The 113,200-nt window shown below is 67.4% G+C and carries 111 protein-coding genes, 1 tRNA gene and 2 pseudogenes (1 of these 114 cut by a window edge); 59 read left to right on the top strand and 55 right to left on the bottom strand.

Going from position 1 to position 113,200, the window contains the following annotated elements:
* Both fabG and NVV99_RS08400 read right to left on the bottom strand, forming a co-directional pair.
* Positions 1 to 61: the 5' portion of a 3-oxoacyl-ACP reductase FabG gene (gene fabG, locus NVV99_RS08405; RefSeq protein ID WP_006554714.1), read on the bottom strand. 698 nt of this gene lie to the left of the window's left edge; only the first 61 of its 759 coding nucleotides appear in the window; its start codon is at positions 59 to 61; its stop codon lies beyond the left edge, outside the window.
* A 32-nt stretch (positions 62 to 93) separates the two neighbouring features.
* Positions 94 to 855: an SDR family NAD(P)-dependent oxidoreductase gene (locus NVV99_RS08400; RefSeq protein WP_024102324.1), complete on the bottom strand. Its 762-nt coding sequence runs from the start codon at positions 853 to 855 to the stop codon at positions 94 to 96.
* Positions 856 to 1,147: 292 nt separating this feature from the next.
* Between NVV99_RS08400 and NVV99_RS08395 the strand changes: the two genes are divergently transcribed.
* The 9 genes from NVV99_RS08395 (at position 1,148) to NVV99_RS08355 (ending at position 7,917) form a co-directional block, all read left to right on the top strand.
* Positions 1,148 to 1,750 carry a TetR/AcrR family transcriptional regulator gene (locus NVV99_RS08395; RefSeq protein WP_024102325.1) on the top strand — a complete coding sequence of 201 codons (603 nt, stop codon included), beginning with the start codon at positions 1,148 to 1,150 and terminating at the stop codon, positions 1,748 to 1,750.
* 103 nt (positions 1,751 to 1,853) lie between these two features.
* Complete coding sequence (locus NVV99_RS08390; RefSeq protein WP_024102326.1) at positions 1,854 to 3,137, top strand: PPE domain-containing protein; 1,284 nt, start codon at positions 1,854 to 1,856, stop codon at positions 3,135 to 3,137.
* Positions 3,138 to 3,142: 5 nt separating this feature from the next.
* The gene (locus tag NVV99_RS08385; protein WP_024102327.1) at positions 3,143 to 3,886 is read left to right on the top strand and encodes an ESX secretion-associated protein EspG; all 744 of its coding nucleotides are present in this window, start codon (positions 3,143 to 3,145) and stop codon (positions 3,884 to 3,886) included.
* A gap of 37 nt (positions 3,887 to 3,923) precedes the next feature.
* Positions 3,924 to 4,397 carry a DUF309 domain-containing protein gene (locus tag NVV99_RS08380; RefSeq protein WP_024102328.1) on the top strand — a complete coding sequence of 158 codons (474 nt, stop codon included), beginning with the start codon at positions 3,924 to 3,926 and terminating at the stop codon, positions 4,395 to 4,397.
* Complete coding sequence (locus NVV99_RS08375; RefSeq protein ID WP_024102329.1) at positions 4,397 to 5,017, top strand: LON peptidase substrate-binding domain-containing protein; 621 nt, start codon at positions 4,397 to 4,399, stop codon at positions 5,015 to 5,017. The genes NVV99_RS08380 and NVV99_RS08375 overlap by 1 nt, the downstream gene beginning before the upstream one ends.
* 101 nt (positions 5,018 to 5,118) lie before the next feature.
* Positions 5,119 to 5,601, top strand: a complete 483-nt coding sequence (locus tag NVV99_RS08370) for a nuclear transport factor 2 family protein (protein WP_024102330.1) — start codon at positions 5,119 to 5,121, stop codon at positions 5,599 to 5,601.
* Positions 5,601 to 6,431, top strand: coding sequence for an SDR family NAD(P)-dependent oxidoreductase (locus NVV99_RS08365; RefSeq protein ID WP_024102331.1), 831 nt, complete (start codon positions 5,601 to 5,603; stop codon positions 6,429 to 6,431). Before NVV99_RS08370 ends, NVV99_RS08365 begins: the two co-directional genes overlap by 1 nt.
* A 148-nt stretch (positions 6,432 to 6,579) precedes the next feature.
* Positions 6,580 to 6,656 (top strand) — tRNA-Met (locus NVV99_RS08360).
* Between the two features lie 130 nt (positions 6,657 to 6,786).
* Complete coding sequence (locus NVV99_RS08355; RefSeq protein WP_024102332.1) at positions 6,787 to 7,917, top strand: AI-2E family transporter; 1,131 nt, start codon at positions 6,787 to 6,789, stop codon at positions 7,915 to 7,917.
* Between the two features lie 55 nt (positions 7,918 to 7,972).
* Here the strand turns inward: NVV99_RS08355 and NVV99_RS08350 are convergent, their stop codons facing one another.
* On the bottom strand, positions 7,973 to 8,620 hold the full coding sequence (locus tag NVV99_RS08350) for a CoA transferase subunit B (RefSeq protein ID WP_024102333.1): 648 nt from the start codon (positions 8,618 to 8,620) through the stop codon (positions 7,973 to 7,975).
* The gene (locus NVV99_RS08345; RefSeq protein ID WP_006553189.1) at positions 8,617 to 9,363 is read right to left on the bottom strand and encodes a CoA transferase subunit A; all 747 of its coding nucleotides are present in this window, start codon (positions 9,361 to 9,363) and stop codon (positions 8,617 to 8,619) included. The genes NVV99_RS08350 and NVV99_RS08345 overlap by 4 nt, the downstream gene beginning before the upstream one ends.
* Positions 9,364 to 9,517: 154 nt before the next feature.
* On the opposite strand from NVV99_RS08345, the gene pcaB reads away from it, so the two are divergent.
* The 5 genes from pcaB (at position 9,518) to NVV99_RS08320 (ending at position 14,589) form a co-directional block, all read left to right on the top strand.
* Entirely contained in the window at positions 9,518 to 10,867 is a 1,350-nt protein-coding gene (pcaB, locus tag NVV99_RS08340; protein WP_006553188.1) for a 3-carboxy-cis,cis-muconate cycloisomerase, read from the top strand.
* A complete protein-coding gene (pcaD, locus tag NVV99_RS08335) occupies positions 10,864 to 12,036 on the top strand; it encodes a 3-oxoadipate enol-lactonase (RefSeq protein WP_006553187.1) in 1,173 nt (390 codons plus the stop codon). Before pcaB ends, pcaD begins: the two co-directional genes overlap by 4 nt.
* On the top strand, positions 12,033 to 12,854 hold the full coding sequence (locus tag NVV99_RS08330; protein ID WP_006553186.1) for an IclR family transcriptional regulator: 822 nt from the start codon (positions 12,033 to 12,035) through the stop codon (positions 12,852 to 12,854). Before pcaD ends, NVV99_RS08330 begins: the two co-directional genes overlap by 4 nt.
* Before the next feature lie 22 nt (positions 12,855 to 12,876).
* Complete coding sequence (locus NVV99_RS08325; protein ID WP_024102334.1) at positions 12,877 to 14,088, top strand: acetyl-CoA C-acetyltransferase; 1,212 nt, start codon at positions 12,877 to 12,879, stop codon at positions 14,086 to 14,088.
* Positions 14,089 to 14,154: 66 nt separating this feature from the next.
* A complete protein-coding gene (locus tag NVV99_RS08320) occupies positions 14,155 to 14,589 on the top strand; it encodes a hypothetical protein (protein WP_174556246.1) in 435 nt (144 codons plus the stop codon).
* Positions 14,590 to 14,623: 34 nt separating this feature from the next.
* On the opposite strand, the gene NVV99_RS08315 is transcribed toward NVV99_RS08320, so the two are convergent.
* The 9 genes from NVV99_RS08315 to NVV99_RS08275 all read right to left on the bottom strand — a co-directional run bounded on the left by NVV99_RS08315 (position 14,624) and on the right by NVV99_RS08275 (position 23,946).
* Positions 14,624 to 15,658, bottom strand: coding sequence for an NADP-dependent oxidoreductase (locus NVV99_RS08315; protein ID WP_024102335.1), 1,035 nt, complete (start codon positions 15,656 to 15,658; stop codon positions 14,624 to 14,626).
* A gap of 87 nt (positions 15,659 to 15,745) precedes the next feature.
* Entirely contained in the window at positions 15,746 to 15,910 is a 165-nt protein-coding gene (locus NVV99_RS08310) for a hypothetical protein (RefSeq protein WP_019288222.1), read from the bottom strand.
* A 164-nt stretch (positions 15,911 to 16,074) separates the two neighbouring features.
* Entirely contained in the window at positions 16,075 to 18,399 is a 2,325-nt protein-coding gene (locus NVV99_RS08305; RefSeq protein WP_024102336.1) for a glycoside hydrolase family 2 protein, read from the bottom strand.
* A gap of 177 nt (positions 18,400 to 18,576) precedes the next feature.
* A complete protein-coding gene (locus tag NVV99_RS08300; protein ID WP_024102337.1) occupies positions 18,577 to 19,536 on the bottom strand; it encodes a DUF1839 family protein in 960 nt (319 codons plus the stop codon).
* Complete coding sequence (locus NVV99_RS08295; protein ID WP_024102338.1) at positions 19,533 to 20,489, bottom strand: amino acid--[acyl-carrier-protein] ligase; 957 nt, start codon at positions 20,487 to 20,489, stop codon at positions 19,533 to 19,535. The genes NVV99_RS08300 and NVV99_RS08295 overlap by 4 nt, the downstream gene beginning before the upstream one ends.
* A complete protein-coding gene (locus NVV99_RS08290) occupies positions 20,486 to 21,673 on the bottom strand; it encodes an acyl-CoA dehydrogenase family protein (protein ID WP_024102339.1) in 1,188 nt (395 codons plus the stop codon). Before NVV99_RS08290 ends, NVV99_RS08295 begins: the two co-directional genes overlap by 4 nt.
* On the bottom strand, positions 21,670 to 21,912 hold the full coding sequence (locus NVV99_RS08285; protein WP_024102340.1) for an acyl carrier protein: 243 nt from the start codon (positions 21,910 to 21,912) through the stop codon (positions 21,670 to 21,672). The genes NVV99_RS08290 and NVV99_RS08285 overlap by 4 nt, the downstream gene beginning before the upstream one ends.
* Entirely contained in the window at positions 21,909 to 22,337 is a 429-nt protein-coding gene (gene acpS / locus NVV99_RS08280) for a holo-ACP synthase (RefSeq protein ID WP_024102341.1), read from the bottom strand. Before acpS ends, NVV99_RS08285 begins: the two co-directional genes overlap by 4 nt.
* A 235-nt stretch (positions 22,338 to 22,572) precedes the next feature.
* Positions 22,573 to 23,946, bottom strand: coding sequence for an NAD(P)/FAD-dependent oxidoreductase (locus NVV99_RS08275; protein WP_024102342.1), 1,374 nt, complete (start codon positions 23,944 to 23,946; stop codon positions 22,573 to 22,575).
* 153 nt (positions 23,947 to 24,099) lie between these two features.
* On the opposite strand from NVV99_RS08275, the gene NVV99_RS08270 reads away from it, so the two are divergent.
* Entirely contained in the window at positions 24,100 to 24,996 is an 897-nt protein-coding gene (locus NVV99_RS08270) for a LysR family transcriptional regulator (RefSeq protein ID WP_006553175.1), read from the top strand.
* 95 nt (positions 24,997 to 25,091) lie between these two features.
* Here the strand turns inward: NVV99_RS08270 and NVV99_RS08265 are convergent, their stop codons facing one another.
* Positions 25,092 to 25,679 (bottom strand): PadR family transcriptional regulator, encoded by a 588-nt coding sequence (locus tag NVV99_RS08265; protein ID WP_024102343.1) that lies wholly within the window; start codon positions 25,677 to 25,679, stop codon positions 25,092 to 25,094.
* A gap of 129 nt (positions 25,680 to 25,808) precedes the next feature.
* On the opposite strand from NVV99_RS08265, the gene NVV99_RS08260 reads away from it, so the two are divergent.
* The 3 genes from NVV99_RS08260 to NVV99_RS08250 are packed head-to-tail and all read left to right on the top strand — an operon-like array spanning position 25,809 to position 29,292.
* The gene (locus tag NVV99_RS08260; RefSeq protein ID WP_024102344.1) at positions 25,809 to 26,924 is read left to right on the top strand and encodes an aromatic ring-hydroxylating dioxygenase subunit alpha; all 1,116 of its coding nucleotides are present in this window, start codon (positions 25,809 to 25,811) and stop codon (positions 26,922 to 26,924) included.
* A gap of 1 nt (position 26,925) precedes the next feature.
* Entirely contained in the window at positions 26,926 to 27,906 is a 981-nt protein-coding gene (locus NVV99_RS08255; protein WP_024102345.1) for a PDR/VanB family oxidoreductase, read from the top strand.
* A gap of 33 nt (positions 27,907 to 27,939) precedes the next feature.
* Positions 27,940 to 29,292, top strand: coding sequence for an MFS transporter (locus tag NVV99_RS08250; RefSeq protein ID WP_024102346.1), 1,353 nt, complete (start codon positions 27,940 to 27,942; stop codon positions 29,290 to 29,292).
* Positions 29,293 to 29,333: 41 nt separating this feature from the next.
* On the opposite strand, the pseudogene NVV99_RS08245 reads toward NVV99_RS08250, so the two are convergent.
* The 3 genes and pseudogenes from NVV99_RS08245 to NVV99_RS08235 all read right to left on the bottom strand — a co-directional run.
* Positions 29,334 to 30,578, bottom strand: a pseudogene (locus NVV99_RS08245) (MFS transporter); the annotation flags it as partial.
* Entirely contained in the window at positions 30,575 to 32,254 is a 1,680-nt protein-coding gene (locus NVV99_RS08240) for an ABC-F family ATP-binding cassette domain-containing protein (protein ID WP_024102350.1), read from the bottom strand. The pseudogene NVV99_RS08245 and the gene NVV99_RS08240, both read right to left, overlap by 4 nt.
* A 205-nt stretch (positions 32,255 to 32,459) precedes the next feature.
* A complete protein-coding gene (locus NVV99_RS08235; RefSeq protein ID WP_024102351.1) occupies positions 32,460 to 33,206 on the bottom strand; it encodes an MBL fold metallo-hydrolase in 747 nt (248 codons plus the stop codon).
* A 128-nt stretch (positions 33,207 to 33,334) separates the two neighbouring features.
* On the opposite strand from NVV99_RS08235, the gene NVV99_RS08230 reads away from it, so the two are divergent.
* Together NVV99_RS08230 and ygiD are read left to right on the top strand one after the other, a co-directional pair.
* The gene (locus tag NVV99_RS08230) at positions 33,335 to 34,171 is read left to right on the top strand and encodes an alpha/beta hydrolase (protein WP_024102352.1); all 837 of its coding nucleotides are present in this window, start codon (positions 33,335 to 33,337) and stop codon (positions 34,169 to 34,171) included.
* Positions 34,172 to 34,208: 37 nt separating this feature from the next.
* On the top strand, positions 34,209 to 35,051 hold the full coding sequence (gene ygiD, locus NVV99_RS08225; protein ID WP_019288822.1) for a 4,5-DOPA dioxygenase extradiol: 843 nt from the start codon (positions 34,209 to 34,211) through the stop codon (positions 35,049 to 35,051).
* A 4-nt stretch (positions 35,052 to 35,055) separates the two neighbouring features.
* On the opposite strand, the gene NVV99_RS08220 is transcribed toward ygiD, so the two are convergent.
* The 5 genes from NVV99_RS08220 to catA form a co-directional block, all read right to left on the bottom strand.
* On the bottom strand, positions 35,056 to 36,024 hold the full coding sequence (locus tag NVV99_RS08220; RefSeq protein ID WP_024102353.1) for an alpha/beta hydrolase: 969 nt from the start codon (positions 36,022 to 36,024) through the stop codon (positions 35,056 to 35,058).
* Between the two features lie 75 nt (positions 36,025 to 36,099).
* The gene (locus NVV99_RS08215; RefSeq protein WP_024102354.1) at positions 36,100 to 37,236 is read right to left on the bottom strand and encodes an alkaline phosphatase family protein; all 1,137 of its coding nucleotides are present in this window, start codon (positions 37,234 to 37,236) and stop codon (positions 36,100 to 36,102) included.
* A 34-nt stretch (positions 37,237 to 37,270) separates the two neighbouring features.
* Positions 37,271 to 37,552 (bottom strand): muconolactone Delta-isomerase, encoded by a 282-nt coding sequence (gene catC / locus NVV99_RS08210; protein WP_024102355.1) that lies wholly within the window; start codon positions 37,550 to 37,552, stop codon positions 37,271 to 37,273.
* Positions 37,553 to 37,589: 37 nt separating this feature from the next.
* Positions 37,590 to 38,717: a muconate/chloromuconate family cycloisomerase gene (locus NVV99_RS08205; protein WP_006553166.1), complete on the bottom strand. Its 1,128-nt coding sequence runs from the start codon at positions 38,715 to 38,717 to the stop codon at positions 37,590 to 37,592.
* A gap of 151 nt (positions 38,718 to 38,868) precedes the next feature.
* A complete protein-coding gene (catA, locus tag NVV99_RS08200; protein ID WP_024102356.1) occupies positions 38,869 to 39,720 on the bottom strand; it encodes a catechol 1,2-dioxygenase in 852 nt (283 codons plus the stop codon).
* A gap of 190 nt (positions 39,721 to 39,910) precedes the next feature.
* Between catA and NVV99_RS08195 the strand changes: the two genes are divergently transcribed.
* Positions 39,911 to 40,708, top strand: a complete 798-nt coding sequence (locus NVV99_RS08195) for an IclR family transcriptional regulator C-terminal domain-containing protein (RefSeq protein ID WP_024102357.1) — start codon at positions 39,911 to 39,913, stop codon at positions 40,706 to 40,708.
* Positions 40,709 to 40,718: 10 nt separating this feature from the next.
* Here the strand turns inward: NVV99_RS08195 and NVV99_RS08190 are convergent, their stop codons facing one another.
* Positions 40,719 to 41,639, bottom strand: a complete 921-nt coding sequence (locus tag NVV99_RS08190) for an AraC family transcriptional regulator (RefSeq protein ID WP_024102358.1) — start codon at positions 41,637 to 41,639, stop codon at positions 40,719 to 40,721.
* A gap of 254 nt (positions 41,640 to 41,893) precedes the next feature.
* Here NVV99_RS08190 and NVV99_RS08185 point away from each other — a divergent pair, with 254 nt between their 5' ends.
* The 3 genes from NVV99_RS08185 to NVV99_RS08175 all read left to right on the top strand — a co-directional run bounded on the left by NVV99_RS08185 (position 41,894) and on the right by NVV99_RS08175 (position 44,694).
* Positions 41,894 to 42,460 (top strand): flavin reductase family protein, encoded by a 567-nt coding sequence (locus NVV99_RS08185; protein ID WP_019288825.1) that lies wholly within the window; start codon positions 41,894 to 41,896, stop codon positions 42,458 to 42,460.
* Between the two features lie 35 nt (positions 42,461 to 42,495).
* Positions 42,496 to 44,109: a 4-hydroxyphenylacetate 3-hydroxylase family protein gene (locus NVV99_RS08180; protein WP_024102359.1), complete on the top strand. Its 1,614-nt coding sequence runs from the start codon at positions 42,496 to 42,498 to the stop codon at positions 44,107 to 44,109.
* 90 nt (positions 44,110 to 44,199) lie between these two features.
* Complete coding sequence (locus NVV99_RS08175; RefSeq protein WP_024102360.1) at positions 44,200 to 44,694, top strand: hypothetical protein; 495 nt, start codon at positions 44,200 to 44,202, stop codon at positions 44,692 to 44,694.
* A 78-nt stretch (positions 44,695 to 44,772) separates the two neighbouring features.
* On the opposite strand, the gene NVV99_RS08170 is transcribed toward NVV99_RS08175, so the two are convergent.
* Positions 44,773 to 45,696 carry an AraC family transcriptional regulator gene (locus tag NVV99_RS08170; RefSeq protein WP_144376966.1) on the bottom strand — a complete coding sequence of 308 codons (924 nt, stop codon included), beginning with the start codon at positions 45,694 to 45,696 and terminating at the stop codon, positions 44,773 to 44,775.
* A 165-nt stretch (positions 45,697 to 45,861) separates the two neighbouring features.
* Here NVV99_RS08170 and NVV99_RS08165 point away from each other — a divergent pair, with 165 nt between their 5' ends.
* The 9 genes from NVV99_RS08165 (at position 45,862) to NVV99_RS08125 (ending at position 58,151) form a co-directional block, all read left to right on the top strand.
* Positions 45,862 to 47,073 carry a cytochrome P450 gene (locus NVV99_RS08165; RefSeq protein WP_260782800.1) on the top strand — a complete coding sequence of 404 codons (1,212 nt, stop codon included), beginning with the start codon at positions 45,862 to 45,864 and terminating at the stop codon, positions 47,071 to 47,073.
* A gap of 2 nt (positions 47,074 to 47,075) precedes the next feature.
* Complete coding sequence (locus tag NVV99_RS08160; protein WP_024102363.1) at positions 47,076 to 48,068, top strand: 2Fe-2S iron-sulfur cluster-binding protein; 993 nt, start codon at positions 47,076 to 47,078, stop codon at positions 48,066 to 48,068.
* A 322-nt stretch (positions 48,069 to 48,390) separates the two neighbouring features.
* The gene (gene benA / locus NVV99_RS08155; protein ID WP_006553156.1) at positions 48,391 to 49,764 is read left to right on the top strand and encodes a benzoate 1,2-dioxygenase large subunit; all 1,374 of its coding nucleotides are present in this window, start codon (positions 48,391 to 48,393) and stop codon (positions 49,762 to 49,764) included.
* 14 nt (positions 49,765 to 49,778) lie between these two features.
* Entirely contained in the window at positions 49,779 to 50,282 is a 504-nt protein-coding gene (benB, locus tag NVV99_RS08150; RefSeq protein WP_006553155.1) for a benzoate 1,2-dioxygenase small subunit, read from the top strand.
* A 32-nt stretch (positions 50,283 to 50,314) separates the two neighbouring features.
* Positions 50,315 to 51,934 (top strand): benzoate 1,2-dioxygenase electron transfer component BenC, encoded by a 1,620-nt coding sequence (gene benC, locus NVV99_RS08145; RefSeq protein ID WP_019288829.1) that lies wholly within the window; start codon positions 50,315 to 50,317, stop codon positions 51,932 to 51,934.
* Positions 51,931 to 52,728 (top strand): 1,6-dihydroxycyclohexa-2,4-diene-1-carboxylate dehydrogenase, encoded by a 798-nt coding sequence (locus NVV99_RS08140; protein ID WP_024102364.1) that lies wholly within the window; start codon positions 51,931 to 51,933, stop codon positions 52,726 to 52,728. The genes benC and NVV99_RS08140 overlap by 4 nt, the downstream gene beginning before the upstream one ends.
* A gap of 99 nt (positions 52,729 to 52,827) precedes the next feature.
* A complete protein-coding gene (locus NVV99_RS08135) occupies positions 52,828 to 54,171 on the top strand; it encodes an aromatic acid/H+ symport family MFS transporter (protein WP_024102365.1) in 1,344 nt (447 codons plus the stop codon).
* Positions 54,168 to 56,897 (top strand): LuxR family transcriptional regulator, encoded by a 2,730-nt coding sequence (locus tag NVV99_RS08130; protein WP_024102366.1) that lies wholly within the window; start codon positions 54,168 to 54,170, stop codon positions 56,895 to 56,897. Before NVV99_RS08135 ends, NVV99_RS08130 begins: the two co-directional genes overlap by 4 nt.
* A 12-nt stretch (positions 56,898 to 56,909) precedes the next feature.
* A complete protein-coding gene (locus NVV99_RS08125; RefSeq protein WP_024102367.1) occupies positions 56,910 to 58,151 on the top strand; it encodes a benzoate/H(+) symporter BenE family transporter in 1,242 nt (413 codons plus the stop codon).
* On the opposite strand, the gene NVV99_RS08120 is transcribed toward NVV99_RS08125, so the two are convergent.
* From NVV99_RS08120 to NVV99_RS08110, 3 genes are all read right to left on the bottom strand, one after another.
* Entirely contained in the window at positions 58,141 to 60,540 is a 2,400-nt protein-coding gene (locus NVV99_RS08120; RefSeq protein ID WP_024102368.1) for an excinuclease ABC subunit UvrA, read from the bottom strand. The genes NVV99_RS08125 and NVV99_RS08120 overlap by 11 nt on opposite strands.
* Before the next feature lie 80 nt (positions 60,541 to 60,620).
* Complete coding sequence (locus tag NVV99_RS08115; protein WP_024102369.1) at positions 60,621 to 61,031, bottom strand: VOC family protein; 411 nt, start codon at positions 61,029 to 61,031, stop codon at positions 60,621 to 60,623.
* Between the two features lie 5 nt (positions 61,032 to 61,036).
* Positions 61,037 to 61,486 carry a helix-turn-helix transcriptional regulator gene (locus tag NVV99_RS08110; RefSeq protein WP_024102370.1) on the bottom strand — a complete coding sequence of 150 codons (450 nt, stop codon included), beginning with the start codon at positions 61,484 to 61,486 and terminating at the stop codon, positions 61,037 to 61,039.
* Between the two features lie 157 nt (positions 61,487 to 61,643).
* Here NVV99_RS08110 and NVV99_RS08105 point away from each other — a divergent pair, with 157 nt between their 5' ends.
* Complete coding sequence (locus tag NVV99_RS08105) at positions 61,644 to 62,651, top strand: NAD(P)H-dependent glycerol-3-phosphate dehydrogenase (RefSeq protein WP_006553146.1); 1,008 nt, start codon at positions 61,644 to 61,646, stop codon at positions 62,649 to 62,651.
* Between the two features lie 110 nt (positions 62,652 to 62,761).
* Positions 62,762 to 63,436, top strand: coding sequence for a nitroreductase (locus NVV99_RS08100; protein WP_041803487.1), 675 nt, complete (start codon positions 62,762 to 62,764; stop codon positions 63,434 to 63,436).
* A gap of 22 nt (positions 63,437 to 63,458) precedes the next feature.
* Here the strand turns inward: NVV99_RS08100 and NVV99_RS08095 are convergent, their stop codons facing one another.
* On the bottom strand, positions 63,459 to 64,646 hold the full coding sequence (locus tag NVV99_RS08095; protein ID WP_024102372.1) for an ATP-binding protein: 1,188 nt from the start codon (positions 64,644 to 64,646) through the stop codon (positions 63,459 to 63,461).
* A gap of 217 nt (positions 64,647 to 64,863) precedes the next feature.
* On the opposite strand from NVV99_RS08095, the gene aztD reads away from it, so the two are divergent.
* Together aztD and NVV99_RS08085 are read left to right on the top strand one after the other, a co-directional pair.
* The gene (aztD, locus tag NVV99_RS08090; RefSeq protein WP_024102373.1) at positions 64,864 to 66,105 is read left to right on the top strand and encodes a zinc metallochaperone AztD; all 1,242 of its coding nucleotides are present in this window, start codon (positions 64,864 to 64,866) and stop codon (positions 66,103 to 66,105) included.
* A 271-nt stretch (positions 66,106 to 66,376) separates the two neighbouring features.
* A complete protein-coding gene (locus NVV99_RS08085) occupies positions 66,377 to 67,576 on the top strand; it encodes a glycosyltransferase 87 family protein (protein WP_242411649.1) in 1,200 nt (399 codons plus the stop codon).
* Here NVV99_RS08085 and NVV99_RS08080 read toward each other — a convergent pair.
* Positions 67,546 to 67,875: a branched-chain amino acid transporter permease gene (locus NVV99_RS08080; RefSeq protein ID WP_041803488.1), complete on the bottom strand. Its 330-nt coding sequence runs from the start codon at positions 67,873 to 67,875 to the stop codon at positions 67,546 to 67,548. The two genes, NVV99_RS08085 and NVV99_RS08080, sit on opposite strands and share 31 nt — an antisense overlap.
* Positions 67,868 to 68,566: an AzlC family ABC transporter permease gene (locus NVV99_RS08075; RefSeq protein ID WP_006553140.1), complete on the bottom strand. Its 699-nt coding sequence runs from the start codon at positions 68,564 to 68,566 to the stop codon at positions 67,868 to 67,870. The genes NVV99_RS08080 and NVV99_RS08075 overlap by 8 nt, the downstream gene beginning before the upstream one ends.
* A gap of 53 nt (positions 68,567 to 68,619) precedes the next feature.
* Here NVV99_RS08075 and NVV99_RS08070 point away from each other — a divergent pair, with 53 nt between their 5' ends.
* Positions 68,620 to 69,351, top strand: coding sequence for a M50 family metallopeptidase (locus NVV99_RS08070; protein ID WP_024102376.1), 732 nt, complete (start codon positions 68,620 to 68,622; stop codon positions 69,349 to 69,351).
* Here NVV99_RS08070 and NVV99_RS08065 read toward each other — a convergent pair.
* Positions 69,320 to 71,104 carry a 2-isopropylmalate synthase gene (locus NVV99_RS08065; protein ID WP_024102377.1) on the bottom strand — a complete coding sequence of 595 codons (1,785 nt, stop codon included), beginning with the start codon at positions 71,102 to 71,104 and terminating at the stop codon, positions 69,320 to 69,322. The genes NVV99_RS08070 and NVV99_RS08065 overlap by 32 nt on opposite strands.
* Before the next feature lie 187 nt (positions 71,105 to 71,291).
* On the opposite strand from NVV99_RS08065, the gene NVV99_RS08060 reads away from it, so the two are divergent.
* The gene (locus tag NVV99_RS08060) at positions 71,292 to 71,963 is read left to right on the top strand and encodes a FadR/GntR family transcriptional regulator (protein ID WP_006553137.1); all 672 of its coding nucleotides are present in this window, start codon (positions 71,292 to 71,294) and stop codon (positions 71,961 to 71,963) included.
* Positions 71,964 to 72,012: 49 nt separating this feature from the next.
* Here the strand turns inward: NVV99_RS08060 and NVV99_RS08055 are convergent, their stop codons facing one another.
* Positions 72,013 to 72,663 (bottom strand): cyclase family protein, encoded by a 651-nt coding sequence (locus NVV99_RS08055; protein ID WP_024102378.1) that lies wholly within the window; start codon positions 72,661 to 72,663, stop codon positions 72,013 to 72,015.
* Positions 72,664 to 72,682: 19 nt separating this feature from the next.
* Complete coding sequence (locus tag NVV99_RS08050; RefSeq protein WP_006553135.1) at positions 72,683 to 73,489, bottom strand: acyl-CoA thioesterase domain-containing protein; 807 nt, start codon at positions 73,487 to 73,489, stop codon at positions 72,683 to 72,685.
* Between the two features lie 59 nt (positions 73,490 to 73,548).
* Here NVV99_RS08050 and NVV99_RS08045 point away from each other — a divergent pair, with 59 nt between their 5' ends.
* Together NVV99_RS08045 and NVV99_RS08040 are read left to right on the top strand one after the other, a co-directional pair.
* A complete protein-coding gene (locus NVV99_RS08045) occupies positions 73,549 to 74,625 on the top strand; it encodes a nucleoside hydrolase (protein WP_041803489.1) in 1,077 nt (358 codons plus the stop codon).
* Between the two features lie 37 nt (positions 74,626 to 74,662).
* Positions 74,663 to 75,061 carry an Lsr2 family protein gene (locus tag NVV99_RS08040; protein WP_006553133.1) on the top strand — a complete coding sequence of 133 codons (399 nt, stop codon included), beginning with the start codon at positions 74,663 to 74,665 and terminating at the stop codon, positions 75,059 to 75,061.
* A 62-nt stretch (positions 75,062 to 75,123) separates the two neighbouring features.
* Here NVV99_RS08040 and NVV99_RS08035 read toward each other — a convergent pair whose 3' ends face one another.
* Entirely contained in the window at positions 75,124 to 76,548 is a 1,425-nt protein-coding gene (locus NVV99_RS08035; protein ID WP_024102380.1) for an FUSC family protein, read from the bottom strand.
* 70 nt (positions 76,549 to 76,618) lie between these two features.
* On the opposite strand from NVV99_RS08035, the gene NVV99_RS08030 reads away from it, so the two are divergent.
* Complete coding sequence (locus NVV99_RS08030; protein WP_006553131.1) at positions 76,619 to 77,131, top strand: MarR family winged helix-turn-helix transcriptional regulator; 513 nt, start codon at positions 76,619 to 76,621, stop codon at positions 77,129 to 77,131.
* Between the two features lie 13 nt (positions 77,132 to 77,144).
* On the opposite strand, the gene NVV99_RS08025 is transcribed toward NVV99_RS08030, so the two are convergent.
* On the bottom strand, positions 77,145 to 77,660 hold the full coding sequence (locus NVV99_RS08025) for a hypothetical protein (RefSeq protein ID WP_006553130.1): 516 nt from the start codon (positions 77,658 to 77,660) through the stop codon (positions 77,145 to 77,147).
* On the bottom strand, positions 77,657 to 78,469 hold the full coding sequence (locus tag NVV99_RS08020) for a DUF72 domain-containing protein (protein WP_024102382.1): 813 nt from the start codon (positions 78,467 to 78,469) through the stop codon (positions 77,657 to 77,659). Before NVV99_RS08020 ends, NVV99_RS08025 begins: the two co-directional genes overlap by 4 nt.
* A gap of 98 nt (positions 78,470 to 78,567) precedes the next feature.
* Between NVV99_RS08020 and NVV99_RS08015 the strand changes: the two genes are divergently transcribed.
* On the top strand, positions 78,568 to 79,149 hold the full coding sequence (locus NVV99_RS08015; RefSeq protein WP_041803490.1) for an HdeD family acid-resistance protein: 582 nt from the start codon (positions 78,568 to 78,570) through the stop codon (positions 79,147 to 79,149).
* Between the two features lie 25 nt (positions 79,150 to 79,174).
* Here the strand turns inward: NVV99_RS08015 and NVV99_RS08010 are convergent, their stop codons facing one another.
* Complete coding sequence (locus tag NVV99_RS08010) at positions 79,175 to 79,582, bottom strand: TIGR03618 family F420-dependent PPOX class oxidoreductase (RefSeq protein WP_024102384.1); 408 nt, start codon at positions 79,580 to 79,582, stop codon at positions 79,175 to 79,177.
* Between the two features lie 127 nt (positions 79,583 to 79,709).
* On the opposite strand from NVV99_RS08010, the gene NVV99_RS08005 reads away from it, so the two are divergent.
* Positions 79,710 to 80,039: a GYD domain-containing protein gene (locus NVV99_RS08005; RefSeq protein ID WP_006553126.1), complete on the top strand. Its 330-nt coding sequence runs from the start codon at positions 79,710 to 79,712 to the stop codon at positions 80,037 to 80,039.
* Between the two features lie 75 nt (positions 80,040 to 80,114).
* The gene (locus tag NVV99_RS08000; RefSeq protein ID WP_024102385.1) at positions 80,115 to 81,413 is read left to right on the top strand and encodes an MFS transporter; all 1,299 of its coding nucleotides are present in this window, start codon (positions 80,115 to 80,117) and stop codon (positions 81,411 to 81,413) included.
* A 38-nt stretch (positions 81,414 to 81,451) separates the two neighbouring features.
* Here the strand turns inward: NVV99_RS08000 and NVV99_RS07995 are convergent, their stop codons facing one another.
* The 5 genes from NVV99_RS07995 to NVV99_RS07975 all read right to left on the bottom strand — a co-directional run bounded on the left by NVV99_RS07995 (position 81,452) and on the right by NVV99_RS07975 (position 86,637).
* Positions 81,452 to 83,149: an AMP-binding protein gene (locus tag NVV99_RS07995; RefSeq protein WP_024102386.1), complete on the bottom strand. Its 1,698-nt coding sequence runs from the start codon at positions 83,147 to 83,149 to the stop codon at positions 81,452 to 81,454.
* Complete coding sequence (locus NVV99_RS07990; protein WP_024102387.1) at positions 83,146 to 84,021, bottom strand: alpha/beta fold hydrolase; 876 nt, start codon at positions 84,019 to 84,021, stop codon at positions 83,146 to 83,148. The genes NVV99_RS07995 and NVV99_RS07990 overlap by 4 nt, the downstream gene beginning before the upstream one ends.
* Complete coding sequence (locus tag NVV99_RS07985; protein ID WP_024102388.1) at positions 84,018 to 84,758, bottom strand: hotdog fold domain-containing protein; 741 nt, start codon at positions 84,756 to 84,758, stop codon at positions 84,018 to 84,020. Before NVV99_RS07985 ends, NVV99_RS07990 begins: the two co-directional genes overlap by 4 nt.
* On the bottom strand, positions 84,755 to 85,951 hold the full coding sequence (locus NVV99_RS07980) for an acyl-CoA dehydrogenase family protein (protein ID WP_024102389.1): 1,197 nt from the start codon (positions 85,949 to 85,951) through the stop codon (positions 84,755 to 84,757). The genes NVV99_RS07985 and NVV99_RS07980 overlap by 4 nt, the downstream gene beginning before the upstream one ends.
* Positions 85,952 to 86,037: 86 nt before the next feature.
* Positions 86,038 to 86,637 (bottom strand): TetR family transcriptional regulator, encoded by a 600-nt coding sequence (locus tag NVV99_RS07975; protein ID WP_024102390.1) that lies wholly within the window; start codon positions 86,635 to 86,637, stop codon positions 86,038 to 86,040.
* A gap of 125 nt (positions 86,638 to 86,762) precedes the next feature.
* Between NVV99_RS07975 and NVV99_RS07970 the strand changes: the two genes are divergently transcribed.
* From NVV99_RS07970 to NVV99_RS07960, 3 genes are read left to right on the top strand one after another with little or no spacing between them, the layout of a single operon-like run.
* Positions 86,763 to 87,260, top strand: a complete 498-nt coding sequence (locus NVV99_RS07970; protein ID WP_006553119.1) for a nuclear transport factor 2 family protein — start codon at positions 86,763 to 86,765, stop codon at positions 87,258 to 87,260.
* Complete coding sequence (locus tag NVV99_RS07965) at positions 87,257 to 87,631, top strand: DUF485 domain-containing protein (RefSeq protein WP_006553118.1); 375 nt, start codon at positions 87,257 to 87,259, stop codon at positions 87,629 to 87,631. The genes NVV99_RS07970 and NVV99_RS07965 overlap by 4 nt, the downstream gene beginning before the upstream one ends.
* Positions 87,628 to 89,244, top strand: a complete 1,617-nt coding sequence (locus tag NVV99_RS07960) for a cation acetate symporter (protein ID WP_024102391.1) — start codon at positions 87,628 to 87,630, stop codon at positions 89,242 to 89,244. The genes NVV99_RS07965 and NVV99_RS07960 overlap by 4 nt, the downstream gene beginning before the upstream one ends.
* A gap of 4 nt (positions 89,245 to 89,248) precedes the next feature.
* On the opposite strand, the gene NVV99_RS07955 is transcribed toward NVV99_RS07960, so the two are convergent.
* The 4 genes from NVV99_RS07955 to NVV99_RS07940 all read right to left on the bottom strand — a co-directional run bounded on the left by NVV99_RS07955 (position 89,249) and on the right by NVV99_RS07940 (position 92,059).
* A complete protein-coding gene (locus tag NVV99_RS07955) occupies positions 89,249 to 90,595 on the bottom strand; it encodes a phosphotransferase family protein (protein WP_024102392.1) in 1,347 nt (448 codons plus the stop codon).
* 80 nt (positions 90,596 to 90,675) lie between these two features.
* Entirely contained in the window at positions 90,676 to 90,858 is a 183-nt protein-coding gene (locus tag NVV99_RS07950) for a hypothetical protein (RefSeq protein ID WP_006553115.1), read from the bottom strand.
* Between the two features lie 42 nt (positions 90,859 to 90,900).
* Positions 90,901 to 91,287, bottom strand: coding sequence for a VOC family protein (locus tag NVV99_RS07945; protein ID WP_006553114.1), 387 nt, complete (start codon positions 91,285 to 91,287; stop codon positions 90,901 to 90,903).
* Positions 91,288 to 91,300: 13 nt separating this feature from the next.
* Entirely contained in the window at positions 91,301 to 92,059 is a 759-nt protein-coding gene (locus NVV99_RS07940; RefSeq protein WP_024102393.1) for an ArsR family transcriptional regulator, read from the bottom strand.
* A gap of 68 nt (positions 92,060 to 92,127) precedes the next feature.
* Here NVV99_RS07940 and NVV99_RS07935 point away from each other — a divergent pair, with 68 nt between their 5' ends.
* Both NVV99_RS07935 and NVV99_RS07930 read left to right on the top strand, forming a co-directional pair.
* Positions 92,128 to 93,411, top strand: coding sequence for an APC family permease (locus tag NVV99_RS07935; RefSeq protein WP_006553112.1), 1,284 nt, complete (start codon positions 92,128 to 92,130; stop codon positions 93,409 to 93,411).
* A gap of 94 nt (positions 93,412 to 93,505) precedes the next feature.
* Entirely contained in the window at positions 93,506 to 93,709 is a 204-nt protein-coding gene (locus tag NVV99_RS07930) for a hypothetical protein (RefSeq protein ID WP_006553111.1), read from the top strand.
* On the opposite strand, the pseudogene NVV99_RS07925 reads toward NVV99_RS07930, so the two are convergent.
* Together NVV99_RS07925 and NVV99_RS07920 are read right to left on the bottom strand one after the other, a co-directional pair.
* Positions 93,688 to 94,119: pseudogene (locus tag NVV99_RS07925) on the bottom strand (carotenoid oxygenase family protein); the annotation flags it as partial. The gene NVV99_RS07930 and the pseudogene NVV99_RS07925 overlap by 22 nt on opposite strands.
* 513 nt (positions 94,120 to 94,632) lie before the next feature.
* The gene (locus NVV99_RS07920) at positions 94,633 to 95,112 is read right to left on the bottom strand and encodes a TspO/MBR family protein (protein WP_024102396.1); all 480 of its coding nucleotides are present in this window, start codon (positions 95,110 to 95,112) and stop codon (positions 94,633 to 94,635) included.
* 98 nt (positions 95,113 to 95,210) lie between these two features.
* On the opposite strand from NVV99_RS07920, the gene NVV99_RS07915 reads away from it, so the two are divergent.
* On the top strand, positions 95,211 to 96,209 hold the full coding sequence (locus tag NVV99_RS07915) for an MBL fold metallo-hydrolase (RefSeq protein WP_041803906.1): 999 nt from the start codon (positions 95,211 to 95,213) through the stop codon (positions 96,207 to 96,209).
* Positions 96,210 to 96,216: 7 nt separating this feature from the next.
* Here NVV99_RS07915 and NVV99_RS07910 read toward each other — a convergent pair whose 3' ends face one another.
* Complete coding sequence (locus NVV99_RS07910) at positions 96,217 to 98,586, bottom strand: FdhF/YdeP family oxidoreductase (RefSeq protein WP_024102398.1); 2,370 nt, start codon at positions 98,584 to 98,586, stop codon at positions 96,217 to 96,219.
* A gap of 122 nt (positions 98,587 to 98,708) precedes the next feature.
* On the opposite strand from NVV99_RS07910, the gene NVV99_RS07905 reads away from it, so the two are divergent.
* Entirely contained in the window at positions 98,709 to 100,280 is a 1,572-nt protein-coding gene (locus tag NVV99_RS07905) for an FMN-binding glutamate synthase family protein (RefSeq protein ID WP_024102399.1), read from the top strand.
* Between the two features lie 236 nt (positions 100,281 to 100,516).
* On the opposite strand, the gene NVV99_RS07900 is transcribed toward NVV99_RS07905, so the two are convergent.
* The 6 genes from NVV99_RS07900 to NVV99_RS07875 form a co-directional block, all read right to left on the bottom strand.
* Complete coding sequence (locus NVV99_RS07900; protein WP_024102400.1) at positions 100,517 to 101,104, bottom strand: SDR family NAD(P)-dependent oxidoreductase; 588 nt, start codon at positions 101,102 to 101,104, stop codon at positions 100,517 to 100,519.
* A gap of 242 nt (positions 101,105 to 101,346) precedes the next feature.
* On the bottom strand, positions 101,347 to 101,961 hold the full coding sequence (locus tag NVV99_RS07895) for an ABC transporter ATP-binding protein (RefSeq protein WP_041803492.1): 615 nt from the start codon (positions 101,959 to 101,961) through the stop codon (positions 101,347 to 101,349).
* Positions 101,958 to 102,890, bottom strand: coding sequence for an ABC transporter ATP-binding protein (locus NVV99_RS07890; RefSeq protein ID WP_024102401.1), 933 nt, complete (start codon positions 102,888 to 102,890; stop codon positions 101,958 to 101,960). Before NVV99_RS07890 ends, NVV99_RS07895 begins: the two co-directional genes overlap by 4 nt.
* On the bottom strand, positions 102,887 to 103,723 hold the full coding sequence (locus NVV99_RS07885) for an ABC transporter permease (RefSeq protein WP_024102402.1): 837 nt from the start codon (positions 103,721 to 103,723) through the stop codon (positions 102,887 to 102,889). Before NVV99_RS07885 ends, NVV99_RS07890 begins: the two co-directional genes overlap by 4 nt.
* Entirely contained in the window at positions 103,716 to 104,669 is a 954-nt protein-coding gene (locus NVV99_RS07880; RefSeq protein WP_024102403.1) for an ABC transporter permease, read from the bottom strand. The genes NVV99_RS07885 and NVV99_RS07880 overlap by 8 nt, the downstream gene beginning before the upstream one ends.
* Before the next feature lie 86 nt (positions 104,670 to 104,755).
* Complete coding sequence (locus NVV99_RS07875) at positions 104,756 to 106,264, bottom strand: ABC transporter substrate-binding protein (RefSeq protein WP_242411650.1); 1,509 nt, start codon at positions 106,262 to 106,264, stop codon at positions 104,756 to 104,758.
* A gap of 561 nt (positions 106,265 to 106,825) precedes the next feature.
* On the opposite strand from NVV99_RS07875, the gene NVV99_RS07870 reads away from it, so the two are divergent.
* The 7 genes from NVV99_RS07870 to urtA all read left to right on the top strand — a co-directional run.
* A complete protein-coding gene (locus NVV99_RS07870) occupies positions 106,826 to 107,533 on the top strand; it encodes an urease subunit beta (RefSeq protein ID WP_024102405.1) in 708 nt (235 codons plus the stop codon).
* A 23-nt stretch (positions 107,534 to 107,556) separates the two neighbouring features.
* On the top strand, positions 107,557 to 109,272 hold the full coding sequence (gene ureC / locus NVV99_RS07865) for an urease subunit alpha (RefSeq protein WP_024102406.1): 1,716 nt from the start codon (positions 107,557 to 107,559) through the stop codon (positions 109,270 to 109,272).
* A 9-nt stretch (positions 109,273 to 109,281) separates the two neighbouring features.
* Entirely contained in the window at positions 109,282 to 109,908 is a 627-nt protein-coding gene (ureG, locus tag NVV99_RS07860; protein WP_024102407.1) for an urease accessory protein UreG, read from the top strand.
* Positions 109,905 to 110,753 carry an urease accessory protein UreD gene (locus NVV99_RS07855; RefSeq protein WP_024102408.1) on the top strand — a complete coding sequence of 283 codons (849 nt, stop codon included), beginning with the start codon at positions 109,905 to 109,907 and terminating at the stop codon, positions 110,751 to 110,753. Before ureG ends, NVV99_RS07855 begins: the two co-directional genes overlap by 4 nt.
* Position 110,754: 1 nt before the next feature.
* Positions 110,755 to 111,276 carry an urease accessory protein UreE gene (locus NVV99_RS07850; RefSeq protein WP_024102409.1) on the top strand — a complete coding sequence of 174 codons (522 nt, stop codon included), beginning with the start codon at positions 110,755 to 110,757 and terminating at the stop codon, positions 111,274 to 111,276.
* Complete coding sequence (locus NVV99_RS07845; protein WP_024102410.1) at positions 111,266 to 111,955, top strand: urease accessory protein UreF; 690 nt, start codon at positions 111,266 to 111,268, stop codon at positions 111,953 to 111,955. The genes NVV99_RS07850 and NVV99_RS07845 overlap by 11 nt, the downstream gene beginning before the upstream one ends.
* A gap of 79 nt (positions 111,956 to 112,034) precedes the next feature.
* Positions 112,035 to 113,200: urea ABC transporter substrate-binding protein (gene urtA, locus NVV99_RS07840; RefSeq protein WP_260782799.1), on the top strand; the 1,166-nt coding region annotated here is incomplete at its 3' end.

The raw sequence follows: 113,200 nt of genomic DNA, 5'->3' as shown, positions 1-113,200 counted from the left end.
CGGCTGCGCCGATGCCGCGTGCGGCTCCGGTGACGATGGCAGTGCGGGGCTGTGTGCTCATAGCGTTCCTCCGTTGGGGGATGGGTGGTGCGGTCAGGTGATGGTGAGTCCGCCGTCCACGGCGATGGTCTGACCGGTGACGTAGGCGGCGGCGTCGGATGCCAGCCAGACTGCGGTGGCCGCGATCTCCTCGGAATCGCCGGTCCGGCCGAGGATGATTCGCTGCTTCATCGAGTCGAGGTATCCGGGCTGGTATTCGTCCGTCATCTCCGTCCGGAAGAAGCCGGGTGCGATGGCGTTGACGCGGATTCCCTTGCGTGCTCCCCACTGCTGCGCGAGGTCGCGCGTGAGGCCGATGACGCCCGCCTTACTGGCCGAGTACGCAGCCTGCGGCAGGCCTGCCGTGGTGAGACCGAGAACCGACGAGATGTTGACGATCGAGCTACCGGGCTGCATCACACGGCCGACGGCCTGTGCCGCCCAATAGGATCCGTTCAGGTTGATGTCGATGACCTGCCGGAACTGCTCGGGGGTCTCCTTGGTGGCGGGCACGGCGGTGCCGATACCGGCATTGTTGATGAGGATGTCCACCCGGCCGAGTTGCTCGACCGCATGATCGACCATGCGCTGCGCCTGTTCGGGATCGGCGATGTCGGTCTCGACCGTGACGGCCTGCCGTCCGGCCTCCCGGACCAGCGCGGCGGTCTCCTCGAGACGGTCGAGGCGGCGTGCGGCGAGCACGACGTCGGCCCCTGCCTCGGCCAGCCCTCGGGTGAATGCGACACCGAGGCCCGAAGAGGCACCGGTGACGATGGCAACGCGGCCGTCGAGACGGAAGCGGTCGAGCACGGACATACGTCATCTCCTCGCTGTGACGGGGCCTACAGGAACTGTATAGCCGACCGCCTTCTCATCCACCAAACAGCCTGTATCCAATTTGATTGGACAGCACTGCCTTTCAGAGCCAGGTCCTATTCTTCTCTTCGGCGGATCCTATGTTGCCGCGGGCGTTGCAGCGCGGAGAGGACCCCGCGTCGCACCCACCGTTACCAAGTCGATAAGCACTGGCTTATTTCTAAGCGCTCGCTTATCGTGCGATGCCGTAGCGGGCTTGTCAACACCAACCGGACAGAACGGAAGCGCTCTCGTGAGTGATGCATGGGACGACGTCGTCGGCGGATCCAAGGCCGCGGCTCGCATCCGCACGGCCGCGATAGACGAGTTCGCGGAGCACGGCTACGGCGGCACCACGACGCGCCGGATCGCGGCGCGACTCGGCATGAGTCCCGCCGCGATGTATCCGCACTACGCGTCCAAGGAGGAGCTACTCTTCGCCATCGCCTACGAGGGACACACGCTCGCCCTGCAGGTCGTCGAGAACGCTGACCGCCCCGATGCCGAGCCGTCCGTTCGGCTCGCCTCCGTCATCGGCCGCTTCGCCGCCTGGCAGGCGGAGAACCACCGATGGAGCCGGGTCATCCAGTACGAGCTGGCCGCGCTCGACCGCGAGCACTACCGCACGATCGTCGGACTACGACGGCAGACCACGCAGGTCGTGCGGGGTGTCGTGGACGCCGGCCACGTCTCGGGCGAGTTCACCCTCCCGGATGCCGAAGGTGTCACTCTCGCCCTGATGTCGCTCTGCGTCGACGTGTGCCGTTGGTATCCCTCGGGCCGCTACGACGACGCCGCGACGATCAGCGACCTGTATGCCGATCTTGCCCTGCGTCTGGTCGGTGCCGTGCGTTAGCATCGTCGCCACCATCGGATCGGGGGGATCTACGTGGGCAGGGGGATATCGCGCCGCCGTCGGCTCCTCGAGACGCGAGAGCATCGAGGGGGAGCTGTCGTCCATGTCCACGAATGACAACGTCGTCGACCGACTACTGGTGTCGCTCGGGGTCGACGCCCCAGCCCCCGACTCCGTCGCCCGCCGGCAGTCCAATTACGACGCGCTGGCCGCGCGCATCGACGCGGGAGTCGATCCCGAATACATCGCAGCATTCGAGAACTTCCACGGCATGGAGCATGCCGACATCCACCGGCTCGCCCAGAGCATCAATCCCGTCGCGATGACCACCCTGGCCACCGAATGGGCCGAACTCGGAAAGGGTTTCAGCCTCACCGTCGCGTGGGGAACGCTGATGATCCGCAAGCTCATCGGCCAACACTGGGAGGGTCCGGCGGCCGACGCCGCGATGGGCGCGACGGTGCGATTCGGCGAATCCGCACAACAGTTGTCCGATGCCGCACGCGCGACGTCCGAGAAACTCCGTATTGCCGCCGACGTCGGCGAACGGGTGCGAGCGTCCGTGCCTCCACCCACGGTGATTACGTCGTCGGTGCTGTACGCGCTCGATCCCGTCGCAGGTGCTGCTGCCGCCCGCCAGGAGGAAGCCGTTCGCGCCCAGGCCGTGCGGGTGATGGAAGCCCTCTACAAGCCGTACTACCGCGATTCCGGCACGGCGGTTCCGGTCCTGCCCTCCCCGTATGCCGCCACGACGAGTCGCGCCACGGAGGCATTCGTTCCCCAGGGTTACGGCACACCAGGTGTCGGCGGCGCCCGGACCACCGGCGACCCGACGGGAATCCCCGGCGGGGACGGAGAACGTCCGGGTGGGCAGCCCGCCACGGAAGCGGAGAACCGTACGGACGCACCGTCGTCCGGTGAAGGCACGGACGGCCGGGCGGAAGGTACCGATTCGGCAGGTGGCGTGGGTTCGAACGAGTCCGCAGCGACCACTCCTGCATCCACCTCCCCGGCCGCGGGCGGCAACTCCGCGAGCCCGACCGGTCAGTCGTACGGTTCGCCGCCCTCCGGGTCGGGCGGAGGTGTCGGCGGTGGCCTACCGGGCGCCGGGGGGGTCGGCTCTGCGGGCGCATCGCCCGCGGCGGGTCCCGCTCCGCTCGTCGCCGGAGCTGCGCCCGCCGGTGGTGTCGCCGGTGGGCCCGGTGCCGCCGCAGCGCGGGGTGCCGGCGCCCGTCCGTTCGGCATGATGCCGGGAATGATCCCGCCGGCCTCGTCCCGCGGCGACGAGCAGGACAAACGCGCGGCCGGTTATCTCGTCACCGGTGAGAACGGGAACGAACTGATCGGGTCGCTGCCCGACACCGCCCCGCCGGTTCTGGGGGCCTGAACGCTATGGACCGGCATCTCACACCCGACCGATTCCTGGCGGCGTGGACCGCCGCGGGCGGCGACGAGTTCCCCTTCCCACTGCGTTATCGCACCTCGGCGATATGGGAGGACGAGCACGCCGCGAACCTCCAGGCCGCCCGCACGTGGCTGCACGAGACACCCGACCCTGCCCTCGACGACGCGATGCGGATCCTGCTGATCGGGGAGGTCGCGGTGGAGGTCTACGGCCGCTCCACCGACCCGGCCTACGAGGTCTTCGTCCGTGCCGCCGCGACCGGCGAGCAGGCCGTCCTCGCCCGTCAGGCGCCTGCCGCGGGCGACATCCGCATCACCACGACCACCGACCTCGCGGGTGCGATCCTCGGGCACCTTCCGGTCGTGGCAGCGGGCCGCGAACACGCACGCACCGCCTCGAGCCGCGACGTGCTCGAGCCCTCCGAGTTCGGCGCGGTCCGGCGCCCTGCGGGTGGCACGCACACAGAGTCGTTGCGCCGGTTGCTGCGTCGCGAACGCTCGGCCACCGGCAGTATCCGCGTCCTGCGGTACTCGAATCCGGGGTACACGCCCGTCGCCGACATCGGCTGGTTCGACGTCGTGGGCGACGGCCGGTATCTCTTCGTCCCCGGTCCCGACTTCCGCGTCGCACCGGGCACCGTCGACGCTTTCGTCCGGGAACTGTCGGCGCAACTGTCCCGGATGCGCAGGCCCTCGCACGAGGGTCGGAGCGGCGTTCTGCGACGCCAGTGATCCCTTCCCGAAGCGGCCGTTCGTCTAGGCTGGCGACATGACGGACCGGGACCGCACACTCGACGGCAGGCCGCAGAACGCGCGTCCGCGCGACGCCCTGGGGCGTCCGTTGCCGCCGGGCGAAGAAGGCGTCGAACGTGTTCCCGAAGACCTCGATCTGGATGTCGAGGAGACCATCGCCGAAGGTCAGCGTCTCCTCGACCACGGTTTTCCGTTCCATGCCCACGAGGTCTTCGAGGCAATGTGGAAGAAGGCACCACCCGAGGAACGTCCCCTGTGGCAGGGCCTCGCCCAGCTCGCCGTGGGGCTGACCCACCTGCTCCGGGGCAACCCCACCGGCGCGGAGTCACTGTTGAAGCAGGGACAGGCGCGGGTGCGGCACTACGAGGACGAACCGCCGTACCGGCTCGACATCGACGGCCTGGCGAGTTGGGCCGATCATCTGCTCACCGAGATCGCTCGCGACGAACCGATCCCCGCTCCCCCGACCCCGCGCCTGAGGATGCCCTGATGCCGACACTGCCCATGTTCCCGCTCGGCACCGCGCTGCTTCCCGGGTCCGACCTGCCGTTGCGCATCTTCGAGCCGAGATACCAGCAACTCGTCCAGGACTGCACGGCATCGCCGGACGGCCCCCGCTTCGGAGTCGTCCTCATCGCCCGGGGACACGAGGTGGGCGGAGGCGAGCAGCGACACGACGTCGGCACCGTCGCGCGGATCATGGTCGACACCGAGGTCGGTGCGGGTCGCCGCGAACTCGAATGCATTGCGGAGGAACGCATTCGCGTCATCCGATGGCTGCCGGACGATCCCTACCCCCTCGCCGAGGTGAAGCCCTGGCCCGACACCGATTCGGGGCCGGTGGATTTCGCCGCGATCACCGGACCGATGGGCCGATTGTACGGGGTGCTCGACCGCCTCACGGGTGGCCGTGCTCCGTTGCCTCCCGCCACCACCGAACTACCGGAGGATCCCGGGGCGCGACTGTTCGCGCTCGCCCGGTACGTGCCCATGGGGGAAGCGGACCGGTACGCGGTTCTCGCCGCACCGGGTCCGGCCGAACGTATGGCCGTGCTGCTCGAAGCGATCTCTACCGCAGTCGATCTCGCGGAATGGAAGCTGAAGGGCTGAGACGCGTGCGCCCACCCGGTGAGTGGGAACATCGCTCCGCCGGTCTCGCGGTAGCGGGCTAGGGTCCGGGACACCGTTCGTCCCCGACCGGAAGGCACCCGATGGACACCGTCGAACAACGGTTGGCCCGACTCGAAGCCCTCGAAGAGATCAGGATGCTCAAGCATCGCTACTTCCGGGCGTGCGACGCCAAGGACCCGGAGGCGATGCGTGCATGCTTCGTCGCGCACGGCGCCGACATCTACTACGGACCGGCGCTGGGCAGCTTCGACGATGCCGACGCCCTGGTCGACATCTACTCCCGGATCGCTCTGGAACGGGTCGACGACCGCTACGTCGTGCTCGACATGCATCACGGCATGCATCCGAGCATCCACCTGACCGGGTCCGACACCGCGACCGGCGCCTGGACGCTGCGATTTCGGCAGGTGGATCTGCGTGCGCGCACCGAACGGGTCGCCGCGCTCGACTACGACGACGACTACGTGGTCGAGAACGGCGAATGGAAGATCTCCCGCTGCCACGTGAAGGTGCTGTGGTCGATCCAGCGGGCTCTCACCGACGACGTGGAAGTGGTGCAGTGATGACAGAAACAAAGGTCGCGCTGGTCACCGGCGCGAGTCGCAGCGTCGGCAAGGGCATCGCGTGCGCGCTCGGCTCCGACGGCTGGACCGTCTACGTCACCGCCCGCGGCCGGGTCGGTGTCGACGGACCGCTCGACCGCACCGCGGCGGAGGTCACCGAATGCGGGGGGCACGGCATCGCCGTGCAGTGCGACCACCGCGACGACGCGCAGATCCACGAACTCTTCCGCCGGATCGCCGACGAGCAGGACTCCCGGCTCGACCTGCTCGTCAACAACGTGTGGGCGTCACCGCCGGGATTCGCGGGATTCTCGGAACCGTTCTGGAAGCGCCCGATCAGCGACTGGGACAGCTTGATCGGCGTGGGTCTCCGCGCGCACTACGTCGCCTCCGTCGAAGCCGCGCAGCTGATGGTGCCGCGCAACAGCGGGATGATCGTCAACATCTCGTCGTTCGGCACCCGCGGCTACCTGCATTCGGTGCTGTACGGCATGTCGAAGGCCGGCCTGGACAAGATGGCCGCCGACATGGCCGTCGAACTCCGGGGCACCGGGGTGACCACCCTGTCGCTGTGGCCGGGGCTGGTGAAGAACGAGGCCATGCTCGCCCGCGGCATCGACAACTTCGAGGGCTTCTCGCTGGCCAACGCCGAGACACCGGAGTTCATCGGACGGGTGATCGTCGCGCTCGCGGCCGACCCCGAGGCGAACGCGCGCAGCGGTCGCACCCTCATCACCGCAGAGACCGCGCTCGACTACGGCATCGTGGACGTCGAAGGCAACCAACCCGATTCACACCGGGACATCTTCGGAGGCGGGCCGTTGTTCTGACGACGACCGCGGCTGTCGAGAGGCGAAGCCAGGGGAGGTTGTGTGCGTCGGAACCGCGGAAGTCACACACAACCTCCCCCTCGATTCGGCGGCCCGGACGAGGGGTGGTCGGAGCACCCTCGGAAGTCGTGTATGGTTGGACATGCAACGCGGGGTGGAGCAGCTCGGTAGCTCGCTGGGCTCATAACCCAGAGGTCGCAGGTTCGAATCCTGTCCCCGCTACCACCGACCGGCCCGGACTCACACGAGTCCGGGCCGGTTCTTTTGTGAATGCTCCTCGGCCTCGGTACGGCTCCCCCGGCCGCGCTCACCGAGTAGATTTCGCGGCAGAGTCTCTGCAGAGCGGGAGGGTGTGATGGCCAAGCGCGCAACCGTCGCCGATCGACCACGAACTCCCCGCTGGCTCCGGCCCACGATCGTCGGTGTTCTGCTGGCCGTCGCCTTCTATCAGATGTCGGGCTGGCTCTTCCACAATCTGAAGGGCTTCCTCGGCCTGCTGTTCCTGGCGTGGTTGTTCAGCATCACGATCGAACCGATCGTCGACCGCCTCGAACGGTTCGGGATGCGTCGCGGTGCCGGCACCGGCCTCGTGCTGTTCTCCCTGATCGCACTCACCATCGGGTTCTTCGCGGTGTTCGGCACGCTCCTGTTCGACCAGATCGCCCAGTTGCTCACCACACTTCCGGATGCGCTCACACGCCTCACCGATTGGGCGAACCGCACCTTCGACACCAACTTCAAGACCGGGGACGAGCTGTTCAAGATCACGCCCGATACGGTTCGCGATCTAGCGCAACGGTTCACGCCCGGTGTCCTCGGCGTCCTCAGCACTCTGGTCGGTGCCCTGTTCCAGATCCTGACGATGCTGCTGTTCGTCTTCTACATGTCGGCCGAGGGGCCGAAGATGCGCCGGACGATCGCGAGCTGGTTCCCGGCCCGGCAGCAGCAGCTGATCGCGAACGTGTGGGAGACCTCGGTGGAGAAGGCCGGCGGCTATGTCGTCTCCCGGTTGATCCTCGCCGCCGCGGCGTCGATCTTCACCGGAATCTTCTTCCTCATCATCGGGGTTCCGTACTGGCTGCCCCTCGCGATCTGGACCGGGGTGGTCTCGCAGTTCATCCCCACCCTCGGCACCTATCTCGCGATCGGGCTCCCCGCGCTCATCGCCGCGGTGCAGCAACCGCTCGACGGCGTGTGGGTGATCGCCTTCGGCACGGTCTATCAGCAGATCGAGAACTATGTGCTGCACCCGCGCATCACGGCCCGCACGGTGTCGATCCACCCGGCGGTGGCGTTCGGTTCGGTGATCGTCGGCGCCACCCTGTTCGGCCCGGTGGGGGCTCTGGTGTCCGTGCCGGTGGTGGCGATCCTGCAGGCGCTGGCCGAGTCGTTCGGGCACCGCTACGAACTGATCCCGGAGGTTGGTGGAGAGGAACCGGAACCCGACGCCCCGGAGCTCACGGCAGACAACGACGACTACGACTGAGAGACGAGAGGGCCGGGCGTGAGATCTTCTCGCGCCCGGCCCCGTCGTCGTCCGATCAGACGATCAGCTTCGCCGCCGTCGCAGCGACGACGTCCTCGGTGGTCACGCCGGGTGCCGTCTCGACGAGCTTCAGTCCCTCGTCGGTGACGTCGATGACCGCGAGGTCGGTGATGATGCGCTGCACGCATCCACGACCGGTGAGCGGCAGGACGCACTCCTCGAGGATCTTCGGGTCGCCCTTCTTGGTGAGGTGATCCATCATCACGATGACGCGCTTGGCGCCGTGGACGAGGTCCATCGCGCCGCCCATGCCCTTGACCATCGCACCGGGCACCATCCAGTTGGCGATGTCGCCCGTGGCGGAGACCTGCATCGCGCCGAGGACGGCGACGTCGATCTGGCCGCCGCGGATCATGCCGAACGACTGCGCCGAGTCGAAGTACGACGCGCCGGGGATCGCGGTGATCGTCTCCTTGCCGGCGTTGATGAGCTCGGGGTCGAGTTCGTCCTCGGTCGGGTACGGGCCGACGCCGAGCACACCGTTCTCCGAGTGCAGGATGACCTCGACGCCGGATTCGAGGTAGTTCGGCACGAGGGTGGGCATGCCGATTCCGAGGTTGACGTACTGGCCGTCCTCGAGTTCCTTGGCGACGCGTGCCGCCATCTCCTCGCGGGTCAGCCCCTTCTTCGTTGCCTGTGTCATGAGCGCACCGTCCGGTTCTCGATGCCGACCTCGACGGGGCCGACGTGTACGACACGCTGCACGTGGATGCCGGGCGTGTGGATTTCGTTGGGGTCGAGTTCGCCGGGTTCGACGAGGTGCTCGACCTGCGCGATCGTGATGCGACCCGAGGCGGCGGCCGGCGGGTTGAAGTTGCGGGCGCTTGCTCGGTAGACGAGGTTGCCGTGGCGGTCGCCCTTCCAGGCGTGCACGAGCGCGTAATCGGCGACGATGCCGCGTTCGAGCACGTAGGTTTCGCCGTCGAACTCCCGGGTCTCCTTCGGCTGCGACGCGAGGGCGATGCCGCCGTGACCGTCGTAGCGCAGCGGGAGTCCGCCTTCCTCGACGGCCGTGCCGACGCCTGCCGGGGTGAAGAAGGCGGGGATGCCCGCACCACCGGCGCGCAGGCGCTCGGCGAGCGTGCCCTGCGGAGTGAGTTCGACTTCGAGTTCACCGGCGAGGTACTGGCGCGCGAACTCCTTGTTGGAGCCGACGTACGACGAGATGGTGCGGCGGATGCGGCCCTTCTCGAGCAGCAGGCCGAGCCCGAAGCCGTCGGTACCGCAGTTGTTGCTGACGGTCTCGAGGTCGGTGGCGCCCTGATCGAGCAACGCGTTGATGAGGATCTCGGGGATGCCGACCAGACCGAACCCTCCGACAGCGATCGTGACGCCGTCGGGGATGTCGGCTACGGCCTCGGCGGCGGAGGCAACGACTTTGTCCATGTGTGCCACGATACCCTCAGGTGTACGTCATGTGAACTCCCGTCCGCAATGCGAACAAATCCGCGTAGGATCGTTGCAAGCGCAGAACGGCCGCACTAGCCTGTTCGCATAGCGTCCATCCGTCCACATAGCGAACGTTTCGGATCGGAGGTCCGTGTCCCCCTCATCCCCCGACCCCGGATATCGGGGTCCGCTGTTCGATCCCGTCTTCGGCGCGGACGAACTCGGCGTCGCCCTGTCGGATCGCGCGTGGATCGGTGCCCTGCTCGACGTGGAGGTCGCGCTGACCCGCGCGGCCGCCGCACTCGGCCGTGTCAAGAACACCCACGCCGACGCCGTCGCGACAGCCGCGGCCTCGCTCGCCGAGGAACTCGATCCCGCCGACCTCGGTCGACGGTCCGCGGCCGGCGGCAACGCCGTCATCCCCCTGGTCTCCCTGCTACGCGAGCGCGCCGACGCCCCTGCGCGCGCCGTGCACGTCGGCGCGACCAGCCAGGACGTGCTCGACACCGCGCTGATGCTGCTCGCCCGCCGCGCAGGAGGGATCGCGCTGGCGAACCTGCGCTCCGCAGCCGACGGCGCAGCCCGCCTCGCTGCCACCCATCGCGAGACACCGATGGTCGCGCGCACGCTCGGCCAGCAGGCACTGCCGACCACCTTCGGCGCGCTCGCCGCCGGCTGGCTCCTGTCCCTCGACGACGCCGCCGGCGCACTCGACCGCGTGTTGTCTGCCCTACCCGCCCAGTACGGCGGAGCCGCCGGCACGCTCGCCGCCGTCCATCCCGACGGTTTCGCGTTCGCCGACGCGGTCGCCGACCTGCTCGGGCTCGCGCGTCCCGTCGCGCCGTGGCACACCGCCCGCACCCCCGTCACGACCCTCGCGGGCACACTCGGTGTCGCCGCGGGCGCGGTCGCGAAACCCGCCACCGACGTCGTACTCATGGCGAGCACCGAGTTCGGTGAGGTGAGCGAGGATGCGCCCGGCGGTTCGTCGGCCATGCCGCACAAGCGCAATCCCGTCGCGGCGATCACCGCGCGCGCCGCTGCCCGGCGCGTTCCCGGTCTCGTCTCGACGATCCTGTCGTCGACCGACCACGAGTTCCAGCGGGCCGCCGGCGCCTGGCACGCCGAATGGGAGACCCTCGCCGACATCCTGCGCCTCACCGGCGGTGCCGCGCACCAACTCTCGACGAGCCTGAACGGTCTGCACGTCCACACCGACGCGCTCGACCGCAATCTCGCGCTCACCGGAGGGGCGATCCTCGCCGAGAAGGTCACGGCCGCACTCGCCGAACACACCGACGACGCCCGCTCGATCGTCACCGATGCGGCGGTCGCCGGTAGGTCGCTCGACGAGGATCCCGCCATCACCGCACATCTCGACCCGCAGGACGTGCGCGAACTTCTCGATCCCACGCGCTATCTCGGCCATGCCGCAGACATCGTCGATCGCGTTCTCGCCCGTCACGACAGCACGAACCGAACCACAGGAGATGCCCGATGACCGTCACGCTCAACTACGAACAGTACGGCGACCCCACGAAGCCGACCGTCCTGTTCCTCGGTTCGCTGGGTTCGGACCTGTCGATGTGGGGACCGCAGATCCACGCCCTGGCGACCGACTGGAACGTCGTCGCGGCCGACCATCGCGGGCACGGCGCATCGCCCGCGCCGTCCGGTCCCTACACGATCGAGGAACTCGCCGGTGACGTCGTCGCCCTGCTCGACTCGCTCGAACTCGGCGCCGTGCACTACGTCGGCCTGTCGCTCGGCGGTGCCGTCGGGCAGTGGCTCGCGGCGCATCACCCCGAGCGCGTGCGCACGCTGACGCTGCTGTGCACCTCGCCGGCCTTCCAGCCCGCCCAGCCCTGGTACGACCGGGCGGCATCGGTCCGCAACGACGGCCTGGCCTCGATCGCCGATTCGATCGTCTCGCGGTGGTTCACTCCCGAACTGGCCGAACACGATCCGGAGCTCGTCGCCCGCCACGTCGAGATGGTGAAGGGCACCACCGACGAGGGCTACGCCGCGTGTTGCGAGGCACTGGCGACCTGGGACGGCCGTCCCGACCTCGCCCGGATCGTCGCGCCCACCCTGGTGATCGCCGGTGAGCAGGACCCCGCCACCCCGCCGTCGACGATGCAGCAACTGGCCGACGGAATCGCCGACTCCACCTTCCACGTCCTCTCCCCCGGCGCACACCTCGCCAACGTGGAGCAGGCAGGACGGGTCACGAAGCTGATCCGCGAGCACATCTCGTCGCGCGCCACGCCGTCCGCCGCACACCGCACCGCGGCGTTCGAGGAGGGTCTGCGGGTGCGCCGATCCGTCCTCGGTGACGCACACGTCGACCGGTCCATCGAGTCGGCCACCGAATTCACCCGGCCCTTCCAGGATTTCATCACCCGCACCGCGTGGGGAGACATCTGGGCGCGTCCGGGTCTGGACCACCGCACCCGCCGGCTGTTGACCCTCGCGATCCTCACCGCGGTCGGCAACGAGCACGAACTCGACATGCACATCCGTGCAGCCCTGCGCGCCGGGATCGATCCCGACGACCTCGTCGAGGTCTTTCTGCACACCGCGGTCTACGCGGGTGTCCCCAACAGCAACCGGGCATTCGCGCTCGGCAAGCAGGCACTCGCCGACACCGAGGGAGGTGCGGGCTCGTGAGCACTCCCGACGTCACCGCCCCCGAGGTCGTTCGCGAGAACCCCGGGGCGTCGCCCGATTACGTGCAGTCGCTGGCACGTGGCCTGTCGGTCATCAAGGCCTTCGGTGCGCACGCCCAGCGGCAGTCGCTCTCCGACGTCGCCCGCGCGACCGGACTCACCCGCGCTACTGCGCGCCGATTCCTGTTGACTCTCATCGAACTCGGTTACGTCCGCACCGACGGATCCCAGTTCTGGCTCACCCCACGGGTGCTCGAACTCGGCTACAGCTACCTGTCGGCGCTGACGCTGCCGGAGGTCGCGCGACCCCATCTCGAGGCGCTCGCCGAGAAAGTCAAGGAATCGACCTCGGTGTCGGTGCTCGACGGCACCGACGTCGTCTACGTCGCACGAGTTCCCGTCAGCCGCATCATGACCGTCACCATCACCCTCGGCACCCGTTTCCCCGCCTACGCGACCTCCATGGGACGGGTACTGCTCGCCGGTTTGAACGATGACGAACTCGACGCCTACCTCGCGCGCGCCGAATTCGCTCCCATCACCGGCAACACCGTCACCACCGCCGAGGAATTGCGCGCCGAGATCGCCACGGTACGACGCAACGGATACTGCATCGTCGACCAGGAACTCGAGGAGGGCCTGCGCTCGCTCGCCGCGCCCATCCGCGATGCGTCGGGAACCGTTGTGGCGTCGGTGAACCTGTCGACCCACGCGGCCCGCTACCGGATGGAGACCGTGCACGACGAGCTCGTCCCGGCGTTGCTCGCCACCGCCGGAGCAATCTCCACCGATCTCGCCCGCACCCAGACCCACCAGTGAACAACCCCGATCGAGGTACATCATGACCGACGTAGTGATCTGCGAACCCCTGCGCACCCCGGTAGGTAGGTTCGGCGGCGTCCTGAAGGACATCGCCCCCGAGGATCTCGCGGCCACCGTCATCCGCGAACTCGTCGCCCGCACCGGTATCACCGGTTCCGACATCGACGACGTCTTCCTCGGCCAGGCCTCCCCCAACGGTGAGGCCCCCGCCCTCGGCCGCGTCGCCGCCCTCAACGCCGGCCTCGGGGTGGACGTTCCGGGCCTGCAGGTCGACCGTCGCTGCGGCTCGGGTCTGCAGGCGATCGTGCAGGCCGTCATGCAGGTGCAGACCGGCGCGAGCGACCTGATCCTCGCCGGCGGCGCCGAATCGATGAGCCAGGCCGAGTTCTACGCCACCGGCATGCGCTGGGGCGTCAAGGGCGAAGCCGTCGCTCTGTCCGATCGCCTGGCCCGTGCCCGCGTCACCGCCGGCGGACGCGACTTCCCCGTGCCCGGCGGCATGATCGAGACCGCCGAGAACCTGCGCGCCGAGTTCTCCATCAGCCGTGAGGACCAGGACGCCCTGGCCGTGCAGTCGCACCAGCGGGCCGTCGCCGCGCAGAAGAACGGTGTGTTCGCGCAGGAGATCGTGTCCGTGAGCGTGCCGCAGCGCAAGGGCGATCCGCTCGTCGTCGACACCGACGAGCACCCCCGCGCCGACACCTCGATGGAGACCCTCGCCAAGCTGCGCCCGATCCGCGGCAAGATCGACCCCGAGTCCACCGTCACCGCCGGCAACGCCAGCGGCCAGAACGACGGTGCCGCCCTCGCGATCGTCACCACCACAGAGAAGGCCGCCGCGCTGGGTCTGCGTCCGCTGGCCCGCCTCGCAAGCTGGGCGGTGGCCGGTGTGCCGCCGCGCACCATGGGCATCGGCCCGGTGCCCGCCAGCGAGAAGGCGCTCGGCCGCCTCGGACTGACGCTCGCCGACATGGACGTCATCGAACTCAACGAGGCGTTCGCCGCACAGGCCCTGGCCGTCACCCGCTCGTGGGGCATCGAGGCCGACGACTCGCGCCTGAATCCCAACGGCTCCGGCATCTCCCTCGGACATCCGGTGGGCGCGACCGGCGGACGCATCCTCGCCACCCTGCTGCGCGAACTCGATCGTCGTGAGGGTCGCTACGGACTCGAGACGATGTGCATCGGCGGCGGCCAGGGGCTCGCCGCTGTATTCGAACGCATCGCCTGACGTGACCTACGGTGCTCGCGACGCGATCCCCGTCGCGTGCACCGTACAGTCCGTACGCTCGTGATCATGAGCGAAGTTCAGATAACTCCCCCGACCGAAGCCCCTGCTCCGCCCACGACACGAGCCCGGACCCTCGCGCGTTATCTGCTGGCCGCCTCACTCGTCTTCGCCGGACTGAGCCATCTCTTCTGGGCCCGCAAGGACTTCCAGGCCCAGGTGCCCGACTGGGTGCCGATGGACAAGGACGGCGTGGTCATGGCGTCCGGCGGTGTCGAGATCATGCTCGGCGCCGGACTCGCCGTGGCGAACCGCGACCGCGTCCGTGTCGGCCGCCTGGCCGCACTGTTCTTCGCCGCCGTCTTCCCGGGCAACATCGCCCAGTATCTCGGCAAGCGCAGCGCCTTCGGTCTCGACACCGACCGTAAGCGCCTGATCCGCTTGTTCTTCCAGCCCGTGCTCGTCCTGTGGGCCCTGTGGTCCACCGGAACCCCCCGACGCTGACGCGGCCGGCGCCGGAGGGCGGACCTGGTGCCCGTTACTCCGGCGCGACCCGCACAAGCATCTTCCCGAAGTTCTTTCCTTCGAGCATGCCGATGAACGCCTCCGGGGCGTTCTCGAGTCCGTCGACGATGTCCTCGCGATACTGGAGCTTTCCGTCGCGGACCCATGCCGAGGCTTCACGCAGGAAGTCGCCGTACATCTCCTTCACGAACTCGCTCTGGATGAAGCCGCGGATCGTGAGGCTCTTGGTGAGGATCGAGTTGAACAGTCCCGGAAGACGGTCCTTGCGGTTGAGGTCAGCACCGTTGTACTGCGCGACCAGACCGCACACCGGGATTCGCGCATAGGTGTTGAGCAGCGGCCACACCGCTTCCTGGACGGGGCCGCCGACGTTCTCGAAGTACACGTCGATACCGTCGGGCACCGCCTCCGCCAGCTTGTCGGCGAAGTTCGGGTCGCGGTGGTCGATCGCCGCGTCGAAACCGAACTCGTCGATCAGTGCGCGGCACTTCTCCGGGCCGCCGGCGATACCGACCGCGCGGGCGCCCTTCAGCTTCGCGATCTGCCCCACCGCCGATCCCACGGGCCCGGTGGCGGCAGCGACGACGACGGTCTCACCCTTCTTCGGCTGCCCGATCTTCAGGAGCCCGGAATAGGCTGTGAAGCCGGGCATTCCGAGGACTCCCACAGCGGTGGAGATCGGTGCGGCCTGCGGATCGAGCTTACGAACGGTGGAGCCGTCGAGGACGGCGTGCGACTGCCAGCCGGCTCCGGCCAGCACGTAGTCGCCCGGCTCGAGGCCGTCGTACCGCGATTCGACGACCTGGCCCACCGTTCCGGCGACCATCACGTCCCCGAGTTCGACGTGCGCGGCATACGACTTCGCTGTGCTCATCCGACCGCGCATGTACGGGTCGAGGGACAGGTAGACGACGCGCAGGAGGATCTGGCCGTCGCCGACCTCGGGCAGATCCACCGTCTCGAGACGGAAGTTGTCGGCGGTGGGCGCCCCCTCCGGGCGCGATGCGAGAACGATGCGGGTGCTCTGACTCGTCGTGGCTTCACTCATGCCGACAGTGTGCCGCATGCGCTGGTGTCCTAAACGCCGCGCGGGGGCACCCCGGCAGGCACGACGCCGCGCCTGAGGTGGTCCCGATCAGGCGCTGCGCTGCACCTCGCCGCGAGGCACCTGGTAGTTCGAGAACAGCTGCGAGTGGATGACCTCGGTGAAGGACGGTCCGTCCTGCTCGACCCGGACAGGACGGCGAGTGGACGAAGCGGTGCGCGAAGCACCCATCTGTGACGTGGAGCGGATCGCCATGTCGATCTCCTCTCGGAAGGCGGGGAGAGGTGGCCACCGGCACCGTGCAGAAGGTGCAAATCGGGTGAGCGACCCCTTGGGAGATACATATACCCCGTCGATGCCCGATATGCACCTGTCGATTTCGGCGCGCCGCACACCGCCCCGCCTGCAGCCCCGGGAGGTTACCCGTCGACCTCGTTGCCCTCGGAGGTCGGAAGCACCCGGATCGGCACACTCGTGGCCGAGTTCGATGCCCCCACCCAGCCGCTCAACGTCGCGGCCGGAACGCAGGCCCGCACGGCGATCGTGCGAGTACCTCCGGGCGGCAGGTGGAACCAGGAATCCTGCAGGTCACCGCCGGTGATGTCGAGATGCACGTACTGTGCCGCACCCTCGGTCCGCACCTCCACACTCCACCCGTCCGGGACGGGTCGAGCGGTCGCCGCGAGACCGATCCCGCGCTCGACGGGACGTGCCGGACCACCCACGAGATACACCGACTCCGCCAACACTGCACCGGTGTGGTCGACCAGTCGGGCGGTCGCCGTGTCGAAAGTGCGCGGCCCGAATCGATACGCAAAATTGACATCGGTGAAACCGCCCGTCACCGCGGCCCACGAGAACACCCGGGTCTCGTGCGGTTCGAGACGCAGCGGCACCGACACGTCCACCGGTACCGCACCGGAGGGCGTATGGGCCTGCAACTGCAGCGTGACGTCGAGGATCTCGGCGGTGTCGTTGATCGCGTCTACGCGCAGGCCGTCGAGCCCGTCGTCGGTGAGGAGCACGGTGACGGGGGCGAACACCCGTGCCAGGACCCACCACGGCGCCTTCGGGTTCCCGTCGGCGTCGAGCACGCCCCACCCGGCACCCCGCTGCAGGTCGCGGGCGGAGAGGATCAGGGCACCGCGACATCCTGATCCGGATCGTCGCCAGTACTGCAGTACCTCGGTGAACGCTTCGCAGATCGCTGCCCGTCCGAGCGCGAGATATCGCGTGGGGTCCACCCACCGCACCTCGGCGGGGTCGACCCCGAAGATCGTGCGCACATAGTGGTCTCGCACGTCCTCGAAGTCCCACGACGCCCCGTTGTCGCGCGGCACAGCCGCCTTCCATCGTGGATGGTGACCCGCGACATTCACACTGCCGAACTCGGCCTCGATCGCCATGTCGGAAGGCGGAATCGAGAACGCGAGGCATTCGGCGGCGAAGCGCACGCCGGCGGCACGCACGTCGCCGAGGGGACGGCGGTAACCCCCGACACCGAAGTAGTGCGCCACACCCGAACCCACTGCGATCGGCAGTACGTCGCTGCGCGGGGGCGCGGATGGTGACGACGACACCCACACCGTGCCCGGTAGCTCACGGTCGACGATTGCGGGCAACCAGTCGTCGATCGCCGGGATGGATGCCTCCATCAGTCCGAGCATGGCAGGTTGCTGCTCGGTCTCGCTGCCCCCACACATCACCACGGGTGCCGGGTTCCCGCCCCATCGGCGCGCCAGCGCACGGATCTCGTCCTCGAGCAGCGAGCGGAAGTGCGGGTCGTCGGGCGGGTCGGTGGTGGCGAGCATGACGTCCTGCCACACCATGATGCCCAGTTCCGCACACGCCGAGTAGAACTCGTCGTCCTCGTAGACCATCGTGCCGGGGATGCGGATCGTGTCCACGCCCGCCGATACGCAGCGTTCGAGGATGCGCCGGGTTGCGCTCGGGTCGTTCAGCGAGATCGGATCGGTCGGTGTCCACACCAGGCCGCGGCAGAAGACGTCGACGTCGTTGATCCGTAAGCCGAACCCGTCGCCCGGTGAGCGCTCGACCGACCGGAATCCGATGTTCCCCAGCGTGATTCGTTGCCCACCCAGAATCAGATGTGCGGCGTACAGGTGGGGGGCGCCGTAGGTGTGCGGCCACCACCGTTCCACCTCGGGGAGCGTCACCTGCATGTGCACGCGTGCTGTCCCGTCCGGCCCGTATTCGGGTCGGACGTGCGCCGTCGCCCCTCCGATCTCCACAGTCACCTCGGGGACGGCGGTGCCGGCCAGCACGAGATCGGCGTCGACGATCCCGTCGGATCCCCGCAGAGCTGTCCGTATCCCACGTTCCAGCACAACGGGCTCACCGGAATCGACGAGACGCACGGGACGCCACGGACCGACCGGCGCCGGAGCCCCCGCGTACACCGGGGCTCGCCCGAGCATGGTGGTGCGGAACCACCGCAATCCTTGGGCCGACACGAGCGACGAACGCCACCGTCCGCGTGGCCGACGCTTGCGGAGAGCAGCGTCGAGCGAGGCGCACCGGACCGCGATCCGCATCGTCGACGGCAGGTAGCCGAGGACGACGGTCAGCGGCACGAACATCGATTCCGACGTCGCGACGAGTGTGCCGTCGACCCACACGTCCGCGAGTGTCGCGAGCCCGTCGAAGGTCAGACGCCACGGTCCGTCGCCGGACACCTCGACGTCGGTGACGAACCACCAGTCGTCGCTGTCGGGAGACGACACCCTGGCCGCCGCGACTCCCTCGGATTCCCGGATCGCGCCTGCCGCCGTCCCGGGTATACGGACCGGCAGCCAAGGACCGTCCGCCGGAAACTCACCGGGGTGCTCGACTGTCCCGGGAGCGACACGGAGACAACGCCATCGCGCATCGTGCAGGAGATCCATGTGCGTCGAATCCCGTCACCGCACCCCGGCGGCGCGGACGACGGTCGCCATGGCGTCCTCCCAGGCAGCGGCCATCGCTATCAGCTGGTCGCCGGGGTCGACATTGCGGCCGCGTGCCGCACGCGCCATCCGGAACTGCACGCTCTTCGCGCCCTCGGCGACCGCGCGGAATCCGTCGGCTGCGGCAGCCGCACCGGGATATCCGCGACCGTCCATGTAGACGCTGACGTCCGCGGCAAGTTCGGCGGTGGCACCGCACTGACGGAGCACCCCGAACGTCCACGGATGGAAGACGTCCATCCCTCCGGTGCGAATCGGGTCGATGTCGGCGAGCACCCGCTCGCCGAGCTCGCGCACCGGATTCGAGCCGGCGCGCATGCGCAGGTGCCGGAGCACCACGGTGTCGAAGGCGTCGCACTGCGGTTGTGCCGCGTCGAGGCGCACCTGTTCGAGATAGGGAGGCCAGGTGGGCACCGGCTCGTCGAGGCCGAAGACTCCGCGGAAGTCCTCACCGGTGAGAACGTGATAGCCGCTGTTGTGGAAGTACTCGAGCGTCCCGCTGTCGCGATCGATGAGATTGGGCACGATCGTCGTCTTCGAACGACTCTCCCGGTAACCGGTTCCCTCGGTGTCGGGCAACCAGAAGGCGTCCACCTCGATCGTCGACAGCAGTCCGGCGGCGGCATTGCCCTCGAGGTGATCCACGGGGCGGCGCCAGACGTTCATCTCCGCGACGTCGATCCCGTACAGCGCCAACAGGTCCTCGGGGCGGAACTTGAGGAAGGTCCATTGGGCTCCGTCGAACCGGGCCGAGAACGCGCACGCGGCAGCGGGGACCGGATCGTGGCCGAGCGAATGCAGCGCCTCTACCCACAGGTCGACGTAGCAGTTGGTCTCGGTCCAGATCCGGTCGGCAGCGTGCACGAAGTGCGGCGAGTACCCGTCGACGCGGACGTCGATGAGCCGATCGCTCACGGGAACAGCCTGTCGCGTACCGGTGCGGGCCAGCGGTCGACGTCGAGTCCGTGGGTCCGCAACAGCGCCAGGGCGATCCGCTCCATTCCGAATCCGACGCACGCGCTGTGCGCGACTTCGCCGTCGGCAGTGCGAATCTCGAAGGTCTCGCCGAAGTGCTCACGGTGGCAATTGCACGAGACCACGGCGGTGCCGTCGTCGAGGTCGCCGTAGAGCCGGACCGTCAGCTCGGTCTTGAGGTTCTCGATGCGCTGGTTGACGGCCAGCATGCGCCCGGCCCGCCCGAAGAACGGGTCGTTGGCAGGTACAGCGGTCGCGTCGAGGCCCAGCGAGTCGAGCACCTCGAGTCCTCGCTCCACCCAGGAATCACGATGCTGCGCAGCGTCGTTCTCGGTACCGATACGCACGAACTCGTGCATCCGGAAGGCCTGCATGCGAGCGGGGTCGACGGCCGGCTCGTGCCGGAAGCAGTAACCGAGAACGTCGAGCAGTTCACCGCCCTCACGCAGCGTACCGGTGTACCGCGAGTAGGCGGGATGGCATGCGGCGGAGACGAGCACGGTGTCGGCGGGTTCGAGCCACGGATCCCACGCCTCGCCCTTCGACCGCGCGGCGAGCAGTTCGGCGTGCTCGGCGTTGCTGCCCGCAAAGGTGTTCACCGCTCCGGTCAGGTGCGGGAAGGAGGCGATGTAGTCGGTGCGCTCGAAACTCGTCCGCGGGAAGACCGGCGGGAAGCGCAGGCGCGTCGCGGCCCGGCCCGGACCTGCCGCGACCACCACGCGGTCGATGCCGTCGACGATGTCCTCGAAGACACCCGACCGACCGTAGAGGCCGGGAACACCGGTCTCCACGAGCAGTTCGGTCTCGAGCAACTGCTGCTGGAAGTCGAGGCGGGCGCGCTCGAGCTCGGACAGCTCGTCGGTTGCGGTGCTGGCAATGGCTGTACTTGTCACAGCGTCCCCCGGTAGGCGATCGACAATTGGGCCGAGTTGTTCATGATGCGGTCGTTGTTGACCATCACGGCGGCACCGTGCGCGTCGCGCAGGTGGCGGCCGAGTGAGTACTGCGAATCCTCGCGGTATCCGGCGATCCCGCAGATGAGCATCGCGCGGTTCACCAGATCCACGACGAGCGTGGACGCAGTGACCTTGAGGTTGTTCATGGCGAGCGAGAAACCCATGCCCGACATCGATTCCTCCTGCGCCGACGCGGCGGCGTCGAACCGGGCGGCGGACGCGGCGACGAGATCGGAGAACTGCTGGTGCACGGCGGCCGCTTCGGCGAGTCGCAGCGCACCGGGCGGGGTGACCCCCGGGCTGCGGCGGGCCGCCGAACGCACGAACGAGCGGGCCTTCTCCAGCGCCGCGTCGGCGATTCCGAGCCACACCGCCGACCACACACTGTGTGAGACGGGAAGCATGGTGCGCGAGGAGATCTCGGCGTAGGCCGTGCCGACCACGAGATCGGCGGACGTCGTGGCGGTGAGGACGAATCCGGGGCTGCACGTACCGCGCAGCCCGAGGGTGTCCCAGCTGCCGGTGGGTTCGAGGGTCACGTCGTTGCGTCGGCACACGACGAGCACCTGGTCGCTGGGCGGGCTGTCGGCGGTGCGACGCGCGGTCACCAGGATCGCGTCGGCGTACTCGCCGTACGAGATGACCGGCGCGTTCTTCGTCAGCGTGACGGTGTCGCCGTCGCGGGCCACGGCGCAGACGCTGCTGCGCACGTCGCCACCGGTGCCGAGTTCGGTGGTCGCCGAAGCGATCAGGTAATCGTTCGCCACCGCTTCGGCGACGAAGGTGGCCACACCGGGAGTGGAGTGATGCACCAGCGACAGGATCTGCGTCTGGTGCATCGCGAAGATCATCGCGGTGGAGGCGCAGTACCGGCCGAGGATTCGGGCGACGGCGCACAGCTCACCGAGGGATGCTCCCTCCCCACCCTGATCGACGGGGACGGCGCAGTTCAGCAGCTTGTGGATGCGCAGCGCGTCGACTGCCTCGTGCGGGAACCGTCCCTCACGATCCACCGCGGCGGCCGCGGGGCCGGCGCTCTCGCGTCCGACGAGTTCGGCACGGGCGAGCAGCGACAGCCCGGCCTTCTCCGCGACGGTGAGGGGCGCGGACGTCGACGTCACGCGACGCCCAGTTCCGTCAACGCCGACCTGATGGCGCCGACGCTCGCGAAGGTGCTCTTGCGCAGCAGCTCGTCGGGGAATTCCACGTCGAAGGCGTCTTCGAGGGCGAGCATCACGTTCACGCTGGCGTGCGATGTCAGGCCGAGCTCGTAGAGGTCTGCGGCGGGGTCGAGCGCCGTGCTGTCGACCGACAGCTTCGCGTGCTCACCGAGGACCTTGCGGATCACCTGCTCCGTCATGGGTGTTCTCCAGTTTCTGCTTCGTCGACGCGGGTCGCCACGACCGTCGCGATGGCGTATTCGGGCTCGTGGGAGATCGAGACCTGTATGTCGGTCACCTGTTCATCTCGCGCCAGGGCGGCCGCGTTACCGGCCAGTACGACAGCGCATCCGCCCCAGTCCGCGCGGCGGATTTCGATGGCCTGCCAGGGAACCGCGTGCTCGCGCGGACGCAGGACCTTCATGACGGCTTCTTTCGCGGCGAAGCGCGCCGCGAGGCGTTGGGCGCGCCCCGGTCCGGTGCATACGTCCAGCTCGTGCGGGGTGAACACACGCTGCAGGTAGCGGTCGCCGAACCGGTCGATGCTCGACGCGATGTCTCGGACGGTGACGACATCGCAGCCGACACGTGTCGTCGCGACGCGGGGGCCGCTGCCATCGTTCATGGTCACTCCTCGGGATGCGCTGCACACGGTAGCCGCAGGTCGGCCGATGTACACCAGCCGAACGTCTCTGGCTTGCAGGACATCCCGGAAATCACCCCGACTTTCACCCGCCGGGCGCGTCGGTTCACGTGGTGAACCGGGGCTCGCCACCGCAACACGCGGCGTCGATCCCGGTTCGGCGCGTCAACGACGAAAGGCCCCGACCGGGTGGTCGGAGTCTTTCGGGGATCTGAAGTTATGCGGACGTCCGCACGGGTTCCTTGTCGCTCTCCGGCTCGTCCTTCGCTGCCGGCTCCTCCTTCTCCGCAGCGGGCACCGGGACGGCGTCCTGCGCATAGTAGAAGTGGGGGCGGCGGTGTCCGAGGAAGGAACCGCACCACGACATGACGGCGATGTAGCGGTTGCGGAAGCCAACCAGGTAGACGAGGTGGACGGCGAGCCACAGCACCCACGCGATGAAGCCGGTGAGCTCGATCTTCCCGACCCGCGTGATGGCGCGGAACCGGTTGATGATCGCCATGCTTCCCTTGTCCTTGTACTGGAACGGGGTGCCCATCGCGACCTTGCCGGTGATCATCTTCGCGACGTGCCGGCCACCCTGCATGGCGAACGGCGACTGCGCCGGCAGGTTGTCGAGGGTGACCATGTCGCCGATGGCGAAGATGTTGTCGCTGCGGCCGACGGTGAAGTCGGGGTCGACGAGCAGGCGTCCGCCGCGGACCGTCTCGCAGCCGGTGCGCTCGGCGAGTACGTCGGCGAAGTCGTTGGCCTGGATGCCTGCCGACCAGATGATGGTCTCCGCGGTGAGGCGGCGGGTCTCCTCGGTCGTGGGCGTGGTGAGCGTGGCACCGTGCTCGTCGATGTCGGTGACCATCGTGCCGAGGACGACGTCGACACCGCTCTTCTCGAGCGACTCCTTGGAGTACTCGCTGAGCTTGCCACCGAACGGGGGCAGAACCTTGTCTGCGCCCTCGACGAGCGTGACGGTGACGTCGTCGGCGCGGATGTTGCCGATGTTCTCGGCGAAGTAGCGCTGCGCGAGCTCCTTGATCTGTCCCGCGAGCTCGACGCCCGTCGGGCCGGCGCCTACGACGATGAAGCTGAGCAGGTTCTTCCGACGCTCGGCATCGGTGGTGACGTGTGCTTCCTCGAAGCAGCGCACGATCTGGCGACGCAGCTTCTCGGCGTCCTCGACGGTCTTCAGCGCGTACGTCAGGTCGGCGAACTCGTCGCGTCCGAAGTACGCCTGGCGGGCGCCGGTCGCGGCGACGAGGTACTCGTAGCCGAGACGCAGGCGCTGACCGCCGGCCTCGTAGACAACCGTGTTCTCCTCGGGGAGCACATCGACGACGCGGCCCAGGCGGACGTCGGCGTTGGGGTATTCGGCCAGGATCGCGCGCACGGACGGGGCGATCTCGCCGGGTGAAAGGACGCCGGTGGCGACCTGGTAGAGCAAAGGCTGGAAAAGATGCTCGGTGGTCTCCGAGATCAGAACGAAGGGCGTGCCGGCCTTGGCGAGCTTCTTGGCGGTGGCCAATGCTCCGAAGCCGGAACCCACGATGACGACGTCCGTCCGATCGACCAGGGTCGCTGTGTCCGCATCGTCCATGCTGTCGTAAACCTCCACGTACTTGTCATCTCCGTTGATGTATGACTACCAAGGTAGGTACGAAGTACCCTCGCTATCCACTAACCTGGGATATTCGAAAAACTGTTATCTGTTTCGCTCATAAATGCGGATGGCACGTTCCCGGGAGGAGCCATGGATTTCCGTCAGTTGCGCTACTTCTTCGCCGTCGGCGAGGAGGGCAGCTTCTCCCGTGCTGCCCAGCGCTGCTTCATCTCGCAGTCGGCGATCAGCCATCAGATCGCGAAGCTCGAGCACGAACTGGGCACCACCCTGTTCGACCGCACCACCCGTTCGGTCAAGCTCACCTCGGCCGGCCGACGCCTGATGCCGATCGCCGCCGAGGTGCTCAGCCTCGAGGCGAAGGCCCTGGAAGTGGGCCACGAACCGCGGGAGAGCATCCGCATCACGGCGAACATGAGCTTCGCGGCGCAGAGCCTCGACGCCATCTCCAGCGTCCGCGAACGTCACCCCAAGATCGACGTGGAGTTCGTCATCAAGGACTTCACCGACCGCGTCAACGCCGTCGCGTCCGGGGATGCCGATCTCGCGCTCATCCGCGGCGACGTCGACCGCCCGGGGCTCGAGGCGATCCGTCTCGGCATCGAAGAGCTCGTCATCGTCACGTCGAGCGAGCACCCGCTGTCGGCGTTCTCCACCGTCGATCTCGGCGACCTCGCCCACTACCCGCTGCTGCTGCCGCCGCGCGGCAGCCAGGTGCTGTTGCACCGCGTGGTCGAGGACGCCTTCGTCGAGGTCGGTCGTCGCGTGCGCCTCGGACCTCCGATCGCGAGCGACCACACCGCGACTCTCGAGGTGCTCACCAACCCGAGGGCGTGGACCGTGCTCTACGCCGGCACCGCGGCCGACACACCCCGCAAGGGGCTGAAGTTCATGCGCGAGATCCACCACCGGCTGCAGGTTCCGGTGTGCGGGGTGGTGCGGAGCAACGCGACGCCCAATCCCGAACTCGAGTTCCTCATGCGGGCGCTCGCCCATTCGATCGTGCCGCCGACGGACAGCACGCCGTGATCCGATCGCACACGTCGGAGCGCGAAACGGTCATCGGTGCGTGCAATTCCGCGCTCCGCTGACCAGTTCGCGCGTCGCTGCGGTCCCGGGGCGCCTCAGTTGCGCGGCGACAGCTTGTCGAGGAGTTCGAGGCCCTGACGTGCCCACGCGATCTCGGCCTCGCCCCGGCCGATGAGACCGTCGTACGCGAACGCCTTGAACGCGATGATCCGCTCGTGGTCCTCGGCCGGATACTTCTGCACGCGTCGCGCGATGGTCGCGTTGCTGAGGTCGAGGATCGCATCGCGCACCGTGGTCCACTGGGCGATCTGTTCGGTGTAGTGATCGATGTGCCGTTCCAGGCACTCGCGAGCGCTGTCCGGGTCGGTCCATTCGAAGTAGGCCGCGCGCATGTGGGCGGCGTCGCGCACCGGGGCGTAGTCCAGCGGGGTGGACATCCATTCGCGGAAGGCCCGGACGCCCTCCCCGGTGATCGAGTACCGGGTCTTGGTGCTGTTGGGACCCCAGCGCACCTGTTCGCCCTCGACGAGGCCCTCGCGCTCCATCCGGCGTAGTTCGGGGTAGATCTGCGAGTCGGGCGCATGCCAGACGTGCCCGACCGACCCGCCGAACCGTTTCGCCGCGTCGTAGCCGGTCAGAGGCTCGGCGGTGAGCAACGCGAGCAGCGCGTATCGCAGGCTCATGGACCACCACCTTTCCTCGGGCGAGTATTCCACCCTTGCGAATAACTATATCGATAGATAGTGTGTGCTCCAGCTCACCGACTATCTATGTAGATAGTTATTTCACCCTCAGTGTTCGGAGGATCCGACATGACCGATCTCGGCCCCACCGGGGCGACCGCGAAGAACATGGCCTACCCGCTCGACGCCTGGTACGTCGTCGCCTGGGATCACGAGGTGGGTCGCCGCGAGATCCTCGCCCGCACCATCGCCGGCAAGCCGATGGCCCTCTACCGCACCGAGGAGGGCCGTCCCGTCGCCCTCGCCGACGCCTGCTGGCACCGCCTCGCGCCGCTGTCGATGGGCAAGCTCATCGGTAGCGAGGGCATCCAGTGCCCCTACCACGGTCTTCAGTACAACTCCGCAGGTCGCTGCACACACATGCCCGCCCAGCAGACGATCAACCCGTCCGCGATGGTGGCGTCCTATCCCGTCGTCGAGCGGCACCGCTTCGTGTGGGTCTGGCCGGGCGACCCGACGCAGGCCGATCCCGATCTCATCCCGGACATGTTCCAGATGGACTCCCCCGACTGGGCGGGCGACGGACGCACGATCGACGTGCAGGCCAACTACCAGCTCGTCCTCGACAACCTCATGGACCTTACCCACGAGGAGTTCGTGCACTCGTCGTCCATCGGCCAGGACGAGCTGAGCGAGTCCGACTTCGTCGTCACCCACGACGACCGCACCGTCACGGTCACCCGCTGGATGCACGACATCGACGCACCGCCGTTCTGGCTCGAGAACATGCGCGACAAGTTCCCCGGCTTCGAGGGCAAGGTCGACCGCTGGCAGATCATCGAGTTCCAGGCACCGTCCACGATCCGCATCGACGTCGGTGTGGCCAAGGCCGGCACCGGTGCTCCCGAAGGCGACCGCAGCCAGGGCGTCAACGGCTTCGTCATGAACACCATCTCCCCCGTCGACGAGAGCACCGCCCTCTACTTCTGGGCGTTCATGCGCAACTACCGCCTCGACAGCCAGCTCATCACCACGCAGCTGCGCGACGGCGTGCACGGCGTGTTCGGTGAGGACGAGGCGATGCTCACCGCGCAGCAGAAGGCCATCGAGGCGAACCCGGATCACGAGTTCTACAACCTCAACATCGACGCCGGCGGCATGTGGGTGCGACGCCTGATCCAGCGCATGGTCGAAGCGGAGCGGAACCTCACCTCGGCCACCGCCGTTCCCGAGGGAGCCCACTGACATGAGCAACAACCAGATCCGTTGGCAGCGGGCCCGAGTCGTGAGTGTCGAGCGGGCCGCCGATTCGATCGCCGAGATCACCCTCGCCGCCGACACCGCCCACCGCGTCGAACCAGGCGCCCACATCGACGTGCGTCTCCCCTCTGGCGACACGCGTTCGTACTCCCTCGCGGCGGGTGGTCCGGACGGTCGCCTCACACTCGGCGTCCACCGCTCCCCCACCTCGCGCGGCGGCTCCGAGTACATGCACTCGCTGTGTCCCGGCGACGAACTCGAGATCACCGAGCCGCTCCAGAACTTCCCGCTGCGGGTCGGCGCACCGCGCTACGTCCTGCTCGCCGGCGGCATCGGCATCACCGCCGTCCGCGCGATGGGAGCCGTGCTCCGCCGCCTCGGTGCCGACTACCGCTTCGTGTACGTCGGTCGCAGCCGTTCCGCGATGGCCTTCCTGCCCGAACTCGAAGCCCTCCACAGCGACCGTCTCGACGTCCACATCGACGACGAGGGAACAGGATTGGACGTCGCCGCGCTCGTCGACGGCGTCGATCACACCACCGAGCTGTACATGTGCGGTCCGATCCGCCTGATGGACGCCGTGCGGCGCCGGTGGCACGACCGCGACCTGCCGATGCCGAACCTCCGCTACGAGACCTTCGGCAACAGTGGATGGTTCGACGCCGAGGAGTTCACGGTCACCGTGCCCGAACTCGACGTCACCACCACCGTCGGTTCCGACGAATCGATGCTCGACGCCCTCCGGCGTGCCGGCGTCGACATGATGTTCGACTGCCGCAAGGGCGAATGCGGCCTGTGCGAGGTCTCCGTCGCCTCGCTCGACGGTCGCGTCGACCACCGCGATGTCTTCTTCAGCGAGGAGCAGAAGCGCTCCTCGCGTCGGATGTGCGCCTGCGTGTCACGCGTGGTGCGCGATTCGGCATCGCCCCGATCGACGACGGGTGTCGTCACGCTCGACCTTCCCTGACAACCGCGCATTTTCACACCACGAGGAAACACGATGGATCTTCGCGCACGCATCGACGCCTCGCCGATGCATCCCTACCAATGGATGGTCGTCGCCCTGTGCGTCGTGCTGAACATCCTCGACGGATTCGACGTCATGGCCCTGGCGTTCACCGCCAAGAGCATCGGCAGCGACTTCGGCCTCGGCGGATCGGAACTCGGCGTGCTGCTCAGCGCGGGTCTGATCGGCATGGCCGTCGGCGCTCTCGCTCTCGCCCCGATGGCCGACCGGATCGGCCGACGGCCCCTGATCCTGATGTCGGTCGCACTCGCCACCGCCGGCATGGGCCTGTCCGCGAGCGCCGGATCGGCGTGGGAACTCGGCATCTGGCGGGTCATCACCGGACTCGGTATCGGCGGCGTCCTCGCCTGCACCACCGTCATCGCGAGCGAATACTCGTCGGCCCGCTGGCGTGGTCTGGCGATCAGCATCTACACCGCCGGATACGGTGTGGGTGCCACGATCGGCGGTATGGCCGCCGTCGGTCTGCAGAGCGGATACGGTTGGCGTGCAGTCTTCGTCACCGGCGCCGTCCTCACCGGCCTGGCACTTGCCCTCCTCGTCGTCCTGCTGCCCGAATCCCTGGACTTCCTCACCAGCCGGGGACGCGCAGGCGATCTCGACCGGATCAACACCATCGCGCGACGCATCGGCCAGAGCCCCGTCCCGGCGCTCGCCCGTTCCGCCGACAAGGCGGCACCGCGGGCAGGACGGATCTCGGACCTGTTCTCCGGAAGCAACACCCGCTCGACGGTGCTGCTCTGGGCGGCCTTCTTCGCCACCATGTTCGGTTTCTACTTCGTCAACTCGTGGACGCCGTCGCTGCTGGAGACCGCCGGTCTCACGAAGGACCAGAGCGCCACGGCGGGCATGATGCTCACCCTCGGCGGCACCGTCGGTTCGGTGCTCTTCGGAGTGTTCGCCAGCCGCTGGGCCACCCGGTCGGTCCTGCTCACCTTCACCATCGCCGCCGCCGCGACCATGACCGTCTTCATCATGTCGATCTCGACGCTGACGCTGGCGTTCGCACTCGGCATCCTGATCGGCGGACTCATCAACGGGTGCATCGCCGGCCTGTACACCCTCGCGCCGTCCCTCTACGGACCGCAGTTGCGGGCCACCGGCGTCGGTTCCGCCATCGGTATCGGCCGAGCGGGTGCCATCCTCGCACCGACCGCGGCCGGTGTGCTCCTCGATGCGGGATGGACGCCCGAACAGCTCTACTTCGGAGTGGCCGGCGTGGTCGTGCTCGCCGCAGTGGCACTGTTCGCGCTGCGCCCGGCACACTCGGCGGACGCCTCGTCCGAGGCGGTGCCTGCCGCCGTCTCCACCGACTCGGCACGCTGAGCCGGTTCCACCACCATGTCGACGCGCTCGTTGCCGGTGTCCAGGGGGTTCGCGATCTCGTCCGCGAACATCCGCCCGGCGACGAGCGCGATCAGCATCAGCACCAGCGGTGCCACACCAGCCACGGTGAACAGCACCCACCGCGGCACCACCGTGGACAGCGGACCTGTTACCGCGATCGACACCGGCATGAGGGCGAGCGAGACGAAGAAGTCCAGGCTCGCCACCCGGCCGATCATGCCGAGCGGTACGCGCCTCTGCAGCAGGGTCCCCCACAGGACCATGCCCGCCGCGTCGGCGAATCCGATGACGAACGTCGCGATGATCATGACCGTGAACGACGTCGTGAAGGCGAAGACGGCCAACGGCAGAGTTCCCACACCCCAGCACATCAGCATGATGGTCAGGTAGCGACGCGGCAGAGGTCGCGACGACACCGCCAACGAACCCAGGGCTCCACCCACACCGAAGGCCGCGAGGATCGTGCCGAACCGTTGCTCCCCGTTGTCGAACAATTCGCGGGTGATGAACGGCAGCAACACCTCGACCGGCCCCATGACGACGAAGGTCATGACGCACGCGGCGATCAGGGTCCACAACAGCCACGGTGTGGTGATCGTGAAGGAGATGCCTTCCTTCAGATCGGCGAGCACACTCGTCTTCTCCTGCGACTCGGTCTCTTCCATCCGTTCCCGGGGGACGCGCACGCACAACAACAACACGAGCGCACACGCGTGGAAGGCGGCGACGATGAACGCGCCCGTCGCCGGGATGAACGCCCCGACCACCATTCCGGCCACGGCCGGTCCGGCGCCCTGCTGGAGGGTCGGTCGCAGCGCGCCCTCCATCCCGTTCGCGGCGAGAAGTTCCTCCGCGGGCAATACATTCGGCAACAGCGCGGTGTAGGTGGGGAAGAAGAACGCCGTGCCCGCGCCCAGCACCGCCGACGCAACCGCCATGTGCCACAGCGCTATCGCGTCGGAGAGCGCCAGCGCCGTCACGAGAGAAACCGTCACGAGGTTCACCGCCTGCACCGCGACCAGCACGGCCCGTTTCGGCAACCGGTCGGCCGCGATCCCGCCCACGAGCGCGAACGCGAGCAGGCCGGCGCTCAGGCACGCCGCGACCATCGACAGGGCGGTCGGGGTGTCGCGGATGGCGATCACCTGGAAGACCATCACGACCGTCCACATCCCGGCCGCGAACAATTCCGCCGCGACGGCACCGATCAGCAGGCGGTAGTCGCGGTGCCGCAGGGGTGCCAGTGCGCGCACCCGAGCGTTCATGGCTTCGGTCCTTTCCGGGTGCATTCCTTCGGGGCCGATCCCAGCACCAGGTGCGGCCAGTGGGCGATGTCGCGTCGCATCTGCCGGTCGTGGGTGGCCACGGCGACCGCGGCGTCGGTCGCCCCCAGGGCGTCGGTCAGTTCGTCGACCAACGTGATCGACAGGTGGTTGGTGGGCTCGTCGAGCAGCAGCACGTGCGGTCGCGCGGCGAGAACCATCGCCAGGTCGAGGCGTCGTTGCTGGCCCATCGACAGGTCGCGGACCCGCTTGCCGAGGTCACGTTCGGTGAACAGTCCGAGTTCGTCGAGATCGACGGCTCCCTGGTCGGGGACGAGGCCGGCGACGATCAGTTCGCCGACGTGCGCGTCGTAGACCTGCTGCACCTGCGCCGCCGACGGTGCCGGCGACTCCTGGGCGAGCCGGCCGATCCGTACGACGGGATCACTCTCGCGGGTTCCCGCCGTCGGTTCGACCTCGCCGGCCAGGACCGCGAGCAGCGTCGACTTGCCGGCGCCGTTGGGTCCGGTGATGACGAGCCGCGAACCGGCGAGGATGGCCAGATCGACCGGACGGTCGAGCCGGCCGCGCACCATGACGTCCTCGACGCGCACCAAGGGTGTGTCCGGGTCGATCCCGTCGGCCTCCGCGCCGAGCGCAGGCATGGAGAACTGCAGCGGCGGTACCGGTACCGCCACGGCATGGTCGTCCAGCGCTTCCTGACGGCGGTGCACCGACTGCACGAGCGCCGGCGCGCGGGTGGCACGCTGGTGCTTGCCGGTGCCCTTCTCCGGCCGCCAGCCGGTGACGAGCCGATCCTGCGCGGACTCGAGGTCCGATTCCAGCCGGGCCCGCTCGGCCTGCTCGCGGGCGTATTCGCTCACCCAACGGGCGTATTCGGCCTCGCGTCCCGTCCGGAAGCCGGCGTATCCCCCGCCGTACAGGCGTGGGCGACCGTCGCGGCTCGGGTTCAGGTCGAGGATCGACGTGGCGACGTCGGTCAGCAGGGCGCGGTCGTGGCTGACGAGGACCACGCCGCTGCGGGTCTGCTGCAGGCGTTCGGTGAGATAGTCGAGCCCCGATGCGTCGAGATGGTTGGTCGGCTCGTCGAGCAACAGGAAATCGTGTTCGGCGCCGAGCAGTGCGGCCAGGCGCACGCGGTAGCGCTGCCCGACCGACATCTCCGCCAGCGGTCGCGAGCGGTCGGTGACGGCGCCGAGCGCTTCGAGGGCGGTGTCGACGCGACGGTCGGCGTCCCACGCGTCGAGTTGCTCGGCGATCTCGAGGGCGTCGGCGTACGCGTCGGCGGCGCCCGGACGTTCGTCGGCGAGTGCTGCGGTGCTCTCGTCGAGCGCCCGCAGCGCGGCGCGGACGTGCGCCAGCTCGATGTCGACGAGATCGCCGACGGTGCGCCCCTCGGCGACGGTCATCTCCTGCTCGGCGATACCGAACGAGCCGAACCGACGCACCGTCCCCGAGTCCGGTTCGAGGCGGCCGGCGAGGACGTGCAGCAGCGTGGACTTGCCGCGCCCGTTCTCCCCGACGACGCCCAGCCGGGAGCCCGGCGTGACCGCGAGGTCGACGCCGCGCAGGACGGGATGACCGTCGCGGGCGAGGTGGACGTCGACGGCGCCGAGTTGGGCGCGAGAGCGCCGGGGCATGGTGATGCTGATGGTCATGTGGTTTCCTCCGTGCGGAGGCGCACTCGTCCCCGGATCACGGGTGGGAGGATGCGCTCGCTGACGAACGGCCGGACACTCGGCCGTATTCGGGTACGGCTCGAACCGCGACCTCGGAGGACGTCCCGAGCCGCGGAGGGGGTGTCGTCAGTGGAAGTAGAGCGCCTGGATCATGATCTCCAGGGTACCGAGCGCCCGAGCACCGTCAATCGGATTTCGGTCCTCGGCCACGGCGCACGTCCGCCTCGGCGGCGAACCGTTCCTCGTATGCCGCAGCAAGTTCCTCGAGGGTCGCGGCGCAATCACCCTCGTAGGCCGGGGCGTGCATGGGTGCGAGAGTGCTCGGGTGCAGGTCCGCGAGTGCGCGGATGGTGGGTCCGAGTTCGGGGGTCAGGCACGTCGCGCGACCCAGGTCCTCCGCCTGCAGAGCGGGGCCGACGATCTCGCTCGTCGTCCGTGCCGGATATCTACCGAACGCCGTGAACAGATCACCGCACAACAGGGTGGATGTCGTTTCCTCGAACATCAGACCTGCATCCCATCCGTGTGGAACGTGCGGGGTGTCGATGTGCCGCACCCGACGGCGCCCGGTGGCCAGGACGTCCCCGTCCTGCAGGGGATGCGGTGGACGATCCGCAAGATCGGCGACCTGGACGAAACAACCCATCGCACCGTGGGCGACCTCCGCCGCCGGCGCCACTTCGAGCCAGGAGTTCATCGATCCGCACTCGTCGGCCTCGACGTGCCCGAAGGTGATCCACCGCAACCGATCCAGCGGTATCAACCGTGCTATCGCCTCCGACACCGGCGGGAACAACGCCCGATATCCGGTATGGAACAGCAGAGGCTCGTCACCGTCCACGAGGAACTGGTTCATCGTCAGGTTCGCCGCGTCGAGAAATGTGGACACGCGGTAGACATCCGGAGCGATCTCGGTGATCTCGGTTTCCATCACAGGTCTCCTTGGTCGCACCCCCTTCTTTCGAGCGTGCCTCTGTCTCCGGCCGGACACAAGCCTCCGAGCCGGTACTCGTGCGAAGATGCGAGGAACATCTGTCGACGAGGCCGCAGGAGGCGCTCATGGAGCACACCGAATCGTCGTTCACCGGCGTCGGCGCGATCCCGATCGTGTACGACGTGTGGTCGCCGGAGGCCCCTACCGGCGTGCTGATCCTCAGCCACGGGCTGGGTGAGCACGCACGTCGCTACGACCACGTCGTCGCGCGGCTCACCGATCTCGGCCTCGTCGTGTACGCCCCCGACCACCGCGGTCACGGACGGTCGGGCGGCAAGCGTGTGCGCGCCCGGGAGATGCGCGAGTTCACCGATGACCTGGACAGCCTGATCGATCTGGCGACCCATGCGCATCCCGGCCTGCCGGTCTTCATGCTCGGTCACTCGATGGGCGGTGCGATCGCTCTGGCCTACGCGCTCGACCATCAGGACCGGCTCGACGCGCTCGTGTTGTCGGGGCCGGCGGTGATCGTCACGTCGGGCACACCGAAGCCGGTCGTGGAGATCGGCAAGCTGATCGGGCGTTTCCTGCCGGGTGTGCCGGTGCAGCAGTTCGACAGCAAAGCGGTCTCGCGCGATCCCGCGGTGGTCGCGGCGTACGACGCCGATCCGCTCGTGCACCACGGTCTCGTGCCCGCCGGACTCGCGCGGGTGCTGGTGCTCAACGAGCAGAGCCTCGAGCGGCGCCTCCCGAACCTGAGGCTGCCGTTGCTCGTCATGCACGGAACCGCCGATGCGCTCGCCGATCCGGCCGGGTCGCAGCTCATCGCCGACCGTGCGGGTTCGAAGGACTTGACGCTGAAGTTGTACGACGGGCTGTACCACGAGGTGTTCAACGAGCCGGAGAAGGACCGCGTGCTCGACGACCTGACGGCCTGGTTGAAGACACGACTCGACAACTGAGGCTCGACAACCGGAAGGAGAGGGCGTGTCGTCACGCATGCCGGTCGCGTTCGTCGGCCACGGCAGTCCGCTCAACGCGCTCGAATCGAATCGGTACACGCAGGCCTGGGCGGCGTTCGGGCGATCCGTGCCGACGCCCCGCGCGATCCTGGCGATCTCCGCCCACTGGTTCATCAACGCCACCGCGGTGACCGCGATGCGGTCGCCGCGCACGATCCACGACTTCTTCGGGTTCCCGCAGGAGTTGTTCGACGTCGAGTATCCGGCGCCCGGTGCTCCGGAACTGGCGGAGGAGATCGCCGACCTCGTCCACCCGACGTGGGTGGGTGCCGACGTCGACTCGTGGGGTATCGACCACGGCACCTGGTCGGTGCTCACCCACGCCTTCCCGGAGGCGGATGTCCCGGTGGTGCAGCTCAGCCTCAACGCCTACAAGCCGCTCGACTATCACGTCGAACTCGGAGCCCGTCTCGCCGGACTCCGCGATCGCGGGGTGTTGATCGTCGCGAGCGGCAACGTCGTCCACAACCTCGGCACGATGGATCCGCGACGCCCGGGCGCGGGGTTCGACTGGGCGCACCGATTCGACGAGGATGCCTTCGCCGTTCTGCGCGACCGTCCCGGTGACGCCGCGGCGCTGGGTGAGCACCCCGATTACCGCCACGCGGTGCCGACCCCCGATCATTTCCTGCCGTTGCTGTACGTCGCGGGTCTGGCCGCCGAGTCCGGGGAGCAACCGGAGACCCTCGTCGACGGTGTCGAATACGGATCGCTGTCGATGACGTCCTACGCCGTCGGCGGGAACTGTCCGCCGCGCGACGGGGACGGCCACGGCGCCGGACTGCCCGAGAGCCCGGAGCCGCCCGACACCAACCTGTGAGCGTTCAGGCGGCGTCGTCCACTGCGACGATCGCGCGTCGCGCGAACCGGGTGCTGAGCCCGATCAGTTCCATGGCTTCGGGGATCGCGCGGGCCAGGACCGGCCACGCGTGGATCTGCCCGCGCCACAGATGTGTCTCCACGGTGCGTCCCGCCGACGCGAGTCGTTCGGTCATGATCTCCACGTCCGGCCTGGTCAGCTCGTATTCGGCGGCGCACATGAACATGGGAGGGAACAGCGCCGGATCGGCGTCGACAGGGTTCGTCTCGCCCTCGATCGCCTCTTCCCCGGCGAACCAGCGCGGACTGATCTTCCCGAGTGCCTTGATGGGCAGGTAGGCGTCCCGCGCCATGTACTTCGGGTCGTGCTTGTCTAGGTCGAGGTTGAGCAGCGGCGAGTACCCGATCACCGCGGCCGGTCGCTGCATGCCGCGACGCGCGGCGAGTTCGGCGACCTTCGCCGCGAGATAACCGCCGGCCGAGTCGCCGCCGACGACGATGCGCGTGGGATCGTCGGCCACCTCGAGCAGAGCGGTGTACGCGTTCATCGCGTCCTGCACCGAACCTGCGATCGGCACCGCGGGCACCTGCCGGTAGTCCATCGAGTACACCGGGGCACCGGAATCGAGCGCGAGCTGCACGCACAGCTGACGGTGGGTGGACGGGCCGCAGAAGATGAAGCCGCCGCCGTGGAAGTAGAGGATGGTGGCGTCGTCGAGCGGATCGTCGACCGGCTTCGGGGAGATGATCCGCTCACCGGGCACTCCGCCGAGTTCGGTCTGCGTGACGTGCACGGCGCGCGGCGTGGGCGTGATCCTGTCGACCACCCACGACAGCCGGCCGAGCACGGCGATGCCGAAGTCGTTGCTCGGCCAGAGACTCAGAATCGGCTTGAAGAGGATCCGGACCACCCACAGGAGGATCAGCGCGACCCTACTGCTGCGGTCGTGCCAGGTCACCGCATCGGTACGCATGTGCACACACTATGCGACCGATACGTCTCGGGCATCGAGAGTTCCGACACCCGGCGGCCCCGGACCTCGAACGCGTCACCCGATCCGCAGCAGCGGCACGAGCAGTTCCTCGTCGGTCAACGCCCCGTGCTGCCCGGGAAGGTTCGACATGACCTGCTCGCCGTCGCTGCGGATCACCGTCGATTCGCCGCGTCCGACGGCCACGATGTCGCCGATCCGTTTGGCCAGCGCCGGATCGGGATCGGATCCGAACAGGCACGCCGCGAACGCGTCGTCGCGGGTGCCGACCCACGCGTGGTCGCCGAGTTCGTTGCGCCAGCGTTCGAGGACCCGGTCGACGTGGTAGGTGTAGATGTGGCGGCACCGCGGTTCCCCGGCGATGACGGTGACGTCCTCACCGAGACCCGGGGTGTGGTCGAAGTCGATGCGGCGACCCCGCGAGGCGTCGACCATGCCGTGATCGGCGGTGACGAGCAGGCGGGTGCCGGTCGGCAGCGCGTCGGCGAGTTGCTCGACGAAACGATCGACCACCGTGAGTTGCGCGAGCCACGCCGCGGACTCCGGTCCGTAGACGTGTCCGAGGGTGTCGACCTCGCCGATGTAGCAGTAGACGAGGCTGCGGTCGCCGGCGCTCACCGCGGCGACGACCTGGGCGAGCAGATCGCCGTAGGCGGAGACCCCGACGAAGTTGCCGCCGCGCAGCACGGCCCGGGTGAGGCCGCTGCCCTCGAAGGCATTCGGCATGACGGTGGTGACGGTCAGGCCCGCCTCGCGGCCGCGTTCGAACACCGTCGGGTGGGGCTGCACGGTCTCGGGTACAAGATCGTCGCGCTGGTCGATCGCGGTTCCGGCGAGGGTCCAGCGGAGCCAGTTGACCGGGGCCTCGATCTCGTCGACGTACGACTGGTAACCGGTGATGCCGTGGAGGCCGGACGGCAGCCCCGTCCCGAGGGAAGCGAGGCTGACGGCGGTGGTCGTCGGGAAGCCGGCACGCATCGGGCTCCCCGGCACCTGCGTCAGGTACGGAGCGGCTTTCGCGTTGCGCTGCAGCAACTCCCATCCCATCCCGTCGACGAGTAGGACGACGGTGTGATCGACGGGAGTGAGATCGAGTCGGTTGGTCTCACCGGCGACCCCCGCGGACGAGAGCACCGAAGGCATCAGGTCGGCGAGGGTCGGCTCGGCGTAGACGTCGCGCAGTGGCAGGCTCATAACCCGAGTATGAGCCACTCGCCTGCGCCGAGGGTCACTTGATGTCGGAGCCGTGCTTCGTCAGCGGCATGACCTCGACGTTCATGTAGGGGAACAACGGCAGGTTCCACAGGATCTCGTGCAATTCGTCGGCCGACTCGACGTCGAAGATCGAGATGTTGCTGTACTGGCCGACGATCCGCCAGATCTCCCGCCACTTGCCCTGGCGCTGGAGATCCTGGCTGTAGGCCTTCTCCTTCGCGACGGTCTCGGCGCGCACGTCGGGGTCCAGATCGCGGGGGATGTCGACGTCCATCCGAACGTGGAACAGTGCCATGATGTTTCTCCTTCTTCTGTTCTGACGAGAGCGCGAATCAGGAACGCGCGTACTTCTTCACGACGTCCATGTCGAGTTCGACGCCGAGTCCCGGCCCCTCGGGCAGGTGCACCTGGCCCTCGGAGTAGTCGAGCGGCTCCTGCAGCAGTTCGACGGCGAACAACTGCGGACCGAACAGTTCGGTGCCGTAGTCGATCCCCGGTTCGGCGCAGGCGAAGTGGACGGACGCGGCGGTCCCGATGGGGCCTTCGATGGAGGTCGCACCGTGGCACCGCAGGCCGGCCGCCTTCGCGACGGCGACGACCTGTTTGCTGCGCTGCAGTCCGCCGCACTTGGTGGTCTTGAGCGCGACGACGTCGGCGGCGCCGAGCTTGGCCACCTCGTACGCGTCGTGCGGGGTCTGCACGGACTCGTCGGCCATCACCGGCGCCGAGACGCGTCGGTTGATCTCGGCGAGCACGTCGAGTTGATCTGCGGGAGTGGGCTGTTCGATGAGCTCGACTCCACCGTCGACGAGCTGCGGGACGTGGCGCAGCGCGGTGAAACGGTCCCAGCGGGCGTTGACGTCGATGCTGAATCCGACCTCGCCGCCGAACGCCTCGACGATCTTGACGACACGATCGGTGTCGACTGCCGGGTCGAGCGCACCCATCTTGAGCTTGAAGGAGTAGTTCAGGCGCTGCTCACGCTTGTGGGTGACCTCCTCGACGATCTCTTCGAGCGGCGCGGCGCCGAGCGCCCACCGCACGTCGACGCCGGTCCGGAAGGCACCGCCGAGCAGCGACGCGACCGGCACACCCAGCGCGCGTCCCCACGCGTCGTGCATCGCGACGTCGACGGCGGCCTTCGCGAATCGCGCGTTGGCGACGATGCGCTCGATATCGACCATGACGCCACTGATCTCGTCGACTCCGCGTCCGATGATGTAGGGCCCGATGTAGCGATCGACGATCTGCTGCATCGTCTCGACCGATTCGCCGCCCCACCACGGCCCGCCCGGCACGACGCCTTCACCGTAACCGGTGACGCCGCCCTCGGTGGTCACCGCGACGAGCAGGATCGGCTGCGCTTCGGCGGTGGTGGTGGCGAACTTGTGGGGTCGGATCAGCGGTACATCGATGATCGTCGTGGTGACGGAGGCGATCTTCAGATCGGGGTCGGACATCGGAATTGCTCACAATCGGATCGGGGTGTGACGGGGAATACGTCGACCCTGCATTCAGCACGAATGCCGGTACCCCAGTGGGGCACCGGCATTCGTTACGCAGAACCGACTCGCGCGCGGGGGCCGGATCGGGCGGTTTCCGCGGTGCGGATCACGCTTCGGGGTCGAGTACGAAGTTGTAGGTCACTTCGTCGATGCCGTCGGCGTTGGGCTGCGGATCCAGGATGAGCTCGGGCTTGACGGCCGTGGCGACGTCGTCCTCGACCCACTCGCCGCCCTTGAAGTACAGCTGGGTGGTGATGGCGCGCTTGCCGGGAGCCTTCACCATGAGGTGCAGGTGGGCCGGACGCCAGGGGTGTCCGCCGTAGGAGTTGATGAACCAGCCGGTCGGTCCGTCGGCCGGGATCTTGTAGGGAGCCGGCTTGAGCGTGGTGATCTCGAAGTTGCCGTTCTCGTCGACCTCGACGGTGCCGCGCAGGTTCCACTCGGGGATACCGGGGGCGAACTGCGAGTAGAAGCCCTCTTCGTCGGCGTGCCACAGCTCGACGGTGGCGCCATGCAGGCCGTTGCCCTCGAGGTCGGTGACCTGGCCCTTGAAGACCAGCGGCGGCGCGACCTTGTCCTTCTCGCGCATTGGCATCGTGCACTTGGCCGGGAGCTTCGGGCTGTCCGGGACGTAGTAGGGGCCTTCGATGGAGCCCTTGGTGCCGGTGAAGCCCTTGCGGTTGTAGTGCACCTTCTCGATCTCGTGCTCGAGGAAGACGTCCAGCCACAGCGGCCACTCGCCGTATTCACCCACGTCGATGAGCCACTGCTTGAGCACCCGGTACTCGTCGTAGGTCACCTGGTGCTTCTGGATGATGTCGGCGAAAGCCCCGATCACGTCCTGGTAGATCGCCGACGCACGCTCGACCGAGGTGTCGGACGTGACCCGCTCGGACTTGAACTTGTCGGTCGCAGCGTTGCCGGACCCGTGGGCGGTGGGGTTCTCCATGGTGGTCATGGCTCTCCTCGTGGGGACTGAACTATCGGAAGTGTGGGGCCGGTGCGACACAGGGGCTGCGGTGATCACCGGTCAGTACGCTGTGCGTACTTGTGTATCGCAGTGCGTACATCACATACTGTGCGTGGTGTCACACAGCTTGTCAACACCGGATCGGGCAGTATCAACAAGTACGCAGGTAGGAGGCAGGATGCCGAGCATCGACCTAGGTAATGGCCCTAGCAACGATCGAGACTTCATCCAGAGCATCGAACGTGGTTTTGCGGTATTGCACGCCTTCGACGACAAGGACCCGAACCCCAGCCTGGCCGAGCTGGCCGCCAAGACCGACCTGTCGCGACCCGCGGTCCGCCGGATCCTGCTGACCCTGCAGAAACTCGGCTACGTCACCTCGCACGGCACGAGATGGTCGCTCACTCCACGCGTGCTCAGTATCGGCCGGCACTACACCGAATCCCACACTCTCGTGGACTCGGCATTGCCGAAACTCGTCGAGATCGCCGAGCACGCCAACGAATCCGCATCCCTCGGCGTACTCGACGGCACCGAGGTCGTCTACGCCGCACGCGTCCCGGTCCGCCGGATCATGACCATCAACGTCTCCGTCGGCACCCGCGTCCCCGCCTACGCGACGTCGATGGGTCGGGCGCTGCTGGCCTGGTCACCACGCGAAATCGTCGATCGCGTGCTCGAGGAAACCGAGTTCGTACGATTCACGAGCGCGACGATCGACAACCCCGACGACCTGCGTGCCGAACTGGCCCACGTGCGCAACCGCGGCTACGCGATCACCTCCGCCGAACTCGAGGAAGGGCTCATCACGATCGCCGCTCCCGTCTTCGACCCCTCCGGCTATGCCGTGGGAGTGCTCGCGTGCTCGACGTCGACCGGTCGGCACACCCTCGACTCGTTCCGCGATCTCGCTACGAAAAGGGTCGTGAACTGCGCCGAAAGGCTCAGCAGCGAGCTCGGCTACCACCACAACTGACGGCCCTCGATCACCCACGCAGCGTGACCGACGGTGCCACCCCGTACTTGCGCTTGTAGGCCGCCGCGAACCGGCCGGTATGGGTGATACCCCACTTCAGAGCCACATCGGTGACCGACAGTTCCGCCGCATCGCCCACCGCGAGTTCCTCGTGGATGCGCTCGAGGCGCAGGTCGAGCAGATAGTCGCGCGGGCACACCCCGAGATATTCGCGGAACCCCTCCTGCAGGCGCCGCACGCTGACCCCGGCCACCTCGGCCATCTCGGCGGTGGTCCACGCCGAGGCGGGATCCTCGTGCAACCGGTCGAGGACACGCTTGATGATGCGCGGGCGCGCCCCGCCGGTCGGATCCGCGTCCTCCGGCATGACCGCGAGGATGAACGAGGTCGTCAGAGCACCCGACAACTGCTCCGAGACAAGCGGATTCCGCCAGAGCGATTCGTCCGTTTTGAGCTGTTCCACGACCGAGCGCAACAGCGTCATCCAGCTCTGGCCCGCCTGCGTCGTCAGATCCACCCGATTCGGGAGCTGCAGGTCGGGACGGGCGAGGATGCGCGACATCTCGCGCTGTAGATAGTCGCGTTCGAGCTTGATCCCGACGATCTCGCAGTCGTTCGTCCACTTCTGTTCCGGAGCTGCGGTGTCGGGACGGAAGACGGCGGCGTGCCCGACCTCCGACACCAACCCGTTGCCGGCGGCGATCCGACCGGCGATCGGAATGTTCACCGCGTACGCCCCGGGATGTTCGCTGCGGATCGACACCGCCGCTCCCCAGCCGATGCGCGTGAGACGGATCGGCCCGAGCGGCAGTGTGCGGAGCCGGAGCGAGGGCGCGACGTCGTCGAGCGGCGTCAGTTCGTGCTCGAAATAGGCATTCGAGACAGCCTCTTCCACCCCTTCCCAATCGACCGGCCCCGAAGTCGGCTCCATTGCCATCGGCCCCTCACCTTCGTTTCCAGCTCGTCGTCGGCGCTCCGACCTGCGCATCCGTGTGGTTCGAGCGCGTGCGATCCAGTGTGATGCGGAACACATCCCCAGGCAAACAGGGCCCTTCGGCCCACTCACCGCGCTAGGTGGATAGTGACCGCGCTCACTGGATCGCACAAGTTCCACGACGTCCATATGGTCTGTGTCACATCGAATCGAAGTCCACCACAACCCGCACCGGACAGGAGGACGCAGACATGGATCAGCGCACACTCCGCAATATCTTCGGACAGTTCGCCAGCGGCGTCACCGTCATCACCTGCGCGAACAGCGACGGAGAGCCCCACGGCGCGACCGTCACCGCCTTCACCGCCGTCTCGCTCGAGCCCCGCCTGTGCCAGGTCACCCTGACCCGCACCTCCAAGGCCTGCCGGTTCCTGTCCGACGCGCCGTTCGCGGTCAACATCCTCGCCGCAAACCAGCTCGACACTGCACTGCACTTCGCAGGACGCCCCCAGTCGCCCGAGCCGGTCTGGGAGCAGGGCCCCACCGCCCCGATCCTCGCCGGCACCGCCGCGACACTGTCGTGCACGCCCTGGCGCGAATACGACGGCGGCGACCACATCATCTACATCGGCGAGATCGTCGACGCCACCTTCGACGAGACGGTCGACCCACTCCTGTTCTACCGCAGCACTTTCCATGATCTCGGCGCCCCGAGCACGTCCACCGCGTGGAACGGCTCGCTCGACGATCCGCACAGCGGATGGTTCGACTCGCAGACCCGCTTCGTGCCGTTCCACCTCGCCGCAGCCCACGCCTGAACATCTTCCACTCCCCCCGGACAAGGAGAAATCCCATGACCACCACCGAACCCCGGCCCTCGGAGACCCTCGATCGTTCCAAGGTGAACGTCGCCGCGGACTCCCCGGCCAACCAGCAGAAGAACTTCGCCTCCCGCCCCATGACCGGCGACGAGTACATCGCCTCCATCGACGACGGTCGCGAGATCTACCTGCACGGTGAGCGAGTCAAGGACTTCACCAACCATCCGGCCTTCCGCAACTCGATCCGGATGACGGCGCGCCTCTACGACGCCCTCCACACCGGTGAGCACGTCAACACCCTCACCACCCCCACCGACACCGGCAACGGCGGCGTGACCATGCCGTTCTTCCGCACCCCGAAGTCCGCCGACGACCTGCGGGCCGACCGCGACGCCATCGCCACCTGGGCACGGCTGACCTACGGCTGGATGGGCCGCAGCCCCGACTACAAGGCGTCCTTCCTCGGCACGCTCGGCGCGAACGACGAGTTCTACTCGCCCTTCCAGGACAACGCGAAGCGCTGGTACCGGGAGTCGCAGGAGAAGGTCCTGTACTGGAACCACGCGATCATCAATCCGCCGGTCGACCGTCAGCTACCGCCGGACCAGGTCGGCGACGTGTTCATGAAGGTCGAGAAGGAGACCGACGCAGGCCTCATCGTCTCCGGCGCCAAGGTCGTCGCGACCGGCTCGGCCATCACGAACTACAACTTCATCGCTCACTACGGTCTGCCGATCAAGAAGAAGGAATTCGCGCTGATCTGCACGGTGCCGATGGACGCACCCGGCATCAAGCTCATCTCGCGCGCCTCCTACTCTCAGAACGCGAACATCGTCGGCTCCCCGTTCGACTACCCGATCTCCTCGCGGATGGACGAGAACGACGCGATCTTCATCTTCGACAAGGTGCTCGTGCCCTGGGAGAACGTCTTCATGTACGGGGACGTCGAGAAGATCAACAACTTCCTCGGCGGCTCCGGCTTCCTCCAGCGCTTCACGCTGCAGGGCTGCACGCGACTCGCGGTCAAGCTCGACTTCATCGCCGGTCTCCTCATGAAGGCTCTCGACGCCACCGGCGCCGGCGGATTCCGCGGCGTGCAGACCCGTGTCGGTGAGGTCATCGGCTGGCGCAACCTGTTCTGGTCGCTCACCGACTCCATGGTGAACAACCCGGAGCCGTGGATCGACGGCACTGTAATCCCCAAGCTCGAATACGGCCTCACCTACCGCATGTTCGCGATGCAGGGCTACCCGCGCATCAAGGAGATCATCGAGCAGGACGTCGCCTCGGGCCTGATCTACCTGCCCTCGTCCGCCGCCGACTTCAAGAACCCGGACGTGCGTCCTTACCTCGACAAGTATGTCCGCGGCTCCGACGGCATCCAGGCGGTCGACCGCGTGAAGGTCATGAAGGCACTGTGGGATTCGATCGGCTCCGAGTTCGGTGGCCGCCACGAACTGTACGAACGGAACTATGCCGGCAACCACGAGAACGTCAAGGCCGAGCTGCTGTTCGCCGCCGAGAGCCGCGGTGACGTCGCCTCCATGAAGGGCTTCGCGGAGCAGTTCATGAGTGAGTACGACCTCGACGGCTGGACCGTGCCCGACCTGATCGGCAACTCCGACGTCAGCGCGTTCTACAAGTAACCGACTCCCGCGCGCGGGCGGATGATCTCCGTTCTCCTGCCCGTCCGCGCGCGGCCCCCAACATCCACCCACCGCGAAGGAGCGTCCGAGATGACCACGACCGCTTCGACCTCCGTGTCCCATCCCCCTGCACCGGAATTCGACGCGGTAGTCCTCGGACGCTCCTTCGCCTCCCAGCGGGTCTCGGCCCGGTTGCGCGACGAACTACGGCTGGCGGTCCACGAGATCGGCACCGCGAGCGCCGTCCGCTACGACGACATCGACCATCGGTGGGAGATCCTCATCGGCGGCACCGTCGTCGGCCGAGCGAAGTTCGTCGTAGACGGGCACGGCGGCCTCACACTGCAGGGCCGAGACGGCGCCGCGCTCGAGCGCGATGCCCTGACGGTGCACGGCTTCCCGAATCTGTTCCGCCCCATCGTCAGTACGCGCACGGACTCCGTCGGGTACACGGTGTCCTGCATCGAATACATGCGCAGCAACGGTCTGGACTACGTCGAGCGGCGGCTGCGGACGCCGGTCGCGGACGACGACTACCCTGAGCTTTCGTTCGATCGGCCCACACCCATCCTCTGGTTCGGCTGAGCCGTCCGGGGAGGACGCACGAGCGGGTGACGACCACGAGGTCGTCACCCGCATACGTGCGTCCGAATCCGCATGCGTTCAGCCCCGCAGGACTTCCGTAGGGGTGACGCCGTACCGCTTCCTGAAGGCGGCGGCGAAACGCCCCGGATGGCCGAAACCCCACCGGAAAGCCACATCTGCCACGGTGATTCCCCTGGCAGTAAGATCCGCGTGGGCGCGATCGAGCCGGATGTCGCGCAGACACGCGGACGGACTGCTGCCCACGTACTCGGAGAACGCCTCCTGCAACCTGCGCACACTGGTTCCGGCGATCTCCGCCATGTCGGCTGCCGTCCAGACACGACCCGGATCCTCCTGCAGAGCATTCAACACCCGCCGGACCATGCCCGGGCGGGGTGCCGGTGACATTTCGTCGGCCGGCGCGACCGCCAGGACGAAGGCCGTGGTGACCGCACCGCCGAGCTGGGCCGACACGAGAGGATTCGTGAGCACCCGGGTCGGCCCGGCGAGCTGCTCGCTCAGCGCTGCCACGAGACGGTGCCATTCCTGCGCTGACCCCCGCAGATCGAGGCGGTCGGGAAGTTCGAGGCGCGACCGCAACGGACCACCGAGAATGCGGTCCGCTTCGCGTTCGAGATGTTCTCGATCGAACTTGATTCCGAGGACCGAACATTCGGCGTCCCACCGTGTGATGAGCGACGGGGTGTCCGCGCGGAAGACTGTCGCCGAGCCGGGTTCGGAGACGACGGTGCCCGAGCGCCCCTGCGATTCGAGCCGCCCGCTCAGCGGTATGTTCACCTCGTAGGCGCCCGGATATTCGCATTCGATCGCGACGTCCGCTCCCCAGCCCATCCGACCGATCGTGACACCCCCGAGATCGGCCGAGACCAATTCGAGCTCAGGACGATCCACCTTTCCGAGGTCCGTCAATCGGTGCGGGAAGTACACGTCCGCCACGACGCGCGAGGCGTCGTCCCAGTCCTCGATCTCGGGCACACTCACGCCTTCGAGACTAACCGCTTCCGAGACCTGGATCACATAGTCGCGTGATTCGTCCAGGGACCGCGCAATGTGCATCGACCGGCCCGTCGGCCGACTCGTATGGTCCTGGCCACGTCAACAACGGCCCGGCCGTCGCCGGACGGCTCCCGACCCGGAGGTACACCGATGACCAGCACCCTTTCGTGGTTCGACGAGATCACCATGGAAGAACTCGAGCGCAATCCGTACCCGGTCTACGAGCGCTTGCGCGCCGAAGCTCCGGTCGCCTTCGTGCCCGTCCTCGGCGCCTACGTAGCGTCCACGACCGAAGCGTGCCGTGCGGTCGCGGCCGGCGACGACTTCGACGGCATCATCACCCCCGCCGGTGGCCGCACCTTCGGTCATCCCGCGATCATCGGCGTCAACGACGACATCCACCGCGACCTGCGGTCGATGGTCGAACCCGCCCTCCAGCCCGCCGAGGTGGACCGCTGGATCGAGGATCTCGTCCGCCCGATCGCACGACGCTACGTCGAGGCGTTCGAGTCCGACGGCAGGGCCGATCTCGTCGCCCAGTTCTGCGAGCCGGTGAGTGTGCGGTCGCTCGGAGATCTCCTCGGACTGAAAGACGTCAGTTCGGACAAACTGCGCGAATGGTTCCACAAACTGTCGGATTCGTTCACCAACGCAGCGATGGACGAGGACGGAAACTTTCTGAACCAGGAACGTTTCGACGAGGGCGACCGCGCCAAGGAGGAGATCCGTTCCGTCGTCGACCCGCTGATCGACCACTGGATCGAGCATCCCGACGACAGCGCCATCTCGCACTGGCTGCACGACGGGATGCCCGAAGGGCAGACGCGGGACCGCGACTACATCTACCCGACGCTGTACGTCTTCCTCCTCGGCGCCATGCAGGAACCGGGACACGCCATGAGTTCCACCCTGGCAGGCCTGTTCACCCGCCCCGAACAGTTCGAAGCCGTGGTGGACGAACCGGGACTCATCCCCCGCGCGATCGCCGAAGGGATGCGCTGGACCGCCCCGATCTGGTCCGGCACCGCACGTATCGCCAAGCGCGACACCGTCGTATCAGGAATCGAGATCAGTGAAGGGTCGGTGGTCATGCTGTCCTACGGGTCGGCGAACCACGACATCGACGTGTTCGACGCCCCCAGCCGCTACGACCTGACCCGCCCGCCGCTCCCCCACCTCGCCTTCGGTGCCGGCAAGCATGCCTGCGCGGGAATCTACTTCGCGAACAACGTGAGCCGTATCGGTCTCGAAGAACTGCTCGAGACCATCCCCAATCTCGAGCGGGACACTTCCGAGGACGTCGAATTCTGGGGTTGGGGTTTCCGCGGCCCGAAGACCCTGCACGCCCGGTGGGAGATCTGACCATGCCGTACACACTGACCGCGGGCACCGGCGTCGTTCCCTGCGAACCCGGTCGGACGGTGCTGGAAGCGTTCCTGCGCAACGGCAACTGGATGCCCAACTCCTGCAACCAGGGAACCTGCGGCACCTGCAAGATCAAGGTCCTCGACGGCGAACTCGATCATCGGAACTCGCCGGAGGAGACGCTCACCGCCGACGAACTCGCGGCCGGATTCGTCCTCGCGTGCCAGGCCACCCCGCGCGGCGACGTCGCCTTCGAGACCCCCGCAACGGAGGAACCCGCCAGCACGCACGTGCTGCGCGACGTCGTCGTCACCGTCGCCGAGGTACGCGACATCGCCGCCGACACACGCAAGGTGTTGCTCACCGCCGACGAACCGCTCGAGTTCTCGGCCGGGCAGTACGTGGAGGTGACAGTTCCCGGGACCGAGATCCGACGGCAGTACTCACTCGCGAATCCGCCCTCCGAGGCCAAAGAGCTCGAACTGCACATTCGCCGGCAACCCGGTGGAGTCGCGAGCGAATGGGTCTTCGAGCGCATCGACGTGGGTGAACGCGTGACCGTCACCGGCCCGTACGGCGACTTCACCTTCGATCTGGAGGGCACCGGCCCGATCGTCCTGCTCGGCGGTGGGACGGGCCTCGCCCCGCTCGAGGCCATCGTCCGGCAGGCGCTCTCCCTCGTCCCCGACCGGCAGATCCTGCTCTACCACGGGGTCCGTACCTGCGCGGACCTGTACGATGTCGAGTTTCTCCGCGAACTGGAGACCCGTCATCACGGTTTCCGCTACATCACCTGCGTGAGCAGGGAGAGCGGCGGAGACCGCGACGGATACGTCACCGACGCCTTCCTCGAGGACGTCGCGTCCGCGAAGGAGTTCACCGGTTACATCTGCGGATCGGACGCGTTCGTCGAGGCATCAGTGAAGGCGTTCAAGCGTCGCCGCATGTCGCCGCGACGCATCCGGCGCGAACGGTTCACCCCGGCCGGCTGAATACCCTCATCCCCGTACCGCTCGTACGCACGCGCTGCTCCGGCACCGCGATGCGCACGAGCGGTACGGCCGTGTCGAGGGGTCTTTCCGCCTCCGGTCGCTCGAGGGCCTTTCGACCCCCCACCCAGGGGTCCTAGGTATCCCTAGGTATTTGCCTGGTGTGACCGTAGCCACAGGCTGTCATCGTGGAGATAACGCCGGACACATCGCGTCGAGCCGGACCGGAGAAAGACCCCGGTCACCACGAATCTTCAGTACAGGCTCGGCCGCGTCGGACACGCCCTGTCCGTCCCGGGAACGAAGCCGATACCTGGAGGATCCCATGACCGACATCGTGGAGCACGTGCGCACTCGCCTCGACGGCGCACTCGTCGAAGACCCGAGCACCGGGCGGTACCAGATCCGCCGTGACGTCTTCACCGACGAGGAGATCTTCGAACTCGAGATGAAGCACATCTTCGAGGGCAACTGGGTGTACCTCGCCCACGAGAGCCAGGTCCCGAACGTCGGTGATTACTTCACCACGTACATCGGCCGCCAGCCCGTCGTCATCAGCCGCGACAAGGAAGGCGAGCTGCACTGCCTGATCAACGCGTGCAGCCACCGCGGTGCGATGCTGTGCCGTCGCAAGACCGACAACCGCACCACCTTCACGTGCCCCTTCCACGGCTGGACGTTCCGCAACAACGGAAAGCTGCTGAAGGTCAAGGATCCCCGCGACGCCGGCTATCCCGAGCAGTTCAACACCGACGGCAGCCACGACCTGCGGAAGGTCGCTCGTTTCGAGAGCTACCGCGGTTTCCTGTTCGGCAGCCTGAATCCCGACGTCAAGTCGCTCGAGGACCACCTCGGTGACACCACGAAGATGATCGACATGCTCGTCGACCAGTCCCCCGAGGGCCTCGAGGTGCTGCGCGGTTCGTCCACCTATACCTACGACGGCAACTGGAAGCTGCAGGCCGAGAACGGCGCCGACGGTTACCACGTCTCGGCCACCCACTGGAACTATGCCGCGACCACCGCGCGCCGCACTGCCGGTGAGTCCAGCAACGAGACCAAGGCGATGGACGCCGGCACCTGGGGCAAGCAGGGCGGCGGCTACTACTCGTTCGACCACGGCCACCTGCTGCTGTGGATGTGGTGGGGCAACCCCGAGGACCGTCCGCTGTACCCGCGCAAGGACGAACTCGCGAAGGAGTTCGGCGAGAAGAAGGCCGAGTTCATGGTCGGCGCGTCGCGCAACCTGTGCCTGTACCCGAACGTGTACATCATGGACCAGTTCTCCTCGCAGATTCGGCACTTCCGCCCGATCTCCGTGGACAAGACCGAGGTGACGATCTACTGCATCGCACCGAAGGGTGAGAGCGCCGAGTCCCGCGCCAACCGGATCCGTCAGTACGAGGACTTCTTCAACGCGACCGGCATGGCCACCCCGGATGACCTCGAGGAGTTCCGCTCCTGCCAGAAGACCTACCTCGCATCGGCTGCGCCCTGGAACGACATGAGCCGCGGTGCAACCCACATCCTCAACGGACCCGACGAGGTCGCTCAGGATCTCGGCATGACGAAGGTGCTGTCGAGCGGTGTGAAGACCGAGGACGAAGGCCTGTACCCGATCCAGCACGGCTACTGGCTCGAAGCGATGCGCGAGGCCATCGCCGCCGAGAGTTCCGCCGCCGACCCGTCCGCGCTCTGAGAGGAACCGGAATCATGACTGCCGTACACGAATTCACGCAGACCGACATCGAACAGTTCCTCTACCGTGAGGCCCGACTGCTCGACGACCGCGAGTTCGAGCAGTGGCTCGAGTGCTACCACCCCGATGCCGAGTACTGGATGCCGGCCTGGGACGACGACGGTGCTCTCACCGAGAACCCGCAGACCGAGATCTCGCTGATCTACTACCCGAATCGCGGCGGCCTCGAGGACCGGGTGTTCCGCATCCGCACCGACCGTTCGTCGGCGACCTCGCTGCCCGAACCCCGCACGGGACACAACATCACCAACGTCGAGATCCTCGAGCGTCGCGGCACCGAAATCGATCTGCGGCACAACTGGTTCTCGTTGTACTTCCGCTACAACACCACCGACACCTACTTCGGGACCACCTTCCTCACCCTCGATGTCTCGGGCGCACAGCCGGTGATCAAGAAGAAGAAGATCGTCCTGAAGAACGACTACATCCACCACATCGTCGACGTCTACGTCGTCTAGTTCCACCCCGATCACGAAAGGAGGCACGTGCCATGGCTTACCAGGTGGCATTGAGCTTCGAGGACGGGGTCACCCGCTTCATCAAGGTCAACCCGAACGAGACCGTCGCCGACGCCTCGTACAAGGCACGCATCAACATTCCGCTCGACTGCCGCGACGGCGCGTGCGGAACCTGCAAGGCCTTCTGCGAATCGGGCAGCTACGACGGCGGCGACTACATCGAGGACGCCCTCACCGACGAAGAGGCCGAGCAGGGTTACTGCCTGCCGTGCCAGATGATGCCGGAATCCGATCTGGTGGTGCAGATCGCGAGCACCTCCGATGTCGCGAAGACCGCGGCCGCCTCGTACAGCGCGACCATCACGGATCTGCGCCGTTACTCCGAGAGCGTCGTCGGGTTCACCGTCGAGATCGACAACCGTGACGATCTGGTGTTCCTGCCCGGTCAGTACGTCAACATCGGCGTGCCCGGCAGCGACGACGGCACCGGTAAGCCGGCGACCCGCTCGTACTCGTTCAGCACCGGCCCGCACGAGAATTCGCTCGCGTTCCTCGTGAAGATCACCGAGGACGGTCTGATGTCCGAGTACCTGCGCGACCGCGCGCAGGTCGGCGATACTCTGGAGTTCACCGGCCCATTCGGCAGCTTCTTCCTGCGCGAGCGCAAGCGTCCGTCGCTGCTGCTCGCCGGCGGTACCGGCCTGGCGCCGCTGCTGTCGATCCTGTCGAAGATCGAGGCCGACGGCTCGGACCAGCCGGTGCACCTGATCTACGGTGTCACCTTCGATCACGATCTCGTCGAACTCGACGCGCTCGAGGAGTACACGAAGCGGCTGCCGAACTTCACGTTCGACTACTGCGTCGCCGACGAAGCGTCGTCCGCCCCGAACAAGGGATACGTGACGGGTCTGTTCGAGCCGTCGCACCTCAACGACGGTGATGTGGACATTTACCTGTGCGGTCCGCCGCCCATGGTGGAGGCGGTGCGTAACCACCTGTCCGAGAACGGTATCGAGCCGACGAACTTCTACTTCGAGAAGTTCAACACCTCGGCCACCCCGGGTGGGGCAACCGCACCCGCTGCCACCGACGCCGAGAAGGCCGCGGCGGAGAAGGCTGCCGCCGAGACCGGTCGTCCGGTGGTGCTCGAGAACCCCGAGCCCGGCAATTACGAGATCGGTGAGGAGCATCCGCCCGTCGCCGAATCGGACGAGCAGTTCGACGCCCGCATGGCCCTCGAACTCGGGGTCGTCGAACTCACGATCGGCCGGCTCACGCCGGAGCAGCTCGTCGAGTTCCGCATCCTCGCCGAGGCGTCCGGCGCGTCGGTCGAAGGCGACCACTTCACCGACGCCGCGGCGTTCACCGACACCAATGCGGCCTTCCACGAGTTCCTCTTCCGCTGTTGCACCAACCCGGTGCTGCTCGAGGCCTACAACAAGCTCGAGGTCACCCGGTTGATGAAGCAGGTCCTGCGCGACGCGCAGTGGATCGAGGAGCACATCGTCGACGAGCACCTGCAGCTCGTCGAGGCGTTCGAGAAGGGCGACAAGGCCGCCGCGCGCGACCTGATCGTCGTCCACTCGCAGCACGCCAAGGAGACGATGCGTCGCGCCATCGCCAGCGGTGCCCCAGCAGGTGTCTCCTCATGATCGAAACGAAGATCTTCCCGGCCCGGTTCGACGGACGGTGCCTGACGATCACCGGCGCCGCGCAGGGCATCGGTCTCACGGTGGCGACCCGCATCGCCGCCGAGGGCGGTGAGGTCGTGCTCGTCGACCGCGCGGATCTCGTCCACGAGGTGGCCGAGCAGCTGCGCGAGGCGGGCGGCAAGGCGCATTCGGTGACGGCGGATCTCGAGACCTTCGAGGGCGCGGAGGAGGCGATCTCCCACGCCGTCCGCACCACCGGCCGCATCGACGTGCTGATCAACGTCGTCGGCGGCACGATCTGGGCCAAGCCGTACGAGCACTATGCGCCGGAGGAGATCGAGAAGGAGATCCGGCGGTCGCTGTTCCCCACTCTGTGGACGTGTCGCGCCGCCGCTCCCCATCTGATCGAGCGACGCGCCGGCACGATCGTGAACGTCTCGTCGGTCGCGACCCGCGGCGTCAACCGCGTGCCGTATTCGGCGGCGAAGGGTGGGGTCAACGCGATCACCGCGTCGCTCGCCCTCGAACTCGCCCCCTACGGGGTCCGCGTGGTGGCGACCGCCCCGGGCGGCACCGTCGCTCCCGAGCGGCGGATCGCGCGCGGTCCGTCGCCGCAGTCCGAGCAGGAGAAGGCCTGGTACCAGCAGATCGTGGACCAGACCGTCGATTCCTCCCTGCTCAAGCGGTACGGCACGCTCGACGAGCAGGCCGCCGCGATCTGTTTCCTGGCCTCCGAGGAGGCCTCCTACATCACCGGCACGGTTCTTCCCGTCGCCGGCGGCGATCTGGGCTGACCGCCCCTCGCTCGGCCTCACCGGAGGCGCCAGTCCCCCGGTGAGGCCACTTTTCTCCCCGAATCCTCTTGTGACTCCACCCACAGACCGGAGCAACGCATGCCCCACGCCACGCAGACCTGGGCCAGTCCACAACATCGGCGCAGCGTCATCTGGATCGTCGCGCTCGCCACCCTCGCGATCATCTTCGACGGCTACGACCTCGTCGTGTACGGCACCGTCCTTCCGACCCTGATGGCCGATCCGACCCAGCTCGGGGAGATCTCTGCCCAGCAGGGTGGTGCCCTCGGCTCCTACGCGCTCATCGGCGTCATGGTCGGCGCGCTGCTGACCGGTGCGTTCGGTGACCGCGTCGGCCGCCGGAAGATGATGTTGATCAACATCGTCTGGTTCTCCGTCGGCATGGGTGCGGCGGCCTTCTCCACGAGCATCACGATGTTCGGCGCGCTCCGCTTCTTCACCGGCATCGGCGTCGGCGGTCTCGTCGCCACCGCCGGAGCCGTGGTCGCCGAGTTCGCTCCGCCCGGCAAGCGCAACCTGTTCAACGCCATCGTCTACAGCGGTGTCCCCGCCGGTGGTGTGATGGCCTCGCTGCTCGCGATCCTGCTGCGCGACGCGATCGGCTGGCGAGGACTGTTCCTCATCGGCGCGTTGCCGCTGCTCATCCTGCTCCCGCTGGCACTGATGAAGCTTCCCGAGTCGCCCGCCTGGCTGCAGTCGCGGGGACGCTCCGACGAGGCGCAGCGTGTGTGCGAGAAGTTCGGTTTCCCGCTGCCGTCCGCAGCACCTGTCGCTTCCACCGAGAAGATCGGTTTCGCGGCACTCGCGACCCGCAAGTACGCCCTCGGTACGGGACTGCTCGGCATGATGAGCTTCGCCGGTCTGCTGCTCACCTACGGCCTCAACACCTGGCTGCCGAAGATCATGGCCGACGCCGGTTACAACGCCAACGGCTCGCTCGCCTTCCTCCTCGTCCTCAACGGCGGCGCCATCCTCGGCGGCCTGCTCGCCTCGAAGGTCGCCGACGGCCGCGGACCGCAGTCCGTCATCGTCACCACCTTCTTCCTCGCGGCCGTGGCCCTCGTGCTGCTCACGCTCGGTTTCCCGCTGCCGGTGCTGCTCACCGCCGTCGCGATCGCCGGTACGGGCACGATCGGCACCCAGGTGCTCATCTACGGATTCGTGTCCAACTACTACGACACCCCCGCCCGCGCCGCGGGCGTGGCGTGGTGCGCCGGCTTCGGCCGCCTGGGCGGCATCGTCGGCCCGGTCATCGGAGGTCTGCTCATCGGCGCGGGCTTCGCGAACAACGTGAACTTCTACATCTTCGCGGGTATCGCGCTCGCCGGTGGTCTGGTCACGTGGTTCGTGCCCCGCCCGGTCCAGTCCGTCTCGCCGGTCCGCAGTTCCGATCGCCCCGTGCCGACTACCGTGGGTGTGTGACGGACAACGTTGTGCTGATCGGCCGGAACTCCGAGTTGTTGCAACTCGAACGCCTCCTCGACGAAGCCCGCGCGGGTGTCCCCTCGCTGGTCCTCGTCGAGGGGGCGTCCGGCGTCGGGAAATCCTCCCTCGTTTCGTATTTCGTCGCTCGCCACGACGACCTCGCCGTACACGACGCGACCGGGGCCCGCTGGGAAGCCGGCCATCCGTGGTCCGTGCTCGAACAGCTGCTCGGTGACACCGTCACGGCGGGCGACCCGGTGGAGGCGGCACGCACGCTCCTCGACCGGATCGACGACGCGACGGTGATCGTCGTCGACGACACGCACTACGCGGATGCCGAGTCGTTGCAGTCGCTGTCGTCGTCGCTGAGGCGAGCGCACGGACGTCCCCTGCTCATGATCTGGATCGTGCCCGACGTGCTTCCCGACGATGTCGCCCCGGCGACCGCCGACCTCCTCTCGAACAGCCACCGCGTGGACACCCTCCACGTCGGCGCGCTGGCGCCCCCGGATGTCGCGCAACTCGCACTGCATCGCATCGGCGTCGACCTGTCCGCGTGGACGGCGCGTCGCCTGCAGGAACACACGCTCGGGAACACCCGCTCGATCCTGCAGCTTCTCGACGAGATCCCTCGCGACGAATGGCACCGCTGGCAGGCGCGTTTCCCAGCACCGAGACAACACGCGGGGAAAGTGGGTCGCATCCTTGCCCGGTGTTCACCGGACACGCGCGCGCTCGTCGAATCGGTCGCCGTCCTGGACACCGCCGCGACACGGGGAGCCACCGAATCCCTCGCGCTCGTCGCCGAACTCGCCGAGGTCGGCGACACGACCGGGCCGCTCGACGAGGCCCACCGGCTCGGTCTGCTCACGATGCGTGAACAGCGGGGCGTGGTGTCGTTGTCGTTCCCCGATCCCATGACCCGCGCCGCCGTGGCCGACGAGATCGGCCCGGCCCGCTGGCACAGCCTGCACGCGCGGGCCGCTTCGCTCGTCGACGACGAGGGCGCCCGGTTGTTCCACCTGGTGTCCGCGACACCGACCGGAAACGAGGAACTCGCCGCCGACCTCGACGCTTACGCCCGGAGATGCGCCGCCGACGGCGCCTGGTCCCAAGCGGCCGAAGCGCTCATCACCGCGAGCCGTATCACTCTCGACCGAGAACTACGGACCCGCAGGATGATCCGCGGTGTCGACGCACTGACCGGTGCGGCCGACCTGCCCCAGGCCCAGACGTTCGTCCCCGAGATCGAGAGCGTGCCGAGCGGACCGATGCGCAACGCCGTGCTCGGCTATCTCGCGATCCAGCGGGGGCGGGCCGCGGAAGCGCACCACCTTCTCACCGAGGCGTGGTCGATGCTCGACGATCCGGAATCCGAACCCGAACTCGCCGCGACGATCTCGCAACGCATGGTGTTGCATTCGTTGGCACGGCTGCGCGGCGACGATCTTGTCCTGTGGGCCGATCGTGCCGCGGACACCCTCCCCGAGACGGCTCCACCCGTCGTCGAGTCCCGGGCCATCCGCGGACTCGGGCTGGCGATGACCGGTCGCGTCGATGAGGCCGTCGAGTCGTATTCGGCTCTGTCCGATGTCATCCGGCTCGGAGCGCAGAGCCAGCGCATCCGCATGGCCGAGGGGTGGCTCGCATTGGTGCTCGACCGGCCCGATCTCGCCCGGACCGAACTCGAGGCGGCCGAACCGACCATCTTCCGCGGCGGGTCGCTGCGCATCTCGCTGTGGGCGCAGGCCTGGCTCGCGCGAACACAATTCGCGCTCGGTGCGTGGTCCGACGCGCTGCGCACCGTCGATCGCGCGGCGGCGCAGCTCGACGCGACACAACTCGATCTGCTCCGACCGCTCGTCCACTGGACCGGCGCCCAGGTCCAGGCGCTGCGCGGGAACTGGACCGCGGCACGGGAACACGCCCACCGTGCCCGCGCCGGGAACAACGACTACCCGCTCATGCTCGTACCGGCCTGCCTGTGCCTGGCGCAGTGCGCCGAGGTCGTCTCCGACTACACGAGCGTGTTGCGCTATCTGGAACCGATCGTCACCATGCGCGAGCGGGGCGCCGTCGACGAACCCGGCCACTGGCCGTGGCCGGATCTCTACGGCAACGCCCTCGTGATCACCGGACGCGTCGACGAAGCGGACGAATTCCTGCGGCCGCACGAGGAACTCGCCGCCGAACGCGGTCACCGCTCCGCCAAGGCCCGCCTCGGTTACGTGCGCGGTCGCATCCTCGGAGCCCGCGGCGACATCGACGCCGCCCGCGACGCTTTCGAACACGCACTCGACGAGATCGACACGCTGCCACTGCCCTACGACCGTGCACGCATCAACTTCGCGTACGGCCAGACGATGCGCCGCGCGGGGCGTCGCCGCGACGCCGACGCGGTGATCCGCACCGCCCGTGAGCTGTACGCGTCGCTCGGCGCCGTCTCGTACGTGGAACGTTGCGACCGGGAACTCAAGGCCGGTGGTCTTCGTACCGGCGACGGCGAGACCGAGACCCCGCCTTCGGATTTCACGACCCTCACTCCGCAGGAACGCGCCGTGGCCACACTCGTCGCGTCGGGCCGCACCAACAAGGAAGTCGCCGGTGAGCTGTTCCTGTCCGTCAAGACCGTGCAGTACCACCTGACCCGCGTGTACTCGAAGTTCGGCATCCGCTCGCGCAGCGAGCTCGCCGCGAAGTTCCGACAACAGGATCGAGGTTGACCATTGACCACCGTGGACGATCGCCCCACCGCCGAGACCGATCTGTTCGAACGCCCCGTGCGTCCCGTCGTCGGACCGCGCGGGATACTCCGGGATCTCGGCCCACGATACGCCGCGAACGGCTTGATCGGGCTCGTCTTCTCGTGCACCGGACCGGTCGCCGTGATCCTCGCCGCCGGCGCCGCGGGCGGGCTGAGCGCACCGCAGTTGGCGTCGTGGATCTTCGGGGTGTTCGCCCTCAACGGGCTGCTCACCATCGTGATGAGCGTCGCCTACCGGCAACCGCTCGGGTTCTTCTGGACCATCCCCGGCACCGTGCTGGTCGGCGGGTCGCTCACCCACCTGAGCTGGGCGGAGGTGGTCGGCGCATTCTTCGTGACAGCGGCCCTCGTGACGGTGCTGGGGGCCTCGGGACTGGTGCGCCGAGTGATGGAAGCGTTGCCGATGCCCATCGTCATGGCGATGGTCGCGGGGGTGTTCCTGAAGTTCGGCATCGATCTGGTTTCGGCGCTCGGTTCCGACGTCGCCATCGCCGCACCGATGGTGATCGTCTTCCTCCTGCTCAGTTCCGTTGCAGTCCTCGGTAAGTGGATGCCTCCCATCCTCGGCGCCCTGCTCGCCGGGGTGGGCGCGGTCGCGCTGTCGGACCGGTTCTCACCGTCCGGGACCGACAGCGCGGTCTTCGCCGCACCGGTGTTCACCGCCCCGCAGTTCACGTGGTCGGCGATCCTCGAACTCGTCGTGCCGCTCGCGATCACCGTGCTGGTCGTGCAGAACGGGCAAGGCATCGCGGTGCTGCGCTCGGCCGGGCACAATCCGCCCGTCAACGTCTCGGCGATCGCGTGCGGACTGTGGTCCTTCCTTGCCGCGTGCGTCGGCGCCGTGTCGACCTGTCTGACCGGACCGACCAACGCGCTGCTCGTGTCGTCGGGCGAACGGTCTCGTCAGTACACCGCGGCGATCACATGCGGGACGCTGGCGATCGTCTTCGGACTGTTCGCGCCGCTGTTCGTCCGGTGGATGATCGCCGCGCCCGCCTCGTTCGTCGCGACTCTCGGCGGCCTGGCGATGCTCAAAGCGTTGCAGGGCGCCTTCGTGGCCGGGTTCGCGAGCAAGCACACCATGGGTGCGCTCGTCGCGTTCGTGGTCACCGCCTCGAACATCACCGTCTGGAACATCGGCGCGGCGTTCTGGGGGCTCGTCGCGGGTGTGGCCGTGTCGTGGCTGATGGAGCGTCCGGACTTCAGCCGCTGACCCCGACCCCGACGTACTCGGAGAGATGCTCGCCGGTGAGCGTCGACCGCTCCTTCACGAGTTCGCTGGGGGTGCCCTCGAAGACGATGCGTCCACCGTCGTGGCCGGCGCCGGGACCGAGGTCGATGATCCAGTCGGCGTGGGCCATCACGGCCTGGTGGTGTTCGATGACGATCACCGACTTGCCGGACTCGACGAGCCGGTCGAGCAGACCGAGCAGCTGTTCGACGTCGGCGAGGTGCAGGCCCGTGGTGGGTTCGTCGAGGATGTAGGTCTCCCCCTTCTCTGCCATCGCGGTGGCGAGCTTGAGCCGCTGCCGCTCACCGCCCGACAGGGTGGTCAGGGGCTGGCCGAGCCGCAGATAGCCGAGGCCGACGTCGGACAGTCGCTGCAGGATCTTCGACGCCGCCGGGGTGCGTGCCTCGCCGTCGGCGAAGTACTCCTGGGCCTGCGCGACGGACATGGCGAGCACCTCGGCGATGTTCTTCCCCGCCAGGGTGTAGTCGAGCACGGCGGTCTGGAAGCGCTTGCCCTCGCAGTCCTCGCAAACCGATTCGACGGTGGCCATCACCCCGAGGTCGGTGTAGACGACACCGGCGCCGTTGCAGGTCGGGCAGGCGCCCTCGGAGTTGGAACTGAACAGGGCCGGCTTGACACCGTTGGCCTTCGCGAACGCCTTGCGGATCGGTTCGAGAAGACCCGTGTAGGTCGCGGGGTTGCTGCGACGCGAGCCCTTGATGGGGCTCTGGTCGATCGTGACCACGCCATCGCCGTCGGCCACCGAACCGTGGATCAGCGAACTCTTGCCCGATCCGGCCACGCCGGTCACCACGACGAGCACGCCGAGCGGGATATCGACGTCGACGTTCTGCAGGTTGTGCGTGTCTGCGCCGCGGACCTTCAGGGCTCCGCTCGGGGTGCGCACCGTCGGTTTCAGCGACGCCCGGTCGTCGAGGTGACGACCGGTGAGGGTGTCGGCACGCCGCAGTTCGTCGACGGTGCCCTCGAAGACCACCTGTCCGCCCTCGGTGCCGGCGCGCGGGCCGAGATCGACGATGTGGTCGGCGATCGCGATGGCCTCGGGTTTGTGTTCGACGACGAGCACGGTGTTGCCCTTGTCGCGCAGTTGCAGCAGCAGGTTGTTCATCCGCGCGATGTCGTGCGGGTGCATGCCGATCGTCGGTTCGTCGAAGACGTAGGTGATATCGGTCAGCGACGATCCGAGATGGCGGATCATCTTGATGCGCTGCGATTCTCCGCCGGACAGGGTGCCGGTGGGACGATCCAGCGACAGATATCCCAGCCCGATGTCCGCGAAGGAGTCGAGCAGATGACAGAGGTTTTTCAGCAGCGGGGCAACCTGCGGAAGATCCAGTCCGCGCACCCATTCGGCGAGATCGCTGATCTGCATCGCGCACACATCCGCGATGCTCCTGCCGTCGATCTTCGACGACCGCGCCTCGGGGGCGAGACGCGTCCCTTCACAGTCCGGGCATGTGGAGAAGACGACGGCCTTCTCGACGAACGCACGGATGTGCGGTTGCATCGCGTCGAGATCCTTGGACAGGAACGACTTCTGGATCTTCGGGATCAGGCCCTCGAAGGTGACGTTGACGCCCTCCACCTTGATCTTGGTGGGTTCCTTGTAGAGCAGGTCGTGGAGTTGCCGCTTGGTGAACTTCGCGATCGGCTTGTCGGGATCGAAGAAGCCGCAGCCGCGGTAGATCCGGCCGTACCAGCCGTCCATGCTGTAGCCGGGGATCTTCAGGGCGCCCTCGTTGAGGGAGAGACCGTCGTCGTAGAGCACGGTCAGGTCGAAATCGGAGATGTTGCCCTTGCCCTCGCATCGCGGGCACATGCCGCCGAGCCGGTTGAAGGTCACCTTCTCGGCCTGGGTCTTCCCCGCGCCCCTCTCCACCGTCACCGCACCACTGGCCCGCACCGACGGCACGTTGAACGAGTAGGCGTTGGGCGGACCGATGTGCGGCTCCGCAACCCGGCTGAACAGGATGCGAAGCATCGCGTTTGCATCGGTGGCGGTGCCCACCGTCGAGCGCGGATTCGATCCCATCCGTTCCTGGCCGACGATGATCGCCGCGGTGATGCCGTCGAGCACGTCGACGTCCGGGCGGGCCAGGGTCGGCATGAATCCCTGCACGAACGCGCTGTACGTCTCGTTGATCAGGCGCTGCGACTCGGCGGCGATCGTGCTGAACACCAGCGAACTCTTGCCCGAGCCGGAGACACCGGTGAACACCGTCAATCGCCGCTTGGGGATCTCCACGCTGATGTCGCGGAGATTGTTCACGCGCGCTCCGTGGACCCGGATCGCATCGTGGGTGTCGGCGACGTGCGCTGCATGTGCCGGTGTGTCCTTCGTCGAGGTCATGTTCGAAGACTCCAGTGGTCGTACGGATGCGGGGCGGAACGGGTGCGACGATCGGAGAGTAAGGCCGATCGTGGGATCGGTCAGCGCAATTGCTGGATGCGGACCATGTTTCCCGCGGGGTCGCGGAGAGCGCAGTCGCGGACGCCGTACGGCTGGTCGGTGGGTTCCTGGACGATCTCGGTGTCGCCGGCCTGCAGCTGCTCGAACGCCCCGTCGAGATCCTTCGTCGCGAGGATGATCGACGCGAAGGTGCCCTTGGCCATCATCTCGGCGATGGTAGCGTTCTCCTCCTCCGTGATGCCGGGGTCGGCGTCCGGCGGGTACAGCACCAGGGACGTGCCGGGAGTGTCGCTGCGGCCGAGGGTGATCCAGCGTTTCCCGGCGTAACCGACGTCGTTGAGGACATCGAAGCCGAGGGTGTCGCGGTAGAACGCGAGGGACGCCTCGGGATCGGTGTGCGGAAGGAATGTCTGGTGAATGGTGATGTCCATGCCGATCACGGTATGACCGGCGGACCCGTCCGCGCTTCTCGATTCCTGATCGGTCTGGTGACATTCTTCGCCACGCACGACGGGATGCCGTTCGTCTCCTCGTCCGCCTGCTTGCGGTACACGCTCGGGGGCACGCCGACGAGTTCCGTGAACCGGGTACTGAAGGTGCCGAGCGACGAACAGCCCACCTCGAAGCACACCTCGGTGACGGTCAGGTCGCCGCGTCGCAGCAACGTCATGGCCCGCTCGATACGCCGGGTCATGAGATACGAATAGGGCGACTCGCCGTACGCGAGCCTGAACTGGCGGCTGAGATGGCCGGCCGACATGTTCACGCCGCGGGCGAGGGCCTCGACGTCGAGGGGCTGGGCGTACTCGCGGTCGATGCGGTCGCGGACGCGGCGCAGCAACGCGAGGTCGCGCAGACGCTGATCGGTGACGGGTTTACCGGGCACGGGTCCGATCGTGCCACGATGCGCCGCCTCGATCCTGTCGTCGTGCGCCTCCACAGCACATCCGCTCCGCGAGGATCCCGGGACCACAAACCGGACCCGCCGGGACCGGAAAACTGACACTCTGTCGATACCTGCCCGTACGGACGAAAGGTCACCGATGGCTCGTGCGGTTCGCGTCGTCGTTCTCGGATCGGGATCGTGGGGAACCACGATCGCGTCGTTGGCCGCACGCAACACCCCGACGACGTTGTGGGCCCGCAACGACGACATCGCGCGTGAGATCGACACCGAGCACCGCAACCGTCGATATCTCGGCGAACGGCCACTGCCGCAGGGCCTGCGCGCGACCTCCGATCTCGAAGAGGCCGCCCGCGAAGCCGACGTCCTGGTAATCGGTGTGCCGTCGCATGCGGTGCGCAAGACACTCGAACAGGTCGTCGACGAGATCCGCGCGTGGGTTCCGGTCGTCTCGCTCGTGAAGGGCCTCGAGCCGGGCACCCGCCTGCGGCCCACCGAGGTGATCGCCGAATGCCTTCCGGGGCACCCCGTCGGGCTGCTCGCGGGTCCGAACATCGCCGGGGAGATCGCCGACGGCATGGCCGCCGCGTCGGTGGTCGCGATGCAGGACGAAGCGGTGAGTGCGGCGCTGCAACCGCTGTTCGCCACGTCGTTGTTCCGCGTCTATCGCAATACCGACGTGCTCGGCTGCGAACTGGGCGGGATCCTCAAGAACATCGTGGCGATCGCGGCCGGCATGGCCGAAGGGCTCAGCGTCGGCGACAACACCCGCGCGATGGTCCTCGCCCGCGGGCTGGCGGAGATGACGCGTCTCGGTGAGGCCATGGGTGCGGATCCGCGCACGTTCGCGGGCCTCACGGGGATGGGTGATCTCATCGCGACGTGCACGAGTCCGTCGTCGCGGAACCGCCGGGTCGGTGAGGCGCTGGCGCGCGGGCTCAGCATCGACGAGGCCGTCGAGGCGCTGGGGCAGGTCGCCGAAGGGGTGAAGACCGCGCCGACGGTCATGGAACTCGCCCGCGAGTACGGGGTGGAGATGCCGATCGCCGCCGAGGTCGCGGCCGTGGTGACCGGGAAGAGCACCCCCACCGATGCCTATCGGGGGCTGCGCCGGGTCACACCCGGCGACGAGAGGGACATCGTCTGACCTTCTCTACCGCTTTCTCGGACGGATCGTAGAAAGCCGAATAGTCGCCTGTCGTGTGCTCCCGACCGGCTGAACGAACGCTCGGTGAAGTGATGTGCCATCGTGGTGACATGACTTCTGCCGCCGACACGCTGTCGTCCCTGCTCGACACCCGTTTCAGCTGCCGCGCCTTCCTGACGAAACAGGTCCCGCGCGAGGACATCGAACGCATGCTGCAGATGGGTCAGCGCACCGCGTCCTGGTGCAACTCCCAACCCTGGCAGGTGCACATCGTCAGCGGCGACGCCACCAACCGCCTGCGCGACGCCGTCTACGCGCAGGCCACCTCGGGGAACATGGATCCCGACATCCCGGGACCCGCCGAATACCGCGGCGCCTATGCCGAGCGTCGCCGCGGTGCCGGCTACGCCCTGTACAACGCGCTGGGCATCGCCCGCGACGACTACCAGCGCCGCACCGAGCAGATGCTCGAGAACTACCGCTTCTTCGGCGCACCGCACGTCGCGATCATCACCTCCGACAAGGCCCTCGGCGTGTACGGCGCCGTCGACTGCGGTGGCTACGTCTCGACCCTGCTGCTCGCCGCCGAGTCGCTCGGCATCGCCGCCGTCCCGCAGGCCGCCGTCGCGATGACGGCCACCGCGCTGCGACGCGAACTGAACATCGGCGACGACCGCGACATCGTCTGCGCCATCTCGTTCGGTTACACCGACGAGGCGCACCCGGCCAATGCGTGTCGCACAAATCGCGCGTCGCTCGACGAGACCGTCGAGTGGGTCGACTGAACTTTCGATCGCCCCGGCCGGGTCAGTCGTTCTGGGCGCGCAGGTACCGCCCGAAGTGCGGAACGGTGAACCCGATGAACCCGCGCTCGGCGGAATAGATCAGGCCCTTCTTGATCAATCCGTCGCGCGCAGGTGACAGGGAGGCAGGCTTCCGTCCGAGTTCGACGGCGATCTTCGAGGTCGCGACAGGCCCGTCGTCGCCCGCCAGATCCGCCATGGCCCGCATGTATTCGCGTTCGGCGGGGGTCGCCCGTTCGTAGCGGGAGCCGAAGAAGCCGACGGCGAGTTCCTCTTCCGCAGTCGGTGCCGCGACCCGCACGTCGTCGGCGGTGATCGGCGAATCCGCTGCGACGTCCCAGGTCGCCTTACCATAGGCCTGCACGAAATACGGGTAGCCGTCGGCGGTTTCGTACAGCAGGTCGAGGGCGTCCTGCGTGAACTCGACGTCCTCTCGTGCCGCAGGCGCGATGAGCGCGAGATCCGCTGCCGCACGGTCGAGCCGGTCGATGCGGTGGTAGGTGAATAGCCGCTCGGAGTAGGACTTCGACGCCGACAGCACCGCGGGCAGGTGCGGCAGACCGGCCCCGACGACGATGAGCGGCGCGGCGTCCTGGCTCAGCTCGTGGCAGGCCCCGCAGATCGCTGAGACGTCGTCGGAGCCGAGGTCCTGCATCTCGTCGATGAACAATGCGATGCCCACGCCCACGTCGCGTGCGAGTCCTGCTGCGTCGACAAGCAGTTCGACGAGGTCGATCTCGATGTCGCCCGAGTCGGCCCGCCCTTTCACTGCCGGAACATCGATGCCGGGTTGCCAGCGTTCGCGCATGCCCTTGTCGGCGGTAGCCCGCAGCGCGAACGACTTGAGCACCCCGAGGAAGTACTCCACCGATTCCGGATCCGGATGCGCGGCGGCGATCTCGCGGACCGCCATGTGCAGCGCCGACGACAGGGGGCGTCGCAGTCCTTGATCGGGACGGGCCTCGATCTTGCCGGTGCCCCAGCTCTTCGCGATGGCGGCGGAGCGCAGATGGTTGAGAAGGACGGTCTTGCCGACACCGCGGAGGCCGGTGAGGACGACGCTGCGTTCGGGTCGTTCCCGGGCGATCCGTTCGAGGACCACCTCGAACGCGGTGAGTTGCTTCTCGCGGCCGGCGAGCTCGGGCGGGCGCTGTCCCGCGCCCGGGGCGTACGGGTTGCGGACAGGATCCATCCGTCGATGCTAACGGCGAACTCATCGGATTCTGAGCTCATCTAGTGCGTGTCGTAGACGGCCGTATTCGCGTATGTCCGAGCTCGAAACCGCAGTTGTTGTCGACATTTCGGCGATTTCTCGACAACAACTGCAACCTCGGCCGCCCAGAGCGACATGCACGCATGCGCATTTCAGACTTTGACATTCATTTTCGATAGTGGCTATTTCTTTCCCCATGACAACGCTCTCCCGCTACGGCGGCGCCGCCCTCACCGTCGTCGCTGCAACCTTCGCCGCCGCCTGCGGCGGTACGACCGAGGCCGACACCACTGCGGCCGACACCCCCGAGACGACGACCTCCGCCGCCGCTTCCGAAGTGGCGACGGCGCAGCCGCGCCTCGCCCTGACCTACGACGGCGGCGTCCTCGTCGTCGAGGAAGGAGAACTCACCGTCGTCGACGACTTCGCACTCGACGGTTTCAACCGCCTCTCCCCTGCCGGCGACGGACGCCACGTGCTGATCTCCACCGAAGGCGGATTCCGCGTGCTCGACACCGGCAGCTGGACGGAAGCCCACGGCGACCACGGTCACCACTACGCCGGCGCACCCACGCTCACCGACCTGACGTTCGCCGCCGAGAAGCCCGGACACGTCGTGCCGCACGCCGGGGTCACCGCCCTGTTCGACGACGGCACCGGACGCATCGACGTGTTCGACCCCGCCGATCTCGCCTCGGCGACCGACCTGCCGGATCTCGACAGTCGCGCGCTCCCCGAGGCCCACCACGGCGTGGCCGTCCCGATGCCCGACGGCGGCATGCTCGTCACCCTCGGCGATTCCGAGGATCGGACCGGTGTAGCGCTGCTCGACGAGAACGGCACCGAGATCACGCGCACCGAACAGTGCCCGGGTGTGCACGGTGAGACGGTCGCGGCCGACGGGGTCGTCGCCTTCGGATGCGAGGACGGCATGGTGATCTTCCGCGACGGAACGTTCACAAAGGCGCCGGTGCCCGACCCCTACGGCCGGATCGGGAACCAGGCCGGCAGCGAGGACTCGCCCGTCGTCCTCGGCGACTACAAGACCGATCCCGACGCCGAGCTCGAGCGGCCCGAGCGCGTCGCGCTCGTGGACACCCGCACGGCGTCGGTGCGTCTCGTCGACCTCGGTACGAGTTACACCTTCCGCTCCCTCGGTCGCGGACCGGCAGGGGAAGCACTCGTTCTCGGCACCGACGGCAACCTCCACGTGATCGATCCCGACTCCGGCGAGATCGTCCGGCGGATCGAGGTGCTCGAGCCGTGGACCGAGCCCGACGAGTGGCAGGCACCTCGGCCCGCACTCGAGGTGCGGGGCGATACGGCGTTCGTCACCGATCCCGCCACCGATTCCCTGTACGCGGTGGACGTGACCTCGGGTGAGATCCGCTCTGCCGAACTGCCGCACACCCCGAACGAGATCAGCGGCGTCGCCTGACTCCGCTACCGGAGTATTCGGCTTTCTAGCTGTGGAGCTAGAAAGTCGAATACTCCCCTCACGTCCGGCCGGTCGAGATCTTTCCGCAACGTGATCCGCCTCACTCCTCAAGTTCGCGAAACGGATATCTCGACCAAAACGGTTGGGGAGGCAATACTCTCGGCGCCTGATCCCGAAGACAACGATTGTGTAACGTGGCGACGCACCTGTTTCCTACCGGGAGGTACCGCCCGTGCTGTTGACCGAAGTCCGTACCCGACCTGTTCGATCCTTGTTGATCGCCATCGGTCTGACGGTCTCGGCGCTGGCAGTCGCGGGATACCTGCGCGACGCGCTGAACGAGTACCTCATGGATCTCGACGTCTTCCGCGATGCCGGCTGGGCCTTCCTGCACCACACCCCGCTGTACACCGAGGGGTTCTTCAGCCATTCCGGTTTCCGGTTCATCTACCCACCCTTCGCGGCGTTCCTCTTCGCCCCGATGGCGTTGGTGGGCAGCACCGCCCTGCAGGTGTTGTGGACGATCGGACTCATCGCTCTCGTGTGGTGGGTGCTCAAGGTCGTCTACCAGCGACTCGACATGTCGCAGCCGAGCCTGATCGCAGCCGCGTCGCTCGGACCGGTGCTGTGGCTCGAGCCGTTCCGCTCCAACTTCACGTTCGGCCAGATCAACATCGTGCTCATGGCACTGGTGGTCGCCGACCTGCTCGGTGTGATCCCGAAGCGCTTCCGCGGTGTCGGCATCGCGCTGGCCGCCGCCATCAAGGTGACCCCGGCCGCCTTCGGCCTGATCTTCCTGCTGCGCCGCGACTGGCCGTCGGCATTCCGCGCGCTGAGCGCCTTTGCCGCGACCGTCGCGTTCGGCTACTGGCTGCGCCCCGATTCGACCGTCTACTTCTGGACCACGGAGTTCTTCGCGACCGACCGCGCCGGCGACCCGTCGTTCTTCCGCAACCAGGCGCTCACCGGTCTCATCGCCCGTTTCGACTTCTCCGACGGCACCGCCAAGGCGCTGTGGCTGGCCGGTGCCCTGGTCGTCGTGGCCGGTACCGCGTGGGCCGCCTACCGCTTCCTGCGTGCCGACGAGCCCGTGGTCGCGGTGGCCCTGGTGGGCCTGGCGTCGCTGCTCGCCGCTCCGATCGCCGTCACCCACCACTGGGTGTACGCGCTGTTCCTCGTGCCGCTGCTCGTCGCGCCGGCCTACCGCCGCTGGTGGCCCGTGCTGGGGCCCGCCACCGTGGTCTTCCTCATCGGACCCAACCACCTGCTGCGTGAGGCGTCCTCCGGCGGCTGGGTCGAGCAGTTGCTCCTCGAAGTCCTCGGGACCTCGCAGTGCCTGGCCGCGATCGCAGTCTTCGTCGCCGCGATGGTCGCCGCGCGCCATCGTCGCCCCGGTGCCGAGAACGCCGTCGAGCGCGAGGAGACCGTCGCCGCGCCGGCTCAGGTCCAGAACGCCGACGCGACGAGATAGAGACTCGTCCCGACAACGGTGCTCAGCGCGGCGTTGCGTCGCCACAGATGCACCGCGATCGTGCCCGCGAGACCGACGGTCGCGGGTAGCCAGGTCGACTCCCCCACGTCACGCAGTGTGTACATCACCAGGATCACCATGACGCCCGCGGGCATCGTACGGCCCAGGAAATCGACGAAGGCGGAGTTCTTCAGCGCCGACAACGCGAGGAACGGCGCCGCGCGCAACGCGACCGTCACGACGAACATCACCGCCAGAGCGCCGAGGACATATCCGGCGCTGGGCACCGACTCAGGCACGGGCCACCTTGTTCCGGTAGACGAACCGCACGAACAGGCACACCACGAACAACCCGAGCCCGACGACGAGCATCTGGCTTTTCGCGACCAGCAATGCGACGAGACCGCAGACCAGCGCGAGCACCGGCGCCGGCACGTCGCGGTTGGCGCGGAAGGCATCGATCGCAAGCACCGCGAACAGTGCCGTGAGGGCAAACTCGAGTCCGGCGAGCCCGTCGGGGAGCACTGCCCCGATCAACGCGCCGATCGTGCCCGACACGACCCACATCAGCTGGCAGAGCACCTGGACCGTGAGGATACGGGTACCCGAGAGCGGCTCACGTGCCTTGGGGGCGACGATCGCGTACGACTCGTCGGTGAGCGCATAGACGCCGTAGAGACGCCCGAGCCGGCTGCGGATGCGGTGCAGCGGGAACGACAGGCCGTAGAAGACGTGCCGGAAGTTCACCAGCAGCGTCGCCGCGGCGACCGAGGCGAGCGGCGTGACCGCCGCGATCAGACCGATCGCGAGGAACTCCATCGACCCCGCGTAGATGACGGTGGAGAAGATCGGCGCCCACCACCATTCGAACCCGCCCTGGGTGAGAACCACACCGAACGCGAGCCCCAGCGGGATCAGTCCCAGCCCGACGGCCCAAGAGTCCTTGATACCCGCGCGGATCTCGAGGGTACGACGGTCGGGCATGCTCATCAGGCTATCGCCGGGCCGGAAGTCTCGGCGCCCGGCCCGGAGGAAGGTGATCTATGTCCACCTCGTTCACGGAGGTCGTGTCCTCCGCCTGGCAGGCCGTGTCGACCGTCGACCAGCCCGCTCCGACGATGGTCGTCGTCGGAACGGCGATCGTCGCACTCGTGCTCGTCACCGTTCGGCCGCTGTGGCTGAAGACCCGCCATGTCGTCACGCAGGCACACGAGGGGTCGCACGCGCTGGTCGCGGCGCTCGTGGGCCGAAAGCTGTCGGGCATCCGTCTGCACAGCGACACCTCGGGGGTGATGGTGTCGTCCGGCAACCCGCGAGGCCCCGGCATGGTCGCGACCACCTTCGCCGGGTACACCGGTCCGGCCGTGCTGGGATTCGCGGCGGCGACGCTGCTGACCCTGGATCGGCCCGCCGCGGTGCTGTGGTCGATCCTCGCCGCGCTCGCCGTCCTGTTGCTGCTGATCCGCAATCTGTACGGATTCGTCTCGGTGGTGATCGCGGGTGCGCTCGTCGGTGCGGCCGCCTATCTCGGGGACCCGATCGTCCGGTACACCGCGGCGTACCTGATCACATGGGTCTTGCTCCTCGGCGCGACCCGCCCGGTCCTCGAACTCGCCCGCACCCATTCGCGCGGTCGTGGCCGGGGTTCGGACGCCGACCAGTTGCGCGGACTGACCCGCGTTCCGGCGGCCGTATGGATCGCGCTGTTCGCGATCGCCACGGCGGGTACCGCCTTCTACGGCGTCACACGGATCGTGGTGACCCAGCTGTCCTGAGTGGCCTCGGGATGCAGGCGGCAGCACGGACGACCGCGTGCAGGCTCGCGGTGAGCACGGAGCGGTGACGCCCCGCTGCCCACCGTGTGTCGTCGCCGCTGCGGAATTCGATCAGGGTGAGTGCGTCGGTGCCGACGCTGCTCTGATGGAGGCCGAGCACCTCGATATCGATGCCGAGACGGGCGAGAGCGTCGGTCGATGCTTCGACGGGACCCACGCCCTCGTGGACACTGCGGTGTTCGGTGCCGCCGATACCCAGCGTGATCGTGGTGCCCGCGTCGGTCACGTCGAAGGCGCGCAGCACCGGTGCACCCGGGACGTCCGGCCGTGCGAGATATGCGGTGTCGAAGATCTCCCACAGTTCGGTCGCAGTGACCTCCCCGCCGCTGGTGTCGGTGTGGTCTTGCACGTGGCGAGTGAAGTCGATCTGGAGCCGACGCGGAATTTCGATGCCGTATTCGCTCTCGAGCAGGTAGGCGACCCCGCCCTTACCGGATTGCGAATTGACACGGATCACCGCGTCATAGGTACGTCCTATGTCGGCGGGATCGATCGGCAGATACGGTACTCGCCAATCGATCTCGGACTCGGGACGGCCCTCGGCGACGGCGCGTGCCCGGTGCTCGGCGAACCCTTTCCTGATCGCGTCCTGATGAGTGCCGCTGAAGGCGGTGTGCACCAGGTCGCCGACATACGGGTGCCTCGGGTGGATCTCGATGCGATTGCAGTATTCGACGGTGCGGCGGATCTCGTCGATGTCGGAGAAATCGATCATCGGATCGATGCCCTGTGCGTGGAGGTTCAGTGCGAGTGTCGCAATGTCGACGTTGCCGGTGCGTTCCCCGTTGCCGAACACGCACCCTTCGACCCGCTGCGCCCCGGCGAGGACGGCGAGTTCGGCGCACGCGATACCTGTGCCGCGATCGTTGTGCGGGTGCACGGACAGGATCACCGCGTCGCGTCGCGCGAGGTTGGTGTGCATGTACTCGATCTGGTCGGCATAGACGTTCGGGGTCGCGATCTCGACGGTGGCCGGAAGATTCACGATCACCGGCCGTTCGGGGGTCGCGTCCCACAACTCGGTGATCGCGTCGCACACCTCGAGCGCGTAGTCGGGTTCGGTGAGGTTGAAGACCTCGGGTGAGAACTCGAACCGCACGTTCGGCAGGTCGCCGGCCAGTTCCAGGACGTCGCGGCCACCGGCGACGATCAGTTCCGTCAGCGCGGTACGGTCGCGGTCGAGGACGACCTCGCGCCAGGTGGGAGCGGTCGCGGTGTACATGTGGACGACGACCTCGTTGCGGACACCCCGGACGGATTCCACCGTCCGCTCGATGAGGTCGCGACGTGCCGGGGTGAACACCACGATGGTGACGTCCGGCGGCGCGATGTCGGTCTCGACGATCAGGCGCACGAAGTCGAAGTCGGTCTGCGAGGCGGACGGATAACCGACCTCGATCTCCTTGTATCCCATCGCGACCATCAGCTCGAAGAAGCGGCGTTTGCGGCCGGGATCCATCGGTTCGGCCAGTGCCTGGTTACCGTCGCGCAGGTCCACCGGCACCCACAACGGGGCAGCGGTCAGACGTTGTGTGGGCCAGTTCCGTTGCGCCAGTGGAACCTCCACGCGAGAGTACACATCGCGGTAGCGATGTGAGGGCATGGCGGAGTGCCGCTGCCTGCTCCAGACGGGGGCGTCGGCAGGAACCGGACCGGCAGGAGTGAAGATTCGCGGGAACGTGCTGGTGCTCATCGGAGAAGTCCTTCGTCGATCGTCGTTACGAGGGACCGGCGCGTGTTCGACTCCACGACGGGGAGCCGGTCCGGCTAGGCCCCGCCGTGGCGGCGAAGGAGAAGGAACGCGAAGGAGCGCATGCCCCGAAGGCTAACATAACTCCTCGGACAAGTAGAGAAGTAGGCGACTCTGCGATGATGGAACCATGACCGTCGTCCGCCGCGAGCCTCTCGCCGACCAGGCCGCCGAACTGCTCCTCGAGCGCATCCGATCCGGAGAATGGCCGCTCGGCGCCAAGCTGCCCGGTGAGACGACGCTGGCTCCGCAGCTCGGCGTCGGCCGCTCCACCGTCCGCGAAGCGATCCGTCAGCTCGCCGGACGCGGCATCCTGACCACCCGGCAGGGCGCCGGCGTGTTCGTCACCGCTCTCGACGCACCCGAGGACTGGACGCGCACGGTCGCGCGCGCCGACATCCTCGCCGTGATCGAGGCCCGCATCGCCGTCGAGGTCGAGGCCTCGGCCCTTGCCGCCGCGCGCCGCACCCCCGCCGAACTGCGGGCATTGAAGAAGTCACTGCGGGAACGCGAAACCCATCGCACGGCCATCGAGGAACACGTCGACACCGACATCGTCTTCCACCGCACCATCGTGGTCGCCGCACACAACCCGATCCTTCTCGACCTGTTCGACGGCTTCACACCCCGTAACCGTCACGCCATGATCGAAATGCTCCGCACGCGCGGCACCCACGGGGACGACGCCGACCACGATACCCACCGACGCATCTACGACGCCATCGCGGACCGTGACGGGGTGACCGCCGCCGCCGTCACCCGCGACCACTTGTCCTCGCTCACGACGGCACTCGGCCGATAGCCGGGCCGGTTCTCTGCGGACGGTTCTCGACCTCCCGGGTGCGGGACGGTCACTTCTCGATCTGCATCGCGACCGCCCTCACCGGGGCCCCGTCGACGCCCGCGAACGGGATCGGCAGCAAGGACACGAGCGGATCCGCGAAGTCGATCGCGTCAAGATTGCGCAGGTTCTCGCAGATGATCGCGCCCGCGTCGGCGAGCACGTGGTGCGCTGCGAGCGTCTCGTCGCCCGTGGGATCCACGCTCGGCGCGTCGATTCCGACCGTGCGGACGCCGCGGTCGAGCAACCACCGGCACGCGTCGACGCTCAGGGCCGGATGCTCGAAATAGCGGTCGGTGCCGAAATACCGCGACCAGCCGGTGAGGACCAGCGCGATGTCGCCGGAGCCGATCGCAGGCCCACCCCACATGTCGGCGGTGACGAGCGCACCGGCGCCGACGCGGGCGCGCACGTCGAGCACCACTCCGCGTCCCACGAAGTTCTCCGGCGGTACCGCGTCGATCGCGGCGCCGCCGCTGCGCACGTGTCGCGGCGCGTCGACGTGGGTGCCGGTCTGCGATCCCATGTCGATGCGCATCAGGTCGAATCCGTCGGTCTCGACGGTGGCGTGCGGTGTGAACGTCGGTGCCGGATCCCCGGGATAGACCTGGATGGCCGGGGAGATCACGTGGGTCAGGTCGACGATCCGCCGAACACGCATGACATCACTCCTGTTCGGGTCAGCCGAAATCGACCTGCCGCTGCGCATTCGCGAGCGCCGTGACCACACCGGTGCCGAACGCGCCGAGACGGTCGAACAGCACCGCCGTGCCGACCGCGATGCCCTCGCTGCTGATGTGGTTGTCGGCCTCGATACCGACCTCCGGTCCTTCCGGCAGACGGGACAGCGCCAGGGTGACATCGGAATTGATGTAGCCGACACCTTTGTCCGACCAGTTGGTCACGAACGACGTGCCCTCACCGACGGTCGCGGTGTTGACGAACGGCGACAGTTCCTCGCCGACGATGATCGGCAGCTGCCGCGACCACAGGCGCTTGCGATCGGAGTTCTGGTGCTCCGACCGCACCCGCGTCCATCCCGGGCCGTCGCTGCCGTACCAGGACGAGTACTCGAGCGGCCCGGGCTGCGTCTCCGGGGAACCGGGAGGAGGCGTCGGGGACTCGCCGCGCAACCACACCGACCCGGGCGGCGGCGCCGACTTGCGGAGGAAGGTGAGCGTCGCGCGCGCCGACACCTCTCCACCCTGCATCAGGTTCGCGTCGGCGACGCGGATGCGGTTGCCGTCGCGCACCCGGGTGGTGGTGAAGGTGATCGGCTCGTTGCGGACCGGCCTGAAGAGATCGAGCGTGAACCGGGACGGGACGAAACCCTCGACGGCATGGTGGATCTCGAGCTCACGCGCCACCAGACCGCTCACACACGGCCCGTTGAGCATCGTGTCCGACCACGGGCTGGTCGCATACTTCGTGGGCAGGTAGACACCGTCGTCCTCGGTGAAAAAACCGCGGTTCTTGCGCTCGTGCATTCGGGAATTCTCCCAGCACCGGCCGCGGTGCGCTCATCGGGATACCCGAAGATGGGATCGTGCATGTACACGAACCCGATGTTCCGGCTGCCCGTACCCGCCTGATCGTCGACGTCGACACCGGCATCGACGACGCTCTCGCCCTGCTCTATCTCGTCGCGAGCCCGGAAGCCGAGATCGTCGCCGCCCTGTGCACGGCGGGGAACGTGCCGGTGGACCAGGTCACCGCCAACACGCTGTCGTGGCTCGAGGTGTGCGGTCGGTCCGATATCGAAGTGGCTGCCGGATCGCAGGTTCCGCTGGTCACGCCACTGATGACCACCGAGGACACGCACGGTCCACAGGGGATCGGGTATGCGGAACTCCCCGCTGCGTCGCAGTCGCGGTCGCCGCGATCGGCCGCGCAGGCGTGGGTCGATCTCACCCGCGAGCATCCGGGAGAGCTCACCGGGCTCGTCACCGGCCCGCTCACCAACCTCGCCCTCGCCCTGCGCATCGACCCGGAACTGCCGTCGCGGTTGCGTCGCCTCGTGATCATGGGTGGGTGTTTCCTCCATCCCGGTAATACGACGCCGACCTCGGAATGGAACGTCGCGGTGGATCCGGAGGCCGCCAAGGTCGTGTTCGACGCGTTCTCGATCGTCCCTCCGGACCGGCGACCGATCGTGTGCCCGCTCGACGTCACGGAGTCGATCGAGATGCATCCCGAGCATGTCGCGCGGATCGGGGACGTCGTCGGTGTGCCCCGATCCGGGGAGCTGTCCCCGGACGCTCCGCGCGGTACGCGGTCGACGGCCGATGTCCCTCTCGTCCGCCACATCTCCGATGCACTGCGGTTCTACATGGAATTCCACCGTGACCAGGGCCTGGGCTTCCTCGCGCACGTGCACGACCCGTTCGCCGCGGCGGTCGCGCTGGGCACGGTTCCCTACACCTCCCGGCCCGCGACGGTCGACGTCGAGCTCGACGGACGGCTCACCCGGGGCACAACGGTCGCCGATCTGTCCGGTATGTGGCAGAGGACGCCGAACGCGGATATCGTGGCGGGCACCCGTCCGGCAGAGTTCTTCGATCATTTCGTCGAGCGGGTGGGATCGTACATTCGCGACTTGAACCTACCCCCGAGTAAGAACTAGCGTCGACAGCGCACAGTTCGGGGACAAGGAGATAAACGTGGCACAGAAAGTGCGCGTCCAATATTTCGACGATATCGACGGCCAACCGATCATGGACGGCCTGGCGCAGTCGTTCCGCATCACGGTCGACGACGACGAGTACGAAATCGACCTGCGGCCGGCGAACGCAGACAAGTTCCTGGCGGTACTCCGCCCGTGGCTGCACGAGAAGGCACCTGAGAAGCCCGCTTCGAGCACCCGCACCATCACGCCGAAGCAGACGGCAACGAAGGCCCGCACACGGACGGCGGGGACTCACAAGGCGATTCCGCCCACCCGGTCGCCGGAGCAACTGGCCGCGATCCGGCACTGGGCCCGTAACAAGGGTTACGACGTCAGCTCGCGCGGCCGGATCCCGCGTCACATCCTCGAGCGGTTCGAAGCCGCTCACTCCTGAGCATCACCCGGCTGCCTCCCCGCGGCAGGCCATGAACACCACCGACGACCGGTGCCGCCTCGTCACGCGACGAGATGGTGCCGGTCGTCGTGTCGGATGGTCACCGCAGCGACGATCACGCCCACGACCACGCCGATGACGGTGTCGGCGACCCGGTTGACGGCGAGGCCCGGACCCGCGTGCTGCCCGAGACCGGTGAGCAGCAACGCCATCGTCGTCACCCCGACCGAGGCGAGCCCGTAGTTCCGGGTCACCGTGAGTTCGGTGAGCGTCTGGAACAGCACGGCGGCCGCGACCACCGGCCAGTAGCCCAGGTCGAGCGCGAGCAGCACGGCAGCGATCATGGCGCCGCCGACATTTCCGATCAGACGCTGGATACCGCGCTGAACAGTGTTGCGGTAGTTCAATCCTTGCAGCGCCGCCATGGCACCCATCGCAGCCCACAACGGATGGTCGAGCCCGATCGGTGCGGCGAACGACGCGGCGAACGACGCGGCGAGCAACGACGCCACGAAGATCCGGGCCGCTCCGATCAGCACGAGACGGTCGAGCAGACGACCGCATCCTTCGCGGACGAAGCCGGGCGGCGTGGGCAGCACCGGCCGCCCCTCGGCATCGACACGCGGAATCTCGATGTCGCGCCGCGCTTTCCGAAGTTCCTTCTCGAATCGGGAGAAATCGTCGCGACGTGCGCGGGAGGTGTCGTGCGACCCGCTGTCGAGAACCGTCTCGGCCGCGTCGAGCAGTGCGGCCAGTTCGTGGACATGGGCGTCCGGACGTCGCGGGGCGTTCAGTGCGACGGTCTCGCGCGCCTTCCGGATGCTCTGTCGCGCAGCGGGAACGGCGTCCGCACCGCGGATCTCGACGGCGGAGACCGCCGCGAGGGCGCGTGCGACCGCCAGACGAGCAGGCGTGTGGGGATGGGAGAGCGCGGGGAGCATCGCGATGACATATCCGAGCAGCGCACCGATGGTCGCCGCGGCGGTGACCAGGCCCGCATCGCCCCATCCGTCGGAGAAACCGGCGGCGCCGGCGGCCGCGAAGATGAGGATCACCGGGCCGGGGCCCATGAGCGAGAAGGCCGTGAACACCCAGTACGCGACGGCCGAGCCCAGCGAGAGCGCAACGATCTGCACCCACAGCGGGGCGCCCATCGCGCCGAGCGCAGCCCCGAAGGCGGTGTAACCGACGATGCCGAGGCCGACCCACGGAAGGCGCACGGCGAGAAGCGGATACGGCTCGTATCGCAGGAAGGCACTGGTGAGTGCGCCGAGGGCGGCGAAGCCGGCGACTTGTCCGTAACCGAGCAGACCGCCGCCGACGAGGGCGAGCATCGTCGCGAACCCCACGCGCAGCGCCACGGCCACGGTCGGATCGCCGCGCCGCACTTCGAGGGCGTCCTTCCACGCGCTCGCCGACAGCGGATGCGCGAGCGCTCTCCGGGTGTGACGGAGCTGAGGGCGGTCGTCGAGTCGGCGGTCCAGCATCCGTCCACCCTATTGTTTCACTGGTAAAATATCTATGAAATTGTTCGTCCGCTGCCGTTAGACTTGCCACATGCCCTCCGAGACGCCCCAGCCCGATTACGTCGATCGCGTACGTCTCGGATGGACCGCCCACTACCCCGGCCTCGACCTGCGCCCCATCGACGTGATCGGTCGCATCACCCGCATCGGGTCGCTCGCGCTCACCTACTTCGATCGGGAACTCGAACCGAGCGGCATCAGCCGCAGCGAGTTCGAGGTACTCAGCGCGCTCGCCCGCAGCGACCACCCGTTACGCGCCAGCGAAGTCACCTCGATCACGGGGATCTCCGGTGCGTCGACGACGAAGCACACCGAGCGACTCGCCAAACTCGGTCTCGTCGAACGCACACGACTCGAACGCGACGGCCGCGTCGTCCTCCTCACCCTCACCGACGACGGGCGCGCACTCGTCGAGAAGGAGTTCCCGCGACGCCTGGCACGCGAGCGGCAGATGCTCGACGGACTCGACGACGACGAGGTTCAGGTCCTGTCCGACCTGTTGCGCAAGGTCGTCCGCAACGTCGAGAACCACTATCCGGCCTGATCCCCCGAACAGGTCAGGGCATCTCCTGCGTCTCGGCCCGTTCGATCTCGCTCACGGCGCGGCGCAGATACGCCTCGGGAGCCACGCGGCGTGCAGCGACGAGATCGGCGACGACGAGCAGGCCCGCGGCCAGATACTGCTCGGGACGGATCTTCGGGCGTTCGGCGTCGGAATCGGACACTCCGAGCGCACCCGTGAGCACGGCAACAACGGCTTCGGGTTCGAGCGATGGCAGCCATCGCAGTCCGGAACGGACGGAGCGTTCGAGCACGGCCTGCACGTCCTCACCGGCGAGACCGTCGGGATGCAGTTCCTCGAGCAACTCCCGGACCATGCCCGCGTGCACGGCCGTGACCTGCTCGTAGGGCAGGTCGACCAGTACCGCGACCGCCTCGTCGAAGGGCTCGGCCGACTCGCTGCGGGCAGCGGCGAGCGCATCGGCGGTGGCCGTCGCGATCTCCCGCGGCGTTCTCGGCCAGTGGTCGGGCCACACAGCGATCTCCTGTCCTTCCTCCGGACGCCCGGTCACAGGCGTTCCTGCAACGCGAGCGCGTCGTGCGGTGCACAGCCTTTCATGTCGTTGTCGAAGTACACGTAGACGTCCCTGCCGTCGCCCAGCCATCCGCGGATCCGCTCGGCCCACACGTCGAGAACGTCGGGGGTGTACCCGCTCGCATACAGCTCCTTGTCGCCGTGCATCCGCACGTAGACGAAATCGCTCGTGACGTCGGTGAGGAACGGGAACTTTCCGGCCGTGTCGGCGACGACGAGCCCGATGTCGTGCGCGCGCAGCAACTCCACGGCCTGCGGGCTCGCGAGGTCGGGATGCCGCACCTCGACGGCGTGCCGCAGCGGACGCTCGGCGTCCACCTCCACCCACACCCGATCGTCGGCGAGTTTGTCGGTGTGCCGGCGGGCGAGTTCGCCGGCGGCCATCGTCGTGCGGGGCAACCGGGTGAAGAAGTCCGCGAACCTGTCCTCCTCGAAACCGAGCGTCGGCGGGAGCTGCCACAGCACCGGACCGAGCTTCGGGCCGAGCGCGAGCACACCGGAGGCGAAGAAATTGGCGAGGGCGTCGTCGACACCCGCGAGCCGTTTCATGTGGGTGACGAACCGCCCGCCCTTGACGGCGTAGACGAAGTCGTCGGGTGCGGCGTCCCGCCACGCGAGATAGCTGCTCGGGCGCTGCAGCGAATAGAACGAGCCGTTGATCTCGATCGATCCGAACCGCTGGGCGGCGTATTCGAGTTCCCGGCGTTGGACGAGTCCTTCCGGATAGAAGTCTCCGCGCCAGCCCGGATAGCGCCATCCCGATATCCCGATCCTCGCCCCGGCCACGTTTCCGAGCGTAACCTCGGCTTCGATTCGGCACGCGAAGCAGCACGACCGCGCTTATCCTCTGGGCTACAAGATCACATCACACGCCAGGAGCCGTCATGTCCACGAGCTCGGTTTCTTCCAACGATCCGTTCCGATCATTACTGAAGCAGATCTGGTGGGTGGTGCTGCTGCGCGGCATCCTCGCGGTCCTCTTCGGTGTCGTCGCACTCGTCTGGCCCGGCATCACCGTGTGGGCGCTGGTGGTCGTCTTCGCGGCCTACGCGATCATCGACGGCATCGTACTGGTCGTCCAGTCGGTCCGTGACAAGCCCGAGGGCTGGGGCTGGTGGCTCGCCATGGGCGTCGTCTCCGTCCTCGCCGGCCTCGTCGCACTGTTCTGGCCCGGCATCACCGCACTCGCACTGCTGTACGTGATCGCGTTCTACGCCATCCTGTTCGGCATCACCGGCATCGTCGGCGGCATCCGGTTCCGGAAGGTCCCCGAGTCCGGATGGGTGTGGTCGGTGCTCGCCGGCGTCGTCGCCGTCCTGTTCGGCATCGTGCTGCTGATCTTCCCCGGCGAGGGCATCCTGAGCCTGATCGTCCTGCTCGGCATCTACGCGATCCTGTTCGGCGTGCTGCTCATCATCCTGGCGTTCCAGGCACGCAGTGCGGCGAAGAAGGCCGGCGTCATCTGACCACCGGCCTTTTCCCCGATCGATCTCAGGCGTTGCGCAGGCGACCCCACGCGTGCCAGCGGTCGATCTCGATCCACGCGTTGACGCGCTTGCCGTCGCGCGCGTGGTACGGCTCGCCCGTGTAGTGGCGAGCGATCCGGTCGATGTCCTCCAGGGACGGATCGTCGGTGAATTCGACGACCCGCCCCTGGAGGCTCACGTGCGTGATCCAGTCCTGCGGATCCATCGCCGACAGGCTCACCCGCGGATCGTTCCGCAGGTAGTCGAGGCGCTTACGGGTGGAGTCCATGTTGACGAGGATGCGGCCGTCCTCGTAGACGTACCAGGTCGGAACGGACACCGGATGACCGTCCGGGCGCAGAGAGCTGATCGTGGCGTAGTTGGGCTGGGTGAGGAATTCTGCGACGGCCCCGGGCACGGGTCGTTTCGGCACGGCACTCCCTTTCGATGCGGTGGATGGATCTCGATATCGAGACTAGGCCGCGATTCCCGGCGAAACCGTCCCGGGTGACGAGGGGAGGACCGACCATGGAGGTCGGGATCCTCGAAAGGAGACGATCATGCCGCGATATCTCTGGCAGGTGAACTACACCGCGGACGGCGCACGCGGGTTGCTCACGGACGGCGGTACGTCCCGGCGCGACGCCATCGTCCGGATGGTCGAAAGTGTGGGCGGGACGGTCGATTCGGTGCACTTCGCGCTCGGTGGTCACGATCTGTACGTGCTCGGCGAGGTGCCCGACGAGATCGCGGCCGCGACACTCGAACTCCGCACCATCGCCTCCGGCGCCGCGCGCTCCACGCCGATCGCCCTGCTCACCCCCGAACAGGTCGACGAGGCCGCGCGCCGCGACGCGAGTTACCGGACGCCGGGGAGCCAGGACGGCTGACCGCTCGCCTCCCGCGACGCACTGCTGGGTATCGTCTGCTCATCCTGTTGCTTTCTCGAAGAAAGTGAATTCGTGATGAGTGTGCGCCCGGCCCAGCGCAGTGACCACCGACCGGCCCGCATCCACCCGGCATGGTGGGTCGCCGCGGTGGCCTTCCTCGCGTTGTTCGGCGCCGCCGGCTTCCGGGCGGCACCCGGCGCGCTCATGGTGCCGCTGCACGACGAGTTCGGCTGGTCGACGAGCGTCATGTCGCTCGCGGTCAGCATCAACCTCGTCCTGTTCGGACTCGTCGCACCGTTCACCGCCGCCCTGATGGACCGGTTCGGCATGCGCCGGGTGATCTCGTCGGCGCTGTTCCTGGTGGCCCTCGGCGCCGGTGGCAGCGTCGCCATGACCGCCTCGTGGCAGTTGCTCGTGTTCTGGGGACTGCTCATCGGTACCGGCACGGGGTCGATGGCTTTGGTCCTGGCGGCGACCATCGCCGACCGGTGGTTCGTCGAGCGGCGCGGCCTGGTGATGGGCATCCTCACGGCCGGTTCCGCGACCGGCCAGCTGGTGATCCTCCCTCCCGTGGCCGCGCTCGCGGAGAACGTCGGGTGGCGGCAGGCCTCCCTCGTGATCGCCGCGGCGGCGCTCGTCGTCGTCCCGCTGGTGTGGGCGGTGATCCGCGATCATCCCGACGAGCGCGGCGTCCTGCCCTACGGGGCCGACCCCGAGACCTACATCGCGCCGGCGCGGGCGACCGGTGGTGCCGTCGGCCGCGCTCTCGAAGGGCTGGTCTTCGCGGTGCGTCACCGGGCGTTCTGGGCCCTCGCGATCGCCTTCGCCATCTGCGGAGCCACCACCAACGGACTCGTCGGCATCCACTTCATCCCGTCGGCCCACGACCACGGCATGCCCACGACCACCGCGGCGAGCCTCATGGCCGCCGTGGGGATCTTCGACATCGTCGGCACCATCGCCTCCGGATGGCTGACCGACAAGTTCGACCCCCGCAAGCTGCTGGCCTTCTACTACACCTTCCGCGGCGTGGGTCTGCTCCTGCTGCCCTGGTTGCTGCAGGAGTCCGTGCACCCCAGCATGATCCTGTTCGTCGTGGTCTACGGCCTGGACTGGGTCGCCACCGTGCCGCCGACTGCGATGCTGTGCCGCCGGATCTTCGGCGACCGCGGAACCATCGTGTTCGGCTGGGTGTTCGCCTCCCACCAGATCGGTGCCGCGGCGGCCGCTTTCGGAGCCGGGGTCATCCGCGACAACCTCGGCACCTACACCTACGCGTGGTGGGCCGGAGCGTCCCTGTGCGCGGTCGCCGCGTCGCTGTCGATTCTCACCAGGGGCCGCGTCGCCACGACCGCACCGATGGGCCGCAACTGAGCGACGCGACCGCGTGCGGATCGTGACGACGCAGGACGCTATCCGGCTCGGAAGTCGCGTTCACTACCGGCCCACTCGCGGGCCCACTCGCGCAGTTCCACGGCGCGGATCTTCGAGCCGTTGCCCCCGACCGTGGTGGGCATCCGTTCGATGACATGGATCGCCGTGGGCACCTTGAAGGCGGCGAGGGTCTCGCGGCACCAGGCCCGAAGGGTCACCGAGGTCGTGTCCGCGGGTGCGTCGTCGGTGGGGACGACGAAACCGATCGCCTCCGTGTAGCCGCCGTCGCCGGCGATGCCGACGACCTTGGCCGTGGCCACGCCGGGATGCTCCGCCAGACGCGTCTCGATCTCGGCGGGGTCGACGAGGAAGCCGCGCAGGCGCAGGACGTCGCCCATCCGGCAGACGTAACGGAAACCCCCGTCGCCGAGGTCGACGGCGAGGTCGCCGCTGCGGAACCAACCGTCGGCCGTGAACGCGCGCGCGGCGGCGTCGGGGTTGCCGAGATAGGCGTCGACGACGTTCGGGCCGCGGAACTGCAGTTCGCCCTGTTCGCCGGCCGGGAGGACCCGATCGTCGTAGGGATCGGCGACCCGCAGTTCGATCGCCGTGTCGACCGCGCGTCCGCCACCGTTCCAACGCACCGATTCCGGATCGTCGGCGTTCCACAGCATCGCGAGGGCGAAGACCTCGGACGAACCGAACACACCGGAGGTGTGGGTGCCGAATTCGTCGCGCAGCCATCGGGCGATCTCGTGGGAGCGGCCGAGGAAGTCGGCGATGCCGACCCAGCGCAATGACGACAGATCGACGCGTTCGCCGTCGTGCCAGGCGTCGTAGAGACGGCCGAACAGGTCGTCGGCGCCCACCGCGTGCGTGACCCCGACCTCCCGCATCCGGCGCAGGACCGCATCCGGATCGAAGACCGTCTCCATGAGCAGCGCTCCCCCACCGGCGAGCGCCGCCATCGCGGTACTGAAACCGAAGACACCCGAGACCGGGAGCACGCACAACGCCACGTCGCCCTCGGCGACCTTCATGACCGCGGCGTCGGCGCGTCCGTGACGGACGACCGCGTTGCCGCGATGTGCGGCCAGCTTGGGCACGCCCGTGGAACCGGATGTCGTGAACGCCACCGCGATCCGATCCTCGGGATCGTCGTCGATCCCGGCCGGCGTGAGTGTCGCGGTGTCGGGGGTCTCGGGAGCGCTCGCGCCACGCGTGTCGCCGCTGCCGGCCGTCCACGCGCCTCCGCCGAGATCGAAGTCGGCCGGGGACGCCGAGGGGTTCGCCGGTCCGGGCACCACCGCAACCACCGGGGTGGACACATCGGGCACGGACGCCGCGGCCTCGGTGAGCCGACCGAACAGGTCGAGTCCGTGGAAGGCAGCCGGCACGGCCACGACGGCAGGTCGTGCGGCGGTGAGTATGTGCGCGACCTCACGGGTGTTGTAGCGGGTGTTGACACCGATGACGTGGGCACCGAGCGCGGAGGCCGCGAACTGCCACACGAGTGCGTCGGACCAGTTCGGCAACATCACCGCGATGCACTGGCCGGCGCGCAAGCCGATGCCGTCGAGTTCGCTGCGCACGGCCTCGACCCGGTCGCGGAACTCTCCGCGGCTGCGGGCCACCGCCACGTCGTCGACGATGTCGTAGGCGATCGGGGCATCCGGATTCGCGGCGACGAGCCCGTCGAGCAGTGCGGGCAGGGTGTCGGTGCGGGTGGTGGTCACAGCGCTGCCTCCTCGGGAACAGCGACCCGACGCAGTTCACCGATCCAGGTGTCGGCGAGCGCGGCGAAGTCGTCGATCTCCTCCATCGGATAGTGCCCGATACCGGCCAGTGCCGTGAAGCGGGCGCGTCCGGGAAGTGCGTCGTTGATGGTGTCCGCTGCCCGGGCCACGGCGTCGGGGTCGATCCACGGGTCGTCGACGCCGGCGACGAGGTGGATCGGTGCGGTCACCCGGTCGAGGCGGTCGCGCACGTCGTGGGTTCCCCAGCCGATGAGGTCGGACGACGAGATCTCCGGGTCCTCCCGCTTGTGCATGAGCGCGATCGTGTGCGCCTTCACCTCCGGAACCGAACGTCCCACGGATGCAAGAGTTCCCAGATAGGTGCGCTCGGAGCGCGACGGTCCGGCGACGTCCTCGAGTTCGCGGCGCAGACCGGTGACGTTGACGCGGCCCGGGCCGGGCTCGGCTTCCATCGCCACGGCCCCGGACAGCGGACGGTCCGGGCGGGTCGCAAGTTCGAGTGTGAGCTTGCCCCCGATCGAGCAGCCCATGACGAACGGCCGGTCGATCCCGAGCGCGTCGAGCACCTCGCACAACCAGTCGCCGTAGGTGATCAGGCTCGTGACGGGGCCGCCGGGTGCCGGTTCGGAACGTCCGTGGCCGGGCAGGTCGGGGACGACCACCCGGTAGCCGCGGTCGGCGAGATCCCGGGCCGCGTGGCGCCACTGCACGCCGCTCTGGCCCGCAGTGTGGATACACAGGACGGTGGGCAGGTCGGTCGCGTCGAGCGCGTTGCCGGATCGTGCGTCGGGAGTGACGATCTCGACGAAGCCGAGCGCTCCGCCGATCTCCAGGTAGCGGGCCTCGATCATGAGCGGGCCTTTCGGGCGAGGGCGCGGGCGTGCCCGATGATCGTGTTGAGCGGCTTGGTCAGGCGTAGGTATTCGTATCCGTCTCCGGTGGAGGAGAATTCGCCGCGGATGGCGCGGCGCATGAAGTCGTTCTCCTCGGACAGGACGAGATCGGTCCAGGCGTGGTCGGACGCGACGAAGGTGAACGTCGCGCCGTGCGGGGTGCGCCGGGTGACGTCGACGATCCGCCCCTTGTAGATGCGCAGGTGCAGTTCGATCTCGCCGCTGCGCAGTCCGACGGTGCCGTCCCAGGTGGACAGCGAGGAAGTGAAGTCCCGGTCTTCCGAGAGGCTCTCGGCGAGCAGTGCGCCCCAGGCGGGTGTGCAGAAGTCCAGTTCGGGAACCGTCGGCTGTTCGTCGTCGAAGGTCCATGTCTCGGTGCCGGATTCGCGTACCGTGCCGGCCTGGTCCACGAGCCGGACGTAGCGGTGCGCGGTCCGTCCGGACACGCGGGTGATCGCGGTGTCCGCCGATACGACGTCCGATGCGGAGACCGGATCGTGTGCGTTCCAGTCGAATCCGGACGGTACGCCACCGGGAACGGACGGGACGAGCGAGGCGACGGCCAGGGCACCGAGGACGGGTGAGTTCGCCGGTGCCACCGTACCGGAGGCGGTCAGGACATCGGCCACGGTGCGGGGTTCCGAGGCGGTGCGGTCCCCGACGGTGAGCGGGCGGGTGACGGTGTGTGCGCTCATGCCTGCTCGGGCCTTCCCAGGAGTTCGTCGGAGATGATGCGCATCTGGATCTCGCTGGTGCCCTCGAAGATCTTCGTCAGACGTGCGTCGCGCCAATGGCGTTCGACCTGGAAGTCGGTGGTGTATCCGGCGCCGCCGTGGATCTGCACGGCCTCGCTGGTGACCTGCTCGGCCATCTCGGTGGCGACGAGCTTGCACATCGACGCCTCGAGCGAGCACCGCCGGCCGGTGTCGATGTCGGTGGCGACCGAGTACATCAGCTGGCGCGCTGCCTCGATGTCGGCGGCCATCTTCGCGATCTTGAACCTCAGATGCTGGAAATCGCCGATGGGACGGCCGAACTGGCGGCGGGTGTGCACGTACTCGATCGAATCCTCGAGCGCGGCGCGGGCGAGACCGATGGCGCGGGCGGCAGTGTGGGCACGGCCCACCTCGAGACCGGACACGGCGAGATAGAAGCCCTTGCCCTCCTCGCCGAGCATCTTGTCGGCCGGGATGCGGAAGTTGTCGAACGACAGTTCCCAGGTACTCCACCCGAAGTAGCCGATCTTGCGGACCTTGGTACCCGAGATGCCCTCGGGGAACACACCGCGTTCCTTCTCGACGAGGAAGGCGCTGATGCCGCGATGCGGCTTGGCCGGGTCCTTGTTCGGATCGGTGCGGGCGAAGAGCACGAGGTAGTCGGCCTCGTCGGCATAGGTGCACCACATCTTGGTGCCGTTGACGACCCACTCGTCGCCCTCGCGCACGGCGCGGCACGAGATGTTCGCGACGTCGGAGCCGGCCTCGGCCTCCGACAGGGCATACGCGCCGAGGTACTCACCGCGCGCGACCTTCGGCAGCAGCGCCGCCTCCTGCTCGGGAGTGAAGCCGCCGCCCATGCCGTTGCCGCGGGCGAGCAGACCCGACACGCTCATCCATGCCCGCGACAGCTCCTCGGCCACGAGGCAGTACTCGAAGACGCCGAGCCCGAGACCGCCGTGTTCCTCGGGGATCATGATCCCGAAGAAGCCGATCTCGGCCATCTCCTTCTTGAGGGAGTCGGGGATGGTGCCCTGGACCGGGTCGAGTTCGTTGGCGACGGGCAGCACCTTCGTCATCGCGAAGTCGCGGGCGAGGTCGCGGATCGCGAGGCGTTCCTCGGTGAGATAGCGCGGGGAATCGGTGCGCGGCTGCGAGGGGCGGTGGGTCATGGGAGGTGCACTCCTTCGATGGACCGGAGTAGGTCATTAACGCTTGTTCACCCAGTACAGCACGGCACCCATGACCCGTCAACGGTTCAGCGCGAATATCCGACCAGATTGAGCGCGTATCCGGCGAAATCGTCGGCGACCTCCTGTGCCGAGAGGGGTCCGCTCTCCCGGAACCAGAGGGGGATGCCAGCGCACATCGTCAGCACCGCGGTGACCCCTTGATGCACTCGTTCGATCGTGAAAAGTCCCTGCTCCACACCGTCTTCCGCGATATCGACGAAGAGTTGTTCCTGCGCGTCGCGTGAGCCCACCACGCGCTTGCGGTCGAGCGGGCCGAGATACCGCAGTTCCGAATTCGCCACCAGGCAGGCCCGCGGATTCCGCGCGGTGTACAGCGCGTGGGCCGCGACCGCCGCGCGCCACCGCTCGGCCGGATCGTCACGGACCTTGCGCAGCGCGTTGCGGGTCGCCGTGAACTGCTCGTCACTCGCGCGGCGGAGAATTTCCACGAGCAGTTCCGACTTGTTCTCGAAGTGGTTGTAGACGTTGGCAGCGCTGCAACCTGCGGCGTTGGCGATATTGCGCATCGTCGCCCCGTGGAATCCGCACTCGTAGAACTCGTCGAGCGCGGTCTCGAGAATCCGTTCCCGAATGGACGAGGACGCTCCGTTCGACCGGCTGTTCATCCCTGCACAGTAGGCACACATCGCGCCGACCAGCAAGAACCTTCCCGTTGACGGGCATGCGCACGCTTGTTATGGTCCAGCTCACATGAACGGACGTTAATAAAACGCACAACGGAGGATCTGCTGTGTCCAGCCCCCATCCCGGACCGTCCCTGCTCGACCGCATCACCCACCTCGAAGACCTCGAGGCGATCCGGAAGCTCGATGCGCAGTACTGCCGCCACCTCGACGACGGCAACTGGGACGCGCTCATGGAGCTGTTCACCGATGACGGCGAGTTCGACGGCCTGTCCCACCCGCAAGGAAAGGAGGAGATGCGCACCTTCTTCGCGGGACTCGCCGACGGCGGCCTGACCTCCTTCTGGCACTTCATCACGAACCTCGAGATCGACCTCGACGGTGACCGCGCCACCGTGCGCTCGTTCCTGTGGCAGCCGTGCGTCACCGACGGCACCCCCGCGATCGCGGCCGGTCGCTACAACGACGAGGTCGTCAAGGTCGACGGCCGCTGGCTCTACAAGGTCAAGCAGGTGCGTTTCCACTTCTTCGGACCGCTCGAGGCCGGGTGGGACGAGAACCTCTTCGCGCTCGACAGCGCCCGCGGCGCGGCGGTGCGGGCATGACCGACACCGTGAACGGCGTCCCCACCTCGTCCCCGGAGGACGAGCTCGTCTGGACGCGGATGCTCCGTCTTCCCGAGATCGCCGAGTTGCGTCGCCGACGCGCCCGCGTGACCAACACGCTCGGTGGCATTACCGTCGTGCTGTTCACGTCCTTCCTCGTCGCCTTCATCGGGTTCCCCGACCAACTCGGCGCCACCGTCGTCCTCGGCATCCCGCTGTCGCTGTGGGTGGTGTTCTCCCAGTTCGCCGGAACCTGGGTGCTGGTCTGGGCGTACTTCCGTCTCTCCCGCACCTACATCGGCCCCGCCGTCGACGACGCCGTGGTGGCCGTCGAACGGAACCGTCCCGCATCCGAGGAGGTCGCATCATGACCGGTGACGCCGATTATCTCGCCATCGCGATCTGCAGCGCCGTCATCTCCCTGACCCTATGGGTGACCTTCGCTGCATCCCGGCGCGTGAAGAGCGCCGACGGATTCTTCGCCGCAGGTCGCTCGATCTCGAGTTGGCAGAACGGATTCGCCATCGCGGGCGAATTCATCTCCGCCGGCAGCTTCCTCGGCACCACCGGTCTGATCTTCTCCAAGGGCGTCGACGGCACCGTCATCCTGTTCACGTCCGTCATCTCGTTCCTGCCGGTGCTGTTCCTCCTCGCGGAGAAGATGCGCAATCTCGGCAAGTACACCCTCGCCGACGTCCTCGTCTTCCGCACCGACTCGCGGAACGTGCGGGTCGCGGTCGCGCTGAGCACGATCGCCACCGGCACCTTCGTGCTGCTCGCCCAGCTCGTCGCCGCGGGTGTGCTCCTCGAATCCGTCTCGGGCATCCCGTTCTGGCTGTCGGTGGTGGTCGCCGGATCGCTCATGGGCATCTACGTCTTCGTGGGGGGCATGCTCGCCACCACCTGGGTGCAGGTCATCAAGTCGACGATCCTGTCGGTGCTCGCGATCATCGTGTGCTTCGGCATCCTGGCGCAGTTCGGGTTCGCATTCCCGAAGGTCCTCGACGCCGCAACCGACAACGCCGTCGCGGGCGACGCGATCCTGTCCCCCGGCCTGATCTTCGGCCAGACCAGCGCGATCAACCTCGTCTCCTACGCGCTCGCGTTCGCCCTGGGCACCGCCGGAATGGCGCACATCCTCATCCGGTTCTTCACCGTCCCCGAGGCCACGACGGCACGTCGCTCGCTCGGCTGGACCGTCGCGCTGTGCAGCCTGTTCTATCTGATCGTCATCGTGATGGGCTTCGGCGCCGCGGCCGTGCTCGGACCGAACGGCACCGATCTCGTCGGGCCCGGTGGCAACCTTGCGGCACCCGTCCTCGTCACCGAACTCGGTGGCGGAGCCGGCACGGTCGGTGGGTCCATCGCGCTCGCACTCGTCGCCGCGGTCGCCTTCGCGTCCATCGTCGCAGTGGTCGCCGGTGTCGTGATCTCCGCGGCCGGCACCTTCGCCCGCGACGTGTGGCCGGCGGTCACGCGGAAGGAACCGATCGAGAATCTCGACGCGGACGAGCAGGCCCGGGAGGACCAGGCCCAGGCCCGCATCGCCCGGTACGGGGCCGTGTCCTTCAGCGTCCTCGCCATCGGCCTGGCCATGCTCATCGGCGACGACACCAACATCACCTTCTTCATGGGCATGGCGTTCATGGTGGCCGGCAGTGCGCATCTGCCCGCTCTCGTGCTGAGCCTGAACTGGCGGCGCTTCAACGCCACCGGCGCGGTCTGGGGTGTGCTCACCGGTCTCGTCTCGACGGTCGTGAGCCTGATGTTCACCGAGGCCCTGTGGATGGGCAGCGGCCCCGCTCCCCTGACCATCCAGCTCCCGGTGATCGTCACCATGCCGCTCGGCATTGCCGCGTGCGTGATCGGATCGATCGTCGGCGAGAAGCGTCGGGGACGAGGCCGCCTCGAGGACGAAAAGTTCGCGGAGATGCTGGTGCGCGCGGAGACCGGCATCGGCGCGGAGGTCGCCGCCACGCACTGATCCGTCAGCGATATTTCGGGTTCGCGACCTTCAGCCGGTTCGCGGCCAACCCCCTGACCACCTCGGCGACCTGCGGGTCGTCGAGGTGATCTCGTCCTGCACGCACACCGAGGGCGAGTTCGGCTTCGGAGCGGTAGCCGAGCCCGGCGAGCCGCACCCGATAGGTCTCCCGCACCGCCGGGGCGAAGAGGGCCTCCCGTGCGGCGATGCCGAGAACGTGCGCCGCCACCCGGCTGCGGTAGCGGGTCTTCGCATCGGCGCCCGCCCCGACCTCCAGGACGAACTCGCGCACTGCCCCGAGCAGCTCCTCGACGGGCGGTGCTCCCAGGAACTGTGGGGTGGCGGGCGGAGTCTCCGTCTCGTCGTGGGGAGGGACGTCGAGCAGGTCCAGCAGGTCGTGTTCGCACTCGGCGACGCGCCGGCCGATGGCGAGCAGTTCGAGGGTGTTGTCGCCTCCCGTCGCCGCTGCGGCGGCCTGCATCCGGCAGATCACCGCCCACCGCAGCGAGCCGTAGACCTCCCACCAGTGGAGGACCTCGGGGTCGGGACTCTCGCCCGATTCGTCGGCGTACCCGCGGAACAGGTCGTCGCGGGAACCGAATCCGCCCACCGGATGCGGCGAACCGAAACGCCAGGTCCGGGTGCACAGCCACCCGAGGTCCTCCATCGGGTCACCGACGTGCGCCAGTTCCCAATCGAGCACCCCGCGCACGCCCTCCGCGTCGACGAGGAGGTTCCCGTTGCGGAAGTCGCCGTGCACGAACGTTTTCCCGGTCGCCGGTGGACGGTTGCGGAGGAGCCACGCGAACGCGGCCTCGAGCGTCGGCACGGGGTTGCCGTTGGTGAGGTACTCGTCGAACAGGGAGGTCAGCGGGTCGTGTTCGGGCAGGTTCGGTACGGCCTCGATGTCCATGCGGTGGATCCGGGCGAGGATGCGTCCGAGTTCGTAGGGCAGTGCGGCGCGGACCTCGGCCAGATTCTCGTCGCGCAACAACTTCTGCGGCAGTGCCTCGCCGGGCACCTTCGACATCACGAGGTAGGCGCCGATCCCGGGGTGCGGTTCGTCGCCGCTGCGGTCGATCACGTCGGGCACGGGCACGCCGATGCGGGCGGCCTCGTCGAAGGACGCCGCTTCCATTGCGATCCTGCGTGCGTCCTCGCGTCCTGGCGGGTCGCGGCGCAGGATCAACTCCCGGGTGTCGCCGGTGGCCGACACCGCGGTGATCGCCCAGGTCTCGCGGCTCGCACCACCGGTGAGCCGTTCGATGCGCCGCAGCGTCCAACTGCCGTCGAGTACCGACGAAAGACGCTTCGTCAGTTCGTCTTTCAATTCACCGCTGACGCCACCCACCGCGACCTCCCCTGTTCGGTTTCCTGCGGTGGATACTCCCACGGTGATCCGCGGTGTGCGAGTACTTCGGCCGTGGAGGGTCAGGCTGCGAACCCCACCGCGCCGATCACCGGGATGATCGTCATGAAGACGATGGCGAGCGCGAACAGCGTGATCGTGATCTTCTTGTCCCAGCGTGATCGCGTCCCCGTCGCGGCGAGCATGAAGAAGACGAACCCCACGCAGATCGATCCGATACCGATGACGACGGGTGTTTCCAACATGCCTCCATCATCACCCATCGCGGGTCGGCGCTTCGGGGTCGGTCATCTGTCGGCCGCCGGCTGGAACAGTTCGATCGGATTGCCGGCGGGGTCGGCGAGCAGGATCTGACGACCGCCCGGACCGGTCACCACATCGCTTCGGAGTTCTATGCCGGCACCACGCAGGCGAGCGATCTCGGCGTCGAGGTCGTCGACGACGAGGTGGATCCGGTTACGGCCCGGACCGACGAACTCCTCGGGGGTGGCGCGGGCCCCGGAACTCGCCGGCCCGGACAGCAGCAGCCGCAGCGAACCCCTGATCACATCGGCGAAAGCGGGCGCGGGGTGGGTGAGCACGGTGAAGCCGAGATAACGGGTGTAGAAGGCGACGGCCGCGGGCACGTCGTCGACGAGGTATCGGACGCTGACGTATTCGTCGGTAGTGGTCATCGGTTGCTCCTGGTCATGTTGTGACGGCATGGGTCTCGCACAGATATCGGATGCGGGTGTCGATCTCGGCCGCGATGACACGGAAGGCCGGATAGGTCTCTTCGTCGGCACCGCCGGCCGCCGCCGGGTCGGGGATACTCCAGTGGATCCGGCGAGTCTCGCCGTCGAATTCGGGGCATACCTCGCGGGCCTTGTCGCACAAGGTGATCACCGTGCCGAACCGGCGGCCGGCGAGGCTGTCGAGGTGGCGGGGATGTCGGTCGGCGATGTCGATCCCGAATTCTTCTCGCAGCACCCGCACCGTGTTCGGGTGCATGTTCCGTTTCGGGCAGGTGCCTGCGCTGGTCGTGTCGACGGTCCCGCCGGTGCGCTGCCGGAGCAGAGCTTCCGCGATTGCGGAGCGCGCACTGTTGCCTGTGCACACGAACAGCACCGGTGAGGGCGTCTCGGATGTGAACGTCACAGGCGGGCGGTTGCACCCCAACCCCGGATGCAGTGCGGCACCTACGCCGGCCAGCATCTCGGTGCATCGGTCGAGGTCGAGGTGGTAGTAGCTGTCGCGGCCGTCGAAGCTGCTGCGGGAAACCCGCACCAGCCCGCCGTCGCGGAGCAGGCGGAGGTGATAGGAGACGAGGTTCTGCGGCTCCCCGACCAGTGACACCATCTCCCGGACCCGATAGTCGCCGCCGGACAGCGCCGCGAGCAGCTGCCATCGCACCGGGTGGGCGGCCAACTGCACGAAGGCCGGGACAGGTTGACGCACCGACTTCATCACCCGATGATAGCACCAGATACATCAAATCATTTTGATTCAATTTGGATGCGCGCGAAGGAGCCGTGATGTCGGAGACGACAGGGACGGGCACGCCCGAGGGGTTACAACGGCGCCTCGGGGCGGCCGACGCAGTCGTGATCGGCCTCGGATCGATGCTCGGGGCGGGGATCTTCGTGGCCCTGGCGCCCGCAGCCGGAGCTGCGGGGTCGGGCCTGCTGATCGGGCTCGCGGTGGCGGCAATCGTGGCGTACTGCAATGCGTCCTCGTCGGGACGGCTGGCGGCACGGTACCCGGTCTCCGGTGGCACATACGTGTACGGACGCGAACGGCTCGGCGAGTTCTGGGGATATCTGGCAGGCTGGTGTTTCGTGGTCGGCAAGACCGCCTCGTGCGCGGCCATGGCGTTGACCGTCGGCCTCTACATTTGGCCCGAGCAGGCGCACGCGGTTGCGGTCGCCGCGGTCGTGTTGCTCACGGCGGTGAACTATCGCGGTGTCCAGAAATCGGCACTGGCGACCCGGATCATCGTGGCGATCGTGCTGGCCGTACTCGCCGCGGTGGTTGTCGCAGGGTCTACCTCCGGCTCCACCGAGGTGGCCCGACTCGGGTTCGGCACCGACATCACCGTGGGCGGGGTGCTGCAGGCGGGCGGGTTGTTGTTCTTCGCCTTCGCCGGGTACGCGCGGATCGCCACCCTCGGCGAGGAGGTACGCGAACCGGCGCGCACGATACCGCGCGCGATCTCGATGGCACTGGGCGTCACCCTGCTCGTCTATCTGGCGGTCGCTTCGGTCGCGCTGCTGGTATTGGGCCCTCGCACGCTGGCCGAAGCGACTGCACCGTTGTCGAGTGTGGTGACCGCGGCCGGGGTCGAGTGGTTGGAGCCGGTGGTGCGCGCCGGGGCCGTCGTTGCCGCTCTGGGTTCACTGCTCGCCCTGGTGCTGGGAGTGTCGCGCACCACCTTCGCGATGGCACGGGACCGGCATCTGCCGCACGCGCTGGCCGCGGTGCACCCCCGGTTCGCGGTGCCACATCGAGCCGAACTCGCTGTCGGAGTGATCGTCGCGGTCGTCGCCGCAACCGCAGATGTCCGTGCCGCGATCGGATTCTCGTCGTTCGGGGTGCTGGTCTACTACGCCGTCGCCAACGCCTCCGCCTGGACGCTTCCGGGCGGGCGACGCGGGCGCATCATCGCTTCACTCGGGCTGGCCGGATGCCTGACCCTGGCGTTCACGCTGCCCGGCTCATCGGTGCTCACCGGTACGGCCGTGATCGCAGTGGGCGCGCTGATCTACGCCACACGTCGGCGCTTCAGGTCCCAGCCGGAACCGGTTGAACCGCAACGGTAGATCCGTCAGAAATGAGATGCCCATCGGCCTACCGCCGGTCGGAGGTAGCGCCACTGTCGGGCCGAAACGCGCCGTGGGAGGTCATCGGCACGTAGTGCTGCAGGATCACCGCCGCGACCGGTCCGTCGCCCGGTCGGTCGGCGCGCAGGACGAGAAGCCTGCTGCCCCTGCGCGCAGGCTGGTGTTCGAGCGTCAGCGATCAGCCGCCGCCCTCGGCGTCGCTGCCGGTGCGAACAGAGGTTCACAGACGGTGGTGCCGGCCTCGGCCGTGTACCGGTTCGTCGTGCCCGTACGGTGATCGATCATGGTGACCGAGTCGGGATCCCCTCCCGGGACCGATGCCGACGCGGTGTAGCTGTAGCGATGTTCGGTGGTGGCGAACCGCGGGTCGAGTCGAGGGAATTCGCATCCGTGATCGTCGAGCGCGGTGGCGGTGATGCGGCGGGCCCTGCGGTCGACGGTCAGCCGAGTGAGCGTGCCGCCGAAGGCCGGTCCGGCATCGCCCCGATAGTTGCGCAGGTGACCGTTCTACCCTTCCCAGCCGCCGGCCGGATCGTGCGCGACGAGTTCGACGACGGTGCGATCGCCGGCCTCGTGGGCGTTGGTGACGTGAAAGTGGAACAGCGCGTCGTGTTCGAAGGTCGCCGGGTCACCACCGTCCCGCAACACCAGGACGATGGTGGTGCCGAGTTCCGGTCGGTACGACAACGGATCGTCGAAGGGCGCAACCCCAGTGCAACCGGGACGGGATTCCGAACCAGCAAGGGTCCCAGCACGAACACCATGTGCCGATCGGTCAGCGCGAAGTCGTGGACGAATCCGAGCTCGGGAATCGGGATCGTCGCGGGCCCGTGCAGCCGACCACCACGGTCCAACCATCTATCGCCGGTACGCATCGAAGGGCCATCTGCTGGGCGTCATCGTGAACCACGAGCTCGACACTCTCGAACAACTTGTCCTCGGTCGCCTGCGATTCGCCGACGAACCGTGGCTCATCCGCTCCGAAAGGGCAGCACACTGGTCGATATCGTCACCGAGCGGGCACTGAAGCACATCACCGGCCCACCCCTGGCTGCGCACCTCGGGCCGACCCCGGAGACAGCAGTGGAATTCATGGTGGGCGTGGTCTTCAGCCAGTTGCTCTCCCCCGCCCGGCACATGACCCACGCCGACGTCGCCGCGTATGTCACGAACGCGATTTACCGTCCTGACTCACGCGGATCAGCGGTTGAGCTGCGTGATCCGTCCGGTCAGCAGCGTGGCGAACGCCGTCCACGCCGAGTACGGAGCCAGCGCGGCCCCCGCAGCCGGATTCGCCGCGGCCGTCCGGCGGGTCAGATCTGCGGTACTGGCGGCGAGTAGGGCGGCGACCACAGTGGCAGGCATCAACCGATGCCACTTGAAGAACACCCACGACCACGACGCGTTGAGAACGAGATTCGTAGCCAGAGCCGCGATGTAGTTGCGACGACCCGCGTAGTCGTCGGCGTCGGTGTACTCGTCGATCGCGACGGCCGAGGTGACAGCGATATCGGCATACAGCGCCGTCCAGACGATCGGGAACGCCGCGGCCGGAGGCTGGAAACCGGGCTTACGCAACTTGCGGTACCACCGGGAGTCCGTGTCCTGGGAGGCGATCGATCCGACGATCGCGGTGGTCGTGGTGGCAGCGGCGGTCGCGAGAACGGTACTGAGTCTCATGTCTGTCGGCTCCTGTGGATGACGGTTGATCGTCGGCTACCCGAGCCGAAGGCGCACGAAACGGACACCTCGGTAGGGTGGCGGGCCGGGAGGTCGACATGAGTGGATTGCAGCAGGTCGGTGACGGGGTCTGGGCGTTCGTGCGCACCCCCGGCGGTTGGGGTGAGGCCAACACCGGGTTGGTCGTCGCACCGGGAACGGCGTCGCTGGTCGTCGATACCGCATGGGACGTCGCATGGGCGCAGCGCATCGCCGAGGCGCAGGCACCGCTGGTCGCCCATGCTCCGATCACCGACGCGGTGAACACCCACAGCGACGGTGACCACTGGTGGGGCAACGACACGCTGCCATCCGACACACGGATCATCACCAGCGCCGCCGCACTGGACGCCATGCGCGAAGATCTTCCACCGCGCGCCCTCACGGTGCTTGCGGGCACGGGCTCGCTGATCCGGCGGCTGCCGGGACCGATCGGCGCGGCAGGTGCCTACATGGCGCGCGTCCGCGGCGACGCCCGCTTTCCCCGTCGCACACCCCGGATGCCCGACACCATTTTCACGACCTCGCTGTCTCTGGAGATCGGTGGTCGCGTGGTCGAACTCGAGCAGCTCGGGCCGTGCCACACGGCCGGCGATCTCGTCGCCCGTGTCCCCGACGCCGGCGTGGTCTTCACCGGCGACCTGCTGTTCATCGGGTCGACGCCGATCCTGTGGCACGGCCCGCTCGACAACTGGTTGTCGGCGCTCGATCGGCTGCTCGGCTGGGACGCCGACGTGTACGTACCCGGGCACGGGCCGACCTGCGGTGCGGCGGAGATCCGAGCACTGCGCGACTACTGGCTGTGGCTGCGCGATGCCGCCCAGGATCATCACCGGGCCGGACTCACCCCGCTCGAAACAACGCGGAAACTCGTGCTCACGAAAGATTTCGATGCGTGGCGTCACTGGGAGTCGCCGGAGCGCATCGCACTGAGCCTGAGCACGCTGTTCGACCAGTGGAACGGCAACCCACCGGCGCCGCCCACCGTCGCACGTCGCGTCGCAGCCTTCGTCGCGGCCGAAACACTGCTGCGCGAAGGAGCATTCGAGGCGTCCTGACCGCCGGTCAGGACAGGTGCTTCGGCTCCGGGGTCGTCTTGTGCGACCGGTCCGACCCCACGGGCGCGGTTCCGAGCGCGGCCGGGCACTCGTCGCGTCCGGCAGGAGCCAGGGAGATCACGATCGACTTGTAGGTGGGGCAGTTGCTCTTCAGTGCAGTCGAATCGAGCGGGACGAGAGGGTTGGTCTCCGGATAGTAGGCGGCCGCACTTCCCCTCGGCAGGTCGTACTCGACGATCCGGAACCTCGTGGCGCACCGTTCGCGGTCGTCACCGTCCCATCGTGTGAACAGGTCGACGAAGTCTCCGTCGTCGAAACCCAGTGCGGCGATGTCGTCCCGGTGCATGAATATGACGCGACGGCCGCCCTCGATGCCGCGGTAGCGGTCGCTGAGGCCGTAGATGGTGGTGTTGAACTGGTCGTGACTGCGCATCGTCTGCAGCAACAGATGCCCCGGCGGGACCTGAACCACTTCTACCGGCGAGACGGCGAATTCCGCTTTACCCGAATCGGTCTCGAAGCTTCGGGTGTCGCGGGGCGGATGCGGCAGGATGAATCCTCCCGGACGCCGGACGTTGACCTCGTAGCCTTCACAACCCGGGACCACGCGGGAGATGCGCGAGCGGATGTTCGCGTAGTCGTCGCGCATCGCCTTCCAGTCGATCCCGTAGCGGTCGCCGAGCGTGGCCTCGGCGATGCCCGTGATGATCGCGACCTCCGAACGCACGTGCTCGCTGGGCGGTTTCAGCGGTCCTCGGGAGGCGTGGACCGCGCACGTCGTGTCCTCGACCGACACGAACTGCGGTCCCGAGACCTGGACGTCCTTGTCGGTGCGCCCGAGCGACGGAAGGATCAATGCGGTTCTGCCGCAGACCAGATGGGAGCGGTTGGGTTTCGTCGAGATGTGCACCGTCATGTCGATACCTGCCATCGCCCCGGCGGTGACGGCAGTGTCCGGTGCCGCCTGCACGAAGTTGCCGCCGAGGCCGAGGAAGAACCGCACCTTGCCGTCGCGCATCGCCTTGATCGAATCGACCGTGTCGTAACCGTTCTCACGAGGAGGATCGAAACCGAACTCCTTCTCGACCGCGTCGAGGAAACTCTGCGGTGCGCGTTCCCAGATCCCCATCGTGCGGTCGCCCTGGACGTTCGAGTGTCCGCGCACGGGCATGAGGCCGGCGCCGCGCTTACCGATGTTGCCCTGCGCGAATGCGAGATTGCAGATCTCCTTGATGGTCGCGACCGCGTTGCGGTGTTGAGTCAGGCCCATGGCCCAGCAGAAGACCGTTGCCTTCGAGCGTCGCAGCATCTGCGCGGCCTCGGTGATCTGCTGACGCGACAGGCCGGTCGCGGCGACCACCTCATCCCAGTCGATGTCCCGGACGTGTTCGACCCATTCGTCGAATCCCCGGGTGCGGCTCTGCACGAAGTCGTGGTCGAGCGCGTCCCATTCGACGAGCAGCGACCCGAACGTCTGCAGCAGCGCGAGGTCGCCATTCACCCTGATCGACAGATGCAGGTCGGACAGATCCGTTCCCCGACCGAGCACGCCGCGCGGTGTCTGCGGGTTCCGGAAGTTGACCAGCCCCGCTTCGCGCAGCGGGTTGATCGTCAGGATCTTCGCGCCGTTCTGCTTGGCCTCTTCGAGTGCGGTGAGCATGCGCGGGTGGTTGGTGCCGGGGTTCTGCCCCTGCAGGATGATCAGCTCGGCGTGGTGCACATCGTCGAGCGTGACGCTGGCCTTGCCGATGCCGATCGACTCCTGCAGCGCGATGCTCGTGGACTCGTGGCACATGTTCGAGCAGTCGGGCAGATTGTTGGTCCCGAATGCCCGCGCGAACAGCTGGTACACGAAGGCCGCTTCGTTCGATGCCCGTCCGGACGTGTAGAAGGTGGCCTGATCGGGGCTGTCCAGCGACTTCAGCTGATCACCGATGAGGGTGAAGGCCTCGTCCCACTCGATCGGGGTGTAGTGCGTGGCGCCGGGCCGCTTGACCATCGGATGCGTGATGCGGCCCTGCTTGCCGAGCCACAGCTCGCTGTGCTCGGCCAGTTCCGCGATGCTGTACCGCGCGAAGAAGCTCGGGTCGGCACGTCGCTTGGTGCCCTCCTCGGCGACGGCCTTGGCGCCGTTCTCGCAGAACTCGGCGATCTTGCGATGACCGGGGTCGGGATCGGGCCACGCGCAACTCGGGCAGTCGAACCCTTCGGCCTGGTTCAACTCGAGCAGTGTCTCGACCGAACGCACCAGCCCCATCTGCTCGAGGGATCGCTTCACCGCCACGGCGACGCCGGTGACACCCGCTGCGGCCTTCTTCCGGTCTTCGACCTCGAGGTCGCCTTCGTCGTAGTCGGCCTGCCGGTCACGGTTCCGCATTCGATCACCCCTCCCCACGCACGGTTTGCCGAGGAGTACCCCGGTCCGCCGCCTGCCGAAACGGGTCGGCGATTACGCCCGGACCCGCATCGCGCAGCCCCACCCGGACGTACTCTCGGGAAATGGGACGGTCGAAAATGCTCGGAATCCCGGCCGCTGCGGCGGCCGCTGTCGGTGCCTACGATCTTGTGCAGAAGCGCCATTCACTGCTACGCAACTTCCCGATTCTCGGGCACGGTCGCTATCTGCTGGAGTCGCTGGGACCCGAACTGCGGCAGTACATCACGACGAACAACAATGAGGAACGGCCGTTCAACCGCGATCAGCGCCGGTGGATATACGCTTCGTCGAAGAACGTCACCAACACCTTCGGATTCGGCAGCGACAACGACATCGAGTACACCGACGGGTACACGATCATCAAGCACCGCACGTTCTCGGACCTGCCGCCGTCGAGTGCCCCTCACGGGGGCGACAAGGTGTCGCTCCCGTCCGCGAAGGTGCTCGGCGCTGCCCGGGGACGTACCCGTGCCTTCCGTCCCGAGTCGTTCGTCAACATCTCGGCGATGAGCTTCGGTTCGCTGTCCGGTGCCGCCGTGGAAGCACTCAACCGGGGTGCCGGGACGGCCGGATGCCTGCAGAACACCGGTGAAGGCGGCCTGACGACGTACCACCGCAACGGCGGAGAATTGATCTTCCAGATCGGCACCGGCTATTTCGGGTGCCGCGACGAGGACGGACACTTCGACCTCGCACGACTGAAGCGGGTCGTCGAATCGGCACCCGTGCGTGCCCTGGAGATCAAACTCAGCCAAGGCGCCAAGCCCGGACTGGGCGGATTGCTACCCGGAGCCAAGGTCACCCCGGAGATCGCCGAGGTCCGTGGAATCCCCGTCGGCAAGGACTGCGTGAGCCCGTCGCGCCACACGGAGTTCCACGACATCGACAGCCTGCTCGACTGGGTCGAACTGCTCGCAGCCGAAACGGGACTTCCCGTGGGGATCAAGTCCGCCGTGGGCGACACGACCTTCTGGGACGAACTCATACGCCAGATGAGCGAGACCGACCGCGGAGTCGACTTCGTCACCATCGACGGCGGCGAAGGTGGAACCGGCGCTGCACCATTGGTGTTCGCCGACGCCGTATCGCTTCCGTTCCGCAGCGGCTTCGCGCGGGTCTACGCGACATTCGCCGAAGCCGGCTTGACCGACGACGTCACCTTCATCGGTGCCGGCAAACTCGGCCTGCCCGACAACGCGGTGGTGGCGATGGCGCTCGGATGCGACATGGTCAACGTCGCCCGCGAACCGATGTTCTCGATCGGATGCATCCAGGCGCAGAAATGCCATACCGACCGGTGCCCCACCGGCGTGGCGACGCAGAACCGTTGGCTCACCCGAGGACTCGACGTCCCGACCAAGGCCGACCGCGTCGCCGACTACATCGAAGCCCTCCGCCGCGACGTGTTCAAGATCGCGCAGGCGACGGGTGTGGCGCATCCCGGCCTCATCACTGTCGACGACATCGAGATCGCCGACGGCAATCGACGCGCCGTCACCCTGCGGGAGCTGTACGGCTACCGAGACGGGTGGGGACTGCCGTCGCAGGCGGTCCGGGAGGAGATCACGCGTCTGATGACCGTGGAAGCGGTGACGACACCAGGTGGGGCCGAGAGGTCGACGGCTACGTCGTAGTCGTGCGCGCGTGCGTCGGCGGTACGGACCGAACGACCCACCGACCGGAACCGGTCTGGCAATCTGCACGACACCGCCGACACACAGAGGTCGGCGGAACCGTGTGGATCTGCAGCACAATCGGTCTCGGTGGAGCATGCGTCATCACCCTCTACCGGTCCGGAACCATCTCGAGAATGTCACAGCCGTTCGTCGAACCTCGGCATCCGTACCTTCGGATGCCCCAGGGAGGGTGACTACCAATTTCTTCCCGAGGAATGGTTGCCTGAACAAATCACCGGGTGACAGTGTCGAGTTGGTGCAGCGTGGAGTAATGCAGGGGCGGAACAGAACTCGTTCCATGCGAACGCGATGAGAGGGGCCGAGGCCACATGTCGGCACCCGTCGCGATCCCCATCGACACGCAGTACCGAATCCTGCTCCGACGACGCTTCCTCGACCAGGACACCGTCGATCGTGCCGTGGTTGCGGCGCAGGACCGGACCGGCGACATGCATGCCCAGCCAGGTCCCGACCAGATTGACCTGCAGGACATGCTCGAACTCGGCGCGGTCCTGCTCCTCGATGGTGCCGGCCGCCAGAATCCCGGCGTTGTTGATCAAGGCACGAAGTGGACCGACCGATTCGGCGATGTCGAGTGCGCGGAGCCAGTCCTGTTCGTCGGTCACGTCCAGATGGACGTACTTCGCCTTGCCGCCGAGATCGGCTGTGGTCTTGACTCCTTTGTCGTCGAGGACGCCTGCGATCACCACGCTTGCGCCGGTGTCGGCGAGTTGCGCGGCAATGGCGGCGCCGATACCGCGGCTACCGCCATGGTCCACCACCTCAGCAATTCGAACATACTATCGAGTAGGCGATTCGTTGTCGGGCGCAACCGTCGGCCCAGATCTGGCGTGCACTTCGTCAGGGCGTCGCAGAGTGGTTGCTCAGGATTGGCCGTTCGTCTGCTCGATAGCCTGCTCTGATGACGACCAGCCCCAAGCGATGGTTCCTCACCTCACGCTGGTGTCAAGTCGATGCTGCCGGAACCGCCAGCCTGTGTGGAGAGTCCCTTCCGGCTCAGTGGTCACGCCCAGGCGATCACGTGATCAGCCCAGACCTCGAGAAGACCATGGTGGTGGCTGATGGCGAGAACGCCGAGGCCACTGCGGGTTTCCTCGGTGATGACCGTGGTCAGCGCCGCAGTGGTGGCCGGGTCGAGCATCGCGGTCATCTCGTCGCAGATCAGGTAGCGCGGCCGCTGGACGAGAGCGCGCGCAAGGCAGGCGCGTTGGAGTTGCCCGTCGGACACCTCATGGGGACGACGGTCGAGGAGATCGCCGGTCAGCCCGACTCGCTGTGCAGCAGCGTGGACGGTGTCGGCGCGACCGCGGCGGGTGCGGAGTGGTTCGGCGATGATCCGGCATAGGGTCCACCGTGCGGTGACGGCCTGTCGGGGTGACTGGAACAGCATCGCGACCGTGCCAGGTACAGCTACGGACAGCGGCTTGTCGTCGAGGGTGATGTGGCCGTGTTGCGGGGTGTGCAGTCCGGCCAGGACGCGCGCGAGGGTGGTTTTGCCGCTGCCGGATGCTCCGATGAGTCCTGTGATGCTGCCGGCGGGAATGGTCAGGCTGACGTTGGTGAGCACAGGCTCGCCCCCGTGATGACCGGCGGTGATGCGGTGGGCCTGCAGACTCACGAGACGGCCCCGATCAGGCGACGCACGGACCGGTCACCATGTTGTGCGATGTAGGTGGGGCCGCCGGAGAATCCGGGTGCGGGTCGGCGTCGGTGGTAGACGCACTCGTTCGGCAGGTCGGTCAGGGTCGGGGGCATGCCGGGGATCGGGTGCAGTCCGCCGCTCGGTAGCGCGGCGAGCAGGTCGCGGGTGCAGGGGTGCCAGGGATCGACGAACACCGCTGCGGTGGGGCCGGTTTCGACGATGCGGGAGGCGTACATGACGGCGATGCGGTCGGTGTGGGCCGGGAGGGTATCGAGGTCGTGACTGATGAGCAGGACCGCGGCCCCCGCGTCTGCGGCCGCCCGGAGGAGCTGCAGGGTGTGCTCGGTCAGGTCCGGATCGAGATTCGAGGTGGGTTCGTCGGCGACGATCACCTGCGGGTCACCCGCGAGGGCGAAGGCGATCGCAGCGCGTTGGGCCATGCCTCCCGATAGTTCGTGCGGGTAGAGGCCGGCGACCGCGGGCTCGAGGCCGACCCGGGTCAACAGCGCGACGGGGGTGTGCGTCGAGCGTAGGTGCCGGCACGTTTCCGCGAGCTGGTCGCCGACGCTGCGGACCGGGGTGAGGTAGGTAGCGGCGGACTGCGGGATCCACGCGATCCGGCGGCCGCGGACCTTCCGCCAGGTGCGCGCCCCGGCTCCCTCCAGGTGGACGTCGACGCTGCCAGGATGGTAGAGGGTGATGCCGCCGTGGACGGTCGCTGCCCTCGGCAGCAGCCCGCAGATCGCGGCACCGACGACGGATTTTCCGCAGCCGGATTCGCCGACCAGGGCGTGCACCTGCCCGGCGGTCAGGGTGAGGTCGACATCGGTGGCGGCGTGCACGGTTCCGGCGGCGGTCGGGATACGGACGGTGAGCCCGTCGAGGGTCAGCGCGGGGGTGGTCATCGGATAGCCCTTTCCGGCAGTGGCGGGGTGATGCGGTCACGCACGGCGGCGCCGACGACCGCGACGGCGAGAGTGGTGACGACCAGTGCGGCCGCGGGGAACAGAAGGGTCCACCAGGCACCGGTCAGCACGGCGGCGCGGGCGTCCTGCAGCAGCGTCCCGAGCGACGCCTGGTCCGGAGGCAACCCGAGGCCGAGGAACGAGAGCGTGGACTCGTGCCAGATCGCGTGCGGGAGCAGCAGAATCACCGCGACGATCCCCTGCCCCGCGGCGGCCGGGACGAGATGGGTAATGGCGATCCGGGTGCGGGTCGCGCCGGACAGGCGCGCGGCCTCGAGGTAGGTGGCCGAACGCGCGGCGCGGACCTCGGCGCGCGCGATGCGCGCTACCTGCGTCCAGTGGGTGAGCGCGATCGACGCGACGATCGCGACCAGATTGCCGGGATAGAGCGCGACGACAACGATCCCGAGGAGCAGGTGCGGCAGCGCGTTGATCCCGTCGACCAGCCGCATCACGATCCGGTCGACCCAGCCGCCGAGTGCGCCGGCGGCGACACCGACCGCCACCCCCAAGACTGCGGAGGCGACCGCGCAGACCGCGGCGATCACCAGGGACACCCGCAGCCCGGCGGCGGTGCGGACGAACAGGTCCCGGCCGGCAAGGTCGGTGCCGAACCAGTGCGAGCCGGAAGGCGGTTGGTAGGCGGCTGCGAAGTCGGTCAATCCTGGGTTTGTCCCGGTCAGCATCGGGACGACCAGCGCGTACACCGCGATCACGGTGAGAACAACGATCGCCCCGATCAGGCTGTGGGGGCGGCGCAGGAGGCTACGCATCGTCGGCCACCTGCGGGTCGAGAAACGCGTGTGCGAGGTCGGCGAGCAGCGACCCGGCCAGCACCAACCACGTGGTGCCGATCGTCAGTGCCGCGAGCAGCGGGAAGTCCAGTTCGCGGGCGGCGGTGACGAGACTGCCGGCGAGCCCGGGCCAGGAAAAGATCTCCTCGACGATCGCCGCTCCGACGAGCAGCTCGGGCAACCGCAGCCCGATGACGGTGGTGAACGGCCCGAGCGCGGCGGGCAGCAGATGACGGCCGACCACGACCCGTTCGGGCAAGCCCCGGGCGCGAGCGCCGAGGACGGCGTCGGATTCGGCAGCGCTGCGCACGGATTGACGCAACGAGTGCACCAGCCACGGCAGCAGCGACAGGGTCAGCCCCGCCACCGGCAGGACCAGATGCCGGGCGACCTGCGCGGCGGTGGGGTCGGCGCCGGGATCGGTCAGCCCTGCCACCGGCAACCACCGCAGGGATACCGCGAAGACGGTCACCGCGCCGAGGGACAGCACGAACGGGGGCACGGCCTGCACCACCGTCGTGGTGGCCGCGATGGCGCGGTCGAGCCGGCTTTGGGGGCGCAGGCCCGCCCACATCCCTGCGACCAGCGCGATCACGATGGCGGCAGCAAGTGCGGTGCCGGACAGCAGCAGTGTCCACGGGCCGCGCTCGGCCAGCACGGTGGTGACCGGTTGGGCGTAGCTGCGCGAGGACCCGAGGTCGCCGGTGACAGCATGGCCGATCCAGCTCGCCCACTGCTGCCACCACGAGGCGTCGAGTCCGAGTTCGGTTGCCACACGCTGTTTGTCGGCCGTCGACATCGTCAGATAACGGTCCCCGAGATAGCCGACGAGCGGATCGAACGGAGAGCCTGCAGCCAGGGCGAACAGCACGAGCGAGACCGCTGCGGTCAGCGGGATCGCGAACAGCGCACGCCGGATGCTCATCCGAACAATCCCCCGGCCACGGCGACGACGAACGCAGGGTGTCGTGGACTCTGGGGCGGCTGATACCGGCCGGGTGACGGTGGTGGTCATGGCCGCGTCCATTCGCGCAGGTTCCACCACGGCCCCCACGAGGCACCGTGACTGTGCGGCTCCAGAATCGGGGTGCTACCTGTGTACTCGGTGTCCCTGGAGACATAGGTGTGGTCGAGGAACACGAGCATCACATAGCCGGGATCGGCGACATACGCCGACTGGACGCTGCGGTACTGCGCGGCGCGCTCGTCGGGGTCGGTGGTACGGCGCGCCGCATCGAGAGCGGCGTCCACGACCGGGTTCACATAACCGGAGGCGTTGTCGTAGGGCGAGCCGACACCGGGCCGGGCGTAGCTCGAGTGCAGCGTGCTGTAGATCTGCGGATCCGGGTCGTAGGGCAGGTCACCGCCCCCGAGCAGACCCGCCTCGACCGGCAGCCGATCGGGCAGGCTCGCGCGGTCGACCGGCTGCACGCTCACCCGCACCCCGATGCGGTCGGCATCGGCGGCGAACGCCTGCGCCAGGTCGCGGCGCAAGGTGTCCTCGGGGAAGTACATGACCGTGAACTCCGCACGGACCCCGGCCTTCTCACGCACTCCGTCGGCGGATCGGATCCAGCCGGCGGCGTCGAGGATCTGCTCGGCGGCGGCGGGGTCGAACTCGAATGCCGCGGTCGGCTCGTACGCCGCGCCGTACACCTCGGGCAGCGGCGTCGACGCGGGACGCCCGTAACCGGCCAGCACGTGGTCGACGATCGCCTGCCGGTCCACCGCCCGGTTCAGCGCGGCGCGGATCGCCGGGTCCGCGGTGACCGGATTGCCGGCGGGCAGACTCACCCCGCGCCAGTCGGCGGAGGTGTTCGACGCCACCTCGAACCCCGGCCGCTCGGTGAATGTCGCGGCCAGCCGAGGCGGCAGGTTCGCGCCGTCGACCTCCCCCGCGACCAGCCGTTGGGCGCGCGCATTGTCGTCCGGGACGTGCACCACCGTCAGGTGCTCGATCTGCGGTGCACCGTCCCAGTAGTCCTCGTTCGCCTCGAACACCGCCTGGTCCGGGCGCAGCGATACCAACGTGTAGGGGCCGGTGCCCACCGGATCGGTGTTCAACGGCGACTCCACCGCTGGGCCGCCGGACAGTCGCTCGGCCGGTGCGATACCAAGCAGCAGCTTCGTCGGGAACGCGGCGTAGGGGTACTTCAGGTCGAAGCGGACCCGGTGCGGGTCCTCCGCGGTGACAGCTTCGATCATGTCCATCGACGTCGCCAACGGCGATGCCGATGCGGGGTCGAGGATCGCCCCATAGGTCGCCGCTATATCGGTCGCGTCGAACGCGGTGCCGTCGGTGAAGGTGACTCCCTGCCGCACCGTCACCGTCCACACCAGCCCGTCGTCGCTCACCGTCGGCATCTCCGCAGCCAGTGCCGGCTCGAAACCAGGCATGGCCTCTCCCCCGATCAACCGCAGCAGCCCGTCGTAGATCTTCGACTCCCCCGCCTCACCGTGACCGGCGACCGGGTTGTAGCCCCCGAGTTCGTAGCCGTCCGCGAGAATCACTGCGCCCACGCGGGGTGGAGGCGAGCCGGGTGTCGAGGCACAGGCCGTCGCCGTGGCGACGATCGTCAGGACAGCGGCTACCAGCCGGCTCCGGGGACGTGGGCGCACATGCGGTCCTTCCTGTCGGGGCGCCGTCGTGCGGCACCTGAACGGCATCGAAGCTTGCTCAAACTAGGTTCTGGCTTCTTCACGAATCCGATATCTGCTTGCTCGCAACTGTTCATCTGCACAGGTGCGCAGGTGAATCTGCAGGATGTGCTCGCGTCCATCGTGTGTCGGGTCGACGGGCGAGAACGTGATTCGAGGGACGAAAACCCTCGCCTGCGTTGAGAAGCGGGACGAAGCGAACGGCCACATTCTTCATCGTTGCCGGATGCGGTCAAGATAGCAGAAACTCGGATGCGAAAAGCTGCCCGGATCAGTATGTTTCGTCATTGTTTCGATCTGCTTACTTCTGAACGATAGGGGCATCTGAACTTGCTTCATTCACCTTCGGGAGACAATGATCACTGGCATGCAACACCGATCTGGTGTTGGTCTTCGTCATCCCCGTAGCAGAGGAGCTGTGCTGTGCACTTGACCCCCAAGGAAGAGGACCGGCTTCTCCTTTTCCTCGCCGCGGAGCTGGCACGACGCCACAAGGACAAGGGCCTCAAACTCAGCTACCCCGAAGCCCGAGCACTGATCGCCGACGAGGTCGTCGAAGCCGCCCGCGCCGGCGCCACCGTCGCCGAAGCAGCCCACGTAGGTGCCCACTTGCTCACCGAAGACGACCTTCTCCCCGGCGTCGCCACCCTCGTAGGCACCGTCCAGGTAGAAGGATTCTTCGATGACGGACAGAAACTCGTTACCATCCACGACCCCATACGCCCGGGAAACAACACCACCTCCACCGAACCCGAGGTGAACCCCGGCGAGATACTCGTCGAAGACGGTGACATCGAACTGAACCGCAACCGGCGAAGCACGACGCTGACCGTGGTCAACACCGGTGATCGCCCCGTCCAGGTGGGTTCACACTTCCACTTCTTCGAGGTCAACCGCGCTCTGCTGTTCGATCGGCGCACAGCCTACGGAATGCACCTCGACATCGCGTCGGGCACAGCAGTCCGATTCGAGCCCGGCGAGGAACGGTCAATCCAGCTGACCACCTTCGGTGGGACGCGAGAACTGTACGGGCTCAACGACATGACCAACGAAACACTGCGTGAACAACCGTCCCGAGAACTCCTGGACGCTCTGGACCGCGCCGGCTTCCGTCGGTCCACTCCCGCCTGACAACCACGCGAAGGGAAAAGCCAGTGTCTATTCGCGTATCGCGACGCCACTACGCAGAACTTTTCGGTCCCACCACCGGAGACCGAGTCAGACTCGCCGACACCGAACTCCTCGCCCGCGTCGAAGCAGACGACACCGTCTACGGCGACGAATCCGTCTTCGGCGGCGGCAAAACCATGCGCGAAGGGATGGCGGTCCACAACTCCATCACCAACGCCGACGGCGCCCTCGACTTCGTCATCACCAACGCATTGCTCATCGACCCGGTCCTAGGCATCCGCAAGACGGACATCGGCGTCAAGAACGGGCGCATCGCCGCGATCGGCAAGTCCGGCAACCCACGACTGATGGACGGCGTCCACCCCGACCTCATCATCGGTGCCGGCACCGATGTCCGCTCGGGCGAAGGAATGATCGTCACCCCCGGCGCAATCGACGTGCACGTCCACTTCGACAGCGTCGGCTTGATCGAAGAAGCCATCTCCAGCGGAATCACCACCATGATCGGCGGCGGCCTGGGACCCGTCACCGTCGGCATCACCAGTTCCGGCCCTACAAACTTGGCTCGAATGCTCAGAGCCGTAGAACAATTCCCCCTGAACTTCGGATTCCTCGCCAACGGCAGCGCCGCCCACGTCGCCCCACTGATCGAACAAGGCCTCGCGGGCGCCATCGGATACAAGATCCATGAGGACTGGGGTGCAACACCGGCCGCTATCCGAGCCTCACTCGATGCGGGCGACGAACTGGGTCTGCAGGTACAGATTCACTCCGACACCCTCAACGAAGCCGGATTCTTCGAAGACACCATGCGTGCCATCGCCGGTCGCAACATCCACACCTACCACGCCGAAGGCGCCGGCGGTGGACACGCCCCCGACATCATGCAAGTAGTCGGCGAATCCTACTGCCTCCCTTCCTCGACGAACCCGACAAACCCGTACACGATCAACACTTTCGACGAACACCTCGACATGGTGATGGTCTGCCACCACCTCAATCCCCGGATCCCTGAGGACGTCGCGTTCGCGGAATCCCGCATCCGGCGCGAAACCATTGCAGCCGAGGACGTCCTGCACGATCTCGGTGCAATCTCGGCCATGGGATCAGACTCGCAGGGTATGGGCCGCATCGGGGAAACCATCGCCCGCACCTGGCAACTCGCATCCCATATGCGCGCCACCCGCGGAGCTCTTCCCGAGGACGCCGGAACCGGTGCAGACAACCACCGCATCCTCCGCTACCTCGCCAAACTCACCATCAATCCGGCCCGGATGTTCGGAATCGACCACGAAGTGGGATCACTCGAACCAGGCAAACTCGCCGATTTCGTGCTGTGGGAACCCAAGTTCTTCGGCATCCGCCCCGAGGTCGTCTTCAAGGGCGGGTTCCCCACCTGGTCGGTCATGGGAGAAGCAAACGCCTCACTCATGACCTGCGAACCCCTCAAGTACCGACCCCAATGGGCAGCATTCGGCAAGACCCCCTCCGATGTATCCGTCAACTTCGTCGCCGGCGCCGCAATCGAGGGAGGACTCGCGGACCGCCTCGAGCTGGCAACACCCCTCATCCCGTGTACAGACGCCCGGTCGAGAACCAAGAGCGACCTCCTTCACAACGATTACTGCCCCGACATCCGGATCGACCCCGACACCTACCGGGTCGAAGTGGACGGCGAGCTCTGCACCAGCACACCCATGACGTCCGTTCCACTCGGACGCAGATACACGATCAAGTAGGAGACGGACATGACCGAAGCAATCCGTATCGGTATCGGCGGACCCGTCGGCTCCGGCAAGACCCGGCTCCTCGAGCGGCTGCTACCGAAGTTCCGGGCGGCAGGCATCGACATCGCGGTTATCACCAACGACCTCATGACCGACGAGGACGCACAGCGCGTGCGCCGCAGCGGACTGATCGATCCCCAGCGCGTTCTCGCAGTCGAGACCGGCGCCTGCCCGCACACGGCGATCAGGGAGGATCCGTCGGCGAACCTCACAGCAGTCGCGCACCTCGAGCACTCGTTCCCCGAACTCCAGGTCGTCCTGATCGAATCGGGTGGGGACAATCTGGCCGCAACCTTCACCTCCGATCTCGTCGACTACTGGATCTTCGTCATCGACACCGCCGCCGGCGACGACATCCCGCGCAAGAAGGGCATCGGAATGCTCCAGGCGGACCTTCTGGTGATCAACAAGATCGACCTCGCCCCGCTCGTGGGCGCTGATCTCGACCGAATGCGCTCGGACGTCGCGCACGCTCGCCCCGGTAAGCCCTCCGTCTTCACCGACCTCGGCTCCGGCACGGGCCTCGATGAACTGTTCGAACTCATCGTGCGAGGCGCGATGCTGGAAAACATGGCATCGGCGCCATGAGCGCCCCAACCGCCGAGACCGGCACGGAAAGCCTGCTCGAATGCACACTCGTGCGAGGCCGTACGGGGAAAACCCAGATAGCCTCGCTGCGTCAGCAGTTCCCGCAGCGCATCACCGTGCCGATGTACGCGGACCCGCACAACCCATCAGCGGCGTTCCTCTGCATTCAGAACCCCACCGGAGGGATCTTCCCCGGAGACAACCTCATCACGCGATTTACCACCGGCGACAACACATGGCTCTACCTCACCTACCAGTCGGCCACACAAGTCTTCGCCGGGCAAACGGGAGCGTCGCAAACAACGATATTGGACATCGGCACCGGCTCCGTCGTCGAGCATAGTTCGAAAACAATTATCCCTCATGATGGTTCGGAGTATCGGCAGCACAACGTCATCAGCATTTCCGACACCTCCGTGTACATTGGCTGGGAAGCGTTCGCTTCTGGCCGCATCGGCCACGGCGAACGATTCTCTTACCGCAAACTCAGTACCCAGATCGACATCTACCACCGCGGTCGACTCAAGGCACGAGACACCATTCACCTCGCCCCCACTGAGACCGATCCGCAAGCACCCGGCGTACTCGGTGGACACGACTATGTGGCGTCGATGCTCGTCCTCACACCCGGCCACGATCTCTCCGACCTTGCCAGGGACGTTCGCGCCACACTGGACGCGACTCCACACCTCACCGGTGCAACAAGCGCGCTTCCCGACGACCTCGGAATATCCATCCGACTACTCACCGATCGCGCTCCCCTCCTGCACCAAGTTCACCAGGAACTCTGGACCACCGTCCGACGCGCTGTTCTCCAACTCGGACCTCTCACTCCAAGGATGTGACATGGAAGCAACAACGATCCTCGGAGACGCCACCGACCCCCAGTACGCACATCGACAGATCGACACCGTCCGCATCCCATGGGGTGACGCACGTAAACACCGCCAAGTGCTGACAACCCTCGCCGGACACGAATTGACCGTCAATCTCCCACGAGGCACCTTCCTGTCCGAAGGTGCAGTGATCGCCGACGACGGAACAACCATCGTCGTCGTCACTCGCCCACCAGAGGACGCCGTCGTCATGGATTTCGCGGACAATGTTGGCGTCGACGCAATACGGAGAGCATTGGTCTTCGGCTACATCCTGGGCAACCAGCACGCCCCCCTGGAAGTCTCTGCCGAGCAACTCCGCACCCCCCTCATGACCAGCGCGCACGCTGCCGAGCAGATGCTGCGCGACTTGCACCTGAACGCCCGAGTCGACGCGGTCGCCCTGGCCGCACACGGCTGGACCAATACCTCAGCCGACCACCACCACACCCACGGCACGAGCCACCCACACGGGCACGGCCATGGCCACTGAACCGCTGCTCGCCGAGCTGGCCTGGCTGCAACTCCACGACAGCGCATTCCCCTCAGGCCGCTTCGTCCACTCCAACGGTCTCGAGGCGTGGCTGGCGGCTCATCCCGACGCCAAGGAAACACAGATACGTGCTGTGGCCCGGGCCTACATCAACGGGAGTGTGGCGACCCTCGATGCTGTCGTCCTGGGCCATGCGTGGGCCGCCGACTCCACAGAGACCCTGTGCGAACTCGACCACCTACACCGGGCCTACAAGATCACCCACGCAGCACGCACCTCATCCGAATCCTGCGGACGACAACTCGCCACAGTTGCACGGCGAACGCTGACCGTGGTCACCGACATCGAGTACCTCGAACTCGTGATCGCAGGGCACACCCCCGGAAACCAAGCCGTCGTCGAGGGCGTCGTACAACAAGCACTCGGCATCGAACGCAGCCGCGCCATCGCCGGCGCCATCCGCTCGAGCTATGCAGGTCTACTCTCCGCCGCTGTGCGCCTCGGTCGCATCGGCCCGATGCGGGCGCAACAGCTCATCTTCGACGACACCTCATGGATTGCAGATCTCACGCGCACAGCCGAATGCGCACCGCTGAGGACGATGACCTCGTTCGTACCGGAACTGGACATCGCCGCGATGCGACACGAGACCGCCACGGCACGACTGTTCAGCACCTAGCCCCTCTCCCATTTCCACGATCCGGCCTCAACGACGCGGACCAGATCCTTTTGTTGTGACGCGCCCGAAAGGTCCCCTCATGTCAACATTCAAACGTCCACTTCTTACATCAGCTACCGCCATCACCATGGCCGTGCTCATGACAGCCTGCGGAAGTAAGGCCAACGACCCCAGCACCAGTGCCTCAGCATCGTGCGTCGACACCTCCGGCGACACTGTCAAGGTCGGCGCCATCAATTCACTGTCCGGCGCGACCGCCATCAACGAAACCGTCATTCGAGATGCCATCACCCTCGCGGTCGAACAAATCAACACCGACGGCGGAGTTCTCGGCAAGCAACTCCAGCTCATCGCCGAAGACGGCGCATCCGAACCCACCGTATTCGCCGAGAAGGCCGAAAAGCTCATCGGATCGGACTGTGTCGCAGCCGTCTTCGGCGGCTACACCTCCGCAAGCCGCAAGGCCATGCTGCCCGTCTTCGAGGACAACAACGCCCTGCTCTATTACGGCCAGCAATACGAAGGTCTCGAGTCGTCGTCGAACATCTTCTACACCGGCGCGACCACCAACCAGCAGATCGTGCCGGCCCTGGACTACCTGAAGGAGCAGGGCGTGAAGTCGCTCTACCTCGTCGGTAGCGACTACGTCTTCCCGCAGACCGCCAACCGCATCGTCAAGGCGTACGCCGAGGCCAACGGCATCGAGATCAAGGGCGAGGACTACACCCCGCTCGGCTCCACCGACTTCTCCACCATCGTCAACAAGATCCGCACCGCAGACGCCGACGCAGTCTTCAATGTGGTGGTCGGCGACTCACTGGTCGCGTTCTTCCGCGAATTCGCCAATGTCGGCCTCACCAGCGCCGACATGCCCGTCATCTCCATGTGCGTAGGAGAAGAGGAAGTCCGCAGCATCGGTGCCCAAAACCTCGAAGGACACCTTGCCTCCTGGAACTACTACCAGACGATCGAAAGCCCCGAAAACAGAAACTTCGTCGCCGAATTCAAATCCCGATTCGGCGACACCCGAGTGACCTCCGATCCGATGGAGTCCGCCTACACCGGCGTCTACCTCTGGAAAGCAATGGTCGAAAAAGCCGGATCCTTCGACGTCGGTGCAGTTCAAGACGCAGCCGACGGCGTCTCCATCACCACCCCCGAAGGAGCGGTCACGATCGATGGCGACAACCACCACATCACCAAGACCGCTCGCGTCGGTGAGATCCGCGGCGACGGCCTGATCTA

Origin of the sequence: Rhodococcus sp. PAE-6, from assembly GCF_025290685.1 — a bacterium.
In the GTDB taxonomy this organism is placed as follows: domain Bacteria; phylum Actinomycetota; class Actinomycetes; order Mycobacteriales; family Mycobacteriaceae; genus Rhodococcus; species Rhodococcus pyridinivorans.
The sequence above is the reverse complement of the archived record's forward strand: the minus strand, read 5'-3'. Positions and strand labels throughout refer to the sequence as shown.

Excerpts from the sequence above, each read along its gene's own strand:
- NVV99_RS08400 (WP_024102324.1), bottom strand. The coding sequence starts at position 855 with ATGTCCGTGCTCGACCGCTTCCGTCTCGACGGCCGCGTTGCCATCGTC.
- NVV99_RS08390 (WP_024102326.1), top strand. The coding sequence starts at position 1,854 with ATGTCCACGAATGACAACGTCGTCGACCGACTACTGGTGTCGCTCGGG.
- NVV99_RS08385 (WP_024102327.1), top strand. The coding sequence starts at position 3,143 with ATGGACCGGCATCTCACACCCGACCGATTCCTGGCGGCGTGGACCGCC.
- NVV99_RS08380 (WP_024102328.1), top strand. The coding sequence starts at position 3,924 with ATGACGGACCGGGACCGCACACTCGACGGCAGGCCGCAGAACGCGCGT.
- NVV99_RS08375 (WP_024102329.1), top strand. The coding sequence starts at position 4,397 with ATGCCGACACTGCCCATGTTCCCGCTCGGCACCGCGCTGCTTCCCGGG.
- NVV99_RS08370 (WP_024102330.1), top strand. The coding sequence starts at position 5,119 with ATGGACACCGTCGAACAACGGTTGGCCCGACTCGAAGCCCTCGAAGAG.
- NVV99_RS08365 (WP_024102331.1), top strand. The coding sequence starts at position 5,601 with ATGACAGAAACAAAGGTCGCGCTGGTCACCGGCGCGAGTCGCAGCGTC.
- NVV99_RS08355 (WP_024102332.1), top strand. The coding sequence starts at position 6,787 with ATGGCCAAGCGCGCAACCGTCGCCGATCGACCACGAACTCCCCGCTGG.
- NVV99_RS08350 (WP_024102333.1), bottom strand. The coding sequence starts at position 8,620 with ATGACACAGGCAACGAAGAAGGGGCTGACCCGCGAGGAGATGGCGGCA.
- NVV99_RS08345 (WP_006553189.1), bottom strand. The coding sequence starts at position 9,363 with ATGGACAAAGTCGTTGCCTCCGCCGCCGAGGCCGTAGCCGACATCCCC.
- pcaD (WP_006553187.1), top strand. The coding sequence starts at position 10,864 with ATGACCGTCACGCTCAACTACGAACAGTACGGCGACCCCACGAAGCCG.
- NVV99_RS08325 (WP_024102334.1), top strand. The coding sequence starts at position 12,877 with ATGACCGACGTAGTGATCTGCGAACCCCTGCGCACCCCGGTAGGTAGG.
- NVV99_RS08320 (WP_174556246.1), top strand. The coding sequence starts at position 14,155 with ATGAGCGAAGTTCAGATAACTCCCCCGACCGAAGCCCCTGCTCCGCCC.
- NVV99_RS08315 (WP_024102335.1), bottom strand. The coding sequence starts at position 15,658 with ATGAGTGAAGCCACGACGAGTCAGAGCACCCGCATCGTTCTCGCATCG.
- NVV99_RS08310 (WP_019288222.1), bottom strand. The coding sequence starts at position 15,910 with ATGGCGATCCGCTCCACGTCACAGATGGGTGCTTCGCGCACCGCTTCG.
- NVV99_RS08285 (WP_024102340.1), bottom strand. The coding sequence starts at position 21,912 with ATGACGGAGCAGGTGATCCGCAAGGTCCTCGGTGAGCACGCGAAGCTG.
- acpS (WP_024102341.1), bottom strand. The coding sequence starts at position 22,337 with ATGAACGATGGCAGCGGCCCCCGCGTCGCGACGACACGTGTCGGCTGC.
- NVV99_RS08275 (WP_024102342.1), bottom strand. The coding sequence starts at position 23,946 with ATGGACGATGCGGACACAGCGACCCTGGTCGATCGGACGGACGTCGTC.
- NVV99_RS08270 (WP_006553175.1), top strand. The coding sequence starts at position 24,100 with ATGGATTTCCGTCAGTTGCGCTACTTCTTCGCCGTCGGCGAGGAGGGC.
- NVV99_RS08265 (WP_024102343.1), bottom strand. The coding sequence starts at position 25,679 with ATGAGCCTGCGATACGCGCTGCTCGCGTTGCTCACCGCCGAGCCTCTG.
- NVV99_RS08260 (WP_024102344.1), top strand. The coding sequence starts at position 25,809 with ATGACCGATCTCGGCCCCACCGGGGCGACCGCGAAGAACATGGCCTAC.
- NVV99_RS08255 (WP_024102345.1), top strand. The coding sequence starts at position 26,926 with ATGAGCAACAACCAGATCCGTTGGCAGCGGGCCCGAGTCGTGAGTGTC.
- NVV99_RS08250 (WP_024102346.1), top strand. The coding sequence starts at position 27,940 with ATGGATCTTCGCGCACGCATCGACGCCTCGCCGATGCATCCCTACCAA.
- NVV99_RS08240 (WP_024102350.1), bottom strand. The coding sequence starts at position 32,254 with ATGACCATCAGCATCACCATGCCCCGGCGCTCTCGCGCCCAACTCGGC.
- NVV99_RS08235 (WP_024102351.1), bottom strand. The coding sequence starts at position 33,206 with ATGGAAACCGAGATCACCGAGATCGCTCCGGATGTCTACCGCGTGTCC.
- NVV99_RS08230 (WP_024102352.1), top strand. The coding sequence starts at position 33,335 with ATGGAGCACACCGAATCGTCGTTCACCGGCGTCGGCGCGATCCCGATC.
- ygiD (WP_019288822.1), top strand. The coding sequence starts at position 34,209 with ATGCCGGTCGCGTTCGTCGGCCACGGCAGTCCGCTCAACGCGCTCGAA.
- NVV99_RS08220 (WP_024102353.1), bottom strand. The coding sequence starts at position 36,024 with ATGCGTACCGATGCGGTGACCTGGCACGACCGCAGCAGTAGGGTCGCG.
- NVV99_RS08215 (WP_024102354.1), bottom strand. The coding sequence starts at position 37,236 with ATGAGCCTGCCACTGCGCGACGTCTACGCCGAGCCGACCCTCGCCGAC.
- catC (WP_024102355.1), bottom strand. The coding sequence starts at position 37,552 with ATGGCACTGTTCCACGTTCGGATGGACGTCGACATCCCCCGCGATCTG.
- NVV99_RS08205 (WP_006553166.1), bottom strand. The coding sequence starts at position 38,717 with ATGTCCGACCCCGATCTGAAGATCGCCTCCGTCACCACGACGATCATC.
- catA (WP_024102356.1), bottom strand. The coding sequence starts at position 39,720 with ATGACCACCATGGAGAACCCCACCGCCCACGGGTCCGGCAACGCTGCG.
- NVV99_RS08195 (WP_024102357.1), top strand. The coding sequence starts at position 39,911 with ATGCCGAGCATCGACCTAGGTAATGGCCCTAGCAACGATCGAGACTTC.
- NVV99_RS08190 (WP_024102358.1), bottom strand. The coding sequence starts at position 41,639 with ATGGAGCCGACTTCGGGGCCGGTCGATTGGGAAGGGGTGGAAGAGGCT.
- NVV99_RS08185 (WP_019288825.1), top strand. The coding sequence starts at position 41,894 with ATGGATCAGCGCACACTCCGCAATATCTTCGGACAGTTCGCCAGCGGC.
- NVV99_RS08180 (WP_024102359.1), top strand. The coding sequence starts at position 42,496 with ATGACCACCACCGAACCCCGGCCCTCGGAGACCCTCGATCGTTCCAAG.
- NVV99_RS08175 (WP_024102360.1), top strand. The coding sequence starts at position 44,200 with ATGACCACGACCGCTTCGACCTCCGTGTCCCATCCCCCTGCACCGGAA.
- NVV99_RS08165 (WP_260782800.1), top strand. The coding sequence starts at position 45,862 with ATGACCAGCACCCTTTCGTGGTTCGACGAGATCACCATGGAAGAACTC.
- NVV99_RS08160 (WP_024102363.1), top strand. The coding sequence starts at position 47,076 with ATGCCGTACACACTGACCGCGGGCACCGGCGTCGTTCCCTGCGAACCC.
- benA (WP_006553156.1), top strand. The coding sequence starts at position 48,391 with ATGACCGACATCGTGGAGCACGTGCGCACTCGCCTCGACGGCGCACTC.
- benB (WP_006553155.1), top strand. The coding sequence starts at position 49,779 with ATGACTGCCGTACACGAATTCACGCAGACCGACATCGAACAGTTCCTC.
- benC (WP_019288829.1), top strand. The coding sequence starts at position 50,315 with ATGGCTTACCAGGTGGCATTGAGCTTCGAGGACGGGGTCACCCGCTTC.
- NVV99_RS08140 (WP_024102364.1), top strand. The coding sequence starts at position 51,931 with ATGATCGAAACGAAGATCTTCCCGGCCCGGTTCGACGGACGGTGCCTG.
- NVV99_RS08135 (WP_024102365.1), top strand. The coding sequence starts at position 52,828 with ATGCCCCACGCCACGCAGACCTGGGCCAGTCCACAACATCGGCGCAGC.
- NVV99_RS08120 (WP_024102368.1), bottom strand. The coding sequence starts at position 60,540 with ATGACCTCGACGAAGGACACACCGGCACATGCAGCGCACGTCGCCGAC.
- NVV99_RS08115 (WP_024102369.1), bottom strand. The coding sequence starts at position 61,031 with ATGGACATCACCATTCACCAGACATTCCTTCCGCACACCGATCCCGAG.
- NVV99_RS08105 (WP_006553146.1), top strand. The coding sequence starts at position 61,644 with ATGGCTCGTGCGGTTCGCGTCGTCGTTCTCGGATCGGGATCGTGGGGA.
- NVV99_RS08100 (WP_041803487.1), top strand. The coding sequence starts at position 62,762 with ATGACTTCTGCCGCCGACACGCTGTCGTCCCTGCTCGACACCCGTTTC.
- NVV99_RS08095 (WP_024102372.1), bottom strand. The coding sequence starts at position 64,646 with ATGGATCCTGTCCGCAACCCGTACGCCCCGGGCGCGGGACAGCGCCCG.
- aztD (WP_024102373.1), top strand. The coding sequence starts at position 64,864 with ATGACAACGCTCTCCCGCTACGGCGGCGCCGCCCTCACCGTCGTCGCT.
- NVV99_RS08075 (WP_006553140.1), bottom strand. The coding sequence starts at position 68,566 with ATGAGCATGCCCGACCGTCGTACCCTCGAGATCCGCGCGGGTATCAAG.
- NVV99_RS08070 (WP_024102376.1), top strand. The coding sequence starts at position 68,620 with ATGTCCACCTCGTTCACGGAGGTCGTGTCCTCCGCCTGGCAGGCCGTG.
- NVV99_RS08065 (WP_024102377.1), bottom strand. The coding sequence starts at position 71,104 with ATGAGCACCAGCACGTTCCCGCGAATCTTCACTCCTGCCGGTCCGGTT.
- NVV99_RS08060 (WP_006553137.1), top strand. The coding sequence starts at position 71,292 with ATGACCGTCGTCCGCCGCGAGCCTCTCGCCGACCAGGCCGCCGAACTG.
- NVV99_RS08055 (WP_024102378.1), bottom strand. The coding sequence starts at position 72,663 with ATGCGTGTTCGGCGGATCGTCGACCTGACCCACGTGATCTCCCCGGCC.
- NVV99_RS08050 (WP_006553135.1), bottom strand. The coding sequence starts at position 73,489 with ATGCACGAGCGCAAGAACCGCGGTTTTTTCACCGAGGACGACGGTGTC.
- NVV99_RS08035 (WP_024102380.1), bottom strand. The coding sequence starts at position 76,548 with ATGCTGGACCGCCGACTCGACGACCGCCCTCAGCTCCGTCACACCCGG.
- NVV99_RS08030 (WP_006553131.1), top strand. The coding sequence starts at position 76,619 with ATGCCCTCCGAGACGCCCCAGCCCGATTACGTCGATCGCGTACGTCTC.
- NVV99_RS08015 (WP_041803490.1), top strand. The coding sequence starts at position 78,568 with ATGTCCACGAGCTCGGTTTCTTCCAACGATCCGTTCCGATCATTACTG.
- NVV99_RS08005 (WP_006553126.1), top strand. The coding sequence starts at position 79,710 with ATGCCGCGATATCTCTGGCAGGTGAACTACACCGCGGACGGCGCACGC.
- NVV99_RS08000 (WP_024102385.1), top strand. The coding sequence starts at position 80,115 with ATGAGTGTGCGCCCGGCCCAGCGCAGTGACCACCGACCGGCCCGCATC.
- NVV99_RS07990 (WP_024102387.1), bottom strand. The coding sequence starts at position 84,021 with ATGATCGAGGCCCGCTACCTGGAGATCGGCGGAGCGCTCGGCTTCGTC.
- NVV99_RS07985 (WP_024102388.1), bottom strand. The coding sequence starts at position 84,758 with ATGAGCGCACACACCGTCACCCGCCCGCTCACCGTCGGGGACCGCACC.
- NVV99_RS07980 (WP_024102389.1), bottom strand. The coding sequence starts at position 85,951 with ATGACCCACCGCCCCTCGCAGCCGCGCACCGATTCCCCGCGCTATCTC.
- NVV99_RS07975 (WP_024102390.1), bottom strand. The coding sequence starts at position 86,637 with ATGAACAGCCGGTCGAACGGAGCGTCCTCGTCCATTCGGGAACGGATT.
- NVV99_RS07965 (WP_006553118.1), top strand. The coding sequence starts at position 87,257 with ATGACCGACACCGTGAACGGCGTCCCCACCTCGTCCCCGGAGGACGAG.
- NVV99_RS07960 (WP_024102391.1), top strand. The coding sequence starts at position 87,628 with ATGACCGGTGACGCCGATTATCTCGCCATCGCGATCTGCAGCGCCGTC.
- NVV99_RS07950 (WP_006553115.1), bottom strand. The coding sequence starts at position 90,858 with ATGTTGGAAACACCCGTCGTCATCGGTATCGGATCGATCTGCGTGGGG.
- NVV99_RS07945 (WP_006553114.1), bottom strand. The coding sequence starts at position 91,287 with ATGACCACTACCGACGAATACGTCAGCGTCCGATACCTCGTCGACGAC.
- NVV99_RS07940 (WP_024102393.1), bottom strand. The coding sequence starts at position 92,059 with ATGAAGTCGGTGCGTCAACCTGTCCCGGCCTTCGTGCAGTTGGCCGCC.
- NVV99_RS07935 (WP_006553112.1), top strand. The coding sequence starts at position 92,128 with ATGTCGGAGACGACAGGGACGGGCACGCCCGAGGGGTTACAACGGCGC.
- NVV99_RS07920 (WP_024102396.1), bottom strand. The coding sequence starts at position 95,112 with ATGAGACTCAGTACCGTTCTCGCGACCGCCGCTGCCACCACGACCACC.
- NVV99_RS07915 (WP_041803906.1), top strand. The coding sequence starts at position 95,211 with ATGAGTGGATTGCAGCAGGTCGGTGACGGGGTCTGGGCGTTCGTGCGC.
- NVV99_RS07910 (WP_024102398.1), bottom strand. The coding sequence starts at position 98,586 with ATGCGGAACCGTGACCGGCAGGCCGACTACGACGAAGGCGACCTCGAG.
- NVV99_RS07905 (WP_024102399.1), top strand. The coding sequence starts at position 98,709 with ATGGGACGGTCGAAAATGCTCGGAATCCCGGCCGCTGCGGCGGCCGCT.
- NVV99_RS07890 (WP_024102401.1), bottom strand. The coding sequence starts at position 102,890 with ATGACCACCCCCGCGCTGACCCTCGACGGGCTCACCGTCCGTATCCCG.
- NVV99_RS07885 (WP_024102402.1), bottom strand. The coding sequence starts at position 103,723 with ATGCGTAGCCTCCTGCGCCGCCCCCACAGCCTGATCGGGGCGATCGTT.
- NVV99_RS07880 (WP_024102403.1), bottom strand. The coding sequence starts at position 104,669 with ATGAGCATCCGGCGTGCGCTGTTCGCGATCCCGCTGACCGCAGCGGTC.
- ureG (WP_024102407.1), top strand. The coding sequence starts at position 109,282 with ATGACCGAAGCAATCCGTATCGGTATCGGCGGACCCGTCGGCTCCGGC.
- NVV99_RS07855 (WP_024102408.1), top strand. The coding sequence starts at position 109,905 with ATGAGCGCCCCAACCGCCGAGACCGGCACGGAAAGCCTGCTCGAATGC.
- NVV99_RS07850 (WP_024102409.1), top strand. The coding sequence starts at position 110,755 with ATGGAAGCAACAACGATCCTCGGAGACGCCACCGACCCCCAGTACGCA.
- NVV99_RS07845 (WP_024102410.1), top strand. The coding sequence starts at position 111,266 with ATGGCCACTGAACCGCTGCTCGCCGAGCTGGCCTGGCTGCAACTCCAC.